This is a genomic window from Streptomyces sp. NPDC088785 (assembly GCF_044750685.1).
Classification (GTDB): Bacteria; Actinomycetota; Actinomycetes; order Streptomycetales; family Streptomycetaceae; genus Streptomyces.
The window spans coordinates 257350-372692 of sequence record NZ_JBIVKH010000001.1 but is presented as its reverse complement, the minus strand read 5'-3'; the positions used below and the strand labels follow the sequence as shown (position 1 = coordinate 372692).

Sequence of the window (115343 nt, the reverse complement as noted above, 5' to 3'; positions counted from 1 at the left end):
CCGAGGCACGGCCGCAGACCAGGCCGATGAGCTGCGGCAGGAACGGCAGCGGCTTCTTGCGGTCGGCCGCGAACAGCCCCTCGGCCGCCAGCGACCTCTTCAGCTGCTCCAGCCGCGCGAGCAGCTCGCCGACGCCGACCGGCCGGATCTCGCCGGCCCGCAGCGACAGCTGGCCGCGCGGCGCGTACCACTCCGGCTTCGCGTGCACGACGACCCGGGAGCCCTCGCGCACCACGTCCGCCACCGCGTCGAACACCTGCCGGTAGCAGGTGACCGAGACCGAGATGTCGTGCGACGGGTCGCGCAGCGTCAGGAACACGACGCCGGCGCCGGGCCGCCGGGACAGCTGCGTGATCTGCCCCTCGACCCACACGGCACCGAGCCGGTCGATCCATCCGCCGATCAGCCGGGACACCTCGCCGACGGGGATCGGGGTGTCCGAGGACGTGTTCACAGCCATGCCGCGAGCGTAGCCGCCGGGACCGACAGCCCGTGGGTCACACGGGTTGTCCTGAGCGCGCCCCGGCCCGACCTGCCGTCCCGCGCGGGCGGCCGTCCTTAGCGTCGACCGATATGACGAAAGGGTCGATCGATATGACGAACCTGATCAGGACGGCCGTCCCGGTGACCGCGGCGGCGACCGGCGCCGTGTGCGCCTGCGCCCTGCTGGTGGCCGCGGCACCCGTCCGGTCCGCGCCCGCCGCCGCGGCCCGCGCCCCCGTCACGGTCGGCAACCCCGTCGCGGGCGGCAACGGCTTCGGCGTCCTCACCGAGGGCGACGCCCACCTCGGCAGCACCGAGTCGGAGGGGCCCGTCGCGGTCGGCGGCGACCTGAGCTTCGGCGCCGGGTACAACGTCTCCCTGAACGCCGCCGGCTCCTTCACCGCCCCCGGCGACCCCCGGCCCACGGCCCTGCTCGTCGGCGGCCGTGTCCGCTACGACCGGAGCAGCCCGGCCGGGGTCCTCAAGGTCCTCCAGAACGGCTACGTGAAGATCGGCGACATGACCGGCGGGCAGGCCCGGGACACCGACGGCAACGGCGCCGCGGTCACCACCCGCGTCACCGCCGCCGGCGCCGGCGCCGGCTACGACACCACCCCGCGCATCGAACTCGGCACCCGCGAGACCCCCGCGCAGGTCGGCCCCGCGGACCTGATGGACTTCCCCGCGCTGTTCACCACGTACCGGGAACGGGCCGCGCGGATGGCGGGCTGCGCCGGGAACGTCGTCCTGCGCGACGGCAACGGCGACCCGCTCCCGGACCAGGCCGCGGTGGCGCCCGGCTCCCAGATCAAGATCGCGCTCAACCCCGCCCGCACCAACGTGCTGCACCTCACCGGCGCGATGCTCGACAACATCTCCACCCTGACCCTGCTCGACCGGCCGACGGCCGCCGCGCCGCTGATCGTCGTCGTCGACACCCGCGCCGAGGGCGGCGACTACACCTGGCACGCGCCGACCATGGCCGGGGTCGGCGGCTCCCAGAACCACATCCTGTGGGACTTTCCGGACGCGACCCGGATCACCAATCCCGACGGCGACGAGATCGAGGGCACGATCTACGCGCCGAGCGCCGAGTTCATCGACCTGGACCCCGCCAACATCGAGGGCGACGTCATCGTCAGGTCGCTCGTCCAGGGGTCGACGGCGGCCGTGGGCGGGTCCGCGGTAAACGCGGGCGAGATGCACTACCACCCGTTCGACGGGACCGTGGAGTGCGACGACGGCACCTCGCCGACGCCGTCGCGGACGCCGCTCGGCGGATCGGAGTCGCCCACGCCGCCGGGGGGCTCGGGGACGCCGACCCCCACGCCGCCGGGGGAGCGCCCTACGCCCACGCCCACGCCGCCGAGGGAGACCCCTACGCCCAAGCCCACGCCGACGAGGACGCCGGTCGACGTGACCGCCACGCCGACCCCGGCCCACACGCCCGGCCCCCCGGCCCCCACGCCCACCGGCCCGGCCCTCGCCCACACCGGCTCCGACGGCAGAGGCACCGCCGTCATCGGCGGCATCGCGGTGGCGCTGATCGTCGCCGGTGCCGGGGCCATGGCCTACGGCCGACTGCGCCGGAACGACCGCCGCTGACGTCACGGGCAGCTCCGGCCCGGCGGGGTCGGCCTGGCCCGACCGGATCGGCCCGGCACGACCGGGCTGCCTGACCTGGTTCGGGCGGTTCGGGCGGTTCGGGCGGATCGGGTGCGCCGGGTGAACCGGGCGAACCGGGTGAACCGGGAGCACCGGGTGAACCGGGCGCGCCGGGAGCACCGGGCGCGCCGGGAGCACCGGGAGCACCGGGCGCACCGGGAGCACCGGGCGCACCGGGAGCACCGGGCGCGCCGGGCGCGCCGGGCGGACCGGGTGAACCGGGCGGACCGGGTGAACCGGCTGGGCCGGGCCGTAGCGCTGGGCCGGACGCGCCAGGCTCAACCGGATCCGCCGCCCGCCGAACCGTCCCCAACCACCTACACCGGATCCGCCGCCCGCCCCCGCTGCACCACCAGCACCACCAGCCCGACGACCAGCCAGACCGCGCCCACGATCTGCGCCGTGCCCGACGCCTCCACGATCACCGCGACCGCGATCGCCGCGCCGATCACCGGGACCAGCAGGTGCCGCCACCAGCTGACCGGCCCGCCGCGGCGGCGGACCGCGAAGTAGCCCACGACGCTCGCGTGGAGGAGCGTGAACGCCGTCAGCGCGCCGATGTCGACGACCGACGTCAGATGGTCGAGCCCGTCGTCGCGGCGGGCCGCCCAGACCGCCGCGACCAGCGTGATCACCGCCGCCACCAGCAGCGCGGCCCTCGGCACCCCCGAGTCCGTGCGCGACAGCGCCTTCGGCAGCCGCCGGTCGCGGGCCATCGCGAACACCAGCCGGCCCGCCGCGGCCTGCCCGGCCAGCGCCGCGAACGCCGCGCCGATCGCCTTGCTCACCGCCACCAGATCGTGCAGCCACCCGCCGACCGACGCGTCCACCGTGTCGTAGAACGCGGAACCCTGGAGCGCCGGGTCGGCCGCCAGCCGCGCCGACGCCGTCGGCTCGAGCAGCGCCGCCAGATACGTCTGCGCGACGAACAGCACACCGGTCAGCACCAGGCAGAACAGCACCGCCCGAGCCACCTTCGCCGACCCGCCGGTGACCTCCTCGGCGAACGTCGCGATGGCGTCGAAGCCCAGGTACGACAGCACGGCCACCGACACCGCGCCGAGCACCGCCGACAGCGCGAACGCGCCCTGCGTGCCGTCCCCGGTCAGCGGCGACAGCCAGCCGCGCTGCGCGCCGTCCGTCGCCAGCACCACGACCGCCGACACGATGAAGACCACCAGCACCACGATCTCCAGCGCCAGCACCGCGAAACCGACCCGCGCGGCGGCCCGTACGCCCCACAGGTTGAGCAGCGTCGTGATCACCACCGCGAGCGCCGTCCACACCCACCGCGACACGTCCGGCACCAGCGAGTTCATCGCGATCCCGGAGAACAGGTACGCCACCGCCGGGATCAGCAGATAGTCGAGCATCGCCATCCAGCCCGCGATGAACCCCGGCCCCTTCCCGAGCCCCACGCGCGCGTAGGCGTACACGGAGCCCGCGCGCGGGGCGACCCGCACCATCTGGGCGTAGCTGAACGCGGTGAACGCCATCGCGACCGTCGCCACCAGGTACACGAGCGCGACCGCGCCGTGCGACTTCGCGTCCAGGGTGCCGAAGATGCCGACCGGCGCCATGGGGGCGATGAACAGGAGCCCGTAGACGACGAGGTCACGGAAGCCGAGGTTCCGGCGGAGCTTGCCGTCCGGGACCTCGGGGGTCCCGGGGACTTCGGACGCGGCTGGTACGGACATCGTGCCTCCGTTGATCGGGCAGGCTCCCGGGCCCCACCAGTCTCCCCAGCCCGGCGATCTTTGGCCTCCTGGGCTCGGCCTTACGATGGGGGGCATGACTGCTACGACTGGCTCCCGCCGCGTCCTGCTCGCCGCCCCCCGTGGCTACTGCGCCGGTGTGGACCGTGCCGTGATCGCCGTCGAGAAGGCCCTGGAGCAGTACGGGGCCCCGATCTATGTCCGCCACGAGATCGTGCACAACAAGTACGTCGTGCAGACCCTGGAGCGGAAGGGCGCCGTCTTCGTCGAACAGACGGAGGAGGTCCCCGAGGGCTCGATCGTGATGTTCTCGGCGCACGGCGTCGCCCCGACCGTCCACGCGGAGGCCGAGCGCGGCCGGCTCGCCACCATCGACGCGACCTGCCCGCTCGTCACCAAGGTCCACAAAGAAGCGATCCGCTACGCCAACGACGACTTCGACATCCTCCTGATCGGCCACGAGGGCCACGAGGAGGTCATCGGCACCTCCGGCGAGGCCCCCGACCACATCACGCTGGTCGACGGCCCCGAGGACGTCGCCAAGGTCGAGGTCCGCGACCCGGAGAAGGTCGTCTGGCTCTCCCAGACCACGCTGTCCGTCGACGAGACGATGGAGACCGTCGACGCCCTGAAGACCAAGTTCCCCGGCCTCGTCTCGCCGCCCAGCGACGACATCTGCTACGCCACGCAGAACCGCCAGCTCGCCGTGAAGCAGATGGGCGCCGAGTCCGACCTGGTCATCGTCGTCGGCTCCCGCAACTCCTCGAACTCGGTCCGCCTGGTCGAGGTCGCCAAGCTGGCCGGCGCGAAGGACGCGTACCTCGTGGACTTCGCCAGCGAGATCGACGAGACGTGGCTCGACGGCGTCGCCACGGTCGGCGTCACCTCCGGCGCCTCCGTCCCGGACGTCCTCGTCGAGGAGGTCCTGGAGTACCTGTCGCAGCGCGGCTTCGCCGACGTGGAGATCGTCAAGGCCGCCGAGGAGTCCATCACCTTCTCGCTGCCCAAGGAACTCCGCCGCGACCTGCGCGCCGAGGCCGCCGCACTGGTGGACGGTGCCGCGGACCGGACCTGAACCGGCGCCCACGCGCGCGGGAGGACCGGGATCGCCCACGCGCGCGGGAAGAGCGGGATTTCCGGCTCCGGGAAGTGACCGTGGGTCTCCCGTCGTAACGTGGAGCACATGGAGATCTTCGGTGTGGACATCGGCGGATCAGGGATCAAGGGCGCTCCGGTCGATCTGGAGCGCGGCGATCTCGCCGAGGAGCGGTACAAGGTGCTGACCCCGCACCCGGCCACCCCCGACGCGGTGGCCGACGGGGTCAAGGAGGTCGTCGACCACTTCGGCGCGGAGCCGTCGTGCCTGGGCATCACGTTCCCCGGTGTCGTCACCGGCGGTGCGACGGTCCGCACGGCGGCCAATGTCGACAAGAGCTGGGTCGACGTGGACGCCCGGGCCCTGCTGAGCGCGAAGCTCGACGGGCTACCGGTGACGATCCTGAACGACGCGGACGCCGCCGGCGTCGCCGAGATGCAGTTCGGCGCCGGCCGCGACCGCAAGGGCACGGTGCTGCTGCTCACCTTCGGCACGGGCATCGGCAGCGCCCTGTTCAGCGACGGCGTCCTGGTGCCCAACACGGAGCTGGGCCACCTGGAGCTGCACGGTCACGACGCCGAGAAGCGGGCCTCCACCAAGGCCCGCGAGGACGAGGACCTGAGCTGGGAGCACTGGGCGAAGCGCGTCACCAAGTACCTCGCGCACGTGGAGATGCTGTTCTCGCCCGAGCTGTTCATCATCGGCGGCGGCATCAGCCGCAAGGCCGACAAGTTCGTGCCGCTGATCGAGGGCATCAAGGCCGAGATCGTCCCGGCGCAGCTCCAGAACAACGCGGGGATCGTGGGCGCGGCGATGTCGGCGTCCCGCGGCCTGACCGGCTAGGCGCGGCGCGGCTTCGGTGCCTTCTGCGCCGGCTCCGGGCGGTTCTGCTGCCCGGCCCGCCGCTGGACGGCCGCCTTGCGCGCCATCAGCCGTACCTTCCGTACGGCGACGACGAGCCCGGCGACGAGTGTGCCGCCGTACAGCCAGCCGGCGCTCGTCGCCAGCGTCGTCACCAGGCCCGCGAGGCGCCCGCTGAGCCCGTCGCCGGCCCCGACGAAGAAGGCGCCCAGGGCGAACGCGATGGGGGCCGCGACCGGCGCCGTCACCAGGTCCGCCTTGCGCACCCAGCCCGCGGTGAGCCCGCTGACCAGCACGAAGAACACGCCGTACGCGGCGACGGAGCCGCCGAACAGCGCCCCGTCGAGGAACCCGAGCACCAGCATCGACGCCGCGCAGAACAGCCCGCTGCCCAGGCCCGTCAGCCGGGGGTTCGGGAATCTGCGGAGCGCGCGCACCAGCGGCGGCATCCGGCGGCCCGGGCCGCCGCCCGCCCGGTACACGGCGGCCGACTCGGCGGCGGGCACGGCGGCACGCCCGTCACCGGGCTCACCCTGCGCCTGTGGGGGCAGCGGGGCCCGGCCGCGGCGGGGGCGGGATTGCGGGGAACGCGTCCTGTGTTGCTCCACAGGCCCAACATAGGTGGGCTTATGTGCGCAATACGCCGTGGGACACGCGGTTGAGCCAAGCTTGACTGATGTTGGTTCGGGCGTTCGATACGTCGCCGGGGCGGGTGTGCCGAGGCCGTAGACTGGACGACCGCCCACACCTCTCCTCCTGTACGGGAAGTCGCAACGTGTCGCTCACGATCGGAATCGTCGGTCTGCCCAATGTCGGCAAGTCGACCCTGTTCAACGCCCTGACCAAGAACGACGTGCTCGCGGCCAACTACCCGTTCGCCACGATCGAGCCCAACGTCGGCGTGGTGGGCGTCCCGGACACCCGCCTCACCAAGCTGGCCGAGATCTTCTCCTCGCAGAAGGTCCTCCCGGCGACCGTCGACTTCGTCGACATCGCGGGCATCGTGCGCGGCGCCTCCGAGGGCGAGGGCCTGGGCAACAAGTTCCTGGCGAACATCCGCGAGTCCGACGCGATCTGCCAGGTCATCCGCGCCTTCAAGGACGAGAACGTCGTCCACGTCGACGGCAAGGTCTCGCCCAAGGACGACATCGAGACGATCAACACCGAGCTGATCCTCGCCGACCTCCAGACCATCGAGAAGGTCCTGCCGCGCCTCCAGAAGGAGTCGCGCATCAAGAAGGACGTCGTCCCCAAGGTGGCGGCCGTCGAGGCGGCGAAGGAGATCCTGGAGAAGGGCGACACGCTCTTCTCCGCGGGCATCGTCCAGGGCAGCGGCAACGAGGAACTCCTCCACGACCTGCACCTCCTCACGACCAAGCCGTTCCTCTACGTGTTCAACGTCGACGAGGACGAGCTGACCGACGACACCTTCAAGGACGCGCAGCGCGCCCTGGTGGCCCCCGCCGAGGCGATCTTCCTCAACGCCAAGCTGGAGGCGGACCTCGCCGAGCTCGACGAGGAGGACGCGATGGAACTCCTGGAGTCCGTCGGCGCCGAGGAGCCCGGCCTCGCCACCCTCGCCCGCGTCGGCTTCAACACCCTCGGCCTCCAGACCTACCTGACGGCCGGCCCCAAGGAATCCCGCGCCTGGACCATCAAGAAGGGCGCCACGGCCCCCGAGGCGGCCGGCGTCATCCACACGGACTTCCAGAAGGGCTTCATCAAGGCCGAGGTCATCTCCTTCGACGACCTGGTCGAAACGGGCTCGGTCGCGGACGCCCGCTCGGCGGGGAAGGCCCGCATGGAGGGCAAGGACTATGTGATGCAGGACGGGGACGTGGTGGAGTTCCGGTTCAACGTCTGACCGTTTCAGTACCGCAAGGCTGCGAATCAGCGTTGTGTCGAGTACGCAGGTGGCAAGGGGTCCGCTCTTCGTGAGCCGGCCCCTTGCCCGTTTCTGGGCGGCCAGATGTCACGGCCTGGGGACCTGGGCCTCTGGCGTGTCATCGCCGCGGCTTGGGCTTGGACTCTCGGTCGGCGCGCACGCAGGCCGAGCATGGGCTCGAAGGACGAGCCCTCTTCATCGGGTACGTACGGGAGGAAGCGGTCGCGGACGGCGGGGGCGATGGTGAGGGTCAGTACCTCGGCGACGGACTCGGCGATCAACGAGGCCCGGTCCTCCGAGGCGGTGGAGAGGGCGGGGCGATGGGCGACGGGCAGAGCCGGACCGCGAGGTAGTAGGTGCCGCCCGCGTCGCACCCGGCGACGGGGTCCGCGGGAAGGCCGTTGGGAAGGGCGATCGGCTAGATCGGGTCGATGCGGGTGAGGTCGAACTCGCCGGAGCCAGCGAGGCGGGGCGGCGGCCTCGGGGTGCGCGGCGACTCAGTGTGGCAAGGCGTCGTCCGGGAGGGCGTTCGGGTTGAGGGCCGCGGCGATCGCCGGTGTGAGAGGGCGGCCGGCGAGAACGTGGCGGACGGCGTCGAGAGGGACGGGGCGCTCGTAGTAGTCCTGGAAGTCGGCTCGGACGGTCTCGGGGGAGCGGTCCGTGAGGAGGCGGAAGAGGAAGCCGGAACCGTCCGGGTCGCTGCCGGGCGGGAAGTCGATGGCCGAGCCGGTGTGCCAGACCGTGTCGCCGGTCTCCCGCCACAGGCAGACGGTGACGCGCGGCGCGTCGATGTCCTCGTCGTGGAAGGCGGGTCCGGCCAGGAGCGGGGCCAGCGAGGCGGGCACGTCGTCGACGACCCCGGGCCAGACCTGCTCGTCGTCCGTCGTGTAGGGGCTCATCGGCGACTCGTGGTCGAAGCCGCGAATGAGCACGCCCGCCGGGGTGAAGTGGACGGAGAAGTCGTCTCCCGAGCCGTTGTCCATCAAGGCCACTTCCTCGCCGGGCCCCCGGGCGGTGGAGTAGGAGTAGCGGCAGAACTGTGGATCGTCACTGATCGTGGCGTCCAGGACCGCCAGCGCACGTACGCGGATGCGGAGGTTCTCGGGGTCGGGGAGGAGGGTGGCGGTCTCGTGCGCAGTGCTCATGGCGCCATACAACCAGCCGCCACTGACAGCAGGCAGGCCCTGGTTTCTTCCCCCCCGGTGGGCCGCCCCTCCTCCGTCGAGCGGCGGCGGTTACTCGCCAACTCCCTTGACCTGATCCCGAAAAGGATGAGGTCTGCCGGGGCGGCGGAGGGTCGATGGTGGCGGAGGCTGAGGGTGAGGTACGGCTGATGGTGGACGGGCGAGCGCCCTCGCCGTCGTATTCGGTCGCGGGATCGGTACGGACGGCCTCGCAGTTGCTCTCCGTCACTGTCGCGACGGTGGAGAGTGCCCCTACAGTGGTGCGCCCGCGCGACGAAGCCGGGAAACAAGGCTTATTTCAGGGAAAGAGCCACCATGGCACCAACTCCTGTACCTGCACCCGCCCGTCGGTCATGGCCCTGGGTCGTGGGAGCCCTCTGCGCCGGCGCGATCGTCGCCCTGATCGTCGTGGCGATCGTGGTTGATCTGGGGACGGCGGGCGCCGTCGCCAGCGTGATCAGCGGAGTCGTCGCACTGGTCGGCCTCACCTTGTCCGTTTTCACCCTGGTGCGCAGCGGCCGTCCCACCGACGGCACGGTGGGCGCCAGCGGCGAACGGGCCGTCGCTGTCGGCGGCAACGCCGGGCGTGTGATCACCGGTGACTCCGTCCCGCTCCCGCCCGCGACACCCTCCCCTGCACCTCCCTCGGCACCGGCGCCCCCGGTGGTCCCCCCGCCCGCGAACCCCGACGTGTCGGCGTCGGGAAACCGTTCCGCCGCGGTGGGCGGCAACGCCGAGGAGATCATCACGGGGGACGGTACGCACTCTTGATACGCCGCGCGTCCCGTCACGTGACCCGTCGCGTGACCGGACTGTTCCGTCGCCCCGGCCCGGACACGGACACGGACACGACCGGGGTCATCGACACGGACTCCGACTCGGGTACGAACATCGGCACCGCCACTGCCACCGACGCCGTCACCGGCCCCGACACCGCCATCGGCACCGGCTCCGATGCCGTCATGGGGACGGACAGCCGCAGTGCGCCGCAACCGCCCCTCCCCGTAACGGCCCCCCGCCCCACCTCCACCGTCACCTCCCTGGCCCACGGCCAGCGGTCCGCCGCGATCGCCGGGGACGCCGGCCCCGTCATCACCGGTGACGGAAACATCCTCGTCACCGTGGCGCACGGCGCGACCCGCGAACAGCCGTCCCCGGCCGAGATCGAGGCCGCCACCCGCACCTACGCGCACCGCGTACGCGAGACCTACGGACGCCTCGACCTCGCCGTGATCACCCCGCTGGACGACCAGCACGCACAGCCGGTCGTCCGGCTCCAGGACGTGTTCGTCCCTCCTCTGGTGCGAGCGGAACCCCGCACCGCGGGCCTTGCGGCAGGGCCGGTCCGACGGATACCGGACCGCGAGGGCCACCAGGATCACGAGGACCACCAAGACCACCAGGAACACCAGGGTCAGGAACAGCCGTCGGGACCGCCGCCGCTCTCCGCCCCCGGCCGCACCGCCTACCTGGGACGGCACCGCCAGTCCGTGCTCTCCCTGCTCGCCGCCCCGGGCAACCGCTGCGTCGTCCTGCTCGGCGACCCCGGTTCGGGGAAGTCCACCGTCGCCCGGTACGTGGCACTGACCCTGCTCGCCACCGGCGAACCACCCCGACCCGTCACCGCCGACGATCCGCCCCACCCCATCACCACCGCCACCGCCAGCCACCCCCCGGCCACGGCCACGGCCACGGCCCTCGACGCCCTCGCCGGCACCCTCCCCGTCATCATCGAGCTGCGCCGCTTCGCGGAAACCCGTTGGCACCAGGCCGGGTTCGAGGAGCTGTTGCGTCATCTGCACGGCGAGGAAGGGCTGTGCGTGCCGTTCGAGGTGTTGCGCGTCCTGCTGGACCAGGGGCGGGCCCTGCTCGTCCTCGACGGGCTCGACGAGATCTTCGACCGGCGGCTGCGCCGGGAGATGGGGCGCCGGATCGCCGAGTTCGCCCGGGCCAACCCGCTGGCCCGGATCGTCGTCACCTCCCGGACCGTCGGCTACGAGGACGCGGTGCTGGACGATGCCGGGTTCGGCCACCACCTGCTCCAGGATCTCGATCCGGCGCAGATCGAGACGTTCGTCCGGCGCTGGTACGCGATCGCCTGCCCGCACGACCTCGCGGCGGCCGAGCGGCTGAGCCGGCGGCTGACCGGCGCGCTGCGCCGCTCCCGGCAGATCGGCGAGCTGGCCGGGAACCCGCTGCTGCTGACCATCCTGGCCATCATCGGCAGGCGCCGCTCGCTGCCCCGGCACCGCCGGGGCGTCTACGCGCACGCGGTCAGCGTGCTCGTCGCGCACTGGGACCTCGACGCCAAGCTCCTGGACGAGATCCTGCCGCCCGCCGTGGCCGACGTACTGGGCCCCGAAGAGCGCATGGACCTGCTCGAATTCCTGGCCTGCCGCATGCAGGAGGGCCGCTCCGGCATCGCCGGGAACCAGATCCACAGCGCCGAACTCCACGCCGTGTTCCGGGAGTTCCTGGCGCGCCACGGACTGCCCGAACCCGATGTGCGGGCCGGGGCCCGGGCGCTCGTCGCCCATCTGTGGCGCCGCGACTTCATCCTGGCGCGGTACGGCGGCGACATGTACGGCTTCGTCCACCGGGCCTTCCTGGAGTACCTCGCGGCCCGGGACATCGTCGCCCGCTACCGGGACCGGCGCAGCTGGACCGACATAGGGGACCTGCTGCGTGACGTCGTCACCCCGCACGTCGCCGACCCCTCCTGGCGCGAGGTACTGCTGCTGCTCGCCGGTCAGCTCAACGACGACGAGGCGGCGGCGATGATCGAGCACCTGCTCGACCTGTACCGCCGCAGCGCGGATCCCGGCGTCCTCGTCCTGGCGGCGCGCTGTCTGGCCGAGTGCGGCCGGCCGCACCTGCTCGCCGCGCAGAGCAGGATGGTCGTCGACGAGCTGACCACCGCTCTGACGGTCGGCTCCGGCGACGGCCTGCGGGAGCTGGGACCGGTCCTGGCCGGGCTGCCCGACTCCTGGGAGGGGCGGGAGCGCTACCTGCGCTGGTTCCACCTGAGCGGGCAGTTCGTTCCCGAGTACCGCTTCTACGAGGACGGTGGACTGGTCATCTCGGAGGAGTCCGCCGCCGCGCACCTGGCCTGCCATCTGTACGGGGAGCCCGCCCGGCTGCACACCCTGGCCCGCTTCCACGAAGGCGGCGGCATCCGGGCCGCCGCCCTGCGGGTGCTGGCCGAGCAGGGCCCGTGGGGCCCCCGCAGCCTTGAACTGGTGCTCGAACGGGCCGTCGTCGACCGCGACGACCGGGTGCGGCGCACCGCGTTGCAGGTCCTGGGCGAGCACTGGTGGCGCGAGGAACCGGTACGGGCGCTGCTGCTGCGCCGCGCCGCCGACGAGACCAGCGACTACGCCCGCGGTGCCGCGCTGACGGCCCTGGCCCAGCGCTGGGCGGACGACGAGCGCACCCTCGACGTGCTCCGCGCGCAGGCCGGGAACACCCGGTCCGTCCACGTGGCGCGCACGGCCTTCGGCCTCCTCGGACAGCACTGGGCCGACCGCCAGGAGGTGCGCGAACTCGCCTACCGTGCGCTCGACTCCACGGTCGGCGCCGTGCGGGCCGGCGCGCTGTGGATGGTCGCCGAGCACTACGAGCCGCGGGCACACATGGCCGACGTCCTGCGTGAGCGGGCCGTCCACGATCCGTACCCGCTGGTCCGCTCCACCGCGCTGACGCTGCTGGCCGAGCGGTGGCCGCAGGACGTCCTGGATCCCGGGCTGCTGCGGGAGCGCGCCGTGCGGGACGACGAGCCCGCGGTGCGCCGGGCCGCGCTGCGCGCGCTCGTCGACCGGTGCGCCGACGACCCGGACGTATGGACGTTCCTGGTGCACAGGGCCGCGGTGGAGCCGAGGGGCGAGCCGCGCATGCTCCTGCTGCGCACGCTCGCCGAGCGCCGGCCCGACGACGAGCGGGTGACGGCCGTGCTGCTGGATCACGCGGAGCGCGACCGCAACAGGACGTCGCGCCTGGAGGCGCTGAAGAGCGTCGCCGCCCGGCGACTCACCGACGGGCGGGCCGCGGATCTGCTGCTGGCCCGCGCCGTCGAGGAGGAGGACCCCCAACTGCGCGGCGCCGCGCTGCGGTTGCTGGCCGGGCAGTGGCCCGACGGCGACGGCCGGGCCCGGGCGCTGCTGCTGAAGCAGGCGGTGCACGACCTGGACCGGCATCCCCGGGTGGTCGCGTTGCAGGTGCTCGCCACGCAGTGGCCGCAGGACCCGGAGGTGCGCCGGCTGCTGATCGAGCGGGCCGTCGACGACCCCGCCGCCCGGCCGCGTGCCACGGCCCTCGACCTGCTCGGGGAACGGTATCCGCAGGACGCGGAGGTGCGGGCGCTCTTCGCCGAGCGGGCCGCCGGCGACCGGGGGCATCCGCGGGAGGCGGCCTTCCGGCGGTGGCTGCTGGGTCACGAGGACGCGGAGTCCGCGGTCCGTGAACAGGTGGGCCGGGACGCCGATCCCGACCTGCGGGAGCTGGCGGTGCGAATGCTGGTCTGGCAGTGGCCGCACCGGCCGGGGACGGCGCAGACGGTGGCGGAGGCGTTGCGGAGAGAGGTGTCGCGCGACGGTGCGGCGCGCGACGAGCGGGCGGGGCCGGTGCGCGAGCACCTCGCCGTCCTCACCTCGCTGCGGGAGCGGCCGCCCGCGGAGGCGTGAGGTGGGGCCACGGCCTGCTCCGCGTCCGCTCCGGGCCGGTCCCTGCGATATCCGTTTCACCGATTTTCTCGAAAGGCCGTTCCGGAACGATTGATCTAGGCAAAATGGCGGGAGAAAGTCCGAGGGAGGGGCTCGGTGGCTGGGGGGCCGCCGAAAGAGTACGAGGCTTCGTACTGGCCGCCGCACGGACGGCGGTGCTGCAATTGACGCCACGGGATCAGGGCCGGTGGCGCCGGGGGATCACACAGAGCACGACGGCTGCGTGAGTCCGCCGTCCCTCGCGACGGCTGGGCTCTCGTCTCTTCGTTTCACGTCCGCGGCGGCCGTCCATGCCGTCATGCCGACCGGTGCTCTCGCGCACTCTCGGTGCACGATCATGCAGGGGGTTGATCATGCGTATTGCGTATCGCGGTCGGCGACCGCGTCGTTTTCTTCTTTCCAGTTCGTTTCTCGTTGCCGTTTCGGTCTGCGCGTCGTGCGCCCCGTCCGGGAATTCCAGCGCCGGAGCGGTCGACGCAAGTGACGCCTCGTTCCCGGCCGCGACCCGGCCCGGCGCGCTGGTCGTGGTCTGCCTGGACACGTCCAGCTCCTACCCCACCGCCCGGCGCGAGGCGGCGCGGGACGCGGTGGCCGCAGCCTTGCCGAAGCTCGTTGTGCCTGGTCGAAAGGCCGGCAAGGTCTACGTCTACACGATCGGCGTCAACACGTACGGCGAGCCTCCGAAGCTGGAGCTGACCCTTCCGGCGCTGCGGGGTGAGCCCGTGTCCGCCGACGGCAGTTCGGCTCCGCTCCAGGGCAGCCACGTATCCGGAAGCGCGCAGAAATTCGTCGACCGGTGGAAGAAGCTGCACGATCGCGCGCTTTCCGCCGCCCGGGCCGAAGGGCGGCGCCTGCGCGCCCTGAACGTTTCGCCGTCCGCGCCGGGAACGGACCTCGGCGGCTGTCTCAAGAACGCGTCCGAGCAGTTCGCCGACCGTTCCGGAAAGGGCGTCCGGCACTTGGTGATGGCCTCCGATCTCGCTCCCGACGGATTGCAGCAGCAGTCCACGGCGCGGATGACCGGAGCGGCGGTTTCGGTCGTCGATTTCACCTGCTCCCAGGCCGTCCGATGCGACGCGCGGAAAAAGCGGTGGACCAAGAAGTTCCATGATCTCGGCGCCGCCACCGTCTCCATCACCCGTCCCGGATATCCCGCGCACCTTTTCGAGGGCGCGGCCGGCTCCACCGGAGGTGGCACGTGAACAGCGTTCCGGTCGCGGTCTGGGTGGGCGTCGCCTGCATCCTGCTGCTGCCGCTCCTCGCCTTCCTGCGCGGTCAGGTGCAGGCCGTCTCCGTCGCCCTCGCCGAGTGGTGCGCCTACTGCGTCGGACTGGTGACGGCGGACTTGCAGGCGGCCGCCGACAACACCGGGCGCGCGGTGTCGGCCGCCCGGCACGGCATCTCCAAGGGCGGCTGGCCGGTGTGGCCGCTGATCGCCGCGATCATCGCGGTGATCGGGGCGTTCCTGTTCGTCAGGTCCGAGTACTACCTGGTCGCCCTGACCGCCAAGGCCATCTTCGCCCCCGACCGGTACGACGCCACCCGGGGCGTGATCCACGCCAGCGGCCCCGAGCTGGAGATGGCCACCTCGGTGGCCTGGGTGTTCGTCGGCGGGACGCTCGTGCTCGGCGGCCTGCCGTTCGTCCTGGCCGACCGGAACTCGCACCGGGTCGGCCCGCTCGACCAGCAGCCGCGCGGCGTCAAGCGCGCCGTCACCTCCGCGGTCTACGCGCTGTCGGTGGTCGCCGTGCTGGGCTCGATCGTCCTCGGCTGCTACCGCGCCTACCTGACCACCAGCGGGAACGACGCCGCGACCGGCATGGACGACGTGGCCGCGTACGTGGCGGGAGGCGCCACGGCCGCCATCACCAGCGTGGGGTCGCTCGCGGTGGGCTGGGCGGTGGACTACGCGCTGATGGGGGTGTGGCTGCTGCTCGTGGCGGTCGTGCACGTCGTGTTCCGGCTGGCCCTGCTCCCGGCCCGCATGATCTCCGACCTCGCGGACCGCAACGCGTCCGTGATCACACCCACCGCGGTGGAGGCCGTGGCCCGGCTCGGCGGTGCGGGCGCCGGCCGGCGGCGGCCCGGCCCCGACGCCCGGAAGACGGGCGAGCACCCGTCCGAACAGGGCGGGGAGAGCTCGGCCGAGACCATCGGCGACGACGTCGACGCGCCGGTCATGCCGGTGCCGCCCGGCAGCACCTTCGCCGGCCGGTGGCAGGTGGTGGGGAACCTCCCGAACGCCGACACCCCCGGATACGCGGCCGGTGTCCTGCTCTGCCGCGACCTGCACCGGGCGGGGGCCCCGGCCTCGTACGTCCTCAAGCTGCTGTCGAAGGAGGGCCGCAACGCCAAGGAGTGGCGCAGGGAGTTGGAGGCCGCCGAGAAGGTGCGCAGCGACTGGGCGGTCAAGGTGCTCGACAGCGGGGCGACGGGCAAGTGGCTGTGGACGGTCACCCCGCACTACGTACCGGGTTCGCTCGCGGTCTATGGACGCCGTGTGGCCAGGACGAGGCCCCTGGAGTGGTGCCTGATCATGGTCGAGCAGCTGCTGTGGGGGCTCGACGCGGTCCACGAGCAGAACATCGCCCATCTGGACATCAAGCCGCAGAACGTCCTGCTCTCCTGGGACGACGACGAGGAGCGCAATCTGCGCCCCGCGCTCGCCGACTTCGGCCTGGCCAAGCAGTTCTCGCAGGTCAACTCGACGCAGAGCGACCGTCCGCGGGGCACCCCGTTCTACATGTCCTTCGAGCAGATGACGGTGACCAGGTTCCGCGACCACCGCTCCCCGCTGTCCGACATCTACGCCATGGGCAGCCTGCTGTATTGGCTGATCTCCGGTCACCCCGCCCTGTCCCGGGAGGCGCGGGCCCTCTCCGAGGACCCGGACGTGATGCACATCGCGGAACTGATGAAGCGCAACCACCGCCCGGCCCGGCTGGACGAGCTGGTCATGGGGCTGCCGAAGGACGTCGCGGACCTGGCCGACCAGTGGCTGTCCTACGATCCGCGCCAGCGCCTCACCGAGCACGACGAGGTGACGGCGGCCAAGAACGCGCTGTTCATGCTCCGCCGGGTCACCGAGGACCTGACGAGGGACGATCCGAACGCACTGGCCATGCCGGTCGGACCGGACATCGCGCTCAGCGGTCTGCCCCAAGGAGCCGAGGAGAGCCTCAGCGACGAGGCGGGTACCGCGACGGAGTCGGAGTAGCCGCCATGCTGAAACTCGTGAACCTGATGGCCATCGTCCTGAGCATCCTTCTTCTCGCGGTGGTGATCTTCTTGTTGAGAGAACTGTGCCTCGCCCTCCTGCGCCGCTCCCGGGAGCGCGACGACCCCCCGGCCGGGCCCCGGTGGCCGGCCGGGGCGCCGCAGGGCTCGCCCGCGCCCGGGAACGGCGCGCCGGGGAAGGGGGCGCACGCCGCGACACCCGTCAAGGAGCACCCCGCCTCCCGGCCGCCCGACCGCGGCGGCCCGCCCCCGCTGCGGGAGCCCTCGCGTACGCTCCCGCCGCTCGGGCGGTCGAAGGACACGGGAGGAGCGACCGCCGCGCGGGAGGAGACCTCCACGTGGGAGGACCAGCGGCCGGCGCCGCCGATCACGACGCCGCGCAAGTCGCTGCCCGCCCTGCCGCGCGACGGGCGGACGGACGGCCATGACGCCCCGGCGGGGCGGGAGCCGGCGGTGCGGGCGGAGGTCTCCCGGGTGGAGCCGTCGCGTCCGCGGGCGCTGCCGCCGCGGCAGCGCGAGGACGGCGCCGAGGTGTGGCTGCACGGGGCGGCGGCGACCTCGGCGGGCCGCCACCGGCGACGGAACGAAGACTTCCACTTCGCGGACACGGATCTGCTGGTGGTGGCCGACGGCGTCGGCGGCGCCCCGGCGGGCGAGGTCGCCTCGCAGCTGGCCGTCGAGGCGGTGGTCAGGGCGTGGCGGCGCACCGCGCAGCACACGCACCACCATCTCCAGGGCGGCTTCCGGGACGCCAACGCCGCCGTCCTCCAGCACGTGAAGGGCAATCCGCGGCTGCGGGGCATGGCCACGACCCTGGACGCCTGCGCCGTGATCGGCGACCGGATCGTGGGCGCGCACGTCGGGGACGGCTATGTCTGGGCGGTCCCCCCGGAGCGGACGACGGTGGAACAGATCACCAAGCCGCACTCCGCGCCGCAGGGCCCGCTGCTGAGGATGATCGGCTCGTCCGTACCGGCCCGCCCCGACCTGTGGGCGATCACCGCCCGCCCGGACACCCGGCTGGTGCTGGCGAGCGACGGACTGCCCGCCGACCTGGACAAGCGGGAACTGCGCCGGCTGATCCTGTCGACCGCCGACATGGCGCCCACGGACGCCGCGTCGCATCTGCTGAAGGCCGCGCTCAAAGCGGGAGGAACAGACAACGTCACCGTCATCGTCGCCGATGTGGTCCTGAGCGGACTGATCGACCAGGCACGCTTGTTCGTCGAATGATCGGGGGGTCATGCACACCGCACCACGAGCGACCGTCGAGATTCCGACGGGGGAGGGGCTGCAACTCGTGCACCTTCTCCCGGAGGAGACCTTCTATCTCACCAGGAAGGTGATAGCGCAGGGGAACCCGGACCTGAAGAGGTACATCTCGCGCCGACCCAACTGCCCGCAGGTGGTGTACGTCGCGGGCCACTGGACGCTGTTGAACGACTCCCGCACCCGACGCCTCCGGATCACCCTGGCGCGCGGTGGATACGAAGAGGTCGGACCGGGGGTGTCGATCCGGCTCAAGCCCGGCCGGACCGTCCTCTACTTCGGGCCCCACGGCGAGATCGAGGTCGGCATCGTGATCGACCCGGCCGTCGAGCCGGAGGAGGAAGAGGGCGAGGCCCGGTCGGGGACGGTCACCTACCGGGGGCCCGAACCCACGGCCCAGGTGGAGCGGACACTCGTCCAGCAGTCGTCCAGGAGCGTGCTGGTCGCGGTCCTGGCGCCCTGGCTGTCCGCGGATCCCGCCCTCCAGGACCTGAAGGACCGTGCGGTGGCGGCGCGGTGCGCCGGCTACAGCGTGGGATACGTCGACAAGGTGCTCAAGGAGGTCAGGGCGGGGTTGTGGCCGGACTCCGCCGTGCGCCCCAGCCGTGCCGACCTCGCCGAGTACTTCCTGACGCGCGGGCTGCTCGGTGCCGCCGACATGCTCAGCCTCCGCCACGTCGCGTGCGGGCACCGTCGGCCCCGGTGACGGCCCCGCCCCACCCGCTCCTCCACCCACATTCGTCACATCCTCAACCACCACCCGGAACAGTTCGCTGAGCATCTGGTCCGCGGCCCGAGGTCGCCTGCTCGGAGGTGGCGACGCATCCGCGCCGTCGTCGTCGTGGAGTGCGGCGGCACTGCTCGTCGTGCCGCCGCACCCCCACGTCGTGCTCACAGTCTCTTACCGGGTTCTCAGAATGGGGTGGGGCGTGCTCGCACGCAGAGGGTTGAACTGGCGTCAGACGGTGTGGAGATGCACGGTCGTCGCGGCATTGCTGGGGGTCGCGGCGCCGGTCGCGGGAGCGGGGGCGCAGGCCGCCTCGGCCGCGCCCGCCGGCCGCACGGGGGGCGCGGCCGCCACGGAGTCCGGGGCGAGCGCGCTGGCGGCGCGGAGCGGTGAGCGGGTGGCCGTGGAGAGCGCGACGACGCCGTCCTCGCAGACCTTCGCCAATCCGGACGGCACGTTCACGCAGGAGATGAACGCCGCTCCGGTGCGGGCGCGCGACGCCGCCGGCGGGTGGGCGTCGCTCGACACGACCCTGGTGCGCGGCGCCGACGGCACGGTCCGGGCGAGGAACACCACGGCGGACGTCGCCTTCTCGGGCGGCGGCAGCGGCGCGGGCCTGGTCACCCTCGACGACGGCGGCCGCGGGCTGACGTTCGGCTGGCCCACCGCCCTGCCCGAGCCCGCACTGGACGGCGCCACCGCCACCTACGCGTCCGTCCTGCCGGACGTGGACCTGAAGCTGACGGCGCTGAGCACCGGCTACACCTCGGTGCTGGTGGTCAAGTCGGCGCAGGCGGCGCGGAATCCGGCGCTGGAGTCGATCCGGCTGACCGTCGCGGGCAAGGGCCTGGACGTCGCCGCGACCGCCGACGGCGGGTTCGTCGCGCGGGACGGCGACGGCTCCCCGGTGTTCGAGAGCCCGGCGGGCCGCATGTGGGACTCGGCGGGCGACACCCCGGCCCCCAGCGCCACGTCCGGCGACACCCCGGCCGCCGGTGCCGGGAAGGCGGCGACCCGTACGGCCTCCGCCGCCGACGGGACCGCCGCCGACGAGACCGCGGCCGACGAGACGCCGGCGGACGAGACGCCGGTCCCCGCCGCCAAGGGCGAACCGGCCCCGGCCGAGGGCCCCGGCGACGGGGACGCCGTCGCCGAGGTCCCGCTGGAGGTCACGGACACGACCCTGCGGATCCAGCCCGACCTCGGCCTGCTGCACGGCAAGGACACCGTCTTCCCGCTGTACATCGACCCGCCGACCAAGGGCATCGCGCTCGGCGACTGGACCGCCCTGTCGTCGGACGGCGACAAGTTCTGGGAGTTCGACGGCGACAAGGGCGTGGGGCGCTGCTCCAACTACGGCGGCTACCTCTGCTCCAGCAGCCCGTACACCCAGCGCCTCTACTTCGAGTACCCGCTCTCCTCGATCCACGGCAAGAAGGTCCTGGACGCGACGATGGAGGTCTACCAGGAGTGGACCTTCACCTGCGACCCGCAGTGGTACGACCTGAGCCGCGTCGACAAGGGCATATCGTCGTCCACCACCTGGTCGTCGCGGCCCACCGCCGTGGACCTGATGGGCGACCGCAACGTCGCCTACGGCCGGGGCGGTCTGTGCAGCCCCTCGCAGCCCGCGAACTGGGTCCGTTTCAGCGACAACGTGGGCGAGGAGACCAACGAGAACCTGACGACGACCCTCGCCTCGTACGCGGCGAACAAGACGTCGCAGATCACCTTCTCGCTGACCGCGCACGACGAGTCCAATGCCGCCGCCTGGGCCCGCTTCCGCGACGACGCCAAGCTGTCCGTCACGTACGTCTCCTACCCCGACAAGCCGACCTCGTACGGCGTCCAGGACGGCACGACCGGGCGGGCCTGCAACGCCTCCTCCCTTCCGTACGCCACCAGTGACACGACCCCGAAGGCGCTCGCCACGGTCCAGTCCGCCGACGGCTCCAACGCGCAGCTGCGCGCCGCGTTCGAGGTGTGGAAGGCCGACGGGTCCAGCCGCGCCTGGTCCGGGTACTCGCCCGACGGCACCTGGGCCGCCGACAACGCGCCCCGCACCGGCACGTCCACGGCCCTGACCGCGCAGACCGACTACCGGATGCGCGTCAAGACGCAGGCGTACTACAAGACCGACCGGGGCAGCACGGGCGTCCTGGACTCGGCCTGGTCGTCGTGGTGCTACTTCCGGGTCGACACCGACTCCCCGCCCAAGCCCGTCGTGACCAGCGCCGACGGCGTCTACAAGCCGTCCGGGACCGATCCGGCGGCCGGTGGGGTCGGCACGCCCGGCCGGTTCACCTTCACGCCCGGCGACACCAACCCGACCACGGCCGGCATCCAGTCGGACGTCACCAGCTTCAAGTGGAAGCTGAACAGCGGCGCGGTCTCCAGCCCGATCACCGTCGCCAAGGGCACCGCCACCACGCAGACCATCACCCCCAACCAGGCGGGGGAGAACACCATCCAGGTCTGGGGGTACGACGCGGCCCAGCACAGTTCGCTCACCGCCACCTACAGCTTCCTGGTCAAGGGCGCCGAGAAGCCGTCGGGGATCTGGCACCTCGACAACACGCTCACCGACGCGACCACCGCCACCCAGCACCCGCTGACCTCGTCCGGCGCGGCCTGGGACACCCTCGCCCGCAGCGGCGCGGGCGCGGCGAAGCTGAACGGCACGACGGCGTACCTGTCCACCTCCGCGGCCGTGCTCGACACCACCAAGTCGTTCACCGTGTCGGCCTGGGCCCGGCTGGCGAAGAAGGACGTCAACTACACCGTCCTGTCGCAGGCGGGCACGAACGCCTCCGGGTTCCAGCTCTACTACTCCAGCGCCTACAACGCCTGGATCTTCAACCGCCACCAGAGCGACGCCACCGACCCGGTCATCGTCCGCTCCGTCGGGAGCAGAGCGCCGGTGCTCAACGCCTGGACCCACCTGACCGGTGTCTACGACGCCGCCGCCCAGACCGTCCAGCTCTACGTCAACGGCGTCCCCCAGGGCAGCCCGGCCGCCTTCACCACCCCGTGGAAGGCGTCCGGCGGCCTCCAGGTCGGACGGCTCTGGTACACCGGCGGCAAGGAGAACTTCGCCGGGACCATCGACGAGGTGAAGGTCTGGTCCCGCGCCCTCGCGGACACCGAGGTCGCCCACGACGCCTGGCTGGAGGACGAGGACCTCGGCGACGGCACCGCCGGCGACCCGGTCCCCGCCCTGGTGTCCAGGTGGGACGCCACGGACACGACCGACGCGACCGGTACCACGGTCAAGGACACCAGCGGCTTCGGACGCAACCTGACCCTCAACGGCGCCGCACTCGCCACCGTCAGCCACGGCGACCCGGACATCGGCGAAGAGGTCACCACGACCCAGACCATGACCCTCAACGGCACCAGCGCCTACGCCACCGCCACCGGCCCGGTCGTCGACGACACCGGCTCGTTCACCGCCACCGCCTGGGTCACCCTGGCCCCGGCGAAGCTCGCCGACACCAGCAAGTCGTACGCGGTGCAGGTCATGGGCCAGTCCGGCACCAGCCAGTCCGCGTGGGGCGTCTGGTACGAACAGCCCGCCGGCAGCACCCAGGGACGCTGGACCTTCGGCCGGCCCGGCAAGGACGGCACCGGCGCCACCTGGACCACCAGCACGGCGACGGCGGCCACCACGGCCCAGCTGGGCGTGCCCACGATGCTGACGGTCGTGTACGACGCGCAGGCGGCGCCCGACCCCGACGACACGTCCAGGCTCGGCGCGCTCCGGCTCTACGTCGACAGCGCGCTCATGGGCGACGAGGACGGCGTCCCCTACACCGCCCCCTGGCAGGGCGGCGGGGCCTTCGAGATCGGCCGGGCGAAGATCGACGGCGCCGCCGCGCGCTACTTCCCGGGATCCGTCGACAGCGTCCGGGTGTGGGCCGGTGCGACCTCCACCGACACCGTCGCGAACCGCTTCAACACCGAGCAACAGCAGTAACCGCAGCGGTAACCACAGCAGCACCGACGCAGCAGCACCACCAGCAGGAGGGCGCGCGCCGTGCGCGGCAGGTGAGTCCCACCGCCGCGCACGGCTCCGGCGCCGACCGGCCTCTCGCGCCGCCCCGTACAGCGTTCCGGTTCCGTTGCCGGGCGCTTCCCACCCATTCCCAGAACCAGGACACCACCATGTCTCGAGCGCCCGTGCCCAGACGCGTGCCCGGAGCCGTCGTCCCCCGATGGCTCGTCCGTGGAGCACTCGTAGCCTCCTTCGCCCTGCTGCCCCAGGTCGTCACGCCGTCGGGCGACTACTTCGCCGCGCAGGCCCAGTCGATGTCCGCGCGCAAGCAACTGGAACACCCCTCCGACGCCAAGATCGACAAGGTCGGACGGTTCGGGCGCGGCGTCTCCGAGGCGCCCGGGGACAAGGCGGCAGCGGCCGCCCGGCAGACCCGGGAACGGCTCGGGAAGGCCGCCTGGCCGGAGCCCGGCAGGGCCGCCGTGTCGGTCGGCGCGTCCGGCGGGACCCGGACCACGGTCGGCGGACTCCCCGTGCGGCTGGCCCAGGCACCGGCCCCCGCGCACCGGAAGGCCGAGGCCGGGGGCGCCGCGCCCACCGCGCGCGCCACCGGCCCCGCCGAGCCGCTCGCCCTGAGCCTGAGCTCCCGGGCCGCGGCCCGGAAGGCGGGGGTCGACGGCGTCCTGCTGACGGTCGCTCCGAGCGGCGAACGCCGGGGCGCCGCGGACACCGACGGGCTGCGCGTCTCCCTGGACTACTCCTCGTTCGGCGACGCCTACGGCGGCAGCTTCGGCCCCCGCCTGCGCCTGGTCACGCTGCCCGGGTGCGCGCTGACCACGCCGGACAGGGCGGCCTGCCGCACGCAGACCCCGGTGGCGGGCGCCGACAACGACGCGGCGGCCCGCACGCTGAGCGGCGCCCTGCCCGCCCGCACCCTCGCCGCGGGCTCCGCGGTCGTGCTCGCCGCGGCGGCGGGCGGCTCGGGCGGCGGCGGCGACTACGGCGCCACCTCGCTGTCGCCCAGCGCCACCTGGGAGGCCGGCGGGAGCACGGGCGACCTCAACTGGAACTACCCGCTGCGGGTGCCGCCCGCCACGGCCGGCCCCGCGCCGAACCTGTCGATCTCGTACAACTCCGGTTCGGTGGACGGCCGTACGGCCGGTGAGAACAACCAGACCTCCGTCGTCGGCGAGGGCTTCTCCATGACGGAGTCCTACATCGAGCGCAAGTACGCCTCCTGCAAGGACGACGGCAACAGCACCAAGGGCGACCTGTGCTGGAAGTACGCCAACGCCACCCTCGTGCTCAACGGCAAGGCCGTCGAACTCGTCAACGCCTGCGACGACAAGGCGGCCTGCGACACCGCCGCCGCCTCGGAGGCATCCGGCGGCACCTGGAAGCCGAAGAACGAGGACGGCACGCGCGTCGAGCACCTCACCGGGGCCACCGGCAACGGCGACAACAACACCGAGTACTGGAAGGTCACGGACGCCTCCGGGGTCCAGTACTTCTTCGGCCGGAGCCGGCTGCCCGGCTGGAGCGACGGGGGCACGACCGACACCGCCGACGACGACCCGGTCACCAACTCCGTGTGGACGGTCCCGGTCGCCGGGGACGACGCCGGGGAGCCCTGCTACAAGTCCAGCGGCTTCGGCGACACCCTGTGCAACCAGGCCTGGCGCTGGAACCTCGACTACGTCGTCGATCCGCACGGCAACGCCTCCGCGTACTGGTACGGCAAGGAGACGAACTACTACTCCAAGAACGCCGACACCGGCGTCAACGGCACCGCCTACACCCGCGGCGGCTACCTCAACCGCATCGACTACGGCCTGCGCAGCGACCTGATCTACGCCAAGCCCGCCGCCCAGCAGGTCTCCTTCACCTACGCCGAGCGCTGCGTCACCTCCGGCGGCTGCGACAGCCTCACGAAGGACTCCAAGGCCAACTGGCCCGATGTGCCCTTCGACATGATCTGCGCCTCCGGCACCAAGTGCGGCACCCAGATCGGCCCGGCCTTCTTCACCCGCAAGCGGCTCACCGACATCACCACCTCGGTGTGGACCGGCACCGGCACCACCCGGCGCGACGTCGACGCCTGGCACCTGGAGCAGAGCTTCCCCGACACCGGGGACGCCTCCTCGCCGAGCCTGTGGCTGAAGTCCATCCAGAACACGGGCCGGGCGAACTCCACCGCGGCGCAGCTGCCCCCGGTCGTCTTCGGCGGCGTACAGATGCCGAACCACGTCGAGGGAAGCGGCCAGGACACCCTGCGCTACATCAAGTGGCGCGTGCGCACCGTCAGGTCGGAGAGCGGCTCGACGCTGACCGCCAACTACTCCGACCCGGACTGCGTCTGGGGTTCCGGCATGCCGTCGGCGGTCGACAGGAACACCCGCCGCTGCTTCCCCGTCAAGTGGTCCCAGTCCGGGGCCGCGCCGGTCACCGACTGGTTCCACAAGTACGTGGTCACCTCCGTCCTCCAGGACGACCCCTACGGACACGGCGACACCGGCCAGACGTCCTACGACTACCAGGGCGGCGCCGGCTGGGGCTACGCCGACGACGAGGGACTGACCAAGTCGGCCAACCGGACCTGGTCCGCGTGGCGCGGCTACGGCAAGGTCGTCGAGACGGGCGGTGACTCCGACGGCCCCCGGTCGAAGAAGACCACCCTGTACCTGCGGGGCCTGGACGGCGAGAAGGAGCTGGACGGCACCCCCCGCGTGGAGAAGGTGACCGACTCCACGGGAACCACGATCGACGACGCGCGCCCGTACGCGGGCTTCGTCCGCGAGACGATCGTCTACAACGGATCGGACGAGGTCAGCGGGACCGTCAACACTCCGTGGATGCACAGGACGGGAAGCCACGTCTACAGCTGGGGGACCACCGACTCGTGGATCGTCCAGCCCGGTGAGAGCGCGACCCGCACCCGTACGTCCACCGGTTCGCGCACGGTGAGGCAGAAGACGGCGTACGACACGACGTACGGCATGCCGCTGAGCGTGGACGACCTCGGCGACACGGCGAAGAGCGGCGACGAGACGTGCACGCGCACCGCCTACGCCCGGAACACCACGGGCTGGCTGGTGAACACGCCGAGCCGGGTCGAGGTCTACTCCGTCGGGTGCGCGGCCACGCCGAAGGTCCCCGACGACGTCGTCTCCGACACGACCACGGCCTACGACGGCCAGGCCGTCGGCGCGGCCCCGACCAAGGGCGCCGTCACGTCGACCTACCGCGTCGCGGGCTACGGCACGAACGGCGCGCCGACCTACCAGAAGGTGACGGGGAGCACCTTCGACAAGCTGGGCCGCCCGCTGACCGAGTCCAACGCCCGCGGGGCCACGGTCCGCACGACGTACGTGCCCGACGACACCGGGTACGGCCCGCTCACCGCGAAGACCTCCACGGACCCGATGCAGTTCACCGCGACCACCGCGGTGGACCCCGCGTGGGGGACGGCGACGAAGACGACCGACGCCAACGGCAACGTCACCGAGTGGTCCCTGGACGCGCTCGGCAGACTGCGGACGGTGTGGAAGCCGGACCGCTCCCGCGCGCTCGGCGACGCCGCGACCCTCGGCTACGCGTACAGCATCAACAACGACAAGGAGACCTGGGTGCGCACCGACGCCCTTAAGGCGGACGGCAAGACGTACAACAGCTCGTACGAGATCTTCGACTCGCTGCTGCGCAGCCGCCAGACGCAGGAGCCCGCGCCGAACGGCGGCCGGGTGATCGCGGAGACGCTGTACGACGACCGCGGGCTCGCCTATCTGAGCAACACCCAGATCCACGACAACGCGGCGCCGTCGGGCGCCCTCGCCAACACCTACCCGGGCTCGGTGCCGGCGTCCACCGAGACGGTCTTCGACTCCGCGGGCCGCGCCGCCCAGTCGGTCTTCCGCGTCTACGACCAGGAGAAGTGGCGCACGAAGACGGAGTACCAGGGCGACCGCACGGCCGTCACCGCCGCGGCCGGGGGCACCGGCACCATGAGCATCGTCGACGCCCGCGGCCGGCTCGTCGAGCGCCGGGAGTACGCCGGACCCGACCCGACCGGCGGCGACTACACCCGGACCCTCTTCGCGCACGACCCGTCGGGCCGCCTCACCAGGATGACCGGGCCGGACGGCGCCGTCTGGTCCTACGGCTACGACCTGCGCGGCCGCAAGACGACCTCCACCGACCCGGACAAGGGGACCGTCGAGACCACCTACAACGACGCCGACCTGCCGGTGACGACCAGCACGACGCTGAAGGACGTCACCCGGACCCTGATCACCGACTACGACGACCTCGGCCGCAAGACCGGCACGTGGGACGGGACGAAGGACGCCGCCCACCAACTCACCAGGTTCACCTACGACTCACTGGCGAAGGGCCAGCCGACCGCGGCCGTCCGGTACGTCGGCGGCACCGGCGGCAAGATCTACTCGCAGGCCGTCACCGGCTACGACGCGCTCGGCCGCCCGAAGGGCACGAAGACCGTGCTCGCGGCCGACGACCCGCTCGTGACCGCCGGGGCGCCGAGCAGCTTCACCACGTCGACCACGTACAACATCGACGGCACCGTCCAGTCCACGTCGATGCCCGCCGTGGCCGGGCTGCCCGCGGAGACGGTCACCAACAGCTACAACGACCTCGGCATGCTCACCGGGACCGACGGCATGACCGACTACGTGCAGAACATCGGCTACTCGCCGTTCGGGGAGATCGAGGAGACCCGGCTGGGCACCTCGACCGGCGCGAAACAGCTCCAGGTGATCAACCGCTACGAGGACGGCACCCGCCGGCTGTCCAACATGCACACCGTGGACCAGACGAACACCGGGTACACCAGCGACGTCGACTACGGCTACGACGCCACGGGCAACGTCAAGTCCGTCACGGACAAGGCGAACGGCAAGGACACCCAGTGCTTCGCCTACGACGGCCACCGCCGTCTCACCGAGGCGTGGACGCCGTCGTCCGCCGACTGCGCCACGACGCGGTCGGCGACCGCGCTCGGCGGCCCGGCGCCGTACTGGACGAGCTGGACCTACAGGCCCGGCGGTCTGCGCGACACGCAGGTCGAGCACAAGGCGGCGGGCAGCACCACGACCGCCTACGGCTATCCGGCCCTCGACGCCGACGGCGGCGGCCAGCCCCACGCGCTCACCTCGGTCGAGGTCGACGGCGGGGCGGCGAAGACCCTGGAGTACGACGAGCAGGGCAACACCACCAAGCGCTACGACGCGACGGGCGCGGCACAGAGCCTCACCTGGGACATCGAGGGCGAACTGGTCCGGCTCACCGAGGGGGCCAGGGCCACCGACTACCTCTACGACGCCAACGGCGACCTCCTGATCCGCCGCGGCACCGGCGAGAGCGTCCTCTACCTGGCCGGCCAGGAACTCCACTACGACACCGGGACCAAGAAGTTCAGCGCCCAGCGCACGTACCCGGCCGGTGACATCACCGCGGTGCGCACCGAGTCCGGACTGACCTGGATGGTGGACGACCACCACGGCACGTCGTCCCTGGCGCTGGACGCCACCAGCCAGGCCGTGACCCGCCGCTACACGAAACCCTTCGGCGAGAGCCGCGGTGCCGCCCCGTCGGCGTGGCCGGACGACAAGGGGTTCCTGAACAAGCCGGTCGACTCCGACACCGGTCTCGTCCACGTGGGAGCCCGCGAGTACGACCCGGCGACCGGCCGCTTCCTCTCCGTCGACCCGGTCCTCGTCACCGAGGACCAGGAGTCCCTGAACGGCTACGCCTACGCCGACAACACCCCCGTCACCAAGACCGACCCCACGGGGATGCGCCCCATCACGGACTGCGAGCGCGGGTGCAGCGACGGCAAGGGCGGCACGTACACGGACTACATGAGCATGGGCGCCAACGGCGGCTGGGTGTACCACACCACCAAGACGTACACGATCCAGGTGCCCGGCACGGGCAGTACGTACATCAGCGCCACGGTGCACACCACGGCGGGGCGCACGACCTCCCTGGACATCGCCGTGTTCACCAAGCCCAAGCCCACGTTCAAGAAGGGGCCGAACCCCGAACCGGAGCGCAAGGAGGGCAAGAAGGGCAAGGTGATGGACCTGTCCGCCCAGGAGCTGGTCATGCTCTGGGCCAAGGGCGGTCCGACCGACGTGACGCTGCCTCCGGACGGAGAGTTCGTCCGGCAGTTGCGCACGGAGGACCACTTCCGCGGGTTCCTGCGCAAGATGCAGAACATGATCAAGGACGGCCAGTACACGGGCCACGGGAAGTTCGACAAGTCCCATGCCGACCGCAGCGGTGTCGCCAAGGCCTGGGAGGCGCTCACGGACGCCACGGGATTCGTGACGGAGGGCATCTACGGCGGCAGCCCCGCGAGCTTCGCGCTCGGCTCCTACAACCTCGACTGGGAACTGCTCGGGGTCTCCTGCCAGCCGGCGCGCACCGACTCCGAGTGGGACCACGGAGCACTGGTCGGGCAGGTCAAGGTGTCCATCTCGAACACCATGTCGGTAGCCTCTGCGACGCGCTCCGTCTCGGACGACGGATACAAGAAGGGGAAGTCCAACGGGTTCATGAAGGCGGGCTCCGACGCCGCCAAGCACATCTGGCCGGACGGGCAGAAGGACACCACCGTGACGATCAACTGGATCGAGGAAGTGTATGTACCGAATTAGGGGCGGGCGGCGTGTCCTGCTCGCCGCTGTTCCGGTCCTCCTCGTCTGGGGCACGACCGGTTGCGACCAGGAGGAGGGCACGCCCGCCCCGACCCGGGGGCAGATCGTCGGCTCCTGGGCGAACAGGGGCGGCGACCTGATCACCTTCCGCGAGGGGGGCCGGGGCGTCATCTCCCGGGGGGCGCAGCTCCAGCTGAGCGACCTGATGAAGAAGGCCGACACGAAGCCGGAGTGCTCGTTCTCGTGGGGTGTCGACCCGGTTCCCGCGGGCGGCGACACCTGGATCTCGGTCCGCTTCGCGGCAGGCGAGTGCGGGCCGGTCCCCGGCGAGTTCGGGCTGTACTACTACCACGAGGAGAAGAGCGGGGAGCTGCGGCTCTCCCCGGCGGTGGAGTTCCCGCCGCCCGGCGAGATCTACGTCCGGAAGGGGAGAGCCGTACCGTCGGCGGAGCCGACGACGTCCGCGTGACGGCGCGGCGGGCTCACGTCACGGTCAGCCCGCCCACCGCCGACGGCGCGCCACCGGTCTGGGTGACCCGCACGAACCGGGCCCGGGCCCCCGCGCCGAACGCCGTCCAGTGCCGTCCGTCCGCCGAGACCCGCACCCGGTACGCCCGCGTCCCGGTCACCGTGACCTTGTGCAGGGTGCGGGAGCCGCCCAGGTCGACGGTGAGCGCGGCGCCCGGCCGGGCGGGCCGCCAGGCCGTCGCCGGGTTGCCGTCGACGGCGGCGCCCGCGTACTGGCCCGGGTCCTCGGACGTCGCCCGCGCCGGCCGGCAGCGCGCCAGGTCCGGGGTCGGGGCGAGGTCGGGGCGCCGGGTCCGCAGGGTGAGCCCGTCGGCCGTCACGGTGCCGCGGCCGGCCGGGGACTCCACGGTGAACGGCCGGCCGGAGGTGAGCCGCACGGTGGTCCGGCGGGCGCCGAGCGCGATGTCGTACGTCCGGCCCCGCCACCGCAGCCCCTTGACCGTGACCCCGCGCGCCAGCTGCGGCGGCAGCATCGGATCGAGCCGCACGGCGTCCCCGTCCCGGAGCCGCAGCCCGGTCAGCCCGTGCGTGAAGACCTGGAGGAACCCGCCCTTGCCGGTCAGGAAGTCCTGCGCGGGCGCCCCGGCGAGCGCGTCGCCCCCGCCCGCCTTGTCGCCGCGCGCCTCCGAGAACGCGCCGAAGGGCTCCCGGAAGAACGGCCGCGAGGCCCGCTCCAGGAACGTGTACGTCGCGCAGCCCGGCTCGCCGATCGCCGCGGCGGCGGCCGCGTGCGCCGAGTCCGTCATCGCGGGGCCGCTGGGGTCGGTGTGCGCCGCGTAGTGGTCGAGGGTGGCCGCCGCGGCGCCCGCCGGCATCGGCCGCCAGTCCAGCGGATACAGCAGCAGCACGGCGTCCGCCTGCTTGCCGTCCCGCGCGTGCGCCGGGTCGTAACCGGCGTACTGGAGGAAGATCCTGCGGCGCGCGTCGTACGGGATCCGCAGCCGGCCGGCGATCCTCGCCCAGTCGGCGCCGGGCCGCGCGCCGACCAGCCGGGCGGCCGCGACGGCGGCGCGCAGGGAGGTCGCCGCGACTGCGTTCGTGTAGACCCCGTCGTCGACGCCGTTGCTGTACTCGTCCGGCCCCGCCACGTCGTCGATCGAGTAGGAGCCGTCCTCCCGGTGCGCCGTCACCCGTGAACTCCAGTACGCGGCCAGCCCCTTGAGCAGCGGCCAGCCCCGCTCGCGCAGCCAGGCGCGGTCCCCGGTGGCCTGGTAGTACTGCCAGGCGGCGATCGCGATGTCGCCCTGGAGGTGGTTCTGGAGGACGCAGTGGGGCGGGTACCAGCTCTGGCACTCCTGCCACAGCCCGCCCGAACGGGCGCTGGTCCAGGGGTACATGAGCCCCTTCACGGACGTCCTGCGCGCGTTGTCGGCGGCCGCCGCCCGGGTGCGGTAGCGGTACGCGAGGACCGGCTCGGCCAGCTCCGGGCGGGTGGCAAGCAGCGCGGGGAACATCCACGTCTCGGCGTCCCAGAACACCATGCCCGCGTAGTCGTCGCTGCTCAGGCCGGCCGGCGGGATGCTGTCGTCGGCGCCCGCGCGCACCGAGGAGAGCAGGCCGTACTGGGCGGCGCGCAGCTCTGCCTGGAGCCGGGGGCGGCCCGGCACCTCGATGTCGGACGTCCACAACGCCCGCCAGGCGCGGACGTGTTCGTCCTTCAGCGCCTGCCAGCCCGCGGCCGCAGCCCGCTGCGAGGCGCTCACCGCCGCCCGGCGCGGGGCGGCGGAGGTGAGGGAGGTGTCCACGCCGACGTACTTCACGACGTCGTAGCGGGTGCCGGAGCGGGCGTCGAACTCCGCCGACGTGGCGCCGTCCAGGCCGTCCGAGCGGCGGGGCTCGTGGGTGCGGCCGGGGGAGCGCAGGGTGGAGGCCACCGTGCCGCTCACCCCGGTGCCGTCGGTGCGGAAGCCGACCGCGGCGGTGCGCTTGCCCGCCGGGCCCGCGCCGGTCGCGGCCAGCCGGCGGGCGCCGCGCCCGTCGATCCGGTCGGTCACCGTGACCCGGCCCAACCAGTGCGGGGTGACGCGCAGGCGGACCGCGCCGACGTGGGCGCGGGCCCGGTCGGCCAGCACCTCGAAGGACAGGCCGGTGCGGCGGCCGTCGCGGTGCACCCAGGTCAGCGAGGTGACGACCGTGCCGCAGCGCAGGTCCAGGCGCTGCCGGTAGCCCGTGGTGCGGCTGCCCGGCCCGTACGTCTCCCCGCGCGCGCTCACCTCCAGGGCGGTCCAGTTCGGGAGCGCGGCGAGGGCCGGGCGGTGGGCGGTGTGCTCCGGGCCGCGCGCGTACAGGCCGGAGACGAAGGCGCCGTCGTAGCGCGGCGTGTAGAGCGGCCAGCCCGTCTTCCGCGCACCGGCGTCCGGGGTGTGGCCGGAACCGGTGGAGGGGACGCGGACGCCGAGGTAGCCGTTGCCGGTGTACGCCGAGTAGGGGTTGCCGGGGTCGGCGGTGCGGGTGCCCAGGGTCCAGCCGGGGGCGGCGCAGGCGGGGGCGGGGCCGGCGGGGGCCGCGGGGGCTGCGGGGGCCGCGGGGGCCGGGGGGAGGAAGGCGGCCGTGGTCAGGACGAGGGTGAGGGGGAGGGCGGCGGTGAGGGTCCTGCGGGCGATGGTGGTCACGGGTCGAGCGTGCGGGGTGGGGGGTGCCGGGTGCGGCATGCGCGCCGGTGATTGGGCGGTCCGGGTGGGCGGGGCCGTCCGGGGCGCACCGTTCTCCCGGGTCCGGGCGGGGCGCTAGGCGGCCAGGCCCGTCTTCAGGCCCGCTCCGCAGAGGGGGACCACCGCGGTGCGGGCGGACAGGGTGGCGCCCAGGGGGCCGTCCTCGCGGGTCGCCGCCCAGCAGGCGGCGCCGGTCGACTCGACGTACAGGCCCCGGGACGCCAGGTCGAGCTGGGCGTGCCGGAGCTGATCCTCCGTCACCGTGTGGAAGGCGCCGCCCGACTCCCGTACCGCGCGCAGGATCTGCCGGGCCCGCGGCGGGTGCGTGAGGGCGATGCCCTCGGCGACGGTGGGCGCCGTCGGCGTGACCCCCACCAGGTCGTCCGCCCCGGCCCGCCACGCCGCCGCCAGCGGGGCCACCGCGGCGGCCTGCACCGCGTGCAGGGCGGGCCGCCGGTCGATGAGGCCCGCGGTGTGCAGCTCGGCGACGGCGAGCGCGGCCCCCAGCAGCAGCGTGCCGTTGCCGACCGGGACGACCAGCACCTCGGGCAGCCGGCCGCCCAGGTCCTCCCACAGCTCGTGGACGTACGTCTTCGTGCCGTGCAGGAAGTACGGGTTGTACACATGACTGGCGTAGAACACGCCGTCCTCGTCGGCGGCGGCCCGCGCCGCGCGCGCCGTCGCCTCCCGGTCGCCCTCCACCCCGTGCAGCCGTGCCCCGTGCGCGCCGATCTGCTCCAGCTTCTTCGGCGAGGTCCCTTGGGGCACGTAGACCGTGCAGGGCAGCCGGGCGCGGGCGCAGTAGGCGGCGATCGCCGTGCCCGCGTTGCCGCTGCTGTCCGCGATCACCCGATCGGGCCGCAGCCGCGCGGCCAGGGCGGCGAGCAGCACGGCGCCGCGGTCCTTGAACGACAGCGTCGGCATGAGGAAGTCCAGCTTCGCCGAGACCTTCTCGGTGAGCGGCACCAGCGGGGTGCGGCCCTCGCCGAGGGTGCAGTCCGGCACCGGCAGCGGCAGGCACTCCGCGTAGCGCCACAGGGAACCGGCGCGCCCGCTCAGGGACGTGAGCGGGGCCGGGGTCGGCGCGAAGTCGAGGTCGAGCGGGCCGCCGCAGGCGGGGCAGCACCAGGTGAGGGACCCGGCCGGGACGCGGGTGCCGTCCAGCGGGCAGTAACAGTCGGGCAGGGCGCTCATGAGAAGAGCGTAGGCAGCCCGGCGCCGCGGGAAACGTACGCACGGCCGATACGGGCGCCGATGTGTGAATGGCTCACTACCTGGAGAAAGTCCCTGCGTAAAGCCCTGCTCCCGGGTAAGTCATCACATCGAGTGATTCTCTGGCCTTCGCTTGCACGTCTCAACCGACGGTTGCCACGCTGTTGCTGTCTGTCAATGTGCCGGGGGTGCCGCGGACGGCGGTCGGGGGAGACCGCTCGGGATCCGCGGGGAGCGAGGGGAACAATCAGTGTCATTCGGTGAGCAGCCGGCGTACCTGCGCGTCGCGGGTGATCTCCGCGAGAAGATCGTCAATGGCTCACTGCCGCCACACACCCGCCTCCCGTCCCAGGCCAAGATCCGCGAGGAGTACGGGGTGTCGGACACCGTCGCCCTGGAGGCGCGCAAGGTGCTGATGGCGGAGGGGCTGGTCGAGGGCCGCTCGGGGTCGGGGACCTATGTGCGCGAGCGGCCGGTCCCGCGCCGCGTCGCCCGCTCCGGGTACCGCACGGGCGGCGGCTCCACCCCGTTCCGCCAGGAGCAGTCCGAGCCGTCGGCGCGCGGCACCTGGGAGTCGCGCAGCGAGCAGGCCGAGGCGGAGGCCGACCTCGCCGAGCGGCTCGCGATCCACCCCGGCGACCGCGTGATGCGCACGGCGTACGTGTACCGGGACGCGGGCGAGACGATGATGCTCGCCACCTCCTGGGAGCCCCTCGCGGTCACCGGCCGCACCCCGGTGATGCTGCCCGAGGAGGGCCCGCTGGGCGGCTGCGGCGTGGTCGAGCGGATGGCGGCGATCGACGTGATCGTGGACAACGTGACGGAGGAAGTGGCCGCCCGCCCCGGCCTCGCCGAGGAGCTGAGCGCGCTCGGCGGGGTGCCCGGACACGTCGTCATCGTCATCCACCGCACCTTCTTCGCCTCCGGCCGGCCGGTCGAGACCGCCGACATCGTGGTCCCCGCGGACCGCTATCAGATCGCCTACCACCTGCCGGTCAAATGACCCCGGACCTGGCCCCCGACCGGCCCTGACGCCGGGCCCGTACGGGACGCCCGCGCGCCCGTCCGCTGGCCGGACGCGCGGTGCGGCCCGCGATATCCGGAGTTAACCGGGCCCCGGCTCCCGTAACCGGCAGGCAATCCCGCGCTGCCCCGGCCCGTCACGCACGGCTCCTACCGTCCATCTGCGTACCCGCCGTACCGGTATACCGCTACCGCTGCGGCAAGGCCCCGCTGACTGACGGACGAACGGGAAGCCGACGATGACCGAGACCGCACTGCCCACCGCCGATCCGGCACCGCCCCAGCCGCCGAACCGGCAGGCGCCCCGGCGCAGTTACGCCAAGCTCGCGGCCGACGAGTCCCGCGAGGACTTCTCGCTGCGCTACGCCCCGCACTCCTACCGGCGCTGGTCGCCGACCATGGTCGCCTCGACCGCGCTCGGCGGCATCGCCTACCTCGCCGACTTCGCGATCGGCGCGTCCATCGTCTTCACCTACGGATTCACCAGCGGCTTCGCCTCGATCCTGTGCGCGGCGACGATCATCTTCCTCACCGGCATCCCGATCGCCCGGGCCTGCGCCACCTACGGCCTGGACATGGACCTGATCACGCGCGGGGCCGGGTTCGGCTACTTCGGCTCGACGCTCACGTCCCTGATCTACGCCTCGTTCACCTTCATCTTCTTCGCGCTCGAAGGCTCGATCATGGCGCAGGCGATGCACGAGGTGATCGGGCTGCCGCTGCCCGTCGGCTATCTGCTGACGACGCTCATCGTCATCCCGATCGTGTTCCGCGGCATGGGCGCGCTCGCCAAGGTGCAGGCGTGGACGCAGCCCGTCTGGCTGATCGGCCTGGTGCTGCCCTTCGTGATCCTCGCCTTCCACTCCCCGGGCTCCTTCGGCGACTTCACCCACTTCGGCGGCACCGAGGGCGCGGGCAGCGGCTTCTCCTGGCTCGGCTTCGGGCTCGGCACCGGCGTCGCGCTCTCGCTCATCGCCCAGATCGGCGAGCAGGCCGACTACCTGCGCTTCATGCCGGCCAGGACCGAGCAGAACCGCAGGCGGTGGAATCTGGCCGTTCTCGCCGCGGGACCCGGCTGGGTGATCATCGGCGCGGCCAAGCAGATCGGCGGCGCGCTGCTCGCCTTCGTGGCCCTCGAAGCCGTCGGCACCACGCACGCGCTCGAACCGATCGCCCCGCAGATCGAGGCGCTGAAGCCGTGGCTGGGCTCGGTCGCGCTGCCCGCCGCCGCGCTCTTCGTGATCGTCTCCCAGATCAAGATCAACGTCACGAACGCCTACAGCGGCTCGCTGTCCTGGTCGAACTTCTTCTCCCGCGTCACCCACCGGCACCCCGGCCGCGTCTGGTACATCTTCCTCAACCTCGCCATCGCGCTGACGCTGATGGAGATGAACATGTTCGCCGCGCTGAACAAGCTGCTCGGCTTCTACTCGAACGTGGGCATCGCCTGGATCGCGGCCGTCGCCGCCGACCTCGTCATCAACAAGCGGGTGGGCTGGAGCCCCAAGTACATCGAGTTCAAGCGGGCCTACCTGTACGCGGTGAACCCGGCGGGCTTCGGCTCGATGGTGATCGCCTCGACCGTCTCCATCCTGGCCTTCTTCGGCCTGTTCGGGGAGTACGCGGAGGCCTTCTCCACCTTCATCGCGGCCGGTCTCGCGCTGACCCTGTGCCCGCTGATCGCCTGGGCCACGAAGGGCAAGTACTACCTGGCCCGGCCGAACCCGGTGAACGGGCCGGACGTCGTGCTCGCCGACGGCGTCGACCTCACCGCCACCCACACCTGCGCCGTCTGCGAGACGGCGTACGAACTGCCCGACATCGCCGACTGCCCGGTGCAGTCCGGGCCGATCTGCTCGCTGTGCTGCTCGCTGGACGCGACGTGCGGCGACGCCTGCACGAAACTGCCGTCCGGGGAGGCCGTTCTGCTGCCGCTGCCGACGGTGCGCAGGGACTGAGTGGGACGGGTGTGACGCAGGGGGCGCATTTATGCAAATGCGCCCCCTTGGCGCCGTCCGGTGATGGCTTGTTGCGTATCTCTTTGTGCCAATACGTATCCGCTCTGTGAAGGTCAGGCGTAGGCTCGGGCATATGCGGATTGTGGTTTCCTCGAGACGCTCAGGGGGCGGGGCACGATGCGAGCCGGAGTCGGGCCGATCAGGGAGGGGCGGCGCACGATGAACGACGGCACGACGACACTTCCGTGGCTCGTCATACGCCAGGACGACAACGGCAACCGCTACCGCGTGGGCCGCTACGCGACCAGGGCGGAGGCCCAGCGCATAGCCGACAGCCTCGACGCCCACGGCCACAAACAGCTCTACTGGGTCGAGCGCCTCTCGGAGAACACCACCTCGGTGCGCAACGGCTCGGTGCGCTGACGGAGCCGTAAGCTCCGCCGCATGACCGATCAGACCGAAGCGGCCGTCGTGGTGGTCGCCGCCGCCCTGTACGACACCGCGGGCCGGCTGCTCGCCGCGCGCCGCAGTGCGCCCCCCGAGCTCGCCGGCCGGTGGGAGCTGCCCGGCGGCAAGGTGGAGCCGGGGGAGGCTCCGGAGCGCGCCCTGGTCCGCGAACTGCGCGAGGAGCTGGGCATCGAGGCCGCCCCGCTCGCGCGGGTCCCCGGCGAGTGGCCCCTGAAGCCCGGTTACGTCCTGCGGGTCTGGCGCTGCGCCGTCGTCTCGGGCGACCCCCGGCCCCTCCAGGACCACGACGACCTGCGGTGGCTGGCCCCGGCCGACATCTGGTCCGTGGACTGGCTGGACCAGGACGTCCCCGCGGTGCGGGCCGCCCTCTGACCCCGGCGGACCCTACGCCGTACGTACCACCCGGGCCCACTCTCCGCACGCTCCGCGATAACACCCCACCTCGTCCGGGTATATCCCGATTACGCCCGATGAAATCGGACGCAATCCTCGCGGGTCAGGGAAGTGATCGGTGTGCTCCACACCCAGGGCGACGTCGCCGAGTGGGCCTTCCCCGCCGACCCCATGGCCGTCCGCAGGGCCCGCGCGGCGGTCCGGGCGCAGCTGGCCGCCTGGGACCTCGACGACCTGGCCGACATCACGATCCTGCTGGTCAGCGAGCTGGTCACCAACGCGCTGCGGCACGCGTCGGGCCCCATCGGCGTCCGGCTGGTCCACCCGGAGACCGCCTGCGGCGCCCTGCTGGTCGAGGTCTCGGACCCGCTGCCCGATCCGCCCCGCGCCCGCACGGCCGCCCCCGACGACGAGGGCGGCCGCGGCCTCCAGCTCGTGGCGGGCGCGTCCCGGCGCTGGGGGACCCGGCCCGGCGGCGCCACGACCGGCGGCACGACGGGCGGCAAGACCGTGTGGTTCGAGCTGGCCCTGCCGGACTGAATCCGGACGGACGGGCGCATCCCGGTTAAGCGGGTCGCACCTGGTTAAGAGACGGGAATGTGGAACTCGGCTGGAGAACGCGGTGTGTGGACGCACCCGCACTCTGGGTACGGAAAGAGTCGGTCCCGACGGGCCAAAAAGGGTCGGGACAGTGGTGTGATCGTGAACACCGTGTCGTGCGGCTCCGTAGTGCTGGATACTGCGGGCAGCCGCCCCGGTGACCGGTGCCGGACGCGGTGAGCTGGAGGGGACGGTTCGCGTGAGCGAGATACCAGCGAAGGCCGGGGCATCCGAGAACACCTCGGGCGCCCCGGACAAGGCGTCGACGCCGGAAACGGGCCGGACGCCGCTGGAGCGAGCGCAGCCGGATCCCGGTCCGGCCGCCGACATCTGGCAGACGAGCCCGCCCGGGTCGATCTACGACTACATCAAGGTCGCCTCGTTCTCGATCGGCCCCGACGGGCTGATCGACCAGTGGAGCCTGCGCGCCGCGCAGCTCTTCGGGGTCGCGGCCGAGGACGCCGTGGGCAAGGACCCCGTCGAGGCGTTCGTCCCGCCCGAGCTGCGCGACCGCGGCCGCCGCAAGATGGCGGAGATCCTGGACGGGCGGGAGTGGACCGGCGTGGTCCCGTTCCGCACGTACGGCGACGGGCCGGGCGAGCAGCACGGCACGGCCGAGGTCTATGTGATGCCGTCGACCACCGAGGCCGGTGAGCGGGCCGCGGTCTGCATCGTCGTGGACGTCCAGACCCTGCGGGGCATCGAGACGGACCTCGCCGCCTCGCAGTCGATTTTCGGTCAATCTCCCTTCGGATTCCTGCTGTTCGACACCGATCTCAAGGTCCAGCGCGCCAACCGCACGTTCACCTCGGTCTTCGGCGGCCACGGCGAGGACCACCGCGGCCGCACCGTCCACGACTATCTGCCGCGGCACGAGGCCGACCGGGTGCAGGGCGCGCTGCGCCGGGTCCTGGAGAGCGGCAACGCCGTCACCGACATGCAGCTCGTCGGGCCCGCCCCGGACTCGGCCGAGCGCCGGCACTGGTCCATCAACCTCTACCGCGTGCACACCGGTTCGGGCCGGACCATCGGCATCGCCGGGCTCGCCACCGACGTCACCCGGCGGCACGCCGCCGCCCGCGAGGCCGCCCACGCCCGGCGCAATCTGGCCCTCCTGAACGAGGCGGGCGCCCGCATCGGCAACTCCCTCGACCTGGAGACGACCTCCCGCGAACTCCTCGACGTGGTCGTGCCCGGCTTCTGCGACCTGGCCTCCGTCGACCTCTACCAGGGCCTGCTCTCCGGCGACGAGACGGCGCTGGCCAACCACCGGCTCGCCGACGGCAGCGCCGAGCTGCGCCGGGTCGCCGCCGCGAGCGCCGTGGCGGACGTGCCCTTTCTCGACCCGGGCGGCGAGCAGCCGGTCGGCGTGGGGGCCGTGCACCGCTTCGCGTTCAACTCCGCCTGCGCGGACGCCCTGCGCACCGCCCGCCCGCAGACGCTGCCCGCGCAGCCCGGCGGCCTGGTGCAGTCGACGCTCGCCGTGCCGATGGTCGCGCACGACACCGTCGTCGGCCTCGTGCAGTTCTCCCGCACCAAGGGCAGCGAGCCGTTCAACGAGCGGGACCGGGCCCTCGCCATGGAGCTGGCCGCGCGCGCCGCGGTCTGTATCGACAACGCCCGGCTGTACCGCCGCGAGCACGAGCGCGCCCTGATACTGCAACGCTCCCTGCTCCCGCCGGACAACCCCGAGGCGTCCGGCCTCGACATCGCCTGCCGCTACCTGCCGGGCAACGCGGCGACCGAGGTCGGCGGCGACTGGTTCGACGTCATCGAACTCCCGGGCCACCGCACCGCGCTGGTCGTCGGCGACGTGATGGGCCGCGGCCTGCGCGCCGCCGTCGCCATGGGCGAACTGCGCACCGCCGTGCGCACCCTGGCCCTGCTCGACCTCGAACCCGCCGAAGTGCTCAGCGCGCTCGACGAGATCGCCCGCGGCCTCGGCACCCCCGGCGGCGTCCAGCAGGCCACCCGCGCCGCCCGCACCGCGAACCAGAGCGGCGAGGACCTGTCCGAGGTCTACCTCGCCACCTGCGTCTACGCGGTCTACGACGCCGTCACCCGCCGCTGCACCTTCGCCAACGCCGGGCACCTCCCGCCCGTCCTGGTCGAACCCGGCGAGGGCGCGCTGATGCTCGACGTACCGCCGGGCATGCCGCTCGGTGTCGGCGGCGAACCCTTCGAGGAGGTGGAGGTCGAACTCCCGGAGGGCAGCCTGCTCGCGCTGTACACGGACGGCCTGGTCGAATCGCGGGACCATCCGCTCGACGAGGGCCTGTCCGCGTTCCGGGCCGCCCTCGACGACCCGTCACCGGCCCTGGAGGACGTCTGCGACCACGTCCTGACCACCCTCGACACCCACCACGGCGAGGACGACATCGCCCTGCTGATGGCCCGCATCCAGGGCCTGCCCGCGGAGAACGTCGGCGACTGGACGCTGCCGCGCGAGCCCAAGTCGGTCGGCCGGGCCCGCGAGCGGGCCCGCGCCCAGCTCCTCGCCTGGGATCTGGAACCCCTCGTCGACACCACCGAGCTGCTGGTCAGCGAGCTGGTCACCAACGCGCTGCGGTACGGCGAGGGCGAGATCAGGCTCCGGCTGCTGCTCGACCGCTCACTGGTGTGCGAGGTGTGGGACGCCGGTCTCGTGCAGCCGCGCAGGCGGCGCGCCCGGGACACCGACGAGGGCGGCCGCGGCCTCCAGCTCGTCGGCCTGCTCAGCGCGTCCTGGGGCTCGCGGCGCACCCCGCGCGGCAAGACGGTGTGGTTCGAGCTGCCGCTGCCGGACGGCGGCGCGGGTCTGGTGGACCCGACGGAGGCCCTGCTCAGCCTCTTCTGACCGGTCCGGCGCACGCTCCGGCGACGGTCAGGACCCGCTCTTCAGGGCGGCGAGCCGGGCCTCGATCTCGGCCGCGTCGCCGAGCGAGTCCAGCTGCTCGAACTGCGCGTCGAGGGAGGACGCGGCCAGCTCCTGCCTGCCGAGCGCCCGCGCCTCCTCGCGCCGCACCTTGTCCTCGAAGCGGCCCAGCTCGCTGCTGGGGTCGAGGACGTCGATGCTCTTCGCGGCATCCAGCATCCGGTTCTGCGCCTGCGCCGTCTTGGCGCGGGCCACCAGCTGGTCGCGCCGGGAGCGCAGCTCCGTCAGCCTGGCCCCCATCTGGTCGAGCCCGGACCTGAGCCTGCCGACCACCTCGGTCTGCGCGGCGATCGTCGGCTCGGCGTCCTTCGCCTCCTTCTCCGACTGCAACTGCCGGCCCAGGGCGACCTTCGCGAGGTTGTCGAACCGGTCGGCCTCCGCCGCGGTCCCGGCCGCCCGCAGCTCGTCCGCCTTCTTGCTGGCCGCGAGCGCCTTGCCGCCCCACTCGGCGGCCGCGTCCACGTCCTCCTGGTGGTCCTGCTCCAGCATCCGCAGATTGCCGATGGTGGTGGCCACCGCCTCCTCGGCCTCCGCGATGTTGTCCGTGTAGTCGCGGATCAGCTGGTCGATCATCTTCTGCGGATCCTCCGCGCCGTCGAGCAGCGCGTTGATGTTCGCCTTCGCGAGCTGCGCGACCCGGCCGAGGATGGTCTGCTTCGTCATGGTCAAGTCCTCACGTACGGGGATGGACAGGGGGAACACGGGTGGGCGGAGCGGGTCAGAAACGCCCGCCGCCGCCCCGGCGGCCGCGCGTCCCCCCTCCGCCGAAGCTGCCGGGCCCGCCGCCGCGCCCGCCGCCCCCGAACCCGCCCGTGCCGCCGCTCATGCCGCCCCCCATACCGGCGCCGCGCCCGCCGTTCAGCAGCCCGCCGAGGATGATCCCGCCGAGCACCGCGCCGCCCGTGCCGCCGCCACCGCGCCCGCCCCCGTACGGATCGCCGTACGCGCGCACGTCCCGCTCGGCGAGGGACTGCGCCTGCCGGGCCAGCGCATCGGCCTGCTGCGCCTCCGCCAGCGCCGCCGCCGGGTCGGCGTCCTGGGCGGCCCGCGCGTTCGCCAGGCGCCGCTCGGCCTCCGCGAGCCGGGTGCGGGCCTCGCTGCCGACGGCGCCGCGGTGCGTGGTGACGAAGTCCGCCGCCGCGCCCGTGCTGCTGCCCGCGGCGAGCAGCGCCTGGCCGAGCAGCGAGCGGGCCCGCGCGGTGCCCGCCTCCCGCTCGCGCGCCGCCCCCAGCGCCTCGTCCAGCGCGGTGTCCGCCTCCTCGACCCGGCGCAGCGCGTCGACCGGGTCGTACGGCCCCGCCGCCAGCTCCGCGCGCACCTGGCCGACGACCGACTCGACGCGGGCGATGCGGCCGCGCAGGTCGGCGGTGGAGACGCCCTGCCCGGTGCCCTCCAGGAGGCCGCGCGCGTCCGCGAGGTCGGTGTCGGACCCGGTGAGCGCGGCGGGCAGCCGCGCGTCGGCCTCGGCCAGCTCGCCGGCCAGCCGGTCGATCGCGGCGACGAACGTCCCCGCCTGGTCGACGGCGCCCTCGGCGGCCCGCAGGTGGACGGCGCCCCTGCCCGCCTCGCCCGCGTCGACACAGCCGCGGGCCTGGTTGAGCTGGGTGGTGGCGAACAGGAGCCGGTCCTTGGCCTGCTCGACATGGCCCGCGACGGTCCGGAGCGCGGACGCCGCGTACCGGCCGCCGAGGGCGCTCAGGGTCTCCTGCGCGCCGGTGGTGCGCGCCGCCAGCTCGCGGAAGGTCCGCTCGGCGTGGGCGAGCGCCTCGGGTGCGTTCTGCTCCAGGGCCCGCAGCCGGTCGAAGTCGGCGGCCTGCGCGTCGAGGGCACGTTCGGCCTCGGTGCACCGGCCGACGATCTCCTCCAGCATCCGCCGCTTCGTCGCGTCGTCCTCGGGGAACGCGTCGTCGAGCTGCTGGCGCAGCGCGAACGCGGCGGTCAGCTCGCTCTGCGCGGACGCGAGCGCCGCCCGGAACCCCTGGACCGCGTCCTCGCCGAACTGCGCGGTGGCGAAGCCCAGTTCCTCGGTGCTGGTGCGCACGGCGTCGTCGGTGCCGACGAGCAGCCGCCTGGCCCGCTTGTCCAGCTCCGGCAGCGGGACCGGCGGCTCCCCGCCCCGGCCCGGCGCGGCGCCCGCGGACGGGCGGGGCGCGCCGCCGTGCCGCTTGCGGCGGGTGTACGCGAAGGCGACCACGGCGCCGGCCCCGCCGACGGCGATCACCGGCAGCACCAGGTCGCCCGCGCCGCTGCCGCCGGAGTCGCCCGCGCCCGGGTCGGCGGCGCCGGGCGTCACGGTCGGGGTGGGCACCGGGCGGCCCGCGACGACGGCGCCGATCCCGTCGGCCGCGCCGACGGCGGCCCCGGCCCAGTCGTTGCGGCGCAGCGCCGGTTCCACGGCGGTCCGCGCGATCTCCTGGATCTGGGCGTCGGTGAGCCGGGAGTCCTGGTCGACGGAGAACGCGTACTGCCGGTCGTGGGTGGCGACGGCGAGCAGGACGTCGTCGAGGCCGAGCCGGTTCCTGTCGGCGGTGGCGTCGGCCCAGTCCCGGGCGGAGCGGCCGGAGAAGTCCCGTACGTAGGCGACGTAGAGCTGGATGCCACGTGCGTCGTCGAGCGCGGTCAGGGCGTCGGCGGCGGCGTCCCGGCGGTCGCCGAGGGCGTTCACCTCGTCGGTGAGCTGGCCGGTGCGGGAGAGGGTGACCGGGTCCTCGGCGTGACCGGGGGCCGCGGGGAGCAGCAGCCAGGCCAGGGCGAGCAGCACGGCTGCGGCGGTCCGCGCGGCTGTCGGGCGCACAGAAGCGGCGGGCGTCACGTCTGGGAGCGTATGTCCGTGAAGAAGGTGCCGCGACCGGGGCGCCCCCACAGCACCCGCACGGCCGCGGCACCCGTGCGGGGGCCGAGCGGTCGGCTCGGACCTGACGACGCGCCCCGGTGGCCGGCGGGGGCGGGCGGGGTCAGGTGCGCGCCCGCCCCCGCCGTGGCGGGCCCGCGACGTCAGGGTTCGCGGGCCCCGGGGACCGGGACGGCGGGGGTCAGGGTCCGCGGTCCCGTGGAGTCGCGGGCGGCCCGGGGGAAGGACCGCCCGCGACGGATCGGGGTGGACGGCGGCGACACGGGGGGTCGAGCCGCCGCCCACCGGTCACAGGCGCGGCAGCGCGCGCTCGCGGCCCAGGCCGCCGAGCCAGTGCGCGGCCGGCTTGGGCGTGCGGGCGAAGGTCTCGCCGTCCCAGCCGATGAGGCCGAAGGTCGCCTTGTAGGTGCCCCACTCGTAGTTGTCGAGCGCGCTCCAGGCGAGGTAGCCGCGGACGTCGATGCCGTCCTCGATGCAGGCCGCGACCGCGTCGAGCGCGCCCGCGTAGTAGTCGATGCGGCGCTGCTCGTCGCCGGTGGCGATGCCGTTCTCGGTGACGACGACCGGGGTGTCCGGGCCGATCAGCTCGGCGGTGTGCCGGATCGCGTGCCCGACGGCCTGCGGGTAGTACTCCCACGACGTCAGCGTGCGCTCGGCGTCGGCGGGTGCCGGGATCGGGCCGTCGGCGCCGATCCGGGTGCGGGTGTAGGACTGCACGCCGATCCAGTCGTCGCCGCGCGCCGCCTCGATGAAGACGTCCTCACGGGGGTGGCGGTAGGCGGCGGTGACGTCCTCGGCGCCCGGCTCGGCCTGGTAGACCTGGTTGGCGACGGTCCAGCCGACCTGGATGTCCGGGTCGATCGAGCGCACGGCCTTCACCGCGGCGTGGTGCGCGGCGATGACGGCGTGCGTCGTCTCCTCGTCGGGGAAGGGCAGGCCGGCCGGCGGGAAGCCCTGGTCGCCGCGCTTGGCGAGCCCGGCCATCACGGCGATCATGTTCGGCTCGTTGATGGTGCAGACGTGCCGGACGCCCTCGGCGATGATCGGCGCGCACTCCTCGACGTACCGCGCGAACAGCTCGACGGCGCCCTCGGCGGTGAAGCCGCCCAGGTCCTCGAACCACTGCGGGACGGTGAAGTGGTGCAGCGTGACGTTCGGGCGCAGGCCGCGGGCGATCGCACCGTCCACCATGCGGCGGTAGTGGGCGATCTCGGCGCGCGAGAAGTAGCCGCGGGCGGGCTCGATGCGGGCCCACTCGACGCTGAACCGGTAGTCGGTGAAGCCGAGTTCGGCGAGCAGGTCCATGTCCTGCTCCCAGCGGTGGTAGCTGTCGCAGGCGTCCAGGCTCGGCTCCTGGATCCCGGCCGCCGGGTCGTGCTCCTTGCGCCACCAGTCGCTGTTGACGTTGTTGCCCTCGATCTGGTGGGCGGCGGTCGAGGCGCCCCACAGGAACCCGTCCGGGAAGGGGAGCGTGCGCGTCGGGGCAGGGGTGAGCGTCATGGTGAGGGTGCCTGTCTTTCTACGTACGTGTGTGGGGGGCCGGGGCGGCTTACTTCATGCCGGCGGTGGCGATGCCCTGGGTGAAGTGGCGCTGGAGGACCGCGAAGACGATCAGCACGGGCAGGACCACGAGCAGCGAGCCCGCCATCAGCATTCCGTTGCCGCCGCCGACCGTGCGGTTGGGGTCGTTGGCGAAGGTCGCCAGCGCCACCGGGAGCGTGTACTTGTCGGGGTCGTTGGTCGCGATGAGCGGCCAGATGAAGTTGTTCCACGACCCGAGGAACGTGAAGATCGTCAGCGTCGCGAGGGCGGGCTTGACCAGCGGAAGGACGATCCGCCAGAAGATGTACCACTCGCCGGCGCCGTCCATCCGGGCCGCTTCGAGCAGCTCGTCCGGGATCGACTGCATGAACTGGCGCATCAGGAAGACGCCGAACGCGCCGGCCGCGAAGGGCAGCACCAGACCCGCGTAGGTGTCCAGCAGGTTCAGCTGGTTGATCAGCACGAACAGCGGCAGCACCATCAGGTTCGCCGGGACCATCAGGGCGGCGAGCACGATCCCGAAGACCTTCGAGCGGCCGCTGAAGTTCAGCTTGGCCAGCGCGTAGCCGAGCATCGAGCAGAACAGCAGGTTGCACACGGTCACGAGCACGGCGACGATCACCGAGTTCAGGAAGTACCGGGGCATGTCCAGCTGGTCCAGCAGATCGCTGAAGTTCTTCAGCGTCCACTCGGAGGGGATCCAGACCGGCGGGCTCGCGGTCAGGTCCTTCTTGGTCTTGAAGGCGCTCAGCGCCATCCACAGGAAGGGCGCGGCCATCACCAGCAGGCCGAGCGAGGTGACGACGTAGAGCAGCGGCTTGCGGGCCCGGCCCGCGGGCCGACGGGTGGGGGTGACGGCGCTCATTTCGTGTTGTCCTTCATCAGTCGCAGCTGAAGCACCGTGATGCCCATGATCACCACGAACAGGACGTACGCCATGGCGCTCGCGTAGCCCATGTTGAAGAACCGGAAGCCCTGGAAGTACATGTCGAGGGAGACGGTCATCGTGGAGTCGGAGGGGCCGCCCTGGGTCATCACGAACGGCTCCTCGAACACGTTGAGGTAGCCGATCGTGGTGATGACCGTGGCGTACAGGAGCGTCGGGCGCAGCAGCGGCACGGTGATCCGGCGCAGCTCCTGCCAGGCGCTCGCCCCGTCGAGCCGGGCGGCCTCGCGGACCTCGGCCGGGATGGCCTGGAGCCCGGCGATCATCAGGACCATCACGGTGCCGAGGTTGCGCCACACCGCCATCGCGATCAGCGACGGCATGGCCCAGGTCTCCGAGCCGAGGAAGTCCGGTGCGGTGAAGCCGAGTTCGTCACCGAGCCCGGCGATCAGCCCGTCCGAGGGGTCGAGCACGAACCGCCACACGATGGCCACGGCGACGATCGTCGTGACCACCGGCGCGTAGAAACCCACCCGGAAGAAGGTGCGGGCCCGGTCGATGCCGCTGTTGAGCAGCACCGCGACCAGCAGCCCGAGCCCGATGGTCAGCGGCACCCCGATGACCACGAAGTACGCGGTGTTGAACATCGCGCGCAGGAACTGCTCGTCGCCGAACAGCTTGGTGTAGTTGTCCAGGCCGACGAAGTTCGCGTCCATCGGCTTGCGGACGTTGCGCTGCCCGAAGTCGGTGAAGCTCATGACGAGCGTCGCCACGATCGGGAAGAGCATGAAGACGCCGAACAGCGCGAGGAACGGGGTGGAGAACAGCCAGCCGGCCAGGTTCTGCTTCCCCATCGGGCGCTTCCTGCGCCGTCCCGCGCCCTGCGGGGGCTCGCCGCCCGGGGCCTTGCCGGCCCCGGCGCGCGCGGGGGTGGGTGTCGTGGTGGACATGGTCCGCCCTTCGGACTTCCTCCGGCCCTGACTGCGCCGGCCGGCGGGTGGGGGTTTCTTTCGTGAGGCGGGTTACTTCTGGACGAGGCTCTCGATCTCGCCCTGCGCCTTGTCGAGCGCGGCCTTGGGCGAGGCCTTGCCCTGGGCCGCGTCCTCGATCGCGGTGTCGATCTTCGAGGTGATCTCGGACCACTTGGGCTGGGCCGGCGAGACCTGCGCCGACTCCATCTGCTTCTTCCAGACCTTCATGTCCGGGTCGGTGGCCAGCTCGCCCGAGGACCAGGCGGTCATGTTCGCCGGGAGGTCCTTGGTGCGCTGGTACCAGTCGGCCTGGCCCTTGGTGCCGGTGAGGTAGCGCACGAGCTTCTTCGCGGCGTCCTTGTGCTCGCTGTCCGCGGAGATCGTCAGGGCCGAGCCGCCCGCCATCGAGGCGGAGGTCTTGTCGGTGGGGACGTTGGCGATGGCCCACTTGCCCTTGAGGCCGGGGTAGTTGTCGTCGAGCAGGCCCATGTGCCAGGGGCCGCCGAAGAACATCGCGACGTCGCCGGTGTTGAAGTCCTTGGTCACGTCGTAGCCGGGGCGCACCGACTTCGCGGCGAGGCCGTCCTTGAAGTAACTGGTGTAGTTCTCCAGGGCCTTGACGGCCGCCGGGCTGTTGGCGACGGTCTTGCCGTCCTTGGTGACGATCTGGCCGCCGGCCGAGTACAGGAACTGGTAGAAGCTCTGCACCGAGTCCAGGCCGTTGGGCTGGATCGACAGGCCGTACTTCGAGCCGGCCTTCTGGTACTTCTGCGCGGCCGTCCTCAGCTCCGCCATGGTGGCCGGGGCCTTGTCGACGCCGGCCTTCTTCGCCAGGTCGGTGCGGTAGTAGAGCACGCGGGTGTCGACGTACCACGGCACGCCGTAGGTCTTGCCGTCGTACTCGCCCTGCTCCCAGCCGGCCGGGAAGTAGTCCTTCTGCCGGAAGGTCCCGGTGTCGACCGGCTCCAGGGCGCCCATGTCCGCGAACTCGGTCATGTAGCTGCCGCCCATCTGCATCACGTCGGGCAGCTTGTTGGCGGCCGCGGCGGCGACGAGCTTCTGGTGGGCGACGTCCCAGCCGATCGGGGTGACCTTCACCGTGATGTTCGGGTTGGCCTTCTCGTAGACCTTGGCGACGTCGGCGAGCTTCTCACCCTCGGTGCCCATGGCCCAGACGGTGAGCGTCTGCTTCGCGTCGGCCGCGACCGAGTCGCCGCCGGAGCCGCCGCAGGCGGTGAGGGTGAGCGCGGACGCCAGGCTGACGGCGGTCGCGGCGATGGTGGCGCGGCGGTTCATGGACGGCTCCTCCTTGAGCGGACCGTGGAATGTATGCGCTGTCTGTAAGCGCATACATAACTCTGTGGCAGTCGCCTCCGATGTGGCAAGAGGGGTCTTGGTCACACTCCCGTAACGGGAGGGAAGGCTGAGGTCCCACCGGCCGCCGCCGGGCACGGCCCGGTCTCGCGCCGTGTACGGCGAGCATAAAACAGACATTCCCTGGTGAGCCGGGCCACCTCGGAAGAATTGGCCTGTACCGGGTGTGATCTCTGTCCTAGGGTCGCGGCCATGACAGTCTTCACGCACGCGTTCCCGTTCGATCCGACGTACGGCTACACCCTCGCCGAGCTGCGCGACGTCCCGGCCCCCGACGGTGTTCCGGCCGACTTCGACGCCTTCTGGCGCGGCCGGTACGAGGCCGCGCGGGCGGTGCCGACGCGGCCGGAGATCGGGCCGCTCGTGGAGGAGCGCGACGGCGTCCGCGTCCACGAGGTGACGTACACGTCGGTCGGGGGCGTGCGGCTCGGCGGCTGGCTGGCGCTGCCCGTCGACGGCCCGGCGGAGCACGGCTTCGTCATCGGGCACGGCTACGGCGGCCGCGACCAGGCGGGCCCGGACGTGCCGCTGCCGCTGCCCCGGTCGGCGGCGATCCTGCCCTGCGTGCGCGGGATGGTGGAGCGCGGGCGGGTCGACGGGGTGCCGTCGGTGTCCTCCGCGCACGTGCTGCACGGGATCGCGTCGCGGGAGACGTACGTGATCGGGGAGTGCGTCGCCGATCTGTGGTGCGCCGCGTCGGCGCTGCTCGAACTCGTCCCGGAACTGGCGGAGTCGGTGGCCTCCGGCGCCGGGCTCGGCTATCTCGGGGAGAGCTTCGGCGGCGGGCTCGGGGCGCTGGCCCTGCCCTGGGACGACCGGTTCCGGGCCGGTGAGCTGACGGTGCCGACGTTCGGCAATCATCCGCTGCGGCTGACGCTGGACTGCGCGGGGAGCGGGGCGGCGGTGCGGGCCCATCACGCCGAGCACCCCGAAGTCGTCGATGTGCTGGCCTACTTCGACGCGGCCACGGCGGCCACGCGGCTGACGAAGCCGGTCCTGGTCGCCGCCGCGCTCTTCGATCCTTCGGTGCCGCCGCCGGGGCAGTTCGCGGTGCACAACGCGCTGGCCGGTGCCGGGGAGCTGCTCGTCGTGGAGGCCGGGCACTTCGAGTGGCCGGGGTTGGGTGCGGCGGGGGTGGAACTGGCTGCTGCCAAGGCGGAGTTCTTCGGGAGGGTGCTGAAGTGAGGCGCGGGCGCGGGTGACGGCGGTTGCCTGCGCGGCCCGTGTTGTCGTGCGGGTGTCGTCGTCCGGGTGTTGTCGTCCGCGGCTCTCGTCGTGGCTGGTCGCGCAGTTCCCCGCGCCCCTGAAGGCATGCGCTGCGCGCGCCTTCCCCGGTGGGACAGCCACGGCGGGCGTATCCGAAGCCCCGTCAGGGGCGCGGGGAACCGCGCGAGCAACCACGGCGAACCGGCACTGGACGACGTATCCGAAGCCCCGTCCAGGGGCGCGGGGAACTGCGCGAGCAGCCACGGGGGACCGGCACTGGACGGCGGGCGTATTCGGGCCCCGTCAGGGGCGCGAGGAACTGCGCGAGCAACCACGGCGAACCGATAGTGAACGGCGTATCCGGGCCCCGTCAGGGGCGCGGGGAACTGCGCGGGCAACCACGATGGACCGGCACTGGACGACGGGCGTTTCCGAAGCCCCGTCAGGGGCGCGGGGAACTGCGCGGGCAACCACGGCGGGCCGGCACTGGACGGCGGCGGGGGTGTCCGGGGACCCGGTGAGGGGCGCGTGGGCAATCGCGGTGGGGCGGTGTTCGGGGGAGAGGGGGCCCGGGCGGCTAGGAGGTGGCCGGGGGATGGGGGCCGCAGCCGCAACTCTCCCGACGGGTCGGCAGGACGGGCAGCATCATCGACACGGGCTCCTTGCCCTGCTGCCCGGTGAGCCGGCGCACGAGGAGTTCCACCGCCTCCTCCCCCATCCGCCGCATCGGCTGCCGCACCGTGGTGAGCGTGGGCCGCACCAGCCGGCTCAGCGCGATCCCGTCGAACCCGGTGACAGCGATGTCGTCCGGCACCCGCACACCCCGCCGCTCCAGCGTGTGCAGCGCCCCCACCGCCATCTGGTCGTTGGCGAACAGCAGCGCCTCGGGCCGCGGCCCGGGCCGGTCGAGCAGCGCGTCGGCGGCCCGCGCCCCCTCGGCCTGCGTCATCATCGCGACCCGCAGGTCGGGCCCGTCGGACACCGGCACCCCGGCGGCCCGGCACGCCTCGGCGTACCCCCGGAACCGCGCGGCGACGTCGGGCGACTCCTCGGCGCCGACGTACGCGAGGCGGCGCAGGCCGTGGTCCTCGATGAGGTGCCGGGTCAGCTCGCGCTGGCCGTCGGTGTTGGCGGTCTCGATGTGGTCCAGGTGGTCGAGGTCGTCCGACTCGCGGGGCCCGGCCAGCATCACCACCGGCTGGCGCCGCGAGATGACGTCGAGGTCCTCGGTCGGCACGGTCCTGGCCAGCACCGCGAACCCGTCCACCCGCCCCGCGACCTTCGCGACCTGGCTCTCCGGCCCGCCCTTGAGCGAGGCGGCGATCAGCAGCGCGTACCCGTGCCGGCGCGCGGCGCGCTCCATGCCCCGGATGATCTGGTCGGAGTAGAGCATCGCGGCGTCGTCGTCCGCCTCGTCCCCGGCCCCCGTCTCGGCCTCGGACTCGGCGTCCGGGTCGGAGTAGTCGGGGAAGCACAGGCCGAGGACGCCGGTGGAGCGGCTGGCGAGCCCGCGGGCGTTGCCGCTGGGCACGTACCCCAGCTCCCGGGCGCTGGCCAGCACCCGCTCCCGGGTCTGGGCGCGGACCGAGTCGGGGTTGCGGTACACCCGCGAGACGGTGGCGATGGAGACCCCGGACCGCTCGGCGACGTCGTACACCGTGGGGGCTGTGCTCACTGGGTGGACCCCCGAGTGCGTGGAGTGACGGAAAGCGGAATGAAAGCGCATTCACCCTAGGGTGCGAGGGGGCGGCGGGGCAAGGCGTCCCGCCGCGCCCGGCGGCGGGTGCGCTACGACGGCCGCCGCCGGATCTTGTTGCCCAGCCACACCACCGGGTCGTACTTGCGGTCGGCCGCCCTCTCCTTCAGGGGGATCAGCGCGTTGTCCGTGATGTGGATGCCCTCGGGGCAGACCTCCGTGCAGCACTTGGTGATGTTGCAGTAGCCGAGCCCGTGCTCGTCCTGGGCGGTGGCCTTGCGGTCCAGGCCCGCCTCGGACGCCGCGTCCAGGGGATGCATGTCGAGTTCCGCGACGCGCATCAGGAAGCGCGGGCCCGCGAACGCCGGCTTGTTCTCCTCGTGGTCGCGCACCACGTGGCAGGTGTCCTGGCACAGGAAGCACTCGATGCACTTGCGGAACTCCTGCGAGCGGTCCACGTCCTCCTGCATCATGCGGTACTCGCCCGGCCCGAGCTCCGGCGGCGGCACGAACGCCGGGACCTCCCGCGCCTTCGCGTAGTTGAAGCCGACGTCGGTGACGAGGTCCCGGACGACGGGGAAGGCGCGCAGCGGTGTCACCGTGATCGTGTCGGCGCGCTCGAAGACCGACATCCGCGTCATGCACATCAGGCGGGGCCGCCCGTTGATCTCGGCGGAGCACGAACCGCACTTGCCCGCCTTGCAGTTCCAGCGGACCGCCAGGTCGGGTGCCTGGGTCGCCTGGAGCCGGTGGATGATGTCGAGGACGACCTCGCCCTCGTTCACCTCGACCTCGTAGTCCTCCAGGCCGCCGCCCCCGGTGTCCCCGCGCCAGATCCGGAAATGGGCGTCGTACGCGCTCGACGTCGTCGCGCTCACTCGAACAGCTCCTCTTCGGCCAGGTACTTGACCAGCTCCTCCTTCTCGAAGAGGGCCAGCAGGTCGGGGCGGATCGGTGGGGTCTCCTCGCGGACGAGGCTGATCTGGCCGCGCACCGGATCGGTGGCCGCCAGCCCGTCGCTGGGATCGCGGAGCGCGCACAGCAGGTTCACCCGGCGCCAGGCCCGGTCCATCGCCCCGTGGTCCTCGCGGGTGTGGCCGCCGCGCGACTCGGTGCGCTCCAGGGCGGCGCGCGCCACGCACTCGCTGACCAGCAGCATGTTGCGCAGGTCGAGGGCGAGGTGCCAGCCCGGGTTGAACTGCCGGTGCCCCTCGACGCCCGCCCGCCGCGCCCGCAGCCGCAGCTCGGACAGCTTGTGCAGCGCCTGCTCCATCTCGGCCTCGCGGCGGATGATGCCGACGAGGTCGTTCATCGTCTGCTGGAGCTCCTGGTGGAGCGTGTACGGGTTCTCGGGGACGCCGCCGTCCTGCGGGCCCTCGGCGGAGAAGGGGCGCAGCGCCTCGGCCGCCGCCGTGTCGATCTGGAGGTCGTCGACCAGGGGGCGGGCCGCCGGGCCGGTGGCGTACGCGGCCGCGTGCAGCCCGGCCCGCCGCCCGAAGACCAGCAGGTCGGACAGGGAGTTGCCGCCGAGCCGGTTCGAGCCGTGCATCCCGCCCGCGACCTCCCCGGCGGCGAACAGGCCGGGCACGCCGCGCGCCGCCGCCGTGTCCGAGTCGACGGCGATACCGCCCATCACGTAGTGGCAGGTCGGGCCGACCTCCATGGATTCGGCCGTGATGTCGACGTCCGCCAGCTCCTTGAACTGGTGGTACATCGACGGCAGCCGGCGCCGGATGACGTCGGCGGGCATCCGGGTGGAGACGTCGAGGAAGACGCCGCCGTGCGGGGAGCCGCGGCCCGCCTTCACCTCCGCGTTGATGGCGCGCGCCACCTCGTCGCGGGGGAGGAGCTCGGGCGGGCGGCGGTTGTGGTCGGGGTCGTCGTACCAGCGGTCGCCCTCGGCCTCCGACTCGGCGTACTTCTCCTTGAAGACGTCCGGGACGTAGTCGAACATGAACCGCTCGCCGTCGGAGTTCCTGAGCACCCCGCCGTCGCCGCGCACCGACTCCGTGACGAGGATGCCCTTCACCGACGGCGGCCAGACCATGCCCGTCGGGTGGAACTGCACGAACTCCATGTTGAGCAGCGGCGCCCCGGCGAGCAGCGCGAGGGCGTGCCCGTCGCCCGTGTACTCCCACGAGTTCGACGTCACCTTGAAGGACTTACCGATGCCGCCGGTGGCCAGCACCACGGCCGGCGCCTCCAGCACGAAGAACCGGCCGCTCTCCCGCTCGTAGCAGAAGGTGCCGGCGACCCGGTCCGCGTCGTCCTTCAACACCCGCGTGACGGTGCACTCCTGAAAGACCTTCAGGCGCGACTCGTAGTCCCCGGTCTCGCGGTGGTCCTCCTGCTGGAGCTGGACGATCTTCTGCTGGAGGGTGCGGATCAGTTCGAGCCCCGTACGGTCGCCGACGTGGGCGAGGCGCGGGTACTCGTGGCCGCCGAAGTTGCGCTGCGATATCCGGCCGTCCTTCGTCCGGTCGAACAGCGCGCCCCAGGTCTCCAGCTCCCACACCCGGTCGGGGGCCTCCTGCGCGTGCAGCTCCGCCATCCGCCACTGGTTGAGGAACTTGCCGCCGCGCAGCGTGTCCCGGAAGTGGACCTGCCAGTCGTCGCGGGAGTTCGCGTTGCCCATGGCGGCCGCGATGCCGCCCTCCGCCATCACCGTGTGGGCCTTGCCGAACAGCGACTTGCAGATCACCGCGGTGCGCGCGCCGCGCTCCCGGGCCTCGATGGCGGCCCGCAGCCCGGCGCCTCCGGCACCCACCACGACGACGTCCCACTGCTGCCGCTCGACAACTGACATCAGAAGGCCCCCACCATCAGAAGAACCGCGGATCGTCGAAAGCGCCGGACGCGACCAGGTACACGTAGAAGTCGGCGAGCGCGACACTCACCAACGACGCCCAGGCGAGCAGCATGTGACGGGCATTCAGTTTCCCGACCCAGCCCCACAGGCGGTAGCGCACGGGGTGCTTGGAGAAGTGCTTGAGCCGGCCGCCCACGATGTGCCGGCACGAGTGGCAGGACAGGGTGTAGGCCCAGATCAGCGTGATGTTGAGCAGGAAGACCAGGGTGCCGAGGCCCATGTGGCCGAACGCGTAGGACTCGTCGCGGAAGGCGAGGACCGTGTCGTAGGTGAGGATGAAGGCGACGAGCACGGCCGCGTAGAAGAAGTACCGGTGGATGTTCTGGAGGATCAGCGGGAAGCGGGTCTCCCCGGTGTACTTCTTGTGCGGCTCGGCCACCGCGCAGGCCGGGGGCGAGGCCCAGAAGCCGCGGTAGTAGGCCTTGCGGTAGTAGTAGCAGGTCAGCCGGAAGCCCAGCGGGAAGATCAGGATGAGCAGGGCGGGGGACAGGCCCCACCAGCCGCCGAACAGCTCCCAGTTGGGGCCGTGCCGCATCGGCGCGCAGTTCTGGGAGAGGCACGGCGAGTAGAACGGCGACACGTACGGGGCCGCGTAGTAGTCCGCGTTCGCGAAGGCCCGCCACGTCGAGTAGACGACGAAGGCGAGCAGGCCCGCGGCGGTCGCCGCCGGGGCCAGCCACCAGCGGTCGGTGCGCAGGTGGGACGCGGGGATCGCGGCCCGGGTGCGGCCGCGGACGCCGGTGCCGCTCTCGGTAGGGGGGCCGGTACGGGAGGGTTGGGTGCCGGTGGCCAACGAAGCCTCCGCTCGAAGGGTCAGGGGCGTGACCGGGACGTCAGGGGGCGTGTCTGTCCCGCGCCCCCAGCCCCTCGTCGTCCGAGTCCGTCCACAGGGTGCTGTCGTACGGGGTGTCGGAGATCGGGACGAGGTCCGGGTGGCGCGGTGTGTCGTACGGGGGTGGGGTCGCCGTCGCCGTCTCGCGCAGCAGGGCCAGGCTCTCCCGCAGATGGTCGGCGTCGGCCCGCACGCGGCGCAGGTCCGGGCCCGCGCCGAGCTGGGGTTCCAGGCGGCCGACGGCGCGCGTGAGGTCGTCCAGGCAGCGGGTGGCTGCCGCCAGGTCTTCGGTCAGGGACATGATGTGCCTCGCTTCCGCTGGTGCGGCGGAGATGCTCATGCGCCTGCGAGTGTCGCGCGTCACATTGCCGTTTGTGAAGGGAGCGGTACGGATTGCCGGGGCACAATGCGCTCCGCGCCCCTGGGCGACTTCTAGGGTGCGCCCCTCGTCGCGGCCGGCCGCGCGGTTCCCCGCACCTCGCTGGGTGGGTTCGTCGTCTGCGGCCCGGCGGGGGCTGGCCGCGCAGTTCCCCGCGCCCCTGGGCAGCTGTTCGTCTGCGGCCCGGTGGGGCTTCTCGCGCAGTTCCCCGCGCCCCTGAGATGCGCACTGCGTGCGCCATCCCATCAGAGGCCCACCACGGTCCCGCCCCTGGAGAGGCGCCCGGAGCGCGCAGCCTCGGGCGATGCAGAAGAGGCGCACCACCGCCCCACCTCTCCGGAGAGACGCGCCACCGTCCCCCCCAGGAGAGGCGCGCCACCGTCCCGCGCCCGAGAGAGGCGCGCGAAGCGCAGCCTCAGGGGGAGGCTGCGCGAAGCGCATGCCTCAGGGGCGCGGGGAACTGCGCGCCCAGCCCCCACCGGGCCGCGGATGAAGTACGACCTAGGGGCGCGGGGAACTGCGCGCCCAGCCCCCACCGGCCCGCGGATGAAGTACGACCTAGGGGCGCGGGGAACTGCGCGAGAAGCGGCCACCGGGTCGCGGGTGGATAACGACCCAGGGGCGCGGGGAACTGTGCGACCAGGCTCCACCGGGGCGCGGGCAGAGGGGTGCGGGGTCGGCTTCCGCCGGGGCGCAGGGGGAGAAGCGCACGGGTGCTCGGGGGCGGGGGGATTGGTCCGGGTGGGGGGTTCGCGGGGAGCGGGGTCGTGTCGGTGGGGGCGTTTCGGGGTCCGGACCGATAGATGTGATCAAACGCATATACCGCCAAAAGTGATCAACCGGCCCGTACCGGAGGTAGCTCCGAGATGCACCAGACCCCCAGGCGCCCAGGCGCAGCCCTGCGCTCGGCCGCGTTCCTCGTGAGCGGCGCGCTCGCCGTGACCGCCCTCACCGGGTGCGCCGCGGACGACGAGGCGGGCAAGCCCTCCGCCGGGCAGGACATCGCCCCCGCAGCCCGCGACCAGATCAAGGACGGCGGCACCCTGCACTGGGCCGTCGACACCCTGCCGCAGACCCTGAACTCCTTCCAGGCGGACGCCGACGCCGCCACCGCCCGGGTCGCCGGCGCGGTCCTGCCGTCGATGTTCCGGCTCGACGGACAGGGCCGCCCGCAGGCCGACCCCGACTACCTGGAGAAGGCCGAGGTCATCGAGACCGAGCCCAAGCAGGTCGTGCTGTACAAGCTGAACCAGCAGGCGGTCTGGGGCGACGGCCGGGAGATCGGCGCCCCCGACTTCGCCGCGCAGTGGCGCGCCCTGTCCGGCAAGGACACCGCGTACTGGACGGCGCACAACGCCGGCTACGACCGCATCGAGAAGGTGGAGCGCGGGGCGAACGACCTGGAGGTCCGGGTCACGTTCGCCAAGCCGTACGCGGACTGGCGCGCCCTGTTCTCGCCGCTGTACCCCAAGGACGTCATGGGGACCCCGGACCACTTCAACGACGGCGCCCGGCGCAAGCTGACGAACACGGCGGGCCCGTTCGCCGTCGACGCGATCGACCGCGACGCCAAGACGGTCTCCCTCAAGCGCAACCCGCGCTGGTGGGGCAGCCCCGCCAAGCTGGACAAGCTGGTCCTGAGCGCGGTGCCGCGCGGCAAGCGCGCCGCGGCCCTGGCCGCCGGCGACCTCGACCTCGCCGACCTGGACACGGGCGGCGCCGACCGCATCGCGTACGCGTCCCGCGACCACGGCACGGCGGGCCCGCTCGCCCACGGCCCCGGCGCCGCCCTCACCCCGGGCCGGGCGCTGCGCTCCTGGGCGATCGCGCACGGCGAGGACGAGGAGGCCGCCGAGGCGGAGATCACGGCGCGCGCGAAGACCCGCAGGGCCGTCAGGAAGTACGCGAAGGAGCAGGAGCACCTGCGCGGCTTCGACGTCCGCAAGTCGCTGGAACCGGCCTACACGCAGCTCGCCCTGAACGGCACCGAGGGCCCCCTCGCCGACGAGCGGGTCCGCCGGGCCGTCGCCCGCGCCATCGACCGCACCCAGCTCGCCGAGGCCGTCCTGAAGCCGCTGGGCCTGCCCGCCGGCACCGTCGACAACCACCTCGCGCTGGCCGGCCAGGAGGCGTACGCCGACAACAGCGGCGCCCTCGGTGACCAGGACACCGCCCAGGCGCGGGCGCTGCTCGCGGAGGCGGGCTGGGTGCCCGGCGGTCCGTTGAAGAAGGACAAGGACGAGGACCACGACAAGGCCAAGGACAAGGCGGACAAGGCCGAGGAGAAGACGGCCGGGTCCGAGAACGAGGCCGAGGACGCCGACGACGGCACGTACATCGTCGGCGAGGACGACCAGAAGCCCGGCGCCGACGCGCCCCCGCTGTTCGGCCCCGGCGGGCTCGCCGCCGCCCAGCACACCGCCCTGCTGCACCAGGCCGACGCGGTGAAGCTGCGCAAGGCCGACAAGGAGAAGGGCAAGCACGCCAAGCACGCCAAGCATTCCAAGCATTCCAAGCACAAGAGCGATCACGCGGCCGAGGGGCTCGGCAAGGACGCCCGGACGTACGTGAAGCAGGGCGGCGCCCCCGGCGCGTACGCGCCCAAGGGCACGGCCGCCCCGGCCGGCGCCGCCGCGGGCGCGCTCGCCAAGGACGGCAAGCCGCTCACGCTGCGCTTCGTCCTGCCCACCGGCGCGGGCTCCGAGCAGCTGCGCACGGTCGCCGACCGGATCACGCAGATGCTGGAGAAGATCGGCGTGCGCACGGACATCATGAAGGTGGACGACGAGAGCTACTTCAAGGACCACATCGCGTCCGGCCAGTACGACCTCGCCCTCTACTCGTGGCCCGCGTCGGCCTACCCGGCCACCGACGCCCGCCCCATCTACGCCAAGCCGGTCCCGGCCGCCGACGGGTCGCTCACCGTCGAGCAGAACTACACCCGGGTCGGCACCGACCAGATCGACCAGCTCTTCGACGAGGCGATCGGCGAGCTGGACGCGGACGAGGAGCGCTCCCTGGTGAAGCAGGCCGACGCCCGCATCTGGGCGGCGGCCGGCTCGATCCCGCTCTACCAGCGCCCGGAGCTGGTCGCGGCCCGCACGAACGTCGCCAACGCCGGCGCCTTCGGCTTCCAGGAGCCGCGCTACGAGGACATCGGCTATCTGAAGCGGGGCGCGAAGCCCGCGGCGAGCCCGGCCTCGGACGGCTGACGGGGCCCGTCAACCGCTGAGGGCCCCTGACGTCCCCCTGGCCTGCGGCGGAGCCGTCCGGGCGGCCGGGGGGCGGCGGGCCGGGCGGTGTTCCGGCCCGCGCCGGGGGCTCCGAGGCTCAGATCCCCCTCAAGTCCCTTGCCTCCGGGACCGCCCGCCGGGCAAGGTTCCTTGTAACCCGTTGACCTGCACTTTTGTTGCTGCGCGGGGCTCGTTCCCCCCTGTTCGCCGAGCCCCCGCAAGCTCCCCACCCGCCGAGCCCCGTACGATGGGGTGAGGCCGTGGCGTGTCCAGCCCGGCAGGGCGCGCGTATCACTGATGTACGCGCAGCCGTCCACTATTCCGGGAGTACGCCGCAATATGGCCACGCGCCACGACATCCGAAACGTCGCCATCGTCGCCCACGTCGACCACGGCAAGACGACCATCGTCGACGCCATGCTCAAGCAGGCCGGCTCGTTCGCCGCTCACGCCGCCGAGTCCCTCGACGATCGCATGATGGACTCGAATGACCTGGAGCGTGAGAAGGGCATCACGATCCTCGCCAAGAACACGGCGGTGAAGTACCACCCGAAGGATGGCGGCGACGTCATCACGATCAACATCATCGACACCCCGGGCCACGCCGACTTCGGTGGCGAGGTCGAGCGCGGTCTGTCGATGGTCGACGCGGTGGTCCTGCTCGTGGACGCCTCCGAGGGCCCCCTCCCGCAGACGCGCTTCGTGCTGCGCAAGGCGCTCCAGCAGCGTCTGCCCGTCATCCTGTGCATCAACAAGACGGACCGTCCGGACTCCCGGATCGACGAGGTCGTCAACGAGACGTACGACCTCTTCCTCGACCTGGACGCCGACGAGGACCAGATCGAGTTCCCGATCGTCTACGCCTGTGGCCGTGACGGCATCGCCTCGCTGACCAAGCCCGCCGACGGCACCGTCCCGGCGGACTCCACCAGCCTGGAGCCGTTCTTCTCCACGATCCTGGAGCACGTCCCGGCCCCGGTCTTCGAGGAGGACGCGCCGCTCCAGGCCCACGTCACCAACCTCGACGCCGACAACTTCCTCGGCCGCATCGCGCTGCTCCGCGTCGAGCAGGGCGAGCTGCGCAAGGGCCAGACGGTCGCCTGGATCAAGCGCGACGGCACCATCAGCAACGTGCGCATCAGCGAGCTGATGATGACCGAGGCGCTCACCCGCAAGCCCGCCGAGGTCGCCGGCCCCGGTGACATCTGCGCCGTCGCCGGTATCCCCGACATCATGATCGGCGAGACCCTGGCCGACCCGGAGAACCCGGTCGCGCTGCCGCTCATCACGGTGGACGAGCCGGCGATCTCCATGGTCATCGGCACCAACACCTCGCCGCTCGTCGGCCGCGGCGGCACCGGCAAGGGCGCCCAGGCCAAGTCGGCGGTCAAGGACCGCAAGGTCACCGCCCGCCAGGTCAAGGACCGTCTGGACCGCGAGCTGGTCGGCAACGTGTCGCTGCGCGTCCTCGACACCGAGCGCCCCGACGCCTGGGAGGTGCAGGGCCGCGGTGAGCTGGCGCTGGCCATCCTGGTCGAGCAGATGCGCCGCGAGGGCTTCGAGCTGACCATCGGCAAGCCGCAGGTCGTCACCAAGCAGGTCGACGGCAAGACGCACGAGCCGGTCGAGCGCCTCACGGTGGACGTCCCCGAGGAGCACATGGGCGCCGTCACGCAGCTCATGGGCATCCGCAAGGGCCGCATGGACAACATGTCGAACCACGGCTCCGGCTGGGTCCGCATGGAGTTCGTGGTCCCCTCGCGCGGCCTCATCGGCTTCCGCACGGAGTTCCTGACGAACACCCGCGGCACGGGCATCGCCCACTCCATCCACGAGGGCCACGAGCCGTGGTTCGGCACCCTGACGACCCGTAACAACGGTTCGCTGGTCGCCGACCGCGCGGGCGCCGTCACCGCCTTCGCGATGACGAACCTCCAGGAGCGCGGCGTGCTGTTCACCGACCCCGGCACCGAGGTGTACGAGGGCATGATCGTCGGCGAGAACTCGCGCGCCGACGACATGGACGTGAACATCACCAAGGAGAAGAAGCTCACGAACATGCGGTCCTCGTCGGCCGACTCGTTCGAGGCGATCGTCCCGCCGCGCAAGCTCTCCCTGGAGCAGTCCCTGGAGTTCTGCCGCGACGACGAGTGCGTCGAGGTGACCCCGGAGGCCGTCCGCATCCGCAAGGTCGTCCTGGACCAGAAGGAGCGCGGCCGCTCCGCCTCGCGCGCCAAGCACGGCTAGTCCCACGGCAGTTGGCCCGGCTCCCGCGAGGGGGCCGGGCCTTCGTGCGTCCGGCGCCGCCGCGGCCCCGCAGGGCCCCGTACGAAGGCCTGTTCGGCTGTACGGCGCAGTCTTCCGCCGCTACCCTGCCTCACTGTGTGTCGCGCGTAGACCGCGCCCTGCTCCCACGCGGGGTGCCCCTCGCGGCCAGGCTGTCCACGCCGGCCCTCGCACGCAAGTTCTTTTCCTCTCACTGCGTCCGCTATCCGGACGCCTCTGACCGATAGATATGTAACGCGTCCGTTTCGTGACCCTCTAGTCCGGATCGCTTTGTCCGGATTTTGGGAGATGTACGCAGCAGGTGTGATCGAACCGAGACCAAATGGGTGTTGGTGACCGACACTCCATGGCTAATAGTTGACGCCATAGAGCTCGGGTCAATGGGTCACGCGCAGTGGGGAGCGCCGACTCACGAGCACACTGAGGCACACCATTTGCTTGACCGACAGGGGTGTCGGTCCCTCATGGGTGTGCCCTCTCTCGCAGTGAACAAGTGGACTCATGAGGAGGAACCCCATGCGTGGTGCCAAGAGCGCCAAGTGGGTGGCGGGCGCGGCGATCATCGCTCTGGCCGCGACCGCGTGCGGTGGCAGCGACAACGACGGCGACAAGGGAAGCTCGGGCGCCGTCGACCCGAACGGCACGTTCTCCGTCGAGACGGGTGAGCCGCAGAACCCTCTGCAGCCCGCCAACACCATGGAGTCCAACGGCAGCATCGTTCTCAGCACGCTGTTCTCGCAGCTGGTGGACTACGACGCCAAGGGCAACATCACCATGGTGAACGCCCAGTCGGTGGACACCAAGGACAACAAGACCTTCACGGTCAAGCTGAAGCAGGGCTGGAAGTTCCACGACGGCACCCCGGTGACCGCCGAGTCCTACGTCAAGGCGTGGAACTGGGCCGCCAAGCCCGAGAACAAGCAGACCAACAGCTTCTGGTTCTCGGACATCAAGGGCTACGACGACGTCGCGCCGGCCAAGGGCAAGGCGAAGTCCGACTCGATGTCCGGCCTGAAGGTCGTCGACGACAACACCTTCACCATCGAGCTGTCGAAGGCGATGCCGTACTTCGTCTACAAGCTCGGCTACGAGGTCTTCTCGCCGCTGCCCGAGTCGTTCTACAAGGACCCGAAGGCGGCCGGTCAGAAGCCGGTCGGCAACGGCCCCTACAAGTTCGTCTCCTGGCAGCACAAGAAGGAGATCAAGGTCACCAAGTTCGCCGGCTACAAGGGCCCGAACAAGGCGAAGAACGGTGGTGTGACGTTCAAGAACTACACCAACCTGGAAACCGCCTACGACGACCTGAAGTCGGGCAACGTCGACGTCCTGCGCCAGCTCGCCCCGCGTGACCTCCCGGTCTACAAGCAGGACCTGGGCGACCGTGCCGTCGACCAGTCCTACTCCGCGATCCAGACCATCGCCGTGGCCTTCTACACCAAGCAGTGGAAGGGCATCGACCCCAAGGTCATCCAGGGTCTGTCGATGGCGATCGACCGCGACACCATCACCAAGACGGTCCTCCAGGGCACCCGTGAGCCGGCCACCGGCTGGGTCGCCAAGGGCGTCCTCGGCTACCAGCCGAACGCCGCGGGCGACGTCACCAAGTTCGACCCGGCCAAGGCCAAGGCGCTCATCAAGGAGGGCGGCGGCGTTCCGGGCAACAAGATCTCCATCCAGTACAACGCGGATGGCGGTCACAAGGAGTGGGTGGACGCCGTCTGCGGCTCCATCAAGAAGGCTGTCGGCGTGACCTGCGTCGGCGACTCGAAGGCCGACTTCCAGGCGGACACCAACGCGCGTGACGCCCACGAGGTCAAGTCGCTGTACCGCTCCGGCTGGGTGCTCGACTACCCCTTCAACGCCAACTTCATCCGTGACCTGTTCGGCACCAAGTCGGACGGCAACCAGGGTGGGTTCTCCAACAAGAAGGTCGACCAGCTGATCTCCGAGGCCGACAGCGCCGCGACGCTGGAGGAGTCGGAGAAGAAGTACCAGGAAGTCGAGAAGCAGCTGGTCAACTACATGCCGACCATCCCGCTCTGGTACTACAAGGTCAACGCGGGCTACTCGGAGCGGGTCTCCGGCGTCAAGTACGCGCAGGACGGCGACCCGATCCTGGACGGCGTCCAGGTCCACAAGTAGTAACCGCTGACAGCGCGCGCATCCGCTGCCCCCGGCCGTACCTGGGGGCAGCGGTGCGAAGCGGGCCGGACTGGCCGGGGGGCCTTTTTCACCGTACGCACCGCGAGTTCGGTCGGCGTACGGCGAAAAGGGCCCCTGCTGCGATTGACATGGAGGCATGATGGGGCGCTACGTCGCACGACGACTGCTCCAGATGATCCCGGTGTTCATCGGGACGACTCTGCTGATTTTTCTCATGGTGTACGCACTGCCCGGTGACCCGGTCCGTGGTCTCTTCGGCGACAAGGCGGGCAGCCCGCAGGTCATCGCGTCGCTGCGCCATGAATACGGGCTGGACCAGCCCGTGCTGGTCCAGTACTGGCACTACATGCGGGACATGATCCTGCACTTCGACTTCGGCACCCAGATCGCTTCCGGGCGCCCGGTGACCGACGTCCTCGGCGACGCGTTCCCGGTGACCCTCCGGCTCGCGGCGCTGGCCTTCGCCATCGAAGCGGTGCTCGGCATCGTCCTCGGTGTCATCGCGGGCATGCGGGCCGGCCGGCTGGCCGACACCGTCGTGCTGTTCCTGACGCTGCTGCTGATCTCGGTGCCCGTGTTCGTGCTCGGGTTCATCGCCAAGACGGTCTTCGCGTTCCAGCTCGGCTGGATGGCGCCGAACGTCAACGACTCCACGAACTGGGGGCAGCTGCTGACCCCGGCCATCGTGCTGGCGGCGGCCTCCCTCGCCTACGTGGCGCGTCTGACGCGTACGTCGGTCGCGGAGAACCTCCGCTCCGACTACATGCGCACCGCGATCGCCAAGGGCCTGCCCAGGCAGCGCGTCATCGGCGTCCACCTGATGCGCAACTCGCTCATCCCGGTCGTCACCTTCCTCGGCACCGACCTCGGCGCCCTGATGGGCGGCGCCGTCGTGACCGAGGGCCTGTTCAACATCAAGGGTGTCGGTGGCACCATTTACGAAGCGCTCCAGCGCCGGGAGGGGACCACGCTGGTCGGACTGGTGACCATCCTGGTCCTCGTCTACCTCGTCACCAGCCTGATCGTCGACCTGCTCTACGCGGTCCTGGACCCGAGGATTCGCTATGTCTGATCTGACCAAGTCCGCGGCCGCACCGGCCGAGGCCGCCGCGGGCGGCAAGCTGCCCGACCCCCAGGTGCAGGTGGAGAAGCGCGAGAAGTCGCGCAGCCTGTGGAGCGACGCCTGGCGCGATCTCCGCACCAACTGGATCTTCGTGATCTCGGCCGTGCTGATCCTGCTGCTCCTGGTGATATCCGCCTTCCCCGGACTGTTCACGGGCGCGGACCCGAACGCCCGCGACCTGGCCGGCCACTACCTGGCCAAGCCGCAGCTCGGCAAGGTGTTCTCCGACGGCTGGCTCGGCTACGACGCCCAGGGCCAGAGCGTGTACGCCCGCATGATCTACGGCACCCGCGCCTCGGTCATGGTCGGCCTCGGCACCACCATCGTGGTCACGGTCTTCGGCGGCATCGTCGGTCTGCTCGCCGGCTACTTCGGCGGCTGGATGGACGCGCTCCTGTCGCGCCTCACCGACATGTTCATGGGCATCCCGTTCCTGCTGGGCGCGATGGTCATGCTCAACGCCTTCCCGGACCGCAGCATCCCGGTCGTCATCGCCGCCCTCGCCTTCCTCGGCTGGACGCAGACGGCCCGCGTCATGCGCGGCTCCGTGATCACGGTCAAGCAGGCGGACTACGTGCTGGCGGCCAGGGCACTGGGCGCGGGCACCAAACGCATCCTCTTCAAGCACATCCTGCCGAACGCGATCGCCCCGGTGATCGTCGTCGCGACGATCTCGCTGGGCGTCTACATCGCCGCCGAGGCGACGCTGTCCTTCCTCGGACTCGGCCTCACCAGCGGTGTGTCGTGGGGTGCCGACATCTCCGACGGCGGCAACTCGATCCGCGTGGCGCAGCACATCATCCTGTTCCCGTCGATCCTGCTGAGCATCGCCGTCCTGTCGTTCATCATGCTCGGCGAAGCGGTCCGCAACGCCCTCGACCCGAAGATGCGCTGAGGGAGGCGTACGTGACCATCATCGACAATCCCGCGCTGGTCCCGACCCCGCGAGGGGGCGACGACGCCCCGCTCCTCGAAGTCCGCGACCTGCACGTCGAGTTCCACACCCGCGACGGCGTCGTGCGCGCCGTCAACGGCGTGAACTACAGCGTGCAGTCCGGCGAGACGCTCGCCGTCCTCGGCGAGTCCGGCTCCGGCAAGTCCGTGACCGCGCAGGCGATCATGGGCATCCTGGACATGCCGCCCGGCAGGATCCCGCAGGGCGAGATCCTGTACCGCGGCCAGGACATGCTGAAGATGTCCACCGACGAGCGGCGCAAGGTGCGCGGCGCGAAGATCGCCATGATCTTCCAGGACGCGCTGTCCTCCCTCAACCCGGTCCTGACCGTGGGCTACCAGCTCGGCGAGATGTTCCGGGTCCACCAGGGCATGAGCAAGAAGGACGCCAAGGCCAAGTCCATCGAGCTGATGGACCGGGTCCGCATCCCCGCGGCCAAGGAGCGGGTCAACGACTACCCGCACCAGTTCTCCGGCGGTATGCGCCAGCGCATCATGATCGCCATGGCGCTCGCCCTGGAGCCCGACCTGATCATCGCGGACGAGCCCACCACGGCGCTCGACGTGACGGTCCAGGCCCAGGTCATGGACCTCCTCGCGGAGCTTCAGCGCGAGTACAACATGGGCCTGATCCTCATCACCCACGACCTGGGCGTCGTCGCGGACGTCGCCGACAAGATCGCGGTGATGTACGCGGGCCGCATCGTGGAGCAGGCGCCGGTCCACGAGCTGTACAAGCGCCCCGCGCACCCGTACACCCGCGGTCTGCTGGACTCGATCCCGCGCCTGGACCAGAAGGGCCAGGAGCTCTACGCGATCCAGGGCCTGCCGCCCAACCTCCTGAAGGTGCCGTCGGGTTGCGCGTTCAACCCGCGCTGCCCCAAGGCGCAGGACATCTGCCGCACCGACGTCCCGACGCTCGTCGAGGTGACGGAGCGGGACGGCGGCGCGCTGCCCGGCCGGCGCAGCGCCTGCCACTTCTGGAAGGAGACGATCCATGGCTGACATGAGCAAGAAGAGCGCCGCGAACGAAGCCGTGGACGCCACCCCGAACGTCACGGACGTCGAGGTCGTCGACGCGGTCACCGAGGACGCGGCGGTCGCGGCCCTCGACAAGACCGTCGAGCGCGGTGAGCCGATCCTCCAGGTGCGCAACCTGAAGAAGCACTTCCCGCTGACGCAGGGCATCCTCTTCAAGAAGCAGATCGGTGCGGTCAAGGCCGTCGACGGCGTCTCCTTCGACCTGTACCAGGGCGAGACCCTGGGCATCGTGGGCGAGTCCGGCTGCGGCAAGTCCACGGTCGCCAAGCTCCTGATGACCCTGGAGCGGGCCACCGAGGGCGAGGTCTTCTACAAGGGCCAGGACATCACCAAGCTGTCCGGCCGCGCGCTGAAGGCCGTGCGCCGCAACATCCAGATGGTGTTCCAGGACCCGTACACCTCGCTCAACCCGCGCATGACGGTCGGCGACATCATCGGGGAGACCTTCGAGATCCACCCCGAGGTGGCTCCCAAGGGCGACCGGCGCCGCAAGGTCCAGGACCTCCTGGACGTCGTGGGCCTGAACCCGGAGTACATCCACCGCTACCCGCACCAGTTCTCGGGCGGACAGCGCCAGCGCATCGGCATCGCCCGCGGCCTGGCCCTCAACCCCGAGATCATCATCTGCGACGAGCCGGTCTCCGCCCTGGACGTCTCCGTCCAGGCGCAGGTCATCAACCTGATGGAGAAGCTCCAGGACGAGTTCAACCTCTCCTACATCTTCATCGCGCACGACCTGTCGATCGTCCGGCACATCTCGGACCGGGTCGGGGTCATGTACCTCGGCAAGATGGCCGAGATCGGCACGGACACGCAGATCTACGACCACCCGACGCACCCGTACACGCAGGCGCTGCTCTCCGCGGTGCCCGTCCCGGACCCGGACGCGCGGGAGGGCCGCGAGCGCATCATCCTCACCGGAGACGTGCCCTCGCCCGCCAACCCGCCGTCGGGCTGCCGCTTCCGCACCCGGTGCTGGAAGGCGCAGGACAAGTGCGCCGAGGAGATCCCGCTGCTGGCGATCCCCGAGCGGTTCGCGGGCTCGGCCTCCCAGGCCGCCCACGAGTCGGCGTGCCACTTCGCGGAGGAGAAGGACGTGGTCCACGCGGCGTGAGCCGTACCGGATCCAGGAGGGCCGGCCGCCGGGATTCCCCGGCGGCCGGCCCTCTTCCTGTCAGGTCTGTCATGGCCTCTGAAATGATCGAGGTCATGACAGACCTGACAGAGCAGCCCGCCGAGCGGCCCGCCGACGCCCCGGACATCGCCCGGGACCTCGCGCCCACCGGAGTGCTCCGCGCCTCCGTCAACCTCGGCAACCCCGTCCTGGCCCAGGGCACCCCCGACGCGCCCGCCGGGATCACCGTGGACCTGGCCCGGGAGATCGCGCGCCGCCTCGGGCTCCCGGTGGAGTTCCAGTGCTTCGACGCCGCCCGCAAGTCCTACGAGGCCATGGCCGCCGGCCGCGCCGACCTGTGCTTCCTCGCCGTCGAACCGGCCCGCGAGGCGGAGGTGGCCTTCACCGCGCCGTATGTGCACATCGAGGGCGTGTACGCGGTCCCGGCCGACTCGGAGCTGCGCACGGCCGCCGACGTGGACCGCGCCGGGGTGCGCGTCGGCGTCAAGCAGGGCTCCGCCTACGACCTGTACCTGACCCGGACCCTGCGCGCGGCGACCGTCGTGCGCGGCGCCGACGGGGTGGACGTCTTCCACGCCGAGGGGCTGGAGGTCGCCGCGGGCATCCGGCAGCCGCTGACCGCCCACGTCGCCGCCCGCCCCGGGCTGCGGCTGCTGGACCCGGCGTTCATGACCATCCGCCAGGCCGTCGGCACGACCCGCGCCAGGAGCGCGCGGACGGTCGGCTTCCTGCGCGAGACGGTGACGGAGCTGACGGCGTCGGGGTTCGTGGCCGCCTCGCTGACCCGTTCGGGCCAGAACCCGAGGCTGGCGGCGCCCGTGGGGGAGGACGCGACGGGCTGACACCGGCGGGGCGCCGTCCACCGGGTGGCTGTACCGGGAGTGCGACATGTGCCGTATGCCCTGATATTTGGGCGTACGTGTCACGTGATCGGTACAGAGGAGGCACTTCATGCGTGGAGCCACGCACGCCAAGTGGGCGGCCGGTGCGGTCGCCGTCGCCCTCGCGGCGACGGCCTGCGGCGGGGGCGGCGACAGCGGCGGCGGCGGTGACGGCTCCGGGGTCGTGCGCTCCTCCTGGGGCGACCCGCAGAACCCGCTGGAGCCCGCCAACACCAACGAGGTGCAGGGCGGCAAGGTCCTGGACATGATCTTCCGGGGCCTCAAGCGGTACGACCCGAAGACCGGCGAGGCCAAGGACATGCTCGCCGAGAAGATCGACACGTCCGACTCGCAGAACTTCACGATCACCGTGAAGAAGGGCTGGACGTTCTCCAACGGCGAGAAGGTCACCGCCAAGTCCTTCGTCGACGCCTGGAACTACGGCGCGAGCCTGAAGAACAACCAGAAGAACGCCTACTTCTTCGGCCAGATCGACGGCTACGACAAGGTGCACCCGGACTCCGGCTCGCAGAGCGCGGACACCCTCTCCGGTCTCAAGGTCACCGGCGACGACACCTTCACGGTGAAGCTGAACCAGAAGTTCTCCACCTGGCCCGACACCCTCGGCTACGCGGCCTTCGCGCCGCTGCCCAAGGCGTTCTTCGACGACCACGACGCGTACGTCCAAAAGCCCATCGGCAACGGCCCGTACACGGTGAAGTCGTACCAGAAGGGCTCGCAGATGTCCCTGCGCAAGTGGGACAAGTACCCGGGCGACGACAAGGCCCGCAACTCCGGCGTGGACCTCAAGGTCTACACCGACAACAACACGGCCTACACCGACCTGACGGCCGGGAACCTCGACCTCGTCGACGACGTGCCCGCGGCGCAGCTCACGAACGTGAAGAGCGACCTCGACGGCCGGTACATCAACACCCCCGCCGGCATCATCCAGACGCTCGCCTTCCCGTTCTACGACTCCGACTGGAACAAGGCGGACAGCGACAAGGTCCGCAAGGGCCTGTCGATGGCGATCAACCGCAAGCAGATCACCGAGTCGATCTTCGAGAAGACCCGCACCCCCGCCACCGACTGGACCTCGCCGGTCCTCGGCGACAAGGGCGGCTACAAGAAGGGCCTGTGCGGCCAGTTCTGCGACTACGACCCGGCCGAGGCCAAGAAGCTGGTCAAGGAGGGCGGCGGCATCCCCGGCGGCCAGGTGAAGATCGGCTACAACGCCGACACCGGCAGCCACAAGGAGTGGGTCGACGCCGTCTGCAACTCGATCAACAACGCCCTCGGCAACGACAAGGCGTGCGTCGGCAGCCCCACCGGCACCTTCGCCGACTTCCGCAACAAGATCACCGACAAGAAGATGACGGGCCCGTTCCGCGCCGGCTGGCAGATGGACTACCCGCTCATCCAGAACTTCCTCCAGCCGCTGTACTACACCAACGCCTCGTCCAACGACGGCCACTGGTCCAACAAGCAGTTCGACTCCCTGGTCGACAAGGCCAACGCCGAGTCCGACCAGACCGAGGCGGTCAAGACCTTCCAGCAGGCCCAGGAGGTCGTCCGGGACAACATGGCCGCCATCCCGCTCTGGTACCAGAACGGCAGCGCCGGCTACTCGGACAAGGTCTCCGACGTCGCGCTGAACCCGTTCAGCGTCCCCGTCTACAACGAGATCAAGGTCAACTGACGCCAGGGGAGCGGCGGCCCGCCGGCCCCCGGCCGGCCGCCGCTCCCGCCCCCTCGCGGAAACGGAACCGGAGTCCTCATGGGACGTTATGTGATCCGGCGCCTGCTGCAGATGATCCCGGTCTTCATCGGCGCGACGCTGCTGATCTTCCTCATGGTCAACGTGATGGGCGACCCCATCGCCGGGCTGTGCGGCGACAAGGCCTGCGACCCCGCCACCAAGGCGCAGCTGTCGAAGGAGTTCGGCCTCGACAAGCCGGTGTGGCAGCAATACCTGACGTACATGGGGAACGTCTTCACCGGCGACTTCGGCACGGCGTTCAACGGCCAGAAGGTCACCGACCTGATGTCGACCGCCTTCCCCGTGACCATCCGCCTGACGATCGTGGCGATCCTCTTCGAGATCGTCGTCGGCATCACCCTCGGCGTCGTCACCGGCCTGCGCCGCGGCCGCCCGATCGACACCACCGTGCTGCTGCTCACCCTCGTCGTCATCTCCATCCCGACGTTCGTCACCGGCCTGCTGCTGCAACTGCTGCTCGGCGTCAAGTGGGGCTGGATCGAACCGGCGGTGTCCACGGAGGCGACCTTCGGCGAGCTGATCGTGCCCGGCCTGGTCCTCGCCTCGGTCTCGCTCGCGTACGTGACCCGGCTGACCCGCACCTCCATCGCCGAGAACAAGCGCGCCGACTACGTCCGGACCGCCATCGCCAAGGGGCTGCCCCGGCGCCGCGTCATCACCCGGCACCTGCTGCGCAACTCGCTGATCCCGGTCGTCACCTTCATCGGCGCCGACGTCGGCGCCCTGATGGGCGGCGCCATCGTCACCGAGCGCATCTTCAACATCCACGGCGTCGGCTACCAGCTCTACCAGGGCATCCTGCGCCAGAACACCCAGACCGTGGTCGGCTTCGTGACGATCCTCGTGCTGGTCTTCCTCGCGGTGAACCTGATCGTCGACCTCCTGTACGCCGTACTCGACCCGAGGATCCGCTATGCCTGAACCGCACGCACCCGACGGGCGCACACCCGACGACGGTGCCATCGCCGCGACCGGCATGGGCGGGGCGATGGACCTCGCCGCGAGCGAGGGCGCGGCCCTGGACAACCGGCCGGGCGGGCCCGCCGGCGGCCCGTCCGACAAGCCCCGCAGCCTGTGGTCCGACGCCTGGCGGGACCTGCGCCGCAACCCGGTCTTCCTCATCGCGGGCCTGGTCATCCTCTTCCTGGTGGTCATCTCGATCTGGCCGCAGCTGATCGCCTCCGGCAACCCGCTCTCCTGCGACCTGTCCAAGCGGCAGCAGGGCTCCGAGCCGGGCCACCCCTTCGGCTTCGACGGCCAGGGCTGCGACGTCTACACCCGCACCGTGTACGGCGCCCGCAACTCGATCACCGTCGGCGTCTGCGCCACGGTCGGCGTCGCGCTCCTCGGCTCGGTCCTCGGCGGCCTCGCCGGCTTCTTCGGCGGGTTCTGGGACTCGGTGCTGTCCCGCATCACCGACATCTTCTTCGCGATCCCCGTGGTCCTCGGCGGCCTGGTGCTCCTGTCGGTCGTCAGCAGCAACACCGTCTGGCCGGTCATCGGCTTCATGGTGCTGCTCGGCTGGCCGCAGATCTCCCGCATCGCGCGCGGCTCGGTCATCACCGCCAAGCAGAACGACTACGTCCAGGCGGCCCGCGCGCTCGGCGCGTCCAACTCGCGGATGCTGCTGCGGCACATCACCCCGAACGCCGTCGCCCCCGTCATCGTCGTCGCGACCATCGCCCTGGGCACGTACATCGCCCTGGAGGCGACCCTGTCGTACCTCGGCGTCGGCCTGAAGCCGCCGGCCGTCAGCTGGGGCATCGACATCTCCTCGGCGTCCGCGAACATCCGCAACGCCCCGCACGCGCTGCTGTGGCCGTCCGGCGCCCTCGCGATCACGGTCCTCGCGTTCATCATGCTCGGCGACGCGGTGCGCGACGCCCTCGACCCGAAGCTGAGGTAGCGCCCATGCCGTTGCTCGAAGTACGCGATCTGCACGTCGAGTTCCGCACCCGGGACGGTGTCGCCAGGGCCGTGAACGGCGTCAACTACACCGTCGACGCGGGCGAGACGCTCGCGGTGCTCGGCGAGTCGGGCTCCGGCAAGTCCGTCACGGCGCAGGCCGTCATGGGCATCCTCGACGTCCCGCCCGGCCGGATCTCCGGCGGCGAGATCCTCTTCAAGGACCGCGACCTGCTCAAGCTGAAGGAGGAGGAGCGCAGGAAGGTCCGCGGCGCCGAGATGGCGATGATCTTCCAGGACGCGCTCAGTTCCCTCAACCCCGTCCTCTCGGTCGGCGAGCAGATCGGCGAACTGTTCACCGTCCACCGCGGGATGTCCCGCAAGGACGCGAAGACCAAGGCCGTCGAGCTGATGGACCGGGTCCGCATCCCCGCCGCCAAGGAACGCGTCGGCCAGTACCCGCACCAGTTCTCCGGCGGCATGCGCCAGCGCATCATGATCGCGATGGCGCTCGCCCTCGAACCGGCCCTGATCATCGCCGACGAGCCCACGACGGCCCTGGACGTCACCGTCCAGGCCCAGGTCATGGACCTGCTCGCCGAGCTCCAGCGCGAGCTCCACATGGGGCTCATCCTCATCACCCACGACCTCGGCGTGGTCGCCGACGTCGCCGACAAGATCGCCGTGATGTACGCGGGGCGCATCGTCGAACAGGCCCCCGTCCACGAGATCTACCGGGCGCCCGCCCACCCGTACACCAAGGGCCTGCTGGAGTCGATCCCGCGCCTGGACCAGAAGGGCCAGGAGCTCTACGCCATCAAGGGCCTGCCGCCCAACCTCATGGACATCCCGCCCGGCTGCGCCTTCAACCCGCGCTGCCCGATGGCGCAGGACGTGTGCCGCACCGACGTCCCCCCGCTCGCCGTGGTCTCCGCGACCCGGCGCAGCGCCTGCCACTTCTGGAAGGAGACGCTCGATGCCGCACGGTGAGCACGTCAGCAAGCAGGACCTCAAGCGCGAGGGCGAGATCGCCCGGCACCTGCTGCACCAGTCGCAGGCCGAGTCCTCCTTCGCGAAGAACGGCTCGGAGTCCGGGCGCGAACCGCTCCTGGAGGTGCGCGGGCTCGTCAAGCACTACCCGCTCACCCAGGGCATCGTCTTCCGCAAGCAGGTCGGCGCCGTCAAGGCCGTCGACGGCGTCGACTTCGACCTCGGCCAGGGCGAGACCCTCGGCATCGTCGGCGAGTCCGGCTGCGGCAAGTCCACGGTCGCCAAGATGCTGGTGAACCTGGAGAAGCCGACCGCGGGCGTCATCAAGTACAAGGGCGAGGACATCACCAAGCTGTCCGGCCGCGCGCTGAAGGCCGTGCGCCGCAACATCCAGATGGTGTTCCAGGACCCGTACACCTCGCTCAACCCGCGCATGACGGTCGGCGACATCATCGGGGAGCCGTACGAGATCCACCCCGAGGTGGCCCCCAAGGGCGACCGGCGCCGCAAGGTCCAGGACCTGCTGGACGTGGTCGGGCTCAACCCCGAGTACATCCACCGCTACCCGCACCAGTTCTCCGGCGGCCAGCGCCAGCGCATCGGCATCGCCCGCGGCCTCGCGCTGCGGCCCGAGATCATCGTGGCCGACGAGCCGGTCTCCGCGCTCGACGTGTCCGTGCAGGCCCAGGTGGTCAACCTGCTCGACCGGTTGCAGAACGAGTTCGACCTGTCCTACGTCTTCATCGCCCACGACCTGTCGATCGTCCGGCACATCTCCGACCGGGTCGGCGTCATGTACCTGGGCCGCGTCGTGGAGATCGGCTCGGACTCGCAGATCTACGACCACCCCACGCACCCCTACACCCAGGCGCTGCTGTCCGCGGTGCCCGTCCCCGACCCGCGGGCGCGCGAGCACCGCGAGCGCATCCTGCTCTCGGGCGACGTCCCCTCCCCGGCCAACCCGCCCTCGGGCTGCCGCTTCCGCACCCGCTGCTGGAAGGCCCAGCAGCGCTGCGCGGAGGAGGAGCCGGTGCTCGCGGTGCCGGCGGTGTTCAGCACGGTGGAGACCCCGGCCCGTCACCCGTCGGCCTGCCACTTCGCCGAGGAGAAGCAGGTCGTGCCGTAGGGAAGCGGGGCCCGCCGGGCCTTTACACACAGGCAACCCGGCGGACCCGGTCCCGATATACGGACGGGCGAGGGTGTTCCACGTACGGCCGTGCGGGTGCCGTGGACCGGGGCCGGAGCGCGCCATGTCGCTCCGGCCCCGGTCGCCGTCCAGGGCCGGACACGCCCTAGACGGCTCCCAGCGAGCGCTTCAGGAAGTCGACCTGGAGCAGCAGCAGGTTCTCGGCGACCTGCTCCTGCGGCGTCATGTGCGTGACGCCCGACAGCGGCAGCACCTCGTGCGGCCGCCCGGCGGCCAGCAGCGCGGAGCTGAGCCGCAGCGCGTGCGCCACCACCACGTTGTCGTCGGCGAGCCCGTGCACGATCAGCAGCGGCCGGTGCGGCCCGGCCGCCTCGGCCAGCCCGTCGTCCGTCACCAGCGAACTCCTCGCGTACGTGGCCGGGCTCGTCGCCGGATCGCCCAGGTAGCGCTCCGTGTAGTGCGTGTCGTACAGCCGCCAGTCCGTCACCGGCGCCCCCGCGATCCCCGCGTGGAAGACGTCGGGGCGGCGCAGCACGGCCAGCGCCGACAGATAGCCGCCGTAGCTCCAGCCGCGCATCGCCACCCTGGACAGGTCGAGCGGGAACCGGCCGGCCAGCGCGTGCAGCGCCGTCACCTGGTCGTCCAGCGTCACCGTGAAGTCGCCGCGGACCGCCTTCTCCCGGCCGGGCGAGATGCCCGGGGTGCCCCGGCCGTCCGCGACGATCACCGCGAAGCCCTGGTCGGCGAACCACTGCGAGGTCAGGTACGGGTTGTGCGCGGCCAGCACGCGCTGCCCGTGCGGGCCGCCGTAGGGGTCCATCAGGACCGGCAGCGGCCCGTCCCCCTCGGCGTACGAGGAGGGGAGCAGGACGGCGCACGGCACGCCGTCCGCCTCCGTCAGCGTCACCCGGGGGGTGAGCACCGGCGGCTGCGCGAAGGAGGCGATGTCGGCGACGTGCCGGCCCTCGCGCAGCACGCGCACCCGGGCGCCGGGGGAGCCGAGGGTCGCCGAGACCAGGACGGTGACGGCGCCCGAGCGGACCGCCGAGTGGACGCCGGGCTCGCCGGTCAGCCGCTCCACACCCAGCTCGTTGACCCGGTAGACGTGCACCTCGCCGGTCTCCGGCGCCTGCGCGGCCGCGCCCGCCGACGCCGAGACCAGCACATCGCCGGCGCCGACGTCCAGCACCGCGCGCACGTGCAACTGGGGCCCGGTGAGCGGGCGTTCGCCCACAGCCAGGACGCGCGCGCCGCCCTCGTCGGCGATCCGCACCAGCTGCCCGCTCGGCGACCAGCACGGCACGCCCGGCAGCAGCTCCAGCCACTGGTCGTCCTCGTCGGCGTGCACCATCCGGGTCGTCCCGGTCACCACGTCCACGGCCAGGTAGAGCGCGCTCAGCTGGTCGCGGGCCTGCACCAGGAGCAGCGGGGCGCCGTCCGCCGACCAGTGGACGCGGGCCAGGTACGGGTAGGCGGCCCGGTTCCAGGTGATCTCGGTGCGGGTGCCGTCGAGCGCGTAGGAGAACAGCCGCACCTCGGCGTTGGGGGTGCCGGCCGACGGGTACGCGACGCGGGCCGGCTCCCGGTCGGGGTGCGCCGGGTCGGCGATCCACCACCGGTGCACGTCGGCGTCGTCGGCGCGGGCCACCAGCAGCCGGTCCGAGTCGGGGGACCACCAGTGGCCGCGGTAGCGGGACATCTCCTCGGCCGCGACGAACTCCGCGAGCCCGTAGGTGACCGTGTCCGACTCCGGGGTCGCGAGGGCCCGGTCGTCGTCGCCCTGCGCCCCGACGATCCGCAGGGCGCCCTTCGCGACGTACGCGATGTGCCGGCCGTCGGGGGAGGGCCGGGGGTCGATCACCGGCCCGGGGACGGCGAGTTCGCGCGCCCCGCCGGACGTCAGCCCGGCGACGAAGAGCCGCCCGGACAGGGCGAACGCCGCCGTCCGCACCGCCGCGTCCGTCGCGTACCCGACGATGCCCGCGCCGCCCTCGCGGCTGCGCTCGCGCCGGGCCCGCTCCGCGGCGGAGAGCTTCTCCGACGCCCCGCCGAGCAGCGCGGCGGGCTCCGCCGCCGGCCGCTCCCGGCCGCTCGCCAGGTCCAGCACCCACAGCGCGTTCGCCCGGTCGGTACCGGAGGGGGAGCGCAGAAAGACGACGCGCTCCCCGTCGGGCGCGACCGTGAACGCGCGGGGCGCGCCCAGCGTGAAGCGCTGCGTACGCGCGTGCTGACGAGGGAAGGAAGGAGGAGTGGACGACTCGGCGGTGAGCGTCTCGGTCTCGGAGGTCATCCCCGAAGCGTAGGGCGCGAGTGGACCATGCGCCCCCCTGTGCTCCCGGTGCCCCCTGGCGGCGACTCATGCGTAACGACGGATAGTTATGATTCGTAGCGTTCCGTGGGTAGGGAACTTGTCGGAAGACCCCCGGCGACCGGATCACTTTGGAGGAGGACCGCTGTGGCACTCTCGATCTCGGCCGTGGTGCTGTTCGCGATCATCGTCTTCATCCTGGTCAAGAAGTCTGGCCTGAAGGCCGGGCACGCGATCGTCTGTGTGCTCCTCGGCTTCTACCTGGCCAGTTCGTCCATCGCTCCCACGATCAAGGAGCTGACGACGAACGTGGCCGACATGGTCGGGGGCATCAAGTTCTAGGCGCGCGTCTTCCGGGCGCGCGGCGCGGGCGTTCTACGCTGGGGGCATGACCGAACTGCCCGCCCGGCGTCTGCTGCTCGTGCACGCGCACCCCGACGACGAGTCGATCAACAACGGCGCCACGATGGCCGCGTATGCCGCCGACGGGGTGCACGTCACCCTGGTGACCTGCACTCTCGGTGAAGAGGGCGAGGTCATTCCGGACGAACTGGCCCATCTCGCCCCGGATCGGGAGAATCTGCTCGGACCGCACCGAATCGGTGAGTTGGCCGCCGCCATGAAGGAACTCGGCGTCACCGACCACCGCTTCCTCGGCGGCCCGGGCCGCTTCCGCGACTCCGGCATGATGGGCGCCGAGCAGAACGCGCGGCCGGGCTCCTTCTGGTCCGCCGACCTCGACGAGGCCGCCGCCCACCTGGTCGCCGTCGTCCGCGAGATCCGCCCGCAGGTCCTCGTCACGTACGACCCCGACGGCGGCTACGGCCACCCGGACCACATCCAGGCGCACCGCGTCGCACAGCGCGCCGCCGACCTCGCCGCCGAGCCCGCCTTCCGCCGCGACCTCGGGGAGCCGCACACCATCGCCAAGATCTACTGGAACCGGGTGCCGCGCACCGTCGTCGAGAAGCGGTTCCGTGACCTCGACCCCGCGCCGTTCGACGCCGTCGCGGCCGTCGACGACGTGCCGGGCGTCGTCGACGACGCCCGCGTCACCGCCGAGATCGACGGCCGCCCCCACCGGGACCGCAAGGCCGCCGCGATGCGCGCCCACGCCACCCAGGTCGAGGTCGCGGCCGGGGACGCCGTCTTCGCGCTCTCCAACGGGCTGGCGCAGCCGCTGTTCGACGTCGAGTACTACGAGTTGGTGCGGGGCGAGCCCGGATCGGCCCACGAGACGGACCTGTTCGAGGGCGTCGCCGGCCCGCGGACCACCGAGGGAGCACACGCATGACGAACAAGGACACGGCCCCGGCCCGCACCCCGGGCGGCAGCGCCCTCGCCCAGCCGCTCGACCTCCGCGCCGCCCGGATCGCCGCGCTCGTGGGCCTCGGCGTCCTCGGGGCGCTGGTCGGCGCCGCGGGCGCCCTGGTCCAAGGCGGCTGGTTCCCGGGCGGGTTGCTGCTCGCGCTGCTCGGCGCGGCCGGCGCCTTCCACGGCGGAGCCCGGCTCACCGGCGGCCGGGCCGGCGCCGTGGCCCCCGCGGCCGGCTGGCTCGTCGCCGTCATGCTGCTCACCACGAGCCGGCCCGAGGGCGACTTCCTCTTCGGCGCGGGACTCGGCTCCTACCTCTTCCTCCTCGGGGGCATGGCCGTGGCTGTGATCTGCGCCACCATCGGACTGCCGGGGCAACCACCCGCGTCCGACGCCCGACTTGGGAAGTGACGTGACGCTTTGGCGGACGTCCGACACACATCCGACGGGCACCGACACCGGCCCCACAGGGTATTCACCATCCGTCACACGGTGACTTCCCGCGACGGCCAGTATGGTGGTGCGCGCCGCCGAACAGCCCGCGCGAGGTCGAGACGGGCGGCGGAGCCAACCGGGAGAACCTGCCTTGAGTCGTGAAACTGACAGTTCGTCCTCCGGGCCCCAGGGGCGCGGCGCAGCCGCCTACCCGTCCGGGACGCCTCCGTACGGCACGTCCGCGCAGGGCGCGGCGTCCGGGGACGCGGGGCCGACACCGCCGGGCGATCAGGACGGCCCCAAGACCGAGACGACGCTGACCACCCGGATCCGGATCAACATCCCGGGCTCCCGGCCGATCCCGCCGGTCGTGATGCGTACGCCGATGAGCGACGTGGACGGCGGGGGCGCCGGTGGTGCCGAGGGCGGCGCCGATGCCGAGCCGGGCCGCGGTCCCGCCGCCCCGCAGGCGCCGGCCGCCGACACCCGCCCCGCCGGATCCCCGGCCGACGCCCCGCAGCCGGGCGCGTCCGACGGTTCGGGCGAGCAGCGCGAGGAGAAGACCAGCGACTGGTTCGCGCCCCGCAAGGGCGCCGCGGCCCCGCAGCGCCCCGGCGGCGCGGGCGCCCCGGCCCCCGGCGCGGGCGGCGCCCCGCAGCGCGGTACGTCCGCCGGCACCACCGGTGGCTTCGACGTGTCCGGTGCCGTCGCCGCCGGTCCGCTCGGCGGCGGCGCCCCGCAGGGCGCCCCGGGCGCTCCCGGGGGCCAGGGCGGTCCCGCGGGCCGGCCCGCCCCGGGCGGCCAGGACCGCGCCGACCTGCCGTACTTCGCGGCGAGCGGGAGCGGTGACCGGGGCCCGGACGCGGGCGCGTCCCCGGGCCCGGACACCCCCCCGAACCGGGGCGGGACCGTCCCGGGCGGACCGCGCACGGGCCCCGCGGGCCCCACCGGCGGCCCCGTCACCGGCGACGGACCGAGGCTGACGCCGCCGGGCGTCCCGAGCCCGCAGTCCGGCCCGGGCGCCGGTGCGCCGTCCCCGCCCCGGATGAGCGACGACACCGCGATCCTGACGCCGCAGATCCCCGCCCCCGAGCCCCCCGGCGCCGACGGCAACGTCTCCGGCGACACGCTCACCAGCGGCATCCCGGTCGTCCCGCAGCCCGGCCAGGGCGGCCCCGGCTCCCCGTTCCCGCCCCGGGGCCCGGGCGCCGGACCGGTGACGCACACCCCGCCGAAGCTGCCCGACCCGGTGCAGAGCGCCCCGGCCCCCGCCAAGAAGAAGAAGGGCCGCAGCAAGCTGGTCCTGCTCGGCGCGGGCGTCGTCGGCGTGGCCGGGGTCGCCTACGGCGCGGGCCTGCTGATGAACCACTCCGACGTCCCCAAGGGCACCACCGTCCTCGGCGTCGACATCGGCGGCGGCACCCGCGACGAGGCCGCCACCAAGCTGGAGAGCACCCTCGGCAAGCGCACCGGCGACCCCCTGAAGCTGGAGGTCGACGGCAGGACGGTCGAGCTGAGGCCGGACCAGTCGGGCCTCTCGCTGGACAGCGCGGCGACCGTCTCGGCCGCCGCGGGCAGCGACTACAACCCGGTCTCGGTGATCGGCTCGCTCTTCGGCAACCGGCGGGTCGTCCAGCCGGTCATGCCCGTCGACGAGGAGAAGCTGCACGCGGCCCTCCAGAACGCGGCGGGCGGCGCCGCCGCCTCCGGCGACGGCACCATCCGGTTCGTCCCCGGCAAGGCCGTCGCGGTCTACGGCAAGGCGGGCAAGGGCATCGACGTCGACCGGTCGGCCGAGGCGGTCGCCGAGGCGTACCGGGCGCACGTCGAGACCGGCAAGGACGCGCCGGTGCGGGTGGCGACGTCGGCCCAGCAGCCGACGGTCCCGAACGCCGAGGTCGACCGGAAGATGAAGCAGTTCGCCGAACCGGCGATGTCCGCCAACGTGACGATCACGGCCGGCGGCAAGCAGATCCAGTTCGGCCCCGCGATCTCGCTGCCCAAGGTGCTCGGCATGAAGGCGGTCGACGGCAAGCTCGTCGAGACGTACGACCTGCCCGAGCTGAAGAAGCTCTACGGCAACACCTTCGACGGCGTCCTCATCACCCGCGGCACCGGCAAGAAGACGCCGGTCCAGCCGACCGACGTCGCCCAGGCCATGGGCAAGGCGCTGCTGGGCGGGACCCAGGCCGAGCGGACCGTGGACATCCCGACGAACGCGGGCTGACCGGCCCCGCCGCACGACCCGCGCGTCCCGCATGACATCTGTCATGCGGGACGCGCGACACGTGGCACTGCCGCGGCGGGCCGTGGAACCGCGACGATGGCGTCATGAACACAGACGCAGCGGTCACCTTCACCGGGGTGACGAAGACGTACGGCACGGTGAAGGCCGTCGACGGGCTCAGCCTCGCGCTGCACCCCGGCGAGACCGTCGCCCTGCTCGGCCCGAACGGCGCCGGCAAGTCCACCGCCCTCGACCTGCTCCTCGGCCTGCGTCCCGCCGACTCCGGCGACGTCCGGGTCTTCGGCCTCAGCCCGCGCGAAGCGATCGTGCGCGGCCGGGTCGGCGCCATGCTCCAGAGCGGCGGCCTGATGGACGAGGTGACCGTGCGCGAGCTGGTGCGGCTCGCCGTGGCCCTGCACCCCAAGCCGCACACCACCGACGCCGTGCTGAGCCGGGCGGGCATCACCCAGATCGCCGACCGCCGGGTCAACAAGCTCTCCGGCGGCCAGGAGCAGCGCGTCCGCTTCGCCCTCGCCACCGCCGGGGACAGCGATCTGATCGTCCTCGACGAACCCACCACCGGCATGGACGTGACGGCCCGCCAGGCGTTCTGGGCGACCATGCGCGAACAGGCCGACCAGGGCCGCACCGTCCTCTTCGCCACGCACTACCTGGAGGAGGCCGACGCGATCGCCGACCGCGTCCTGGTGCTGCACCGCGGCCGGCTCCTCGCCGACGGCAGCGCCGCCGAGATCAAGGCGAAGGCGGGCGCCCGGAAGATCTCCTTCGACCTGGAGGGCCCCATCGAGGGCGAGACCGATGCGGCCCTGCGCGCCCTGCCGTTCCTGACCTCCGTCGACGTGTCCGGCCAGACCGTCCGCATCCAGTCCACCGACGCCGACGCCACCGTGCACGCGCTGTACGGGCTCGGTGTCTACCCCCGCAACCTCGAAGTCGCCGGGCTCGGCCTGGAGCAGGCCTTCGTCGCCATCACCAACGCCGAGGAGGCGAAGGCGTCATGAACAGCCTGATCAAGCTGGAACTCGTCCGCGCGCTGCGCAACAAGAAGTTCCTGTTCTTCTCCGTGGTCTACCCCTCGGTGCTCTTCCTGCTGATCGCCGGCTCCGCCGACAGCGGCGACATCGTCGACGGCACGGGCCTGAACGTGCCGTCGTTCATGATGGTCTCGATGGCCTCCTTCGGCGCCCTCACCGCGGTCCTCATGGGCAACAGCGAGCGCATCGCCAAGGAGCGGGAGAACGGCTGGGTGCGCCAGCTGCGGCTCACCACCCTGCCCGGCCGCGGCTACGTCCTCGCCAAGACGGCCAGCGCCGCGGTGGTCTCGCTGCCCTCCATCGTGATCGTCTTCGTGGTGGCCGCGGTCTTCAAGGACGTACGGTTCGACGCCTGGCAGTGGCTCGCGCTGACCGGCGCGATCTGGGCGGGCAGCCTCTGCTTCGCCGCGCTCGGCGTCGCCATCGGCTACCTCGCGTCCGGTGACGCCGTCCGCCCGATCACCATGATCGTCTACTTCGGCCTGTCCATCCTGGGCGGCCTGTGGATGCCCACCACGACGTTCCCGCAGTGGCTCCAGGACATCGCCAAGTGGCTGCCCACGCACGCCTACGCGGCCCTCGGCCAGGCCATCGAGCTGGGCGGCGCCCCGCACGCCAAGGACGTCGCGCTGCTCGTCGTCTACTTCCTGCTCTTCGCGGGCGGCGCCGCCTACCTGTACCGGAAGGACACGTTGAAGGCGTGAGCGTCGAAGGCGTCAGCATCGAGCAGGAGCCCACGGACCGGGGCCCGCGAGTCGGGCAGCCGCCGGAGACCCGCCGGGAGTTCCTGGTGAAGGTCCTGTGGATCGCCATGTGGCTGGCCTTCCTCGGCAGCCCGGTCGCCGACCTCGCCGGGGGCCACCACGGCGCGCTCGCCGTCACCCTCGGCAGCCTCGGCCTGACGGTGTTCGTCGTCGCGTACATGGGACTCGTGCTGCGCCAGACCGGCCGCCCGCCCGGCCGGACCGCCGTCCGTGCCGCCCTGACCGTGATGCCCGTCCTCGCCCTCGCCCTCACCCTCACGCTGGGACCCGAGTGGCTGGTCCTGTTCGTCTACGTGTCCGTGGCGTTCGGCGCGGTCCTGCCGCTGCGCCGGTCCCGGCCCGCCATCGTCGCGACGACGGCCGCCCTGGTCGGCACCGGCCTGCTGCTCGACACCGAACCGCAGTACTGGCTCGTCGTCCCGGCCCTGCTCGGCGGCTTCTCCATGATCGGCGTGCGGGAACTGGTGCGCACCGGCCGGGAGCTGCGGGAGGCACGGGCCCAGGTCGCGCAGCTCGCAGCCAACGAGGAGCGGCTGCGGCTCGCCCGCGACCTGCACGACCTCCTCGGGCACTCGCTGTCCCTGATCACGCTCAAGAGCGAGCTGGCGGGCCGGATGCTCCCCGACCACCCCGACCGGGCCGCCGGCCAGGTCGCCGACATCGAGAAGGTCAGCCGCCAGGCCATGGCCGACGTCCGGGAGGCCGTCACCGGCTACCGGCGGCCCCGGCTCTCCGCCGAACTCGCCGGCGCCCGGGTCGCCCTGACGGCGGCGGGCATCGAGGCGACGGTGCCCACCCTGGCCCCCGGGCTGCCCGAGGCCCGGGAGGCGGCGCTCGCCTGGTCGCTGCGCGAGGCCGTCACCAATGTCGTCCGGCACAGCGGCGCCCGCCGCTGCGCGGTCGGTGTCACCCGCCGCGAGACCCTGGACGGGCCGGTGGTGGAACTGACCGTGGAGGACGACGGCACGGGCCCCGCGGGCGCGCAGGCCGGCAACGGCCTGACCGGCCTCGCCGAACGGCTCGCCGCCGTCGGCGGCTCCCTGGACGCCGGCGCGGCGGACCGGACCGGGTTCCGCCTGGTGGCCCGGGTCCCGGCGGGCTCCGCGGAACCCGCCGCCCGACCGGGCGGATGAGCGACGGCTCACCCCCGGGCCGCGGCTGCCGCTCGGCCGGGACCGCCGCGGGCTTCCCGCGCGGGGCCGTCACCGCGCTGTCAGCCACGCCGCGAACCCGGTGCCCGTGGCCGTGGCCACAGCGGTCACCAGCCAGCCGGGGACGCGCTGGATCGTCACGTGCAGTCCGCCGCAGCGGAGTTCGAGAGCCGGATGGTCGGGGCGGTGAGTCACGTTCCCTCCTCTGGAGATGCCGGGCAGGAAGCTACTCCGGGCATCTGCCGCATGGATCGCCGCGAAGGGGCACGCGGGGGCGCACGGGCGGGACTCCTGCCGCTCTGACCAGCAACTCCGCCCGTACTCTTGCCATATGGACGAGCTGCCGCAGGACCGTCGCCCGGCAAGAGCCGTACGAGTTCTCCTCGCCGAGGACCAGTCGATGGTCCGCGAGGCCCTCGCGGCGCTGCTCGGCCTGGAACCGGACATCGACGTCGTCGCCCAGGTGGCGCGCGGCGACGAGGTGCTGGCGGCGGCGCGCGCGCACGCCGTGGACGTGGCGCTGCTCGACATCGAGATGCCCGGCTGCACCGGCATCGAGGCCGCCGCCCTGCTCACGCGCGAGCAGCCCGGGGTGAAGGTGGTCGTCCTGACGACGTTCGGCCGCCCCGGCTATCTGCGCAGCGCCATGGAGGCCGGCGCGCACGCCTTCCTGGTCAAGGACGCCCCCGCCGCCCAGCTCGCGCAGGCCGTCCGCAAGGTCCTCGCCGGGGAACGCGTCATCGACCCCACGCTGGCCGCGGCGGCCCTGGCCGAGGGCGCCAACCCGCTGACGGACCGCGAGCGCGAGGTGCTCCGCGCCGCATCCGACGGCCGCACCAACGCCGAACTGGCCACGGCCCTGCACCTCTCGCAGGGGACCGTCCGCAACTACCTGTCGGTGGCGATCCAGAAACTGGCGGTCCGCAACCGGGCGGAGGCGGTCCGGGTGGCGCGGGAGAAGGGCTGGCTGTAGCGGGCGTCCCCCGGCGCGCGGCTCAGTTCAACATCGCCCGGGCGGCCCGGGCCTGGCCCAGCACCAGCTCGGCGGCCCCGGCGTCGACGGCCCCGACCACCTCCGCGTAGGCCTCCAGCTCGGCGGCCCCGACCACGTAGTCCCCGCGCCGCACCAGCAGCCGGGCCCGCTCGTAGCGCAGCCGCGCCGGATGCGCCGGCAGCAGCAGCGACAGCTCCACGGCCCACAGCGCCACGTCGGAGCGCTCCGGTCGCGCCGCGGCCCACGCCCGCACGTTGTTCAGGATCCGCAGTACGACCTCCAGCGGATCGGCGGGCCGCAGCATCGAGGCGTCCAGCGGCGCCCCCGTCGCCCCGGCCACCAGCACCTCGGCGTCGGGCCCGGTCAGCACCCGGCCGCCGTCGAACGGATCGGCCAGCACCTGGTCCTCCGCAGGCCCGAAGCCGACGACGAAGTGCCCCGGCAGCGCGACCCCGTACACCGGCGCGCCGGCCCGCCGGGCCACCTCCAGCCACACCACCGACAGCAGGATCGGCAGCCCGCGCCGCCGCCGCACCACCTCGTGCAGCAGCGACGACTCCAGCCGCTGGTAGTCGCTCGGCACGCCATGGAACCCGAGCCGCGCGCCCAGCAGTTCGGCCAGCGCCGTCGCCCAGGCCCGCGGGCCGCCCGGCCGGAAGGGGAGCTGTCCGGCCAGCTCGTCCAGCTCGATCTCCACGGCGTCCAGGGCGGCGTCGTCGAGGGCGCCGTCGGCCTCGGCGGCGATCAGCAGGCACAGCCGCGCGAGGTCGGGCCGCTCGGCCCGCGCCTCCTCGGCGAACCGGCGCCGCAGTTCGGTGGAACGGGGGGACGGATGCGGGGACATACGTGCCTCATGCCCTCTCAGGCCGGTCGACGAGCGGGCGGGGCGGCGACAGAATCGCCGATCCCGTCCTGGTGCTCCGGTGCACGGTAGTAGTGGTACGTGTGGTGCGTGACGAAACCCATGCGGTCGTAGAGCGCGCGCGCCCCCGCGTTGTCCGCCTCCACCTGGAGCCAGGCCGCCGACGCGCCCTCGTCGAGGGCGCGCCGGGCGAGCGCCGTCATGATCCGCGTCGCGAGCCCGCCGCGCCGCCGCGCCGGGTCGACCTCGACGGCGCCGAACCCGGCCCACCGCCCGTCGACCACGCAGCGCCCGATCGCGGCCGGCACCCCGTCGTCGCCCGGCACGCTCGCGAACCACACCGAGGGACCGGAGCCCAGCACCTTCAGCGCGACCTCGCTCGGCCCCGTGCGCCGGTAGCGCCTGAGCCACGCCGTCCCCGGCCGCCGGGCGAGCACGACCTCGGCACCGGGGTCCGGCCGGTCCCCGAGGGGCGCGAGCGCGGCGATCCGCACCTCGGTCGGCGTCCCGTCCGTCCAGCCGCGCGCGGCCAGTTCGGCGCAGAGCACTTCCTGCGTGCCCGCCGCGCCGGTCGCCAGCTGCGCGTACGCGGGCAGCCCCCGGGCCGCGTACCACCGGCGGACCCGCTCCAGCGCGTCGTCGAGCGGCGCGCCCGGGTCGCCCGCGGGCAGCACGGAGTTGGCCCGTTTGGTGTAGCCGTCGGCGGCGCGCAGCCGCCACTCGCCCAGCTGTTCGGTCTCCAGCGGCTGCCAGGCCCGGCCGCCGACGCGCGCGAGCTCGGCGAAGGTCGCGGACGGCCCCCGGCGCCGGGCCGGCTCGGCGGGCACCACCTTTCCCGCGACCAGTGAGGACTCCTCGACCGTGACCCGTTCGCCGCCTCTTCGTGTGATGAGCAGCACACCGCTGTTCCACGATGTGAGAACGCCGACGGTGTCGGTGAATTTCCGACCCGCGGGCCCGTCTTCGCTCACCCGTCGTACAGACACGCGTTTTCCCACGTCATCGCCCGAGATGCGGACTTCGAGCCGTCCGCCAGCAGTGAATTCCACAGCTAGGCCCACCCCTCCTGTTCGGATCATGGCCGGGAACGGAGATACTAGGTGGCGGGCATCGACGACGCCGCGCTCCCGCGCGCCAGGCGGCGGAGCCTGTGGAGGCCCGCCAGCGCCCTATCGAGGAGGAACGACAGCGTGACCTACGTCATCGCGCAGCCTTGTGTCGACGTCAAGGACAAGGCGTGCATCGAGGAGTGCCCGGTCGACTGCATCTACGAGGGCTCCCGGTCCTTGTACATCCACCCGGACGAATGCGTCGACTGTGGTGCCTGTGAGCCGGTCTGCCCGGTCGAGGCGATCTTCTACGAGGACGACACTCCGGAGGAGTGGAAGGACTACTACAAGGCGAACGTCGAATTCTTCGACGAGCTCGGCTCGCCCGGTGGTGCCTCGAAGATGGGCCTGATCGAGAAGGACCACCCGTTCATCGCCGCTCTGCCGCCGCAGAACCAGTAGCCGCGCCAGCGGTACGCACAGGCGTTGCCCCGGTCCCGTACGGCGTCCACCGCGTACGGGACCGAGGCGTTCGTCCACCCGTTTCGTGAGAGAAGTGAGCTGACAGGTGTCCGCAGTCCCGGCCCCCATCGACCGCATTCCGACCTTCCCCTGGGACAAGCTGGAGCCGTACAAGAAGACGGCCGCGGCGCACCCGGACGGCATCGTCGACCTGTCCGTCGGCACGCCCGTCGACCCGGTGCCCGCGCTGATCCAGAAGGCCCTGATCGACGCCGCGGACTCGCCGGGCTACCCCACGGTCTGGGGCACCCCCGAGCTGCGCGACGCGCTGGTCTCCTGGTGCGGACGCCGGCTCGGCGCCCGCGGCCTCACGCACCACAACGTGCTGCCGGTCGTCGGCTCCAAGGAGCTGGTGGCCTGGCTCCCGACGCAGCTGGGCCTCGGCCCGGGCGACAAGGTCGCCTACCCGCGCCTGGCCTACCCGACGTACGAGGTGGGCGCCCGCCTCGCCCGCGCCGAGTACGTCGCCTACGACGACCCGACCGAGCTTGACCCGGCCGGCCTCAAGCTCCTGTGGCTCAACTCGCCGTCGAACCCGACGGGCCGGGTGCTCTCCCGCGACGAGCTGACCCGGATCGTGGCCTGGGCCCGCGAGCACGGCATCCTCGTCTTCTCCGACGAGTGCTACATCGAGCTGGGCTGGGAGGCCGACCCGGTCTCGATCCTGCACCCGGACGTCAACGGCGGCTCGTACGAGGGCCTGGTCACCGTCCACTCGCTCTCCAAGCGGTCGAACCTGGCCGGGTACCGGGCGGCGTTCCTGGCCGGTGACGCGGCGGTCCTCGACCCGCTGCTCCAGATCCGCAAGCACGGCGGGATGATGACCTCCGCCCCGACGCAGGCGGCCGTCGTCGCGGCGCTCGGCGACGAGGACCACGTCCAGGACCAGCGCGCCCGGTACGCGGCCCGCCGCGAACTGCTGCGCGAGGCCCTGCTCCAGCACGGCTTCCGCATCGAGCACAGCGAGGCCAGCCTCTACCTGTGGGCGACCCGCGAGGAGTCCTGCTGGGACACCGTCGCCCACCTCGCGGAGCTGGGCATCCTCGTCGCGCCGGGCGACTTCTACGGCGAGGCGGGGGCCACGTTCGTCCGCGTCGCCCTGACCGCGTCCGACGAGCGGATCCGGGCGGCCGTCGACCGCCTCTCCTGACACGGCCCGCGGCGGCCCGCCGCACGGGACGAGAGACACGGGACGAGAGAGGGGCGCCCCGAACGCTGGACCAGCGTTCGGGGCGCCCCTCTCGTCACGCGTGCGCGACTCAGCCGAGCGGCAGGCTCTGGACCGGGAGGGACTCGGTGGGCAGGCCGCCCTGGGTCAGCGAGTCGGTGGGCAGGCCGCCCTTGGTGGCGGTGCCAGCGGTGTCGCCGACGACGTCACCGGTGCTGCCGGCCAGGTCGCCCGCGGCCTTCTGCGCCGCCGGGGTGGCCGTCTTGGCACCCTTGCCGACCGTCTTGCCGGCCGCCGGAACGGCCTTCTTGACGGCCTTGCTCCCGGTGTCGCCGGCCATGCCGGTGGCGTTCTGGGTCGCTCCGTCGACGGTGTTGCCCAGGTTCGCGCCGTCCAGCGCGGTCACGCCACCGAGGTCGGGCGTGGCCGGCAGCTCGGCAGCGCTCACGGAACCGGCCGCACCGACCACGGGTGCCGCTCCCGCCGCAAGGAGCAGCGCGGCACGGGCGATCCGACGGGTCAGGGGGAGGGACATGATGCTCCTAAGACGGGAGAGAACGTGTGGTGGCCGATCACCGTGCGGCGCCTGGTGCCGTGCGGCGGTCGGACACCGTGACAACAGCCCGACGCCCCGGGAAGGTTGCGGGTCGGCAACGTAAAGGGTTGGTAATGCGTCGCATTATCTGCCGCGGATAAAAACGGGCAAACGCCGCTGCCCGGCCGGGCCGGAGCACCGCCGGAAGCCCCTTGTCCCAAGGGCATCACGGCCCGCGCCGGACCCCGCCCCGACGCGTGGCCGCGCGGTGCGCCGGACGCGGCCCGCGTCCCCCCGACGGGTGACGGCCCGTACTACTGACCGGTGGCGATACGGACCTCCGCGACGGCCTGCGCGACCCCGGAACCGCCCGCCCCGTGCCATCCCTGCCCGCTCTGCCCGGCGGTCCACTCCCGGCCCGCGTAGGAGACACGTTCGATGCGCAGCGCGGACGCGTTGGCCACCGCCCACTGCGCCAGCTCCCAGCCGCGCCGCCGCTCCCCGCCCGCGGCGAGGTCCCGGGCGGCCGGCACCGGAACCCGCACCGAGCGCCCGCCCCCGGGAGGCGGCGCCGCCGCCCGTCCGAAGTCCCGGACCAGCGCGGCCCGCACGCCCGCCGGGCCGCCGCGCGGGCGCTCAGCCCCGGCGGCGGCCGGCCCGCCCTCGCAGGTCAGCGAGGCGGCGGCCCGTCCGGTCAGGGCGGCGGCGAGCAGGGCCGCGTCCGGCTCGTGCTTCGCGTACGCCTGCGGGAATCCGCTGCGCTGCACGCGCTGGGCGGCGGCGGTCAGCGGCAGCCGCGCATAGCCCGGGACCTCCGCCAGGCGCGCGTAGAACTGCCCGGCCGCGTACGCCGGGTCCATGATCTGCCGTGCGGTGCCCCAGCCCGCGGAGGGGCGCTGCTGGAAGAGGCCGAGCGAGTCCCGGTCGCCGTGCCGGACGTTGCGCAGCCCCGACTCCTGGAGGGCGGTCGCCAGCGCGATGGTGACGGCGCGCTCGGGCATGCCGCGGGAGGTGCCCACCGCCGAGATCGTCGCCGCGTTCACCGCCTGCTCGGACGTGAACACGAACGCCGCCCCGCCATGGGCCGCCGCCACCGCGCACCGCGGCGCCGGGCGGCTCCCCGTGGCGTACCGCACGGCGCCATAGCCGGCCACGGCGAGCAGCACGGCGAGGGCCGCGCCGATCCGCCGCAGACGGCCGCGCCGCGCGACGGTGGGGGGCCCGGACACGCGACCAAGGTACTGGAGCGCACCGACAGGACGGCCCGGCGGCGGCCGGACACCGCCCGTCTAAAATCGGCGCCATGGACCGCACCACGCTCGACCTCACCCAGGACGCCGCCCGCCTCACCGCCCAGCTGGTCGACCTCGCCTCGCCCAGCGGCAGCGAGAAAGAGCTGGCGGACGCCGTCGAGGAGGCGCTGCGCGCCCTGCCGCACCTGAGCGTCGAGCGGTACGGCAACAACGTGGTCGCGCGCACGCAGCTGGGCCGCGACGAGCGGATCATCCTGGCCGGCCACCTCGACACGGTCCCGATCGCGGACAACGTGCCCTCGCGCCTCGACGAGGACGGCGTCACCCTGTGGGGCTGCGGCACCAGCGACATGAAGTCCGGCGTCGCCGTCCAGCTGCGCATCGCGCACACCCTCACCGCGCCCAACCGCGACCTGACCTTCGTCTTCTACGACAACGAAGAGGTCGCCGCACACCTCAACGGCCTCGGCCATGTGGCGCAGGCCCACCCCGACTGGCTGGAGGGCGACTTCGCGATCCTCCTGGAGGGCACCGAGGGCCTGGTCGAGGGCGGCTGCCAGGGCACCCTGCGGGTCATCCTGAAGGTCGCGGGCGAGCGGGCGCACTCCGCGCGCGCGTGGATGGGCGCGAACGCCATCCACGCCGCGTCCCCGATCCTGGAGCGCCTCGCCGCCTACGAGCCGCGCAGGCCGGTCGTCGACGGCCTGGAGTTCCACGAGGGCCTGAACGCCGTCGCCATCGAGGGCGGAGTCGCCAAGAACGTCATTCCCGACGCCTGTTCCGTCACGGTCAACTTCCGCTACGCACCCGACCGTTCCATGGCGGAGGCCGAGCGCTTCGTCCGGGACTTCTTCGCCGGCTGCCCCATCGACGAGTTCATCGTCGACGACCACACCGGCGGCGCCCGGCCCGGCCTCACGCACCCCGCCGCGGCCGCCTTCCTGGCCGCCGTCGGCGGCGAGGCGCGCCCGAAGTTCGGCTGGACCGACGTCTCCCGCTTCAGCGCCCTCGGCGTGCCCGCGGTGAACTACGGACCGGGCAACCCGATCTACGCCCACAAGATCGACGAGCGGGTCGACACCCGGCTGATCCTGGAGGCCGAGCGGGTCCTCGCCGCCTGGCTCACCGCTCCCCGAAACGCCGGGGTCCCTCGCGGGTAACCCGCGTAGACCTACCCTTGCCCTACGTAAGTGCGTGATGACTGCGCAGGAAGGGAGCGGACCATGAGCAACCCCGAGGGCACGCGACGTCCCAAGGAGCAGCGGACCGGACCGGTGGTCCGCCGCCGCGACCAGGTCCAGCCGGGGACGAGCGACCAGCGTCTGCTCGACACGGAGGGCCCGTCGGGCTGGGTGCACACCGACCCCTGGCGGGTGCTGCGCATCCAGTCCGAGTTCATCGAGGGCTTCGGCACGCTCGCCGAACTGCCGCCCGCGATCAGCGTGTTCGGCTCCGCCCGCACACCGCAGGACTCACCGGAGTACGCGGCGGGCGTCGAGATCGGCAAGGCACTGGTGGAGGCCGGGTTCGCGGTCATCACCGGCGGCGGCCCCGGCGCCATGCAGGCCGCCAACCAGGGTGCCGTGGAGGCCAAGGGCATCTCGGTCGGCCTCGGCATCGAACTGCCCTTCGAGCAGGGGCTGAACCAGTACGTCGACCTCGGCCTGAACTTCCGTTACTTCTTCGTACGGAAGACGATGTTCGTGAAGTACGCGCAGGGATTCGTGGTGCTGCCCGGCGGCCTGGGCACCCTCGACGAGCTGTTCGAGGCGCTCACCCTCGTACAGACCACCAAGGTGACGCGCTTCCCGATCGTCCTGTTCGGCACGCAGTACTGGAGCGGGCTCGTCGACTGGCTGAAGAACACGGTGATCGCGCAGGGCAAGGCCAGCGAAGCCGACCTCCTGCTGTTCCACGTCACGGACGACGTGGACGAGGCCATCGCGCTGGTCACCAAGGAGACCGGCAAGTAGGCCGCTCCGCGCCGTCACGCCAGCCCCCGGCGGGCCACCGCCGGGGGCCGGTGACCGGCGATGGACGCCACCATGTCGAGCACCTGCCGGGTCTCGGCGACCTCGTGCACCCGGTAGACCTGCGCGCCCAGCCACGCCGACACCGCCGTCGTCGCCAGCGTCCCGACGACCCGCTCCTTGACCGGCTTGTCGAGCGTCTCGCCCACGAAGTCCTTGTTGGACAGCGACACGAGCACCGGCCAGCCCGTCTCCACCATCTCCGGCAGCCGCCGCGTCGCCTCCAGCGAGTGGCGCGTGTTCTTCCCGAAGTCGTGGCCCGGATCGATCAGCACCGACTCGCGCGGCACACCGAGCGACACCGCCCGCCGCGCGTAACTCACCGTCACGTCCAGGATGTCCGCCATCACGTCGTCGTAACGGGCCCGGTGCGGCCGCGTGCGGGGCTCCGCGCCGCCCGCGTGCGTGCACACGAGGCCCACGCCGTAGCGCCCCGCGACCTCCGCGAGCCGCGGGTCGACGCCGCCCCACGCGTCGTTCAGCAGATCCGCGCCCGCCTCGCACACGGCCTCGCCCACCTCGTGCCGCCAGGTGTCGACGCTGATGATCACGTCCGGGAAGCGCCGCCGGACCTCCGCCACGAAACCGACGGTGCGCCGCGCCTCCTCCCGCGCGTCGACCTCCTCGCCGGGACCGGCCTTCACCCCGCCGATGTCGACGATCAGCGCGCCCTCGGCGACGGCCTGTTCGACCCGCGCGAGCGCGGGCTCGTCCTGGAACGTGGCGCCCTGGTCGTAGAAGGAGTCGGGGGTCCGGTTCACGATCGCCATGATCACCGGTTCGTGCGCGGCGAACTCGTGCCGACCCAGCCTGAGCATCCCTGTGACTCTCCTCCGGATCCCTCGGGATCCCACTGCGATCACGTATCAACGGTCGCCTGCGACCTTAACCGTCGGTACGGCATGGCACGATCGGACCCTGACGGTTCCGGGTCGCGTGCAGACCGACCCGGTCGAGCCAGGGGACGGCACAGATGGTCATGTTCTTGTTTCTGGTCGCCGCGCTCGTCGTGGTGGTCGCGGCGGTGACGCTCGCGATCGTCGGCGGGGGCGACGGCGGCGCACTGCGCGACGAACCGTCCCAGTTCTACGCGGACCCGCTGCCGCACGACCGTCCCGTCGGCCCCTCCGACGTGGACGCGCTGCGACTGCCGACCGCCGTGCGCGGCTACCGCATGGCGGAGGTCGACGACGCGCTGAACCGGCTGGGCGCGGAACTCGCCGAGCGGGACGCCCGGATCACCGAGCTGGAGTCGGCGCTCGCCTCGGCCCACGCGCGGACCCGGCCGCCCGTCGACCGCCGCCCCGAGGGCGGCTTCGCGCCGCCCGGCGGCTACCCGGACGAGCCGGGGGAGGACCTGCGATGAGCGAGGAGCCGACCGGCGCCGCGATCCCCGGGCCCGACGGGAGGCCGCGCTGCCCCTGGGGCCTGTCGACCGAGGACTACGTCGTCTACCACGACACCGAGTGGGGCCGCCCGGTCCACGGCGACGACGCGCTGTTCGAGCGGCTGAGCCTGGAGGCCTTCCAGTCCGGACTGTCCTGGATCACGATCCTGCGCCGCCGCGAGACCTTCCGCACCGCCTTCGCCCACTTCAAGATCGCCGAGGTCGCCGCGTTCACGGACGCCGACCGCGAGCGGCTGCTCGCCGACCCCGGCATCATCCGCAACCGCGCGAAGGTCGACGCCACGCTGTCGAACGCCCGGGTGCTCGCCGACTGGCCCGCGGGCGACCTCGACCGGCTCATCTGGTCCTTCGCGCCGGACGCCGCCGGCCGCCCGGCCCCGCGCCTGCTGTCGGACGTCCCGGCCAGCACGGACGAGTCGAAGGCCCTGTCCAAGGAGCTGAAGCGGCGCGGGCTGCGGTTCGTCGGCCCCACCACGGCGTACGCGCTGATGCAGGCGTGCGGGCTGGTCGACGACCACCTCGCCGACTGCGTGGCCCGCACGGCCGCCGGGCGCTAACGCCCGAGGTACTTCGGCTTCTTCTTGGCGACGAAGGCCTGCACCGCGATGGCGTGGTCCTCGGAGGAGCCGGCCCGGGACTGGAGCTCGTCCTCCTTCTCCAGGGTCTCGTCGAGGGAGTGGTCCGCGGCGTAGGCCAGCGACTCCTTGAGGGCGGCGTAGGCGACGGTCGGGCCCTCGGCGAGGGCGCGCGCCACCGCGCCCGCCTCCGCGGCGAGGTCGGCGCCGGGCACGACCCGGTTCACGATCCCCAGGTCGTGGGCTTCCGCCACGGAGATCGAACGCGGGAAGAGCAGCAGGTCGGCGGCGCGGCCGGGGCCGATCAGCCGGGGCAGCGTCCAGGACACGCCGGAGTCGGCGGTCAGCGCGACGCCCGCGAACGCGGTGGTGAACGAGGCGTTCTCCGCCGCGATCCGGTAGTCCGCGCAGAGCGCGAAACCGAACCCGGCGCCGGCCGCCACGCCGTTCACCGCCGCCACGACCGGCTTCGGCATCCGGGTCAGCGCCCGCACGATCGGGTTGTAGTGCTCGTGCACCGTGCTCATCGTGGTGCCCCGGCCGGCCTCGCGGTCCGCCAGCAGCGACCCGACGTGCTCCTTCAGGTCCTGCCCGACGCAGAAGGCCCGGTCACCGGCCGCCGTGAGCAGCACCGCCCGCACCGCGCCGTCGTCGGCCGCGGCCTGTACCGCGTCGCGGAGGGCGACCTTGGCCTCGGTGTTCATCGCGTTCATCGCCTCGGGGCGGTTCAGCGTGATCGTCGCGAGCCCGTCGCTCACCTCGTAGAGCACGGCGTCGGCCATGGGAGCCTCCTATGCGGTTGCTTAGTCGTCCGTGCACAGCATGACGGAGATCACGGCCCGCGGAACGCCCCCCGCATGTGACCTGCGTCAAACAATTCCGTCACGGAAGAGGCGCGAGAGTGGCGCAGTATCGCAGCCACATCCCCGAATTGAGTGGTTTTGCTCAAGCGCGTTGCGCAAGCGATGCCTGCCGATGTTGGTCATCGGGTCCTGTGATGCGGGATAATGGCCTAGAAGCAATGTGTTCGATGCCGGTGATGAGTGCCCGTTCAGGGGGCCGTCGGCGCTGATGTGAGCTGGTTTCAGGAAGGGGAACGAGCATGGCGGCCATGAAGCCGCGAACGGGTGACGGCCCGCTCGAGGTGACCAAGGAGGGGCGGGGCATCGTCATGCGCGTTCCGCTCGAAGGCGGCGGTCGGCTCGTGGTAGAGCTGACGCCGGACGAGGCAGACGCCCTCGGCGACGCCCTGAAGAAGGTCGTCGGCTGACGCGGAAGCGACCATACCTTTTCGACCGCCCTGGCACACATCCGGTGCCAGGGCGGCCGTGTTTCCCCAGGTCAACCCCCCTTTGAGGCGAGGCGCGAGCAAGGCAGCCAGAGACACCGCCCGGGGCGACCGGAGACACCACTCAGGGGCGCGGGGCACCGGACGATCCCGGGGGAGTGAGGCGCCGCTCAGGGGCGCGGGGAACTGCGCGCCCGGCCACGGCGGAGGATCACCCGACGACGTACGGGTGCCCGTGACCCGGGCGCGGGGCACCGGACGATCCCGTGGAACTGAAGCACCGCTCAGGGGCGCGGGGAACTGCGCGCCCGGCCACGGCGGAGGATCACCCGACGACGGACGGGTGTCCCTGACCCGGGTGCGGGGCACCGGACGATCCCGGGGGAGTGAGGCGCCGCTCAGGGGCGCGGGGAACTGCGCGCCCGGCCACGACGGAGGATCACCCGACGACGTACGGGACGCCCCCGACGACCCCGGCGCGGCCACCGGACGATCGCCGGGACGACCGCACCGCCCCGCCTAACGCTTCACGGCACAGAGCAGCCCATCCCCGACGGGCAGCAGCGAGGGCACCAGCCCCGCCGACTCCCGAACGGCCCGCAAAAGCTCCCGCACCCGCACGACCTCCACCGGCTGCGGCCCCGAGTCCACGGTCCGCCCATCGGCGAAGACCCCCTCGAAACAGACCAGCCCACCGGGCCGCAGGAGCCGCAACGATTCGGCGAGATACTCCAGCGACTCCATCCGGTCCCCGTCGCAGAACACGAGGTCGTACCCGCTGTCCGCGAGCCGCGGCAGCACATCGAGCGCCCGCCCCGGAATGAACCGCGCCCGATTGGCGGCGAACCCGGCCGCCCGGAACGCCTGCCGCGCGAACTGCTGCCGCTCCGGCTCCGGATCCACCGTGGTCAGCACGCCGTCGAGCCGCATGCCGTGCAGCAGATGGATTCCGGACACGCCCGTGCCCGTACCGATCTCGGCGACGGCCTTGGCCCCGACGGTGGCGGCGAGCATCCCCAGGGCCGCGCCCGCGCCGGGTGACACCGAGCGCAGCCCCGCGTCCCTGGCCCGGTCCCGGGCCCAGCGCAGTGCCTCGTCCTCGGCGACATAGGCGTCGGCGAACGCCCAACTCGTCTGCCGGTTGCCGGTAATGGCCCTCTCCTGTCCCCGTGGTTGCCTGCGCGTGACTTTATCCGTTGGTGGCGGGAACTCGCAGATGGGACCGGGCGTTTACGAGAGCAGGGGGAAACAGTGGGACGAAGCGGGGGAGAGCGGTATGGCGACAGCGACAGAACCGGTGGCCGACCGCCGACCGGCAAATCTGAGTAAAAACACTTATCCGGAGCTAACGGGCGAGGTGGCTATGGTAGGGGCTCCACTGGACACCACCAGAGCCGACAGGGGAGGTGCGGCTGCGCCTGTGGATCGGGGAGGAGTGCTCCGGCGTCTTCTCAGGTCGTCGGGTGAGCCGAAATCTGTGACCAACACCGCTGACCGATTCCGCACCACTGACTCCGCGCAGCAGACCGCGACCTTTGCCGCTGACGCGGAATCCCAGGCGTGGACTCCGCCCACCTGGGAGGAGATCGTCAGCACGCACAGCGGCCGGGTGTACCGGCTCGCCTACCGCCTGACCGGCAATCAGCACGACGCCGAAGATCTCACCCAGGAGGTCTTCGTCCGCGTCTTCCGCTCCCTGTCGACGTACACGCCGGGCACCTTCGAGGGCTGGCTGCACCGCATCACGACGAACCTGTTCCTGGACATGGTCCGCCGAAAGCAGCGCATCCGCTTCGACTCCCTGGGCGACGACGCCGCGGAGCGCCTCCCGAGCCGCGAGCCGTCCCCGCAGCAGGTCTTCAACGACGCGCACTTCGACGCCGACGTGCAGCAGGCGCTGGACACCCTGGCGCCCGAGTTCCGCGCCGCCGTCGTCCTGTGCGACATCGAGGGACTGTCCTACGAGGAGATCGCCGCGACCCTGGGCGTGAAGCTGGGCACGGTCCGCAGCCGGATCCACCGCGGCCGCTCGCAGCTGCGCAAGGCGCTCCAGCACCGTTCGCCGGAGGCCCGCAAGGACCGCCGCACACTCGCCACGACGGGGGCGATCCCTGTCCTCGGAGGAGGGGGCGCGACCGCGTGAGTGGACCACGACTCAATCCTGCCGACCGCCAGCTCGCCGCGGCCGACCAGCACCTGGGGGACCGGCTGGCCGCCTTCGTCGACGGAGAGCTGGACCACGACGCCCGGGAGCGCGTCCTCGCCCACCTGGCGACCTGCGCCCGGTGCAAGGCCGAGGCCGACGCCCAGCGCCGCGTCAAGAGCGTCTTCGCCGAGGCGGCCCCGCCGCCGCCCAGCGACAGTTTCCTCGCCCGGCTCCAGTGCCTGCCCGCAGGGGGCGACCCCGAGGACGACGGGACACCGTTCGGTGGCACCGGCTTCGGCGCGGGCCGTCCCTTCGGCGCCGTCCGAGGGCTGGGCAACGGCGTGTTCGACGTCGACACCGAGCCGTTCGGGTACGCGCCGTCCGGCGCCCATGCCGCCGTGCTCCCTCCCCAGCACGGCTTCCGCATCCACGAAGTGAACCGCGACCGGCACGACAGCGACCGGGCCTCGCGCGGGCGCCGCTTCGCGTTCGCCGCGGCCGGGGCCGTCTCGCTCGCCGCGATCGCCCTGGGCGGCGTCACCTCCGGCGTCCCCGCGGACACCGCCGACGCCCGCGGCGCGGGAGGCGGCGGCAACAGCAACGCCACACCCCTGCGCAGCCAGGCGACCGGCACCGCCGCCGTCCCCGAGGCCCAGCGCCGCAGGACGCTCTCCCCGCTGCTCGGCCAGCGCGGCGGCGCCCTCGCCGCACCGGTCTCCGCCACCGGCGCGGGCGCCCCACTGCTGCCGGGGGGTGGGCACGCGGACAGCGCGAGCTATCCGTTCTCCACCCCGATGCTCTCGGCGGCGGCCCGCATGACCCCCCTCATACGCCCCGCCGCCCCCGTCCCCGTGGTCTCCCTCGCGCTGAACCCGCACACGTCGTCCGAGGTCACCGGCCTCGGCCTCGCGGCGCAGACCAGCCTCGCCGCCGCCCCGACCGCCATGCCGACGGTCTCCTCCCGCCCGTCGTCCGCCCGCTGAGCCTGTCCGAGTGCCCTTCGCCGTACCCGCCCCACCTGGTTCAATCCAGGGGAGACCGCGTCCCGGGTTCCGACCCGGGGTGCGCGGGCGGGAGCCGGCGGTGACGTGCCGCGGGCCGGTTGCGGGGAGAGCAGCGGGACATGGACGAGGGCAACCCCCCGAAGGCCAAGTGGTGGAGCCGCCCCCGACCGGACACGGGGCGCCCGCCGGGCGACGACGGCGACGGCGACTGGCATCTCCCGGCCCCCGCCCCGGCCGCCGGCCCCGCGCCCGACCCCGATGCCCCTCCCACGCCCGTACGGGCCCCTGACCCCTCCCCCGAGGCCCCGCGGGACACTTCGCCGCCCCCGGGCGCCCAGGCCCCCGCCGAGGCCCCACAGCAGCCCCACACAGCCTCACCACCCCCGCCGACCCCAGCCACCTCGCCGACCCCGGCGCCCCCGCCGACCCCAGCGCCCTCACCGACCTCGGAGTCGGACGCGCCCCCGGCGTCGGCCGTGCCCCCCGACCAGCCCCTCCCCGACACCCCGGACCGCCAGTACACCGACCGGTACACCGACGTGCCGTACGGAGCGCCGGGGCCCTGGGCGCCCGCGCCGCCGGTGCGGCATCCGGGGCTGACCCCGGCGCAGGGCACCGCACCGCCCGCGGCGGCGACGGCACCCTCCGCGTACCAGGGAGCGCCGGGCCCGGCTCCCGTGTCCGCGGCGCCCTGGCAGCAGTACGACCCCTGGGCCGGGCCCGTCTCGCTGTCGCAGAGCGGCGGGCCCGTCGGGGCGCGGCCGCGGCGCGGGCGGCGCGGCCTGGTGCTCGGCGCCGTACTGATCGCGCTGGCCTCCGGCGGGATCGGCGGCGCCGTCGGCTCGTACCTGGAGCGCGACGGCGTGACGGACATCGAACTCCCGCAGGCGGGCGCCGAGTCCACCCACCGCGCGCCCGGCAGCGTCGCGGGCATCGCCGCGAGCGCGCTGCCCGGCGTCGTCACCATCCACACCAAGGGCTCGGCCGAGCAGGGCACCGGCACCGGCTTCGTCCTCGACGACCGCGGCCACATCCTCACCAACAACCACGTCGTGGACCCGGCGGGGGACGGCGGTGAGATATCGGTCACGTTCGCCGGGGGCGAGAGCGCCCGCGCGAAGGTCGTCGGGCACGACACCGGCTACGACCTCGCCGTCGTCAAGGTCGACCACGTGCGCGGCCTGCGGCCGCTGCCGCTCGGCAACTCCGCGAGCGTGCAGGTCGGCGACCCGGTGGTGGCCATCGGCGCCCCCTTCGACCTCGCCAACACCGTGACCGCGGGCATCATCAGCGCCAAGGACCGGCCGATCACGGCGGGCGGCGAGAAGGGCGACGGCAGCGACGTCAGCTATGTCGACGCCCTCCAGACCGACGCGCCCATCAACCCGGGCAACTCCGGCGGACCGCTGGTCGACGCCAAGGCCCGGGTCATCGGCATCAACAGCGCCATCCGCTCCGCCGACGGCGGCACGGAACCGGACGGCGGCCAGTCCGGCTCCATCGGCCTCGGCTTCGCCATCCCGATCAACCAGGCCAGACGCGTCGCCGAGGAACTGATCAACACCGGGCGGGCCACCCACCCGGTCATCGGCGTCACCCTGGACATGGACTACTCGGGCGACGGCGCGCGCGTGGGCACCAAGGGCAACGACGGCGGCTCGTCCGTCAGCCCCGGCGGCCCCGGCGCCAGGGCCGGGATCGAACCCGGCGACGTGATCACCGCCGTGGACGGGGTCCGGGTCCACGCCGGTGAGGAACTCATCGTCAAGATCCGCTCGCACCGCCCCGGGGACCGGCTGCGCCTCACCGTCGAACGGGACGGGAAGGAACGGCGGGTGTCCCTCGTCCTCGGCTCGGCCGACGGCGACTGACCGCGCCGCGATCGGCGCCCGACCGGTCGGGACCCGGCACGGATGATCCTGGACGTCGCCCGGTGGCTACCAAATGGACAGCTGCGCCGGGTACCGTGGACCGGTCCCCTGCCGGACCCTGCCGAAGACCTGCCACCGAAGACCGCTGCGGGCCGAGGACACGCTAGGAGTGCAAGGTGTTCAACGACATTGGCCTACCGGAGGTCATAGCGCTTGTCGTGCTGGCCGTGCTCGTCTTCGGCCCCGACAAGCTGCCGCAGGTCATCCAGGACGTCGCGCGCACCATCCGCAAGATCCGTGAGTTCTCGGACAGCGCCAAGCAGGACATCCGCAACGAACTGGGCCCGGAGTTCAAGGACTTCGAGTTCGAGGACCTGAACCCCAAGACGTTCATCCGCAAGCAGCTGGACAGCGATGAACTGGGTCTCAAGGAGATCCGCAACGGGTTCGACCTGAAGAAGGAGATGGCCGAGGTCGGCGACGCCGTGCAGACGGTCGGCGACGTGCGCGACGAGAGCCCGTCGTCCGGCGGCCGGATCAGCATGACCAAGGGCCCCGACCTGGAGAAGCGCCCCGAGTCGCCGGAGCAGCAGGACCGGCGCACGCCGCCGCCCTTCGACGCCGACGCGACCTGAAACCACCGCACTCGAAACCGGGCCCCGCGGACCCGGTGTGGCATCCTGCCTTGTTGTTGCGCGGACCGAACGTGAGGACGCCCGAGGGGGGCGGGCCGCTTCGGTCCGTACGAGAGCGAGGAGGCGGCCGGGTACATGGAGACGACGAGTCGGGTGGGCGCGCAGGCGCCGGCCACCGAGGGGGCCGGTCAGGTCCCGGGGGCCCGGCGCACGGTCGACGGATACCTGCTGGCGTCCTTCCCGTGGTACGGCCTCGACGAGGCCTTCACGGGACCGCGTTGGCTGATGCAGGTCGGCACCACGGCGGACGGGTCCGTCGAGCACGGTTCGATCGGGCACGGCGACGAGCCGTCCGTGCGCAGTGAGGGGACGCTCCACGGGGACGCCGCCGAGCGGTTCGCCGTCGTGGTGACCGTCGCCGCCAATCCGGTGCGGCGCAGCGCCGACGGCACCGGCGTCCTGGAGGCGACATCCGTCTCCTCGGCGGCCTGGCTCGCCGGGGTCGGACTGCTCTCGTACACCTGGCCGGGGCAGATGGACCACACGCTGCGGGACGACTGGCTGGAGCAGCAGACCGAGACGGCATGGGTCCTCGCGGACGATCTCCGCTCGGCGGACTGGGCGGTGCTGTCGCTGCCCGTCGACGGAGTGCCGACGGAATTCCACTACCGGGAGTCCGAGTACGGCTGGGTCCTCGCGGGCTCCACGCAGGCCGGAGTCCACCTCGGCGCCTACGGCCGCGGCATGAGCGCCTACGGCCTGGGCTTCTCCGTGGTGAAGGACATCACCGCGTACGCCCCGGACGCCGCGTAGGGCCCGACGGGCCTCTCGCGCGGTCCCCCGCGCCCCTGGCCGGCGGTCTTCGCTCACCAGGGGCGCGCCCGCGCCGGGAACGGACGGGCGGTGGGGGGCGTACGGGCTAGAACTTGTTGCGCGGCGTGATGCCGAGCGACATGCCGGAGAGGCCGCGCTGACGGCCGCCGAGCTGGTCGGCGATGCCGCGCAGCGCCACGCCCGCGGGGGAGTCGGGGTCGGACAGGACGACGGGCTTGCCCTCGTCGCCGCCCTCGCGCAGCCGGACGTCGATCGGGATGGAGCCGAGGACCGGCACCTCGGCGCCCGTCGTCCTCGTCAGCCCCTCGGCGACCAGCCGGCCGCCGCCGGTGCCGAAGACGTCGACCATCTCGCCGCAGTGCGGGCACGGCAGCCCGGACATGTTCTCGACGACGCCCACGATCTTCTGGTGCGTCTGCACCGCGATCGATCCGGCCCGCTCGGCGACCTCGGCGGCGGCCTGCTGAGGTGTCGTCACGACGAGGATCTCGGCGTTCGGCACGAGCTGCGCGACGGAGATCGCGATGTCGCCCGTCCCCGGCGGCAGGTCGAGCAGCAGGACGTCCAGGTCACCCCAGAAGACATCGGCGAGGAACTGCTGCAACGCGCGGTGCAGCATCGGGCCGCGCCACACCACCGGCGCGTTGCCCGGCGTGAACATGCCGATGGAGATGACCTTCACGCCGTGCGCGGACGGCGGCATGATCATGTTCTCGACCTGGGTGGGCTTGCCGTCGGCGCCCAGCATGCGGGGCACCGAGTGGCCGTAGATGTCGGCGTCGACCACGCCGACCTTCAAGCCGTCGGCGGCCATCGCGGCCGCCAGGTTCACGGTCACGGAGGACTTGCCGACGCCGCCCTTCCCGGACGCCACCGCGTAGACGCGGGTCAGCGAGCCGGGCTTGGCGAAGGGGACCTCGCGCTCGGCGGTGCCGCCGCGCAGCGCCGTGGCCAGCTCCTTGCGCTGTTCGTCGCTCATCACGTCGAGGGTGACCCGCACATCGGTCACACCGTCGACCCGGGCGACCGCCTCCCGCACGTTCGTCTCGATGGTCGAGCGCATCGGGCAGCCGGAGACGGTCAGATACACGGTGACCGCGACGACTCCGTCCGCACCGATGTCCACCGATTTGACCATCCCCAGCTCGGTGATGGGCCGCTGGATCTCGGGGTCGTTCACTGTCGCGAGTGCCTCGCGCACCGCGTCTTCCGTAGCCATACGACCGATAGTACGGCGCGGTAATAGGGGCACGGAAAGCCCCGTCAGCGGTCGTCTACGTCACGTGGCCGTTCCCGCTCGGCCGGGAACACCTCGCCCTCGGGCACGGACCGGCGCTGTTCCTCCAGCTCCTTGAGGAGGTCTTGCAGCTCGGAGCGGATCCAGTCGCGGGTGGCGACCTCGCCGAGGCCGATCCGCAGGGCGGCGACCTCCCGGCTCAGATACTCGGTGTCGGCGATCGAGCGCTCGTTCTGCTTCCGGTCCTGTTCGAGGTTGACCCGGTCGCGGTCGTCCTGCCGGTTCTGCGCGAGCAGGATCAGCGGAGCGGCGTAGGACGCCTGGAGCGACAGCATCAGGGTCAGGAAGATGAACGGATACTGGTCGAAGCGCAGATCGCCGGGCGCGAAGATGTTCCAGAGCACCCAGGCGATGATGATCACCGTCATCCAGACGATGAACCGCCCCGTCCCCAGGAACCGGGCGATGCGCTCCGACAGCCGTCCGAAGGCCTCGGGGTCGTACTCGGGCAGCAGCCGGCGGCGCGGCGCGCGCGGCTGGTCCAGGCGGATGCGGGGGCGGGGCGTCTCGTCATTCGCCATGGTTCACGTCCCCCGAGAGGTGGAACTCCTGCTCGCGCCAGTCGTCGGGCAGCATGTGGTCCAGGACGTCGTCGACGGTGACGGCGCCGAGCAGCGAACCGCCCTCGTCCACGACCGGCGCGGCCACCATGTCGTACGTGGCGAAGAACCCGGCGATCTCCGGCAGCTGGGCCGACGGCGACAGCGCCTGGAGGTCGTCGTCCAGGATCGAGCCGACCATGGTGTACGGCGGATCGCGCAGCAGCCGCTGGAAGTGGATGGTGCCCAGGTACTTGCCGGTCGGCGTCTCGTCCGGCGGGCGGCACACGTACACCTGTGCGGCGAGCGCGGGCGACAGGTCGCGGTTGCGGACCCGGGCGAGCGCGTCGGCGACCGTCGCGTCCGGGCGCAGCACGATCGGCTCGGTCGTCATCAGACCGCCCGCGGTCTTGTCCTCGTACGCCATCAGGCGCCGCACGTCGGCCGCGTCGCTGGGCCGCATCAGCGTGAGCAGCCGCTCCTTGTCGTCCTCGGGCAGCTCGCTGAGCAGGTCGGCCGCGTCGTCCGGGTCCATCTCCTCCAGGACGTCGGCGGCCCGCTCCTCCTGCAATTTGCCGAGGATCTCGATCTGGTCGTCCTCGGGGAGCTCCTCCAGGACGTCGGCGAGGCGTTCGTTGGTGAGCGCCGCGGCGACCTCGGCCCGACGCTTGGGGGACAGGTGGTGCAGGACGTTCGCCAGGTCGGCGGGGCGCAGTTGTTCGAAGGTGGCCAGCAGGTTCTCGGCGCCCTGCCCGTGCTCCTCCAGGGAGAATCCGGCGACGGCGGACCAGTCCACGGTCAGCGCCTCGCCCTTGCGCCGGAAGGTGCCGCCCCTGCCCTTGCGGACGAAGACCCGGTCGATCTCCCAGTCGCGGCGGGCCGGCAACTGCTGCACGGAGACGTCGAGGACGGTGACCTCCTCACCCGACTCCACGAGCTGCACGCGCCGGTCGAGCATCTCGCCGAGGACGAGGCGCTCGGTGGGCCGCTGCTCGAACCGGCGGACGTTGAGGACGCCGGTGGTGATGATCTGGCCGGACTCGATGCCGGTGACCCGGGTCATGGGCAGGAAGATGCGACGCCGCGTGGAGAGTTCGACGACGAGGCCGAGGACCCGGGGCGGCCGCCGTCCCACCCGCAGCATCGCCACGAGGTCGCGGACCCGGCCGACCTGGTCGCCGTTCGGGTCGAAGACGGCGATGCCCGCGAGGTGCGAGACGAAGATCCGGGGGGCGCCAGCTGCCATGCCCGTCGGCACCTCCTCGTCGCGTAAGTGATCATTCCGTGGTTCAGGCTAGCCCGTACCCGTGGAAGACGCCTTTGCACATCGGTCCGCCCGGACCCGCCCGGGGAGCCGTGGGCGTCCCCGGTACGCTGCCGTACTGCCGACGAGCCCCTTTCCGTACGAGAGGTAGTACCGCCCGTGACCGCTTTCCCCCTGGCCCGCCGAACCCGCAGAACGCTCCTGGTCGGCGCGATGTGCACGGGGCTCGCGGCCGGGCTCGCGGCCTGCGGGGACGACCCCGACGCGGGCACGAACGGGGTCGGCCGACTGGAGCCGGGCTCGATCCGGTCCCGCACGGTCGAGGCCGCGCGGAGCGCCGACGCCGTACGGCTGGCGGGCACCGTCGTCAGCGGCGGCAAGACGTACCGGCTCGACATGCGGCTGAAGGACGAGGGCGGCACCGGGTCGGTGACGACGGGCGGCACCACGTTCGGGCTGCTGCGGGTCGACGAGCACCTCTACCTCAAGGCCGGCGCCGACTTCTGGTCGCATTCCGACGACGCCGGGGCGCGGCACGGCGCCGGCGCGGGCGACGCGCTCGACGGCAAGTACGTGAAGGTGCCGGCCGGCGATCCCTCGTACAAGCGGCTGAGCACCTTCACCGACAAGGACGTGCTGCTCGACGGGCTGCTCACGCTGCACGGCACCCTCGCGAAGGGCGAGCGCGGCACCTCCGCCGGGGTGCGCACGATCGCGCTCACCGGCGACGACGGCTCCGGCGGCACGCTGGACGTCTCCCTGGAGGGCACCGCGTACCCCATGCGCCTGGAGCGGGCCGGGGGCGCGGGGACCCTGCAACTGACCGAGTGGGGCAAGGACTTCGCCCTGGACGAGCCGACCTCGGCCGACACCGTGGACTACGGCAAGCAGCTCCCGGAGTCCTGAGCGCAGTCCTGGACCGGGTCCCCGCGCGGGCCGGGGCTCAGCGGCGTCGGCGGCGGCCCAGGAGCCGGGGCAGGCCCGCCGGGACCGGGTCGCGGGTGGTGGCCGGGGTCGGCACCGGCGCGGCCGCCAGGGAGTCCGTGGGAGCCGGGAGCGGGGCCTCGCCGGCGACCGGTGCCAGGCGCAGCACCCGGCACTCGCGGGCCCAGCGCTCCGTCATCGTCTCCGCGTCCGGCGCGTTGAGCCGCTTGCCCTTCAGTTCGCCGACGGCCGCCTCCCACTGCGGGGTGCCCGGCGCCAGCTCGGCGGTGGTGGCCCGCCAGCCGACCAGCCGGCCGCCCTTGTCCTTGCTGCGCACGGTCACCACGGCGGTGCCGCCGTCGACGAGTCCGGGCAGCGGCTGCTCGCCGGGGCCGTCGCCGACGACGTGGGCGGCGCCCTCGTGCCACACGTGCCACAGGGCCCGCTCGGCCTCGGTGCCGCGCACCCAGATGAGCCCGGACTTCTTGGTGGCCTCCTCGACGAGGGCGGCGTCGAGCGGTTCGGCAGTCGTCATGCGGCCAGGGTAGCTACAGCCAGCCGTTGCGCTTGAGGGTGCGGTGGATGGTGATGCAGGCGGCGACGGTGACGGCGAGCACCAGCGGATAGCCGAACCGCCAGTGCAGTTCGGGCATGTGGTCGAAGTTCATGCCGTACACCCCGCACACCATGGTCGGCACGGCGACGATGGCGGCCCACGAGGTGATCTTGCGCATGTCCTCGTTCTGGGCGACGGACGCCTGCGCCAGATTGGCCTGGAGGATCGAGTTGAGGAGTTCGTCGAAGCCGATGACCTGTTCCTGGACGCGCTCCAGGTGGTCGGCGACGTCACGGAAGTACTTCTGGATGTCGGGGTCGATCAGCCGCATCGGCCGCTCGCTCAGCAGTTGCAGCGGCCGGCGCAGCGGGGCGACGGCCCGCTTGAACTCCAGGACCTCGCGCTTGAGCTGGTAGATCCGGCCGGCGTCGGAGCCGCGCGGGCCGCCCTTGCCGGTCTGCGAGAAGACGTCGGTCTCGACCTCGTCGATGTCGTCCTGCATCGCGTCGGCCACCGCGAGGTAGCCGTCGACGACGTGGTCGGAGATGGCGTGCAGCACCGAGCTGGGGCCCTTGGCGAGCAGTTCCGGCTCGGCCTGGAGGCGGCGGCGCAGCGCGCGCAGCGAGCCCTGTCCGCCGTGCCGCACGGTGATGAAGAAGTCGCGGCCGAGGAAGCACATGACCTCGCCCGTCTCCACGACCTCGCTGGTGTCGGTGAGTTCGGCGTGCTCGACGTAGTGGATGGTCTTGAACACGGCGAAGAGGGTGTCGTCGTACGGCTCCAGCTTGGGCCGCTGGTGGGCGTGGACCGCGTCCTCGACGGCGAGCGGGTGCAGCCCGAACTCGGCGGCGATCCCGGCGAATTCCTGCTCGGTGGGCTCGTGCAGCCCGATCCAGGCGAAGCCGCCGTCGCGGCGCACCTGGAGGCGCGCCTCACGCGGGGTCAGGCAGTGGTCGCCGGCCTCCACGCGGGCCCCGTCGCGGTAGACGGCGCAGTCCACGACGGCGGAGCAGGCGGACGGGTCACGGGTGGGGTCGTACGAGGAGCGCGCCTCGTTCTCGTACGGGGCCACGCTCTTGCGCAGCGAGGGGCGGACGGCGGCACGCAGATCGCGCATCATCGACATGGGCAGGCTCCTTCGCGGGCGGGAGCCGCGCAGGGCGCTCGGAAGAATCGGAACTGCCCGGAATGAGGACGTCCTGGCCAACCGGAAACCGGGACATGCTGCACGTCCACAAAGCGGGGAGCACCGCACCGACACCGGGCGGCTCCGCTTACTGATTCAGATCAGGAAGATCGGAAAGATCAGGCGGAAAAGAAGTGCTCTTCCGGCATACGCGGACAGCCCGGTACACAGACGGCCGGCGGTACGCCGGTGGCTGCTGACTGCGGGGTGGGATGCGGGCCTAGCGGCCGGAAGAACGGGTGGTACTGCACGGTCGACTTCGATCCATGACAGCCCCACCTCCTCCGGCCGGTCCCCCGTGAGGGACGATCAGTGGGTCGGGTCTTCGAGGGCTCTTGAGGGCCCTCGGCGGGGACGCGCAGCGTTCCGTCCCGACCAGCGGCCAAGACTATCAGCCGACTGAAGAGGCAAGCCCCGCCTTTACCCGTTCCATGCGAGTCCTATGCTCGCGGGATGGGAGAAGTTCTAGCGTTTGTAGAGGCCCGGCTGCGCTCGGCCCTGGGTGAACCGGACGCGCGCGCGGCCGTCACGTTCCTCGGCACCGACCGCATCGAAGTGCTGCGTTTCACCGACGCCGGGCAGGGCGTCGTGCGCTACGCGACGCTGGGGATGTCCGCCGCGCCGATGGCCGACCCGACCGCGGCCCTGGCCGATCCGGTCGAGGGCCCGCGCGCCGAGCTGGTCCTGACGGTCCGTGCGGGGCTCGCCGACACCGACAAGGTGCTCAGGCCGCTCGCGGTGCTGGCGGCCTCGCCGCAGGTGGAGGGCGTGGTCGTGGCGCCGGGCGCGTCGCTGGACGTGGGCGAGCCGCTGTGGCCGGGCGCGCCGTTCACCTCGGTGCTGGTCGCGGAGTCGGGCGGGCTGGTGGAGGACCTCGAACTGGACCCGCCGATGGATCCCGTACGGTTCCTGCCGCTGCTGCCCATGACGCAGAACGAGGCGGCGTGGAAGCGGGTGCACGGCGCGGCCGAGCTGGAGGAGCGGTGGCTGAGCGGCGGAACGGACCTGCGCGATCCGCTGCGCAGGTCCGTCGCTCTCGACTAGCTGTCGATTAGTCCTCGACCAGTTCTCGACTAGCTCTCGATTAGTTCTCCGCCGGCTCTTGCCTGGTCTGGGCTCGTCCGGGCTCGTCCGGGCTCGTCCGGCTCCGGGGGCCCGGTGGTTCAGTTCGCGAAGACGGTCACGCCGTCCTCCGTGGCGTGGCGCGGCTCCAGTTCCTCGGCCTCGTGGGTGAGCGCGTCGCGGCGCACCCAGACGACGACGGCGCCGAGCAGGGCCGTGACACCGGCGACCACGAAGGGGATGTGGACGTCGGTCCACTCCTCGATCTTCGGGGCGAGGAACGGCGCGGCCGCGGCGGCGAACCACCGGACGAAGTTGTAGCCGGCGCTCGCCACCGGGCGCGGCGCGTCGGAGACGCCGAGCGCCAGCTCCGTGTACACCGTGTTGTTCACGCCGATGAAGGCGCCGGACAGGATTGTGCAGACGACGGCCGTGGTGTGGTTGCCGTAGCCGAGCACCAGCACGTCCGCGGCGAGCAGCACCAGCGAGCCGCCGACCACCTTGAGCGAGCCGAACCTGGCCTGCATGCGGGGCGCGACGAGCACCGAGAACAGCGCGAGCAGCACACCCCAGGCGAAGAACACGCCACCCGACTTGTACGGGGTCATGTCCAGCACGAACGGCGTGAAGGCCAGCACCGTGAAGAACGTGTAGTTGTAGAAGAACGCCGAGACGGCGGCCGAGGCGAGCCCGCCGTGGCCGAGCGCCCTGAGGGGGTCCAGGATCGACGTCTTGCGCGCGGGCCTGGGCTGCTCCTTCAGGAAGAGCGAGATGCAGATGAACCCGATGGCCATCAGGGCCGCGGTGCCGAAGAACGGGTAGCGCCAGCTGGCGTTGCCGAGCAGGGCGCCCACCAGCGGCCCGCACGCCATGCCGAGGCCCAGCGCGGACTCGTAGAGCAGGATCGCCGCGGCGCTGCCCCCGGCCGCCGCGCCGACGATGACGGCGAGCGCGGTCGACACGAAGAGCGCGTTGCCCAGGCCCCAGCCGGCCCGGAAGCCGACCAGCTGGCCGACGGTGTCCGAGGTGCCGGACAGGCCCGCGAAGACGATGACGAGCGCGAGCCCGACGAGCAGGGTCTTCTTGCCGCCGATCCGGCTGGAGACGAACCCGGTGACCAGCATCGCGACGGCGGTGATCAGGAAGTAGGAGGTGAAGAGCAGGGAGACCTGGCTCTGCGTGGCCTCCAGGCCCCGCGCGATCGAGGGCAGGATCGGATCGACGAGCCCGATGCCCATGAAGGCGACGACGGATGCCCCGGCGGTCGCCCAGACCGCCTTCGGCTGACGCAGGATGCTGCCCGCACCCGCGTCGAACGGGTCCCCCTCGGCGGGACCTCCTGTACTGCTGTGGCTCATGTCCGTTCCACTTCCTTCGTCGCGAGACCGAATCGTTGAGCTATACACACAATAAGTTAGCGTCGCTAAATAATGCAAGCTACATCTATATGTGTGGTGGAGGGCCGACGGACCGGTGCACTCCGGACGGGTGATCGTCCTTGACGCGGCGCGGGACGGGGAGGACCGTGGGCCGTATGAGGGGCGAACCCAGTTGCCCGAAGTGTGGTGGCCGGGTCAGGGCTCCCGGACTCTTTGCCGACTCCTGGCAGTGCGACGCACACGGGACCGTGCACCCGCTCCAGCCCGTGATCCCGCCCAGCGTCGAGGCCCTCGGCGTCGTGGTGCGCCGCGCGCAGGTACCCGTCTGGATGCCGTGGCCGCTCCCCGTCGGCTGGCTCTTCACGGGGGTGGCCAACGCGGGGGACGACCGGCACGGCGGCCGCGCCACCGCCGTCGCCTGCTCCGGGCCCGCGCCGCTCGGCGGTGTCGGCGAGCTGGTGCTGGTCGCCGAGGAGCTGGGCGTCGGCCTCGGCGCGCGCTACGCGGGCATCGACGGCCCCGACCCCGGCCCGCACATGGACGTGCTCGGCCCGCCGGACGCCAAGGTGGTCGCCGCGGGCCGGCCCACCCCGCTGTGGCACGTGCGGAGCGGCCCCGACGACCGCGCCGTCTTCGCGGGCGAGGCGCGCGGGCTGTGGCTGTGGGCGATCGTCTGGCCCGCGCCGTCCGCGCTGCTCATGTACGACGAACTGGTCCTGACCGACCTGCGGGACGCGGGCGCCGAGGTGGAGCTGCTGCCGTGCGGGGCGCTGTCGCCGCGCGTGTTGCAGTGATCGACGCCGTGGCCGAGCGGTGTGGTGGCTGAGTGGTGCGGCGGTCGAGCGGTGCGGTGGTCGAGTGGTGAGGGAGTACGGGTAAGGGGTCGTCGTCCGTTGCGGGCGTGACGGGAGTGGGTGCGCGCCCCGTTATCCTGGACGAGCCCCTTCCGTTGCCGTCCGTCCCGTCAGGCCCGTCCGAGCTTGGAGTACGCAGCCGTGCGCATCGACCTGCACACCCACTCCACCGCGTCCGACGGCACGGACACCCCGGCCGAGCTGGTGCGCAACGCCGCCGCGCAGGGCCTGGACGTCGTGGCGCTCACCGATCACGACAGCACGCGCGGGCACGCCGAGGCCGTCGCGGCCCTCCCCGAGGGACTGACCCTCGTCACCGGCGCCGAGCTGTCCTGCCGCCTCGACGGCGTGAGCATGCACATGCTGGCGTACCTGTTCGACCCGGAAGAGCCCGCACTCCTCGCCGAGCGCGAACTGGTGCGCGACGACCGCGTCCCGCGCGCCCAGGGCATGATCGCCAAGCTGAACGAGCTGGGCGTCCCCGTCACCTGGGAGCAGGTCGCCCGGATCGCGGGCGACGGCTCGGTGGGCCGCCCGCACGTCGCCTCGGCGCTCGTCGAACTCGGTGTCGTGCCCACCGTCTCCGACGCCTTCACCGAGAACTGGCTGGCCGACGGCGCCCGCGCCTACGTACCGAAGCACGAGACCGACCCCTTCGAGGCGATCCGGCTGGTCAAGGCCGCGGGCGGGGTCACCGTCTTCGCGCATCCGGCCGCCGTCAAGCGCGGCCGCACGGTCCCCGAGTCGTCGATCGCCGAGCTGGCCGCCGCCGGGCTCGACGGCATCGAGGTCGACCACATGGACCACGACCCGGCGACCCGGGACCGCCTGCGCGGCCTCGCCGCCGACCTCGCCCTGCTGACCACCGGCTCCTCCGACTACCACGGCAGCCGCAAGACCTGTGTGCTCGGCGAGTACACCACCGACCCGGAGATCTACGGGGAGATCACCCGCCGGGCCACCGGCGCCTTCCCGGTGCCGGGCGCCGGGGGACGCCGCGCCTGACGGGACCGCCCGGGCACGTCGCGTACGGTGCCCCGCACCGGCTCCTCCGCCCCTCGGCCCCTCCGCACCTATCTCCCGTTCCCACCCCGCACCTTTCTCCCGTTTCCACCCCGCACCCTCCCGCGCCCGCGTCCGAGCGGGTGCGCGCGCACGCCCGCTCATCCCTCGCACCGCAAGGCAAGCCCTCCTGTGTTCGACGCCGCCGTATTCGGATCCCTCTTCCTCACGCTCTTCGTGATCATGGATCCCCCCGGAATCACCCCGATCTTCCTCGCCCTCACCGCGGGCCGACCCGCCAAGGTCCAGAAGCGCATGGCCTTCCAGGCCGTCTGCGTCGCCTTCGGCGTGATCGCCGTCTTCGGTGTCCTGGGCCAGCGCATCCTCGACTACCTGCACGTCTCCGTACCCGCCCTGATGATCGCCGGTGGTCTGCTCCTGCTGCTGATCGCGCTCGACCTGCTCACCGGCAAGACCGACGAGCCGAAGCAGACGAAGGACGTGAACGTCGCGCTCGTCCCGCTCGGCATGCCGCTGCTCGCCGGACCCGGCGCGATCGTCTCCGTCATCCTCGCCGTGCAGAAGGCCGACTCCTTCGCCAACCAGGTCTCCGTCTGGACGGCGATCCTCGCCATCCACGTCGTGCTGTGGCTGGTGATGCGGTACTCGCTGGTGATCATCCGCCTCATCAAGGACGGCGGGGTGGTCCTGGTGACCCGGCTCGCGGGCATGATGCTCTCCGCGATCGCCGTGCAGCAGATCATCAACGGCGTCACCCAGGTGATCCGGGCCGGCTGACCCCGGCCCCGCGCCCCCCCCGGTCGCGGACATGCGAAACCCCCGTGCGCGGCTGCGCACGGGGGTCTCGAAGTGTGTCTGCCGCCGCTGTTACGAGGCGGTCGACTCGGCCGGGCGGATGTAGAGGCGCTGCCCGATGGCCGCCGCCTGCTGAACGATCCGGTTGACGGAGGCGGCGTCCACGACGGTCGTGTCCACGGCGGTGCCGTCGACGTCGTCGAGTCGCATGATTTCGAAGCGCAAGGGCTTCTCCCTTCGTCTGGTCATCCTCCTGAAGGAGAACTGCTGGTGCAGGACCTCAGTCTCGTCCTGCTGTACGGCCAGGCGGTTGCCTGCCCGTTAAGAGTGGATTGCGTGACTACTGAGCCCCGCGTTCTATATGGGTACAACGGGTTGCCCCCTGCAAACATTCCCTACGCTAAAGAAAAATTTCGAGAAGCTAATTACTAGCGGGTAGCGGGACCGGTTGTGCACGGCGCGTGACGGCCGGGAGAATGGCGGCGATGAACCACGACAGCCCCACGGCCGACCTCACCGCCCGTCTCGACGCCACGAACGACCTGCTCAGACGGGTGCTCGCCGAAGTCGCGAAGACCCCGTCGACGCACGCGATCTTCGTCGACGCCGGGTATCTCTACGCCGCCGCGGGACGCCTGGTCACCGGCACCGAGGACCGTCGTGCCTTCGACCTCGACGCCGAGGGGGTCATCGACGCGCTCATCGACAAGGCCCGCACGATCTTCGCGGACAGCCGGCTGCTCCGCGTCTACTGGTACGACGGCGCCCGCCGCCGCATCCACACCGCCGAGCAGCAGTCCATCGCCGAGCTGCCCGACGTCAAGGTGCGCCTGGGCAACCTCAACGCCAACAACCAGCAGAAGGGCGTCGACTCCCTGATCCGGAGCGACCTCGAATCACTGGCCCGGCACCGCGCCATCAGCGACGCCGCGCTGCTCGGCGGCGACGAGGACCTGGTCTCCGCCGTCGAGGCCGCGCAGGGGTACGGCGCCCGCGTCCACCTCTGGGGTATCGAGGCGCCCGAGGGCCGCAACCAGGCCGAGCCGCTGCTGTGGGAGGTCGACAGCCAGCGCACCCTGGACCTCGGCTTCGTGAAGCCCTACGTCACGCGCCGCACCGCACCCACGTACGAGAACGCCGACCAGCCGCGCCCCACGCGCGACCAGGTCCGCTTCGTCGGGGCGCAGATCGCCGCGCGTTGGCTGGCCGAGCGCGGCACCGACGCCCTCGCGCACCTCCTCCAGGGCCACCCCTACCTGCCCGGACCGGTCGACCAGGAACTGCTGGTCGAGGCGGAGAACATGCTCCAGTACTCGCTGCGCGGCCACTCGGACCTGCGGCGGGCGCTGCGCGACGGGTTCTGGAGCCATGTGCAGGCGCAGTACTGAGCGACGGGACGGGAGGGTGGGGCGCCAGGAGGCGGGACGCCGGCGAGTGGGGTGCGGTGCTAGCGGGCGGGGTGCCGGTCCCAGAAGGCCGCCAGGGCCGCGGCCGTCTCCAGCGGGCGGTCGGTGTTGGGGGAGTGCTCGGCCCCGCTGATCACCGAGCGCGCGGCGCCGAGCCGCCGCGCCATGTCGTCGAGCAGCGGCACGGGCCAGGTGTCGTCGCGCTCACCCGACAGCACATGGACCGGCGGCGCGACCGCGGCCAGCTCCGCGACCCGGTCCGGCTCGGTGCACAACTGGCCCGCGGTGGCGATGAGTTGGGCGGGGCTGTGACGCATCCAGCGCCGCCGCAGATCGTCCCGCGCGCCGGCGCCGCGCACGTCGGCCACGTCGGCCACGTCGTCGACCGGGTCGAGGGCCTGGATGGCCTCCCAGACCTGCGCCATGTCCAGGGCGGCCAGCGCGTCCCGCAGCAGCTTCGCGCGCTGCTGCTGGGGCTCGGTGACGGCGGCCGGGCCCGACGCCATCAGGGTCAGGGTCGCGAACGGCGCCGGGTCCGCGATCACCGCCGCCCGCGCGATGAGCCCGCCGAGCGAATGCCCGAGCAGATGCACCTGCGGTACGCGCAGCGCCGCGACCTGGGCCAGAACGTCCAGGGCCAACGCGTGCTGGGCGTAAGGGGTTTCGTCGTCCGTCGGGCCCGACGACTCGTACTGCCCGCGCCCGTCGACCGCCACCGTGCGGTAGCCGGCGGCGCTCAGCGGGCCGTGCAGCGCGATGAAGTCCTCCTTGCTGCCGGTGAACCCGGGAAGGAGCAGCGCGGTGCCGCGCACGGGCCCCCGCTCCGGCTCCCCGACGAGCGCGGCGAACTCGCCGCGCTCGGTGGTCAGTCGGTGCGCGCGCGTGCCGGGCGGCGGGGTGAAGGTGGCGGGCCTGCTCATGCCGTGAGGTTACGTGGTGCGCCGCGCCGGGGCGACACGGCGAAGGCCCGGGCTCCGCATGGTGCGGAACCCGGGCCTGCTGCTACCGGTGTGCTCAGGCGTCGGGCGCCTCGGCGGCGACGGCCTTCTTGCGGGTACGGCGCGGCTTGGCCTCCGCGGGCGTCTCCGTGGCCTCGGCCGCGGCGGGAGCGGCTGCCGCCTTCTT

General features: G+C 72.3%; 93 protein-coding genes (1 of these 93 running past the window's edge). 59 read left to right on the top strand and 34 right to left on the bottom strand.

The window, feature by feature from the left end:
- A protein-coding gene (gene xseA / locus ACIP5K_RS01610; RefSeq protein ID WP_401403889.1) for an exodeoxyribonuclease VII large subunit crosses the window boundary here: on the bottom strand, positions 1 to 460 show its 5' portion. 890 nt of this gene lie to the left of the window's left edge; the window shows 460 of its 1350 coding nt (coding positions 1-460); it begins with the start codon at positions 458 to 460; the stop codon falls past the left edge of the window.
- A gap of 134 nt (positions 461 to 594) precedes the next feature.
- Here xseA and ACIP5K_RS01605 point away from each other — a divergent pair, with 134 nt between their 5' ends.
- Entirely contained in the window at positions 595 to 2088 is a 1494-nt protein-coding gene (locus ACIP5K_RS01605) for a collagen-binding domain-containing protein (RefSeq protein WP_401403887.1), read from the top strand.
- 377 nt (positions 2089 to 2465) lie between these two features.
- Here ACIP5K_RS01605 and ACIP5K_RS01600 read toward each other — a convergent pair whose 3' ends face one another.
- A complete protein-coding gene (locus tag ACIP5K_RS01600; RefSeq protein ID WP_401403885.1) occupies positions 2466 to 3845 on the bottom strand; it encodes an APC family permease in 1380 nt (459 codons plus the stop codon).
- Positions 3846 to 3930: 85 nt separating this feature from the next.
- Between ACIP5K_RS01600 and ACIP5K_RS01595 the strand changes: the two genes are divergently transcribed.
- Both ACIP5K_RS01595 and ppgK read left to right on the top strand, forming a co-directional pair.
- Positions 3931 to 4938: a 4-hydroxy-3-methylbut-2-enyl diphosphate reductase gene (locus ACIP5K_RS01595; RefSeq protein WP_401403883.1), complete on the top strand. Its 1008-nt coding sequence runs from the start codon at positions 3931 to 3933 to the stop codon at positions 4936 to 4938.
- 108 nt (positions 4939 to 5046) lie between these two features.
- Positions 5047 to 5802, top strand: coding sequence for a polyphosphate--glucose phosphotransferase (ppgK, locus tag ACIP5K_RS01590; protein WP_401403882.1), 756 nt, complete (start codon positions 5047 to 5049; stop codon positions 5800 to 5802).
- Here ppgK and ACIP5K_RS01585 read toward each other — a convergent pair.
- A complete protein-coding gene (locus ACIP5K_RS01585) occupies positions 5799 to 6428 on the bottom strand; it encodes a DUF6542 domain-containing protein (RefSeq protein WP_401403880.1) in 630 nt (209 codons plus the stop codon). The genes ppgK and ACIP5K_RS01585 overlap by 4 nt on opposite strands.
- Positions 6429 to 6595: 167 nt before the next feature.
- On the opposite strand from ACIP5K_RS01585, the gene ychF reads away from it, so the two are divergent.
- The gene (ychF, locus tag ACIP5K_RS01580; RefSeq protein WP_401403879.1) at positions 6596 to 7684 is read left to right on the top strand and encodes a redox-regulated ATPase YchF; all 1089 of its coding nucleotides are present in this window, start codon (positions 6596 to 6598) and stop codon (positions 7682 to 7684) included.
- A 518-nt stretch (positions 7685 to 8202) separates the two neighbouring features.
- Here the strand turns inward: ychF and ACIP5K_RS01575 are convergent.
- Positions 8203 to 8850, bottom strand: a complete 648-nt coding sequence (locus ACIP5K_RS01575; protein WP_401403877.1) for a hypothetical protein — start codon at positions 8848 to 8850, stop codon at positions 8203 to 8205.
- Between the two features lie 405 nt (positions 8851 to 9255).
- Between ACIP5K_RS01575 and ACIP5K_RS01570 the strand changes: the two genes are divergently transcribed.
- From ACIP5K_RS01570 to ACIP5K_RS01530, 9 genes are all read left to right on the top strand, one after another.
- The gene (locus ACIP5K_RS01570; protein ID WP_401403875.1) at positions 9256 to 9660 is read left to right on the top strand and encodes a hypothetical protein; all 405 of its coding nucleotides are present in this window, start codon (positions 9256 to 9258) and stop codon (positions 9658 to 9660) included.
- 32 nt (positions 9661 to 9692) lie between these two features.
- Complete coding sequence (locus tag ACIP5K_RS01565) at positions 9693 to 13568, top strand: HEAT repeat domain-containing protein (protein ID WP_401403873.1); 3876 nt, start codon at positions 9693 to 9695, stop codon at positions 13566 to 13568.
- 392 nt (positions 13569 to 13960) lie between these two features.
- A complete protein-coding gene (locus tag ACIP5K_RS01560) occupies positions 13961 to 14809 on the top strand; it encodes a hypothetical protein (RefSeq protein ID WP_401403871.1) in 849 nt (282 codons plus the stop codon).
- On the top strand, positions 14806 to 16824 hold the full coding sequence (locus ACIP5K_RS01555) for a serine/threonine-protein kinase (protein ID WP_401403869.1): 2019 nt from the start codon (positions 14806 to 14808) through the stop codon (positions 16822 to 16824). The genes ACIP5K_RS01560 and ACIP5K_RS01555 overlap by 4 nt, the downstream gene beginning before the upstream one ends.
- 5 nt (positions 16825 to 16829) lie before the next feature.
- A complete protein-coding gene (locus tag ACIP5K_RS01550; protein ID WP_401403868.1) occupies positions 16830 to 18077 on the top strand; it encodes a protein phosphatase 2C domain-containing protein in 1248 nt (415 codons plus the stop codon).
- Positions 18078 to 18087: 10 nt separating this feature from the next.
- Positions 18088 to 18819, top strand: a complete 732-nt coding sequence (locus ACIP5K_RS01545; protein WP_401403866.1) for a hypothetical protein — start codon at positions 18088 to 18090, stop codon at positions 18817 to 18819.
- 418 nt (positions 18820 to 19237) lie between these two features.
- Positions 19238 to 22816 carry a LamG-like jellyroll fold domain-containing protein gene (locus tag ACIP5K_RS01540; protein WP_401405219.1) on the top strand — a complete coding sequence of 1193 codons (3579 nt, stop codon included), beginning with the start codon at positions 19238 to 19240 and terminating at the stop codon, positions 22814 to 22816.
- A 188-nt stretch (positions 22817 to 23004) separates the two neighbouring features.
- Positions 23005 to 29511, top strand: coding sequence for an RHS repeat-associated core domain-containing protein (locus ACIP5K_RS01535; RefSeq protein WP_401403864.1), 6507 nt, complete (start codon positions 23005 to 23007; stop codon positions 29509 to 29511).
- Positions 29498 to 29980: a hypothetical protein gene (locus tag ACIP5K_RS01530; RefSeq protein WP_401403862.1), complete on the top strand. Its 483-nt coding sequence runs from the start codon at positions 29498 to 29500 to the stop codon at positions 29978 to 29980. The genes ACIP5K_RS01535 and ACIP5K_RS01530 overlap by 14 nt, the downstream gene beginning before the upstream one ends.
- A gap of 13 nt (positions 29981 to 29993) precedes the next feature.
- Here the strand turns inward: ACIP5K_RS01530 and ACIP5K_RS01525 are convergent, their stop codons facing one another.
- Entirely contained in the window at positions 29994 to 32690 is a 2697-nt protein-coding gene (locus ACIP5K_RS01525) for a discoidin domain-containing protein (protein WP_401403860.1), read from the bottom strand.
- 75 nt (positions 32691 to 32765) lie between these two features.
- Entirely contained in the window at positions 32766 to 33884 is a 1119-nt protein-coding gene (locus tag ACIP5K_RS01520) for a pyridoxal-phosphate dependent enzyme (RefSeq protein WP_401403858.1), read from the bottom strand.
- A 268-nt stretch (positions 33885 to 34152) separates the two neighbouring features.
- Between ACIP5K_RS01520 and ACIP5K_RS01515 the strand changes: the two genes are divergently transcribed.
- The 6 genes from ACIP5K_RS01515 (at position 34153) to ACIP5K_RS01490 (ending at position 41180) form a co-directional block, all read left to right on the top strand.
- Complete coding sequence (locus ACIP5K_RS01515) at positions 34153 to 34905, top strand: GntR family transcriptional regulator (RefSeq protein WP_401403856.1); 753 nt, start codon at positions 34153 to 34155, stop codon at positions 34903 to 34905.
- 259 nt (positions 34906 to 35164) lie between these two features.
- A complete protein-coding gene (locus tag ACIP5K_RS01510; protein WP_401403854.1) occupies positions 35165 to 36883 on the top strand; it encodes a purine-cytosine permease family protein in 1719 nt (572 codons plus the stop codon).
- Positions 36884 to 37102: 219 nt separating this feature from the next.
- Positions 37103 to 37306 carry an SPOR domain-containing protein gene (locus ACIP5K_RS01505; protein WP_401403853.1) on the top strand — a complete coding sequence of 68 codons (204 nt, stop codon included), beginning with the start codon at positions 37103 to 37105 and terminating at the stop codon, positions 37304 to 37306.
- Positions 37307 to 37327: 21 nt separating this feature from the next.
- Positions 37328 to 37723, top strand: a complete 396-nt coding sequence (locus ACIP5K_RS01500) for a (deoxy)nucleoside triphosphate pyrophosphohydrolase (RefSeq protein ID WP_401403851.1) — start codon at positions 37328 to 37330, stop codon at positions 37721 to 37723.
- A gap of 141 nt (positions 37724 to 37864) precedes the next feature.
- Complete coding sequence (locus ACIP5K_RS01495; RefSeq protein ID WP_401403850.1) at positions 37865 to 38284, top strand: ATP-binding protein; 420 nt, start codon at positions 37865 to 37867, stop codon at positions 38282 to 38284.
- A 259-nt stretch (positions 38285 to 38543) separates the two neighbouring features.
- Positions 38544 to 41180 carry a SpoIIE family protein phosphatase gene (locus ACIP5K_RS01490; RefSeq protein ID WP_401403848.1) on the top strand — a complete coding sequence of 879 codons (2637 nt, stop codon included), beginning with the start codon at positions 38544 to 38546 and terminating at the stop codon, positions 41178 to 41180.
- A 27-nt stretch (positions 41181 to 41207) separates the two neighbouring features.
- Here ACIP5K_RS01490 and ACIP5K_RS01485 read toward each other — a convergent pair whose 3' ends face one another.
- The 6 genes from ACIP5K_RS01485 to ACIP5K_RS01460 form a co-directional block, all read right to left on the bottom strand.
- Entirely contained in the window at positions 41208 to 41921 is a 714-nt protein-coding gene (locus ACIP5K_RS01485) for a PspA/IM30 family protein (protein WP_401403846.1), read from the bottom strand.
- A 55-nt stretch (positions 41922 to 41976) separates the two neighbouring features.
- Positions 41977 to 44070, bottom strand: a complete 2094-nt coding sequence (locus tag ACIP5K_RS01480; protein WP_401403844.1) for a TPM domain-containing protein — start codon at positions 44068 to 44070, stop codon at positions 41977 to 41979.
- A 327-nt stretch (positions 44071 to 44397) separates the two neighbouring features.
- Positions 44398 to 45609, bottom strand: a complete 1212-nt coding sequence (locus ACIP5K_RS01475; protein ID WP_401403842.1) for a glycoside hydrolase family 1 protein — start codon at positions 45607 to 45609, stop codon at positions 44398 to 44400.
- 49 nt (positions 45610 to 45658) lie between these two features.
- Positions 45659 to 46516 carry a carbohydrate ABC transporter permease gene (locus ACIP5K_RS01470; protein ID WP_401403840.1) on the bottom strand — a complete coding sequence of 286 codons (858 nt, stop codon included), beginning with the start codon at positions 46514 to 46516 and terminating at the stop codon, positions 45659 to 45661.
- Positions 46513 to 47487, bottom strand: a complete 975-nt coding sequence (locus tag ACIP5K_RS01465) for a carbohydrate ABC transporter permease (RefSeq protein ID WP_401403838.1) — start codon at positions 47485 to 47487, stop codon at positions 46513 to 46515. Before ACIP5K_RS01465 ends, ACIP5K_RS01470 begins: the two co-directional genes overlap by 4 nt.
- Positions 47488 to 47559: 72 nt before the next feature.
- Positions 47560 to 48804 carry a sugar ABC transporter substrate-binding protein gene (locus ACIP5K_RS01460; protein WP_401403836.1) on the bottom strand — a complete coding sequence of 415 codons (1245 nt, stop codon included), beginning with the start codon at positions 48802 to 48804 and terminating at the stop codon, positions 47560 to 47562.
- A 270-nt stretch (positions 48805 to 49074) separates the two neighbouring features.
- Between ACIP5K_RS01460 and ACIP5K_RS01455 the strand changes: the two genes are divergently transcribed.
- The gene (locus ACIP5K_RS01455) at positions 49075 to 50067 is read left to right on the top strand and encodes an acetylxylan esterase (RefSeq protein WP_401403834.1); all 993 of its coding nucleotides are present in this window, start codon (positions 49075 to 49077) and stop codon (positions 50065 to 50067) included.
- A 598-nt stretch (positions 50068 to 50665) separates the two neighbouring features.
- Here the strand turns inward: ACIP5K_RS01455 and ACIP5K_RS01450 are convergent.
- The 5 genes from ACIP5K_RS01450 to ACIP5K_RS01430 all read right to left on the bottom strand — a co-directional run bounded on the left by ACIP5K_RS01450 (position 50666) and on the right by ACIP5K_RS01430 (position 55786).
- Positions 50666 to 51763 (bottom strand): LacI family DNA-binding transcriptional regulator, encoded by a 1098-nt coding sequence (locus ACIP5K_RS01450; protein WP_401403833.1) that lies wholly within the window; start codon positions 51761 to 51763, stop codon positions 50666 to 50668.
- A gap of 113 nt (positions 51764 to 51876) precedes the next feature.
- Complete coding sequence (locus ACIP5K_RS01445) at positions 51877 to 52662, bottom strand: succinate dehydrogenase/fumarate reductase iron-sulfur subunit (protein WP_401403831.1); 786 nt, start codon at positions 52660 to 52662, stop codon at positions 51877 to 51879.
- Entirely contained in the window at positions 52659 to 54590 is a 1932-nt protein-coding gene (locus ACIP5K_RS01440) for a fumarate reductase/succinate dehydrogenase flavoprotein subunit (protein ID WP_401403830.1), read from the bottom strand. Before ACIP5K_RS01440 ends, ACIP5K_RS01445 begins: the two co-directional genes overlap by 4 nt.
- Before the next feature lie 16 nt (positions 54591 to 54606).
- Positions 54607 to 55446 carry a hypothetical protein gene (locus ACIP5K_RS01435; RefSeq protein ID WP_401403828.1) on the bottom strand — a complete coding sequence of 280 codons (840 nt, stop codon included), beginning with the start codon at positions 55444 to 55446 and terminating at the stop codon, positions 54607 to 54609.
- A gap of 40 nt (positions 55447 to 55486) precedes the next feature.
- Positions 55487 to 55786 (bottom strand): hypothetical protein, encoded by a 300-nt coding sequence (locus tag ACIP5K_RS01430; protein ID WP_401403826.1) that lies wholly within the window; start codon positions 55784 to 55786, stop codon positions 55487 to 55489.
- Between the two features lie 944 nt (positions 55787 to 56730).
- On the opposite strand from ACIP5K_RS01430, the gene ACIP5K_RS01425 reads away from it, so the two are divergent.
- The 13 genes from ACIP5K_RS01425 (at position 56731) to ACIP5K_RS01365 (ending at position 74484) form a co-directional block, all read left to right on the top strand.
- The gene (locus tag ACIP5K_RS01425; RefSeq protein ID WP_401403824.1) at positions 56731 to 59076 is read left to right on the top strand and encodes an ABC transporter family substrate-binding protein; all 2346 of its coding nucleotides are present in this window, start codon (positions 56731 to 56733) and stop codon (positions 59074 to 59076) included.
- Between the two features lie 360 nt (positions 59077 to 59436).
- Entirely contained in the window at positions 59437 to 61344 is a 1908-nt protein-coding gene (gene typA / locus ACIP5K_RS01420) for a translational GTPase TypA (RefSeq protein ID WP_401403822.1), read from the top strand.
- 555 nt (positions 61345 to 61899) lie between these two features.
- Positions 61900 to 63525: an ABC transporter substrate-binding protein gene (locus tag ACIP5K_RS01415; RefSeq protein ID WP_401403821.1), complete on the top strand. Its 1626-nt coding sequence runs from the start codon at positions 61900 to 61902 to the stop codon at positions 63523 to 63525.
- A gap of 160 nt (positions 63526 to 63685) precedes the next feature.
- On the top strand, positions 63686 to 64618 hold the full coding sequence (locus ACIP5K_RS01410; RefSeq protein WP_383500748.1) for an ABC transporter permease: 933 nt from the start codon (positions 63686 to 63688) through the stop codon (positions 64616 to 64618).
- Positions 64611 to 65564 (top strand): ABC transporter permease, encoded by a 954-nt coding sequence (locus ACIP5K_RS01405; RefSeq protein WP_401403819.1) that lies wholly within the window; start codon positions 64611 to 64613, stop codon positions 65562 to 65564. The genes ACIP5K_RS01410 and ACIP5K_RS01405 overlap by 8 nt, the downstream gene beginning before the upstream one ends.
- Positions 65565 to 65575: 11 nt before the next feature.
- Positions 65576 to 66628, top strand: coding sequence for an ABC transporter ATP-binding protein (locus ACIP5K_RS01400; protein ID WP_401403817.1), 1053 nt, complete (start codon positions 65576 to 65578; stop codon positions 66626 to 66628).
- Positions 66621 to 67778 carry an ABC transporter ATP-binding protein gene (locus ACIP5K_RS01395; RefSeq protein ID WP_401403815.1) on the top strand — a complete coding sequence of 386 codons (1158 nt, stop codon included), beginning with the start codon at positions 66621 to 66623 and terminating at the stop codon, positions 67776 to 67778. The genes ACIP5K_RS01400 and ACIP5K_RS01395 overlap by 8 nt, the downstream gene beginning before the upstream one ends.
- Positions 67779 to 67873: 95 nt before the next feature.
- A complete protein-coding gene (locus tag ACIP5K_RS01390; protein WP_401403813.1) occupies positions 67874 to 68641 on the top strand; it encodes a transporter substrate-binding domain-containing protein in 768 nt (255 codons plus the stop codon).
- A 109-nt stretch (positions 68642 to 68750) separates the two neighbouring features.
- The gene (locus tag ACIP5K_RS01385) at positions 68751 to 70382 is read left to right on the top strand and encodes an ABC transporter substrate-binding protein (RefSeq protein ID WP_401403811.1); all 1632 of its coding nucleotides are present in this window, start codon (positions 68751 to 68753) and stop codon (positions 70380 to 70382) included.
- 78 nt (positions 70383 to 70460) lie between these two features.
- On the top strand, positions 70461 to 71384 hold the full coding sequence (locus tag ACIP5K_RS01380) for an ABC transporter permease (RefSeq protein WP_401403810.1): 924 nt from the start codon (positions 70461 to 70463) through the stop codon (positions 71382 to 71384).
- Positions 71377 to 72369 (top strand): ABC transporter permease, encoded by a 993-nt coding sequence (locus tag ACIP5K_RS01375; RefSeq protein ID WP_401403808.1) that lies wholly within the window; start codon positions 71377 to 71379, stop codon positions 72367 to 72369. The genes ACIP5K_RS01380 and ACIP5K_RS01375 overlap by 8 nt, the downstream gene beginning before the upstream one ends.
- A 5-nt stretch (positions 72370 to 72374) precedes the next feature.
- Positions 72375 to 73358: an ABC transporter ATP-binding protein gene (locus tag ACIP5K_RS01370; protein ID WP_401403806.1), complete on the top strand. Its 984-nt coding sequence runs from the start codon at positions 72375 to 72377 to the stop codon at positions 73356 to 73358.
- Positions 73345 to 74484: an ABC transporter ATP-binding protein gene (locus tag ACIP5K_RS01365; protein ID WP_401403804.1), complete on the top strand. Its 1140-nt coding sequence runs from the start codon at positions 73345 to 73347 to the stop codon at positions 74482 to 74484. Before ACIP5K_RS01370 ends, ACIP5K_RS01365 begins: the two co-directional genes overlap by 14 nt.
- Before the next feature lie 166 nt (positions 74485 to 74650).
- Here ACIP5K_RS01365 and ACIP5K_RS01360 read toward each other — a convergent pair whose 3' ends face one another.
- Positions 74651 to 76795 carry a prolyl oligopeptidase family serine peptidase gene (locus ACIP5K_RS01360; protein ID WP_401403803.1) on the bottom strand — a complete coding sequence of 715 codons (2145 nt, stop codon included), beginning with the start codon at positions 76793 to 76795 and terminating at the stop codon, positions 74651 to 74653.
- A gap of 165 nt (positions 76796 to 76960) precedes the next feature.
- Here ACIP5K_RS01360 and ACIP5K_RS01355 point away from each other — a divergent pair, with 165 nt between their 5' ends.
- The 7 genes from ACIP5K_RS01355 (at position 76961) to ACIP5K_RS01325 (ending at position 83741) form a co-directional block, all read left to right on the top strand.
- Positions 76961 to 77155 (top strand): hypothetical protein, encoded by a 195-nt coding sequence (locus ACIP5K_RS01355; RefSeq protein WP_401403801.1) that lies wholly within the window; start codon positions 76961 to 76963, stop codon positions 77153 to 77155.
- Between the two features lie 46 nt (positions 77156 to 77201).
- Positions 77202 to 78107 carry an N-acetyl-1-D-myo-inositol-2-amino-2-deoxy-alpha-D-glucopyranoside deacetylase gene (gene mshB / locus ACIP5K_RS01350; RefSeq protein ID WP_401403799.1) on the top strand — a complete coding sequence of 302 codons (906 nt, stop codon included), beginning with the start codon at positions 77202 to 77204 and terminating at the stop codon, positions 78105 to 78107.
- The gene (locus ACIP5K_RS01345) at positions 78104 to 78538 is read left to right on the top strand and encodes a DUF6113 family protein (RefSeq protein WP_401403797.1); all 435 of its coding nucleotides are present in this window, start codon (positions 78104 to 78106) and stop codon (positions 78536 to 78538) included. Before mshB ends, ACIP5K_RS01345 begins: the two co-directional genes overlap by 4 nt.
- 175 nt (positions 78539 to 78713) lie before the next feature.
- Complete coding sequence (locus tag ACIP5K_RS01340; RefSeq protein WP_401403795.1) at positions 78714 to 80789, top strand: hypothetical protein; 2076 nt, start codon at positions 78714 to 78716, stop codon at positions 80787 to 80789.
- Positions 80790 to 80893: 104 nt separating this feature from the next.
- Positions 80894 to 81811, top strand: a complete 918-nt coding sequence (locus ACIP5K_RS01335) for an ABC transporter ATP-binding protein (protein WP_401403794.1) — start codon at positions 80894 to 80896, stop codon at positions 81809 to 81811.
- A complete protein-coding gene (locus ACIP5K_RS01330; protein ID WP_401403792.1) occupies positions 81808 to 82548 on the top strand; it encodes an ABC transporter permease in 741 nt (246 codons plus the stop codon). Before ACIP5K_RS01335 ends, ACIP5K_RS01330 begins: the two co-directional genes overlap by 4 nt.
- Positions 82545 to 83741 carry a sensor histidine kinase gene (locus tag ACIP5K_RS01325; RefSeq protein ID WP_401403790.1) on the top strand — a complete coding sequence of 399 codons (1197 nt, stop codon included), beginning with the start codon at positions 82545 to 82547 and terminating at the stop codon, positions 83739 to 83741. The genes ACIP5K_RS01330 and ACIP5K_RS01325 overlap by 4 nt, the downstream gene beginning before the upstream one ends.
- 69 nt (positions 83742 to 83810) lie before the next feature.
- Here ACIP5K_RS01325 and ACIP5K_RS01320 read toward each other — a convergent pair whose 3' ends face one another.
- Positions 83811 to 83954 carry a hypothetical protein gene (locus ACIP5K_RS01320; RefSeq protein ID WP_401403788.1) on the bottom strand — a complete coding sequence of 48 codons (144 nt, stop codon included), beginning with the start codon at positions 83952 to 83954 and terminating at the stop codon, positions 83811 to 83813.
- 136 nt (positions 83955 to 84090) lie between these two features.
- On the opposite strand from ACIP5K_RS01320, the gene ACIP5K_RS01315 reads away from it, so the two are divergent.
- A complete protein-coding gene (locus ACIP5K_RS01315; RefSeq protein ID WP_401403786.1) occupies positions 84091 to 84732 on the top strand; it encodes a response regulator in 642 nt (213 codons plus the stop codon).
- 22 nt (positions 84733 to 84754) lie between these two features.
- On the opposite strand, the gene ACIP5K_RS01310 is transcribed toward ACIP5K_RS01315, so the two are convergent.
- Both ACIP5K_RS01310 and ACIP5K_RS01305 read right to left on the bottom strand, forming a co-directional pair.
- On the bottom strand, positions 84755 to 85597 hold the full coding sequence (locus tag ACIP5K_RS01310; RefSeq protein WP_401403784.1) for a tetratricopeptide repeat protein: 843 nt from the start codon (positions 85595 to 85597) through the stop codon (positions 84755 to 84757).
- Positions 85598 to 85614: 17 nt separating this feature from the next.
- The gene (locus ACIP5K_RS01305; protein WP_401403782.1) at positions 85615 to 86664 is read right to left on the bottom strand and encodes a GNAT family N-acetyltransferase; all 1050 of its coding nucleotides are present in this window, start codon (positions 86662 to 86664) and stop codon (positions 85615 to 85617) included.
- Positions 86665 to 86805: 141 nt separating this feature from the next.
- Between ACIP5K_RS01305 and fdxA the strand changes: the two genes are divergently transcribed.
- Together fdxA and ACIP5K_RS01295 are read left to right on the top strand one after the other, a co-directional pair.
- A complete protein-coding gene (gene fdxA, locus ACIP5K_RS01300) occupies positions 86806 to 87126 on the top strand; it encodes a ferredoxin (RefSeq protein WP_111666449.1) in 321 nt (106 codons plus the stop codon).
- A gap of 106 nt (positions 87127 to 87232) precedes the next feature.
- Complete coding sequence (locus ACIP5K_RS01295; RefSeq protein WP_401403780.1) at positions 87233 to 88336, top strand: bifunctional succinyldiaminopimelate transaminase/glutamate-prephenate aminotransferase; 1104 nt, start codon at positions 87233 to 87235, stop codon at positions 88334 to 88336.
- Positions 88337 to 88445: 109 nt separating this feature from the next.
- Here ACIP5K_RS01295 and ACIP5K_RS01290 read toward each other — a convergent pair whose 3' ends face one another.
- Together ACIP5K_RS01290 and ACIP5K_RS01285 are read right to left on the bottom strand one after the other, a co-directional pair.
- The gene (locus tag ACIP5K_RS01290) at positions 88446 to 88889 is read right to left on the bottom strand and encodes an ATP-binding protein (protein WP_401403778.1); all 444 of its coding nucleotides are present in this window, start codon (positions 88887 to 88889) and stop codon (positions 88446 to 88448) included.
- A gap of 314 nt (positions 88890 to 89203) precedes the next feature.
- Positions 89204 to 90118 (bottom strand): heavy metal transporter, encoded by a 915-nt coding sequence (locus ACIP5K_RS01285; protein WP_401403776.1) that lies wholly within the window; start codon positions 90116 to 90118, stop codon positions 89204 to 89206.
- A gap of 74 nt (positions 90119 to 90192) precedes the next feature.
- On the opposite strand from ACIP5K_RS01285, the gene dapE reads away from it, so the two are divergent.
- Positions 90193 to 91302, top strand: coding sequence for a succinyl-diaminopimelate desuccinylase (gene dapE, locus ACIP5K_RS01280; protein ID WP_401403774.1), 1110 nt, complete (start codon positions 90193 to 90195; stop codon positions 91300 to 91302).
- 63 nt (positions 91303 to 91365) lie between these two features.
- Positions 91366 to 92115: a TIGR00730 family Rossman fold protein gene (locus tag ACIP5K_RS01275; RefSeq protein ID WP_401403772.1), complete on the top strand. Its 750-nt coding sequence runs from the start codon at positions 91366 to 91368 to the stop codon at positions 92113 to 92115.
- A gap of 14 nt (positions 92116 to 92129) precedes the next feature.
- Here ACIP5K_RS01275 and folP read toward each other — a convergent pair whose 3' ends face one another.
- Positions 92130 to 92990 carry a dihydropteroate synthase gene (folP, locus tag ACIP5K_RS01270; protein WP_401403770.1) on the bottom strand — a complete coding sequence of 287 codons (861 nt, stop codon included), beginning with the start codon at positions 92988 to 92990 and terminating at the stop codon, positions 92130 to 92132.
- Positions 92991 to 93145: 155 nt separating this feature from the next.
- Here folP and ACIP5K_RS01265 point away from each other — a divergent pair, with 155 nt between their 5' ends.
- Positions 93146 to 93538 (top strand): DivIVA domain-containing protein, encoded by a 393-nt coding sequence (locus ACIP5K_RS01265; RefSeq protein ID WP_401403768.1) that lies wholly within the window; start codon positions 93146 to 93148, stop codon positions 93536 to 93538.
- The gene (locus ACIP5K_RS01260; protein WP_401403766.1) at positions 93535 to 94137 is read left to right on the top strand and encodes a DNA-3-methyladenine glycosylase I; all 603 of its coding nucleotides are present in this window, start codon (positions 93535 to 93537) and stop codon (positions 94135 to 94137) included. Before ACIP5K_RS01265 ends, ACIP5K_RS01260 begins: the two co-directional genes overlap by 4 nt.
- Here ACIP5K_RS01260 and ACIP5K_RS01255 read toward each other — a convergent pair.
- A complete protein-coding gene (locus tag ACIP5K_RS01255) occupies positions 94134 to 94937 on the bottom strand; it encodes an enoyl-CoA hydratase/isomerase family protein (protein WP_401403765.1) in 804 nt (267 codons plus the stop codon). The two genes, ACIP5K_RS01260 and ACIP5K_RS01255, sit on opposite strands and share 4 nt — an antisense overlap.
- 320 nt (positions 94938 to 95257) lie before the next feature.
- Here ACIP5K_RS01255 and ACIP5K_RS01250 point away from each other — a divergent pair, with 320 nt between their 5' ends.
- Complete coding sequence (locus ACIP5K_RS01250; RefSeq protein WP_003966491.1) at positions 95258 to 95425, top strand: DUF3117 domain-containing protein; 168 nt, start codon at positions 95258 to 95260, stop codon at positions 95423 to 95425.
- A 537-nt stretch (positions 95426 to 95962) separates the two neighbouring features.
- Here ACIP5K_RS01250 and ACIP5K_RS01245 read toward each other — a convergent pair.
- Entirely contained in the window at positions 95963 to 96661 is a 699-nt protein-coding gene (locus ACIP5K_RS01245) for an O-methyltransferase (RefSeq protein ID WP_401405217.1), read from the bottom strand.
- Positions 96662 to 96806: 145 nt separating this feature from the next.
- Between ACIP5K_RS01245 and sigE the strand changes: the two genes are divergently transcribed.
- From sigE to ACIP5K_RS01220, 5 genes are all read left to right on the top strand, one after another.
- The gene (gene sigE, locus ACIP5K_RS01240; protein WP_401405215.1) at positions 96807 to 97586 is read left to right on the top strand and encodes an RNA polymerase sigma factor SigE; all 780 of its coding nucleotides are present in this window, start codon (positions 96807 to 96809) and stop codon (positions 97584 to 97586) included.
- Positions 97583 to 98572, top strand: coding sequence for an anti-sigma factor family protein (locus ACIP5K_RS01235; RefSeq protein ID WP_401403763.1), 990 nt, complete (start codon positions 97583 to 97585; stop codon positions 98570 to 98572). Before sigE ends, ACIP5K_RS01235 begins: the two co-directional genes overlap by 4 nt.
- 140 nt (positions 98573 to 98712) lie before the next feature.
- Positions 98713 to 100464, top strand: a complete 1752-nt coding sequence (locus ACIP5K_RS01230) for a S1C family serine protease (protein WP_401403761.1) — start codon at positions 98713 to 98715, stop codon at positions 100462 to 100464.
- Positions 100465 to 100640: 176 nt separating this feature from the next.
- Positions 100641 to 101099, top strand: a complete 459-nt coding sequence (locus ACIP5K_RS01225) for a sec-independent translocase (RefSeq protein WP_401403759.1) — start codon at positions 100641 to 100643, stop codon at positions 101097 to 101099.
- A gap of 135 nt (positions 101100 to 101234) precedes the next feature.
- Positions 101235 to 101912, top strand: coding sequence for a hypothetical protein (locus tag ACIP5K_RS01220; protein WP_401403758.1), 678 nt, complete (start codon positions 101235 to 101237; stop codon positions 101910 to 101912).
- 106 nt (positions 101913 to 102018) lie between these two features.
- Here the strand turns inward: ACIP5K_RS01220 and ACIP5K_RS01215 are convergent, their stop codons facing one another.
- The 3 genes from ACIP5K_RS01215 to ACIP5K_RS01205 are packed head-to-tail and all read right to left on the bottom strand — an operon-like array spanning position 102019 to position 105015.
- Positions 102019 to 103152: an Mrp/NBP35 family ATP-binding protein gene (locus tag ACIP5K_RS01215; RefSeq protein ID WP_401403756.1), complete on the bottom strand. Its 1134-nt coding sequence runs from the start codon at positions 103150 to 103152 to the stop codon at positions 102019 to 102021.
- A 44-nt stretch (positions 103153 to 103196) separates the two neighbouring features.
- Positions 103197 to 103751: a DUF1003 domain-containing protein gene (locus ACIP5K_RS01210; protein ID WP_401403755.1), complete on the bottom strand. Its 555-nt coding sequence runs from the start codon at positions 103749 to 103751 to the stop codon at positions 103197 to 103199.
- A complete protein-coding gene (locus tag ACIP5K_RS01205; RefSeq protein ID WP_401403753.1) occupies positions 103741 to 105015 on the bottom strand; it encodes a magnesium transporter MgtE N-terminal domain-containing protein in 1275 nt (424 codons plus the stop codon). The genes ACIP5K_RS01210 and ACIP5K_RS01205 overlap by 11 nt, the downstream gene beginning before the upstream one ends.
- Before the next feature lie 177 nt (positions 105016 to 105192).
- Here ACIP5K_RS01205 and ACIP5K_RS01200 point away from each other — a divergent pair, with 177 nt between their 5' ends.
- Positions 105193 to 105939, top strand: coding sequence for a hypothetical protein (locus ACIP5K_RS01200; protein ID WP_401403751.1), 747 nt, complete (start codon positions 105193 to 105195; stop codon positions 105937 to 105939).
- A gap of 37 nt (positions 105940 to 105976) precedes the next feature.
- On the opposite strand, the gene ACIP5K_RS01195 is transcribed toward ACIP5K_RS01200, so the two are convergent.
- The gene (locus ACIP5K_RS01195) at positions 105977 to 106492 is read right to left on the bottom strand and encodes a hypothetical protein (protein ID WP_401403750.1); all 516 of its coding nucleotides are present in this window, start codon (positions 106490 to 106492) and stop codon (positions 105977 to 105979) included.
- A 13-nt stretch (positions 106493 to 106505) separates the two neighbouring features.
- On the bottom strand, positions 106506 to 107639 hold the full coding sequence (locus ACIP5K_RS01190; protein ID WP_401403748.1) for a magnesium and cobalt transport protein CorA: 1134 nt from the start codon (positions 107637 to 107639) through the stop codon (positions 106506 to 106508).
- 513 nt (positions 107640 to 108152) lie between these two features.
- Here ACIP5K_RS01190 and ACIP5K_RS01185 point away from each other — a divergent pair.
- Positions 108153 to 108743: a suppressor of fused domain protein gene (locus ACIP5K_RS01185; RefSeq protein ID WP_401403747.1), complete on the top strand. Its 591-nt coding sequence runs from the start codon at positions 108153 to 108155 to the stop codon at positions 108741 to 108743.
- 119 nt (positions 108744 to 108862) lie between these two features.
- Here ACIP5K_RS01185 and ACIP5K_RS01180 read toward each other — a convergent pair whose 3' ends face one another.
- The gene (locus tag ACIP5K_RS01180) at positions 108863 to 110119 is read right to left on the bottom strand and encodes an MFS transporter (RefSeq protein ID WP_401403745.1); all 1257 of its coding nucleotides are present in this window, start codon (positions 110117 to 110119) and stop codon (positions 108863 to 108865) included.
- A gap of 176 nt (positions 110120 to 110295) precedes the next feature.
- On the opposite strand from ACIP5K_RS01180, the gene ACIP5K_RS01175 reads away from it, so the two are divergent.
- The 3 genes from ACIP5K_RS01175 (at position 110296) to ACIP5K_RS01165 (ending at position 112794) form a co-directional block, all read left to right on the top strand.
- Positions 110296 to 110934 (top strand): DUF6758 family protein, encoded by a 639-nt coding sequence (locus ACIP5K_RS01175; RefSeq protein WP_401403743.1) that lies wholly within the window; start codon positions 110296 to 110298, stop codon positions 110932 to 110934.
- 201 nt (positions 110935 to 111135) lie between these two features.
- Complete coding sequence (locus ACIP5K_RS01170; protein ID WP_401405213.1) at positions 111136 to 111999, top strand: PHP domain-containing protein; 864 nt, start codon at positions 111136 to 111138, stop codon at positions 111997 to 111999.
- Between the two features lie 189 nt (positions 112000 to 112188).
- Entirely contained in the window at positions 112189 to 112794 is a 606-nt protein-coding gene (locus ACIP5K_RS01165; protein ID WP_401403741.1) for a MarC family protein, read from the top strand.
- A 90-nt stretch (positions 112795 to 112884) separates the two neighbouring features.
- Here ACIP5K_RS01165 and ACIP5K_RS01160 read toward each other — a convergent pair whose 3' ends face one another.
- Positions 112885 to 113037 (bottom strand): hypothetical protein, encoded by a 153-nt coding sequence (locus tag ACIP5K_RS01160; protein ID WP_401403739.1) that lies wholly within the window; start codon positions 113035 to 113037, stop codon positions 112885 to 112887.
- A gap of 251 nt (positions 113038 to 113288) precedes the next feature.
- On the opposite strand from ACIP5K_RS01160, the gene ACIP5K_RS01155 reads away from it, so the two are divergent.
- Positions 113289 to 114200, top strand: a complete 912-nt coding sequence (locus ACIP5K_RS01155; RefSeq protein WP_401405211.1) for an NYN domain-containing protein — start codon at positions 113289 to 113291, stop codon at positions 114198 to 114200.
- Positions 114201 to 114259: 59 nt separating this feature from the next.
- On the opposite strand, the gene ACIP5K_RS01150 is transcribed toward ACIP5K_RS01155, so the two are convergent.
- The gene (locus tag ACIP5K_RS01150) at positions 114260 to 115138 is read right to left on the bottom strand and encodes an alpha/beta fold hydrolase (protein ID WP_401403737.1); all 879 of its coding nucleotides are present in this window, start codon (positions 115136 to 115138) and stop codon (positions 114260 to 114262) included.
- Positions 115139 to 115343: the final 205 nt, after the last annotated feature.

Coding starts and splice junctions, on each gene's coding strand:
- ACIP5K_RS01605 (WP_401403887.1), top strand. CDS start 595: ATGACGAACCTGATCAGGACGGCCGTCCCGGTGACCGCGGCGGCGACC.
- ACIP5K_RS01600 (WP_401403885.1), bottom strand. CDS start 3,845: ATGTCCGTACCAGCCGCGTCCGAAGTCCCCGGGACCCCCGAGGTCCCG.
- ACIP5K_RS01595 (WP_401403883.1), top strand. CDS start 3,931: ATGGGGGGCATGACTGCTACGACTGGCTCCCGCCGCGTCCTGCTCGCC.
- ppgK (WP_401403882.1), top strand. CDS start 5,047: ATGGAGATCTTCGGTGTGGACATCGGCGGATCAGGGATCAAGGGCGCT.
- ACIP5K_RS01575 (WP_401403877.1), bottom strand. CDS start 8,850: ATGAGCACTGCGCACGAGACCGCCACCCTCCTCCCCGACCCCGAGAAC.
- ACIP5K_RS01560 (WP_401403871.1), top strand. CDS start 13,961: ATGCGTATTGCGTATCGCGGTCGGCGACCGCGTCGTTTTCTTCTTTCC.
- ACIP5K_RS01550 (WP_401403868.1), top strand. CDS start 16,830: ATGCTGAAACTCGTGAACCTGATGGCCATCGTCCTGAGCATCCTTCTT.
- ACIP5K_RS01545 (WP_401403866.1), top strand. CDS start 18,088: ATGCACACCGCACCACGAGCGACCGTCGAGATTCCGACGGGGGAGGGG.
- ACIP5K_RS01535 (WP_401403864.1), top strand. CDS start 23,005: ATGTCTCGAGCGCCCGTGCCCAGACGCGTGCCCGGAGCCGTCGTCCCC.
- ACIP5K_RS01530 (WP_401403862.1), top strand. CDS start 29,498: ATGTACCGAATTAGGGGCGGGCGGCGTGTCCTGCTCGCCGCTGTTCCG.
- ACIP5K_RS01525 (WP_401403860.1), bottom strand. CDS start 32,690: ATGCCGCACCCGGCACCCCCCACCCCGCACGCTCGACCCGTGACCACC.
- ACIP5K_RS01520 (WP_401403858.1), bottom strand. CDS start 33,884: ATGAGCGCCCTGCCCGACTGTTACTGCCCGCTGGACGGCACCCGCGTC.
- ACIP5K_RS01510 (WP_401403854.1), top strand. CDS start 35,165: ATGACCGAGACCGCACTGCCCACCGCCGATCCGGCACCGCCCCAGCCG.
- ACIP5K_RS01505 (WP_401403853.1), top strand. CDS start 37,103: ATGAACGACGGCACGACGACACTTCCGTGGCTCGTCATACGCCAGGAC.
- ACIP5K_RS01500 (WP_401403851.1), top strand. CDS start 37,328: ATGACCGATCAGACCGAAGCGGCCGTCGTGGTGGTCGCCGCCGCCCTG.
- ACIP5K_RS01485 (WP_401403846.1), bottom strand. CDS start 41,921: ATGACGAAGCAGACCATCCTCGGCCGGGTCGCGCAGCTCGCGAAGGCG.
- ACIP5K_RS01475 (WP_401403842.1), bottom strand. CDS start 45,609: ATGACGCTCACCCCTGCCCCGACGCGCACGCTCCCCTTCCCGGACGGG.
- ACIP5K_RS01470 (WP_401403840.1), bottom strand. CDS start 46,516: ATGAGCGCCGTCACCCCCACCCGTCGGCCCGCGGGCCGGGCCCGCAAG.
- ACIP5K_RS01465 (WP_401403838.1), bottom strand. CDS start 47,487: ATGTCCACCACGACACCCACCCCCGCGCGCGCCGGGGCCGGCAAGGCC.
- ACIP5K_RS01460 (WP_401403836.1), bottom strand. CDS start 48,804: ATGAACCGCCGCGCCACCATCGCCGCGACCGCCGTCAGCCTGGCGTCC.
- ACIP5K_RS01455 (WP_401403834.1), top strand. CDS start 49,075: ATGACAGTCTTCACGCACGCGTTCCCGTTCGATCCGACGTACGGCTAC.
- ACIP5K_RS01440 (WP_401403830.1), bottom strand. CDS start 54,590: ATGTCAGTTGTCGAGCGGCAGCAGTGGGACGTCGTCGTGGTGGGTGCC.
- ACIP5K_RS01430 (WP_401403826.1), bottom strand. CDS start 55,786: ATGTCCCTGACCGAAGACCTGGCGGCAGCCACCCGCTGCCTGGACGAC.
- ACIP5K_RS01425 (WP_401403824.1), top strand. CDS start 56,731: ATGCACCAGACCCCCAGGCGCCCAGGCGCAGCCCTGCGCTCGGCCGCG.
- typA (WP_401403822.1), top strand. CDS start 59,437: ATGGCCACGCGCCACGACATCCGAAACGTCGCCATCGTCGCCCACGTC.
- ACIP5K_RS01415 (WP_401403821.1), top strand. CDS start 61,900: ATGCGTGGTGCCAAGAGCGCCAAGTGGGTGGCGGGCGCGGCGATCATC.
- ACIP5K_RS01410 (WP_383500748.1), top strand. CDS start 63,686: ATGGGGCGCTACGTCGCACGACGACTGCTCCAGATGATCCCGGTGTTC.
- ACIP5K_RS01405 (WP_401403819.1), top strand. CDS start 64,611: ATGTCTGATCTGACCAAGTCCGCGGCCGCACCGGCCGAGGCCGCCGCG.
- ACIP5K_RS01395 (WP_401403815.1), top strand. CDS start 66,621: ATGGCTGACATGAGCAAGAAGAGCGCCGCGAACGAAGCCGTGGACGCC.
- ACIP5K_RS01390 (WP_401403813.1), top strand. CDS start 67,874: ATGACAGACCTGACAGAGCAGCCCGCCGAGCGGCCCGCCGACGCCCCG.
- ACIP5K_RS01385 (WP_401403811.1), top strand. CDS start 68,751: ATGCGTGGAGCCACGCACGCCAAGTGGGCGGCCGGTGCGGTCGCCGTC.
- ACIP5K_RS01380 (WP_401403810.1), top strand. CDS start 70,461: ATGGGACGTTATGTGATCCGGCGCCTGCTGCAGATGATCCCGGTCTTC.
- ACIP5K_RS01375 (WP_401403808.1), top strand. CDS start 71,377: ATGCCTGAACCGCACGCACCCGACGGGCGCACACCCGACGACGGTGCC.
- ACIP5K_RS01370 (WP_401403806.1), top strand. CDS start 72,375: ATGCCGTTGCTCGAAGTACGCGATCTGCACGTCGAGTTCCGCACCCGG.
- ACIP5K_RS01365 (WP_401403804.1), top strand. CDS start 73,345: ATGCCGCACGGTGAGCACGTCAGCAAGCAGGACCTCAAGCGCGAGGGC.
- ACIP5K_RS01360 (WP_401403803.1), bottom strand. CDS start 76,795: ATGACCTCCGAGACCGAGACGCTCACCGCCGAGTCGTCCACTCCTCCT.
- mshB (WP_401403799.1), top strand. CDS start 77,202: ATGACCGAACTGCCCGCCCGGCGTCTGCTGCTCGTGCACGCGCACCCC.
- ACIP5K_RS01345 (WP_401403797.1), top strand. CDS start 78,104: ATGACGAACAAGGACACGGCCCCGGCCCGCACCCCGGGCGGCAGCGCC.
- ACIP5K_RS01335 (WP_401403794.1), top strand. CDS start 80,894: ATGAACACAGACGCAGCGGTCACCTTCACCGGGGTGACGAAGACGTAC.
- ACIP5K_RS01330 (WP_401403792.1), top strand. CDS start 81,808: ATGAACAGCCTGATCAAGCTGGAACTCGTCCGCGCGCTGCGCAACAAG.
- ACIP5K_RS01315 (WP_401403786.1), top strand. CDS start 84,091: ATGGACGAGCTGCCGCAGGACCGTCGCCCGGCAAGAGCCGTACGAGTT.
- ACIP5K_RS01310 (WP_401403784.1), bottom strand. CDS start 85,597: ATGTCCCCGCATCCGTCCCCCCGTTCCACCGAACTGCGGCGCCGGTTC.
- ACIP5K_RS01290 (WP_401403778.1), bottom strand. CDS start 88,889: ATGTCCCTCCCCCTGACCCGTCGGATCGCCCGTGCCGCGCTGCTCCTT.
- dapE (WP_401403774.1), top strand. CDS start 90,193: ATGGACCGCACCACGCTCGACCTCACCCAGGACGCCGCCCGCCTCACC.
- ACIP5K_RS01275 (WP_401403772.1), top strand. CDS start 91,366: ATGAGCAACCCCGAGGGCACGCGACGTCCCAAGGAGCAGCGGACCGGA.
- folP (WP_401403770.1), bottom strand. CDS start 92,990: ATGCTCAGGCTGGGTCGGCACGAGTTCGCCGCGCACGAACCGGTGATC.
- ACIP5K_RS01265 (WP_401403768.1), top strand. CDS start 93,146: ATGGTCATGTTCTTGTTTCTGGTCGCCGCGCTCGTCGTGGTGGTCGCG.
- ACIP5K_RS01260 (WP_401403766.1), top strand. CDS start 93,535: ATGAGCGAGGAGCCGACCGGCGCCGCGATCCCCGGGCCCGACGGGAGG.
- ACIP5K_RS01255 (WP_401403765.1), bottom strand. CDS start 94,937: ATGGCCGACGCCGTGCTCTACGAGGTGAGCGACGGGCTCGCGACGATC.
- ACIP5K_RS01250 (WP_003966491.1), top strand. CDS start 95,258: ATGGCGGCCATGAAGCCGCGAACGGGTGACGGCCCGCTCGAGGTGACC.
- sigE (WP_401405215.1), top strand. CDS start 96,807: ATGGTAGGGGCTCCACTGGACACCACCAGAGCCGACAGGGGAGGTGCG.
- ACIP5K_RS01230 (WP_401403761.1), top strand. CDS start 98,713: ATGGACGAGGGCAACCCCCCGAAGGCCAAGTGGTGGAGCCGCCCCCGA.
- ACIP5K_RS01220 (WP_401403758.1), top strand. CDS start 101,235: ATGGAGACGACGAGTCGGGTGGGCGCGCAGGCGCCGGCCACCGAGGGG.
- ACIP5K_RS01215 (WP_401403756.1), bottom strand. CDS start 103,152: ATGGCTACGGAAGACGCGGTGCGCGAGGCACTCGCGACAGTGAACGAC.
- ACIP5K_RS01210 (WP_401403755.1), bottom strand. CDS start 103,751: ATGGCGAATGACGAGACGCCCCGCCCCCGCATCCGCCTGGACCAGCCG.
- ACIP5K_RS01205 (WP_401403753.1), bottom strand. CDS start 105,015: ATGGCAGCTGGCGCCCCCCGGATCTTCGTCTCGCACCTCGCGGGCATC.
- ACIP5K_RS01195 (WP_401403750.1), bottom strand. CDS start 106,492: ATGACGACTGCCGAACCGCTCGACGCCGCCCTCGTCGAGGAGGCCACC.
- ACIP5K_RS01190 (WP_401403748.1), bottom strand. CDS start 107,639: ATGTCGATGATGCGCGATCTGCGTGCCGCCGTCCGCCCCTCGCTGCGC.
- ACIP5K_RS01185 (WP_401403747.1), top strand. CDS start 108,153: ATGGGAGAAGTTCTAGCGTTTGTAGAGGCCCGGCTGCGCTCGGCCCTG.
- ACIP5K_RS01180 (WP_401403745.1), bottom strand. CDS start 110,119: ATGAGCCACAGCAGTACAGGAGGTCCCGCCGAGGGGGACCCGTTCGAC.
- ACIP5K_RS01175 (WP_401403743.1), top strand. CDS start 110,296: ATGAGGGGCGAACCCAGTTGCCCGAAGTGTGGTGGCCGGGTCAGGGCT.
- ACIP5K_RS01155 (WP_401405211.1), top strand. CDS start 113,289: ATGGCGGCGATGAACCACGACAGCCCCACGGCCGACCTCACCGCCCGT.
- ACIP5K_RS01150 (WP_401403737.1), bottom strand. CDS start 115,138: ATGAGCAGGCCCGCCACCTTCACCCCGCCGCCCGGCACGCGCGCGCAC.